This window comes from Actinomycetota bacterium (genome assembly GCA_013152275.1).
Lineage (GTDB): Bacteria > Actinomycetota > Acidimicrobiia > Spongiisociales > UBA4744 > BMS3Bbin01.
The window spans coordinates 1-97181 of the sequence record JAADGS010000045.1; the positions used below are offsets into that span (position 1 = coordinate 1).

Annotated in this window: 97 protein-coding genes, 1 tRNA gene and 1 pseudogene; 70 read left to right on the top strand and 29 right to left on the bottom strand. The window is 62.7% G+C overall.

Annotation, left to right across the window (positions count from 1 at the left end; genetic code table 11):
* Positions 1-531: 531 nt before the first annotated feature.
* A pseudogene (locus tag GXP34_07985) lies at positions 532-669 on the top strand (hypothetical protein).
* A gap of 90 nt (positions 670-759) precedes the next feature.
* Here GXP34_07985 and GXP34_07990 read toward each other — a convergent pair.
* Together GXP34_07990 and GXP34_07995 are read right to left on the bottom strand one after the other, a co-directional pair.
* The gene (locus GXP34_07990; GenBank protein ID NOY55912.1) at positions 760-1395 is read right to left on the bottom strand and encodes a hypothetical protein; all 636 of its coding nucleotides are present in this window, start codon (positions 1393-1395) and stop codon (positions 760-762) included.
* A gap of 107 nt (positions 1396-1502) precedes the next feature.
* A complete protein-coding gene (locus GXP34_07995; GenBank protein ID NOY55913.1) occupies positions 1503-1784 on the bottom strand; it encodes a hypothetical protein in 282 nt (93 codons plus the stop codon).
* A 306-nt stretch (positions 1785-2090) separates the two neighbouring features.
* On the opposite strand from GXP34_07995, the gene GXP34_08000 reads away from it, so the two are divergent.
* From GXP34_08000 to GXP34_08010, 3 genes are read left to right on the top strand one after another with little or no spacing between them, the layout of a single operon-like run.
* Positions 2091-3131, top strand: coding sequence for a peptidoglycan-binding protein (locus GXP34_08000; GenBank protein NOY55914.1), 1041 nt, complete (start codon positions 2091-2093; stop codon positions 3129-3131).
* Positions 3128-3763 carry an ATP-binding cassette domain-containing protein gene (locus tag GXP34_08005; GenBank protein NOY55915.1) on the top strand — a complete coding sequence of 212 codons (636 nt, stop codon included), beginning with the start codon at positions 3128-3130 and terminating at the stop codon, positions 3761-3763. Before GXP34_08000 ends, GXP34_08005 begins: the two co-directional genes overlap by 4 nt.
* Positions 3760-4839 (top strand): FtsX-like permease family protein, encoded by a 1080-nt coding sequence (locus GXP34_08010; protein ID NOY55916.1) that lies wholly within the window; start codon positions 3760-3762, stop codon positions 4837-4839. The genes GXP34_08005 and GXP34_08010 overlap by 4 nt, the downstream gene beginning before the upstream one ends.
* Before the next feature lie 112 nt (positions 4840-4951).
* On the opposite strand, the gene GXP34_08015 is transcribed toward GXP34_08010, so the two are convergent.
* From GXP34_08015 to GXP34_08030, 4 genes are all read right to left on the bottom strand, one after another.
* Complete coding sequence (locus GXP34_08015) at positions 4952-5779, bottom strand: hypothetical protein (protein ID NOY55917.1); 828 nt, start codon at positions 5777-5779, stop codon at positions 4952-4954.
* Positions 5780-7141: 1362 nt separating this feature from the next.
* Positions 7142-7831: a hypothetical protein gene (locus tag GXP34_08020; protein ID NOY55918.1), complete on the bottom strand. Its 690-nt coding sequence runs from the start codon at positions 7829-7831 to the stop codon at positions 7142-7144.
* Between the two features lie 162 nt (positions 7832-7993).
* Positions 7994-8230 carry a hypothetical protein gene (locus tag GXP34_08025; protein NOY55919.1) on the bottom strand — a complete coding sequence of 79 codons (237 nt, stop codon included), beginning with the start codon at positions 8228-8230 and terminating at the stop codon, positions 7994-7996.
* A 178-nt stretch (positions 8231-8408) separates the two neighbouring features.
* A complete protein-coding gene (locus GXP34_08030) occupies positions 8409-9143 on the bottom strand; it encodes a hypothetical protein (protein ID NOY55920.1) in 735 nt (244 codons plus the stop codon).
* 424 nt (positions 9144-9567) lie between these two features.
* Here GXP34_08030 and GXP34_08035 point away from each other — a divergent pair, with 424 nt between their 5' ends.
* The 4 genes from GXP34_08035 (at position 9568) to GXP34_08050 (ending at position 11600) form a co-directional block, all read left to right on the top strand.
* Positions 9568-10131 carry a hypothetical protein gene (locus GXP34_08035; GenBank protein ID NOY55921.1) on the top strand — a complete coding sequence of 188 codons (564 nt, stop codon included), beginning with the start codon at positions 9568-9570 and terminating at the stop codon, positions 10129-10131.
* 162 nt (positions 10132-10293) lie between these two features.
* Complete coding sequence (locus tag GXP34_08040) at positions 10294-10548, top strand: hypothetical protein (GenBank protein NOY55922.1); 255 nt, start codon at positions 10294-10296, stop codon at positions 10546-10548.
* 477 nt (positions 10549-11025) lie between these two features.
* The gene (locus GXP34_08045) at positions 11026-11262 is read left to right on the top strand and encodes a hypothetical protein (protein NOY55923.1); all 237 of its coding nucleotides are present in this window, start codon (positions 11026-11028) and stop codon (positions 11260-11262) included.
* A complete protein-coding gene (locus GXP34_08050) occupies positions 11262-11600 on the top strand; it encodes a type II toxin-antitoxin system PemK/MazF family toxin (GenBank protein ID NOY55924.1) in 339 nt (112 codons plus the stop codon). Before GXP34_08045 ends, GXP34_08050 begins: the two co-directional genes overlap by 1 nt.
* Before the next feature lie 744 nt (positions 11601-12344).
* Here GXP34_08050 and GXP34_08055 read toward each other — a convergent pair.
* Entirely contained in the window at positions 12345-13124 is a 780-nt protein-coding gene (locus GXP34_08055) for a TatD family hydrolase (protein NOY55925.1), read from the bottom strand.
* A 109-nt stretch (positions 13125-13233) separates the two neighbouring features.
* On the bottom strand, positions 13234-13464 hold the full coding sequence (locus GXP34_08060) for a hypothetical protein (protein NOY55926.1): 231 nt from the start codon (positions 13462-13464) through the stop codon (positions 13234-13236).
* A gap of 397 nt (positions 13465-13861) precedes the next feature.
* Between GXP34_08060 and GXP34_08065 the strand changes: the two genes are divergently transcribed.
* A complete protein-coding gene (locus tag GXP34_08065; GenBank protein ID NOY55927.1) occupies positions 13862-14026 on the top strand; it encodes a hypothetical protein in 165 nt (54 codons plus the stop codon).
* Positions 14027-14038: 12 nt separating this feature from the next.
* On the opposite strand, the gene GXP34_08070 is transcribed toward GXP34_08065, so the two are convergent.
* Positions 14039-15922 carry a long-chain fatty acid--CoA ligase gene (locus tag GXP34_08070; GenBank protein NOY55928.1) on the bottom strand — a complete coding sequence of 628 codons (1884 nt, stop codon included), beginning with the start codon at positions 15920-15922 and terminating at the stop codon, positions 14039-14041.
* A 352-nt stretch (positions 15923-16274) separates the two neighbouring features.
* Here GXP34_08070 and GXP34_08075 point away from each other — a divergent pair, with 352 nt between their 5' ends.
* The 4 genes from GXP34_08075 to GXP34_08090 are packed head-to-tail and all read left to right on the top strand — an operon-like array spanning position 16275 to position 20095.
* On the top strand, positions 16275-16877 hold the full coding sequence (locus GXP34_08075) for a hypothetical protein (GenBank protein ID NOY55929.1): 603 nt from the start codon (positions 16275-16277) through the stop codon (positions 16875-16877).
* Between the two features lies 1 nt (position 16878).
* Entirely contained in the window at positions 16879-18201 is a 1323-nt protein-coding gene (gene rsxC / locus GXP34_08080; GenBank protein NOY55930.1) for an electron transport complex subunit RsxC, read from the top strand.
* Positions 18198-19109, top strand: coding sequence for an RnfABCDGE type electron transport complex subunit D (locus tag GXP34_08085; GenBank protein NOY55931.1), 912 nt, complete (start codon positions 18198-18200; stop codon positions 19107-19109). Before rsxC ends, GXP34_08085 begins: the two co-directional genes overlap by 4 nt.
* A complete protein-coding gene (locus GXP34_08090; protein NOY55932.1) occupies positions 19106-20095 on the top strand; it encodes an FAD:protein FMN transferase in 990 nt (329 codons plus the stop codon). The genes GXP34_08085 and GXP34_08090 overlap by 4 nt, the downstream gene beginning before the upstream one ends.
* A 304-nt stretch (positions 20096-20399) precedes the next feature.
* Here GXP34_08090 and GXP34_08095 read toward each other — a convergent pair whose 3' ends face one another.
* From GXP34_08095 to fadR, 10 genes are all read right to left on the bottom strand, one after another.
* Positions 20400-21935, bottom strand: coding sequence for a PAS domain S-box protein (locus GXP34_08095; GenBank protein NOY55933.1), 1536 nt, complete (start codon positions 21933-21935; stop codon positions 20400-20402).
* A 175-nt stretch (positions 21936-22110) separates the two neighbouring features.
* Complete coding sequence (locus tag GXP34_08100) at positions 22111-23463, bottom strand: pyridoxal-phosphate dependent enzyme (protein NOY55934.1); 1353 nt, start codon at positions 23461-23463, stop codon at positions 22111-22113.
* Between the two features lies 1 nt (position 23464).
* Positions 23465-24412 carry a uroporphyrinogen-III C-methyltransferase gene (cobA, locus tag GXP34_08105; GenBank protein ID NOY55935.1) on the bottom strand — a complete coding sequence of 316 codons (948 nt, stop codon included), beginning with the start codon at positions 24410-24412 and terminating at the stop codon, positions 23465-23467.
* Complete coding sequence (locus GXP34_08110; protein NOY55936.1) at positions 24400-25092, bottom strand: phosphoadenylyl-sulfate reductase; 693 nt, start codon at positions 25090-25092, stop codon at positions 24400-24402. Before GXP34_08110 ends, cobA begins: the two co-directional genes overlap by 13 nt.
* Entirely contained in the window at positions 25089-25772 is a 684-nt protein-coding gene (locus tag GXP34_08115; protein ID NOY55937.1) for a bifunctional precorrin-2 dehydrogenase/sirohydrochlorin ferrochelatase, read from the bottom strand. The genes GXP34_08110 and GXP34_08115 overlap by 4 nt, the downstream gene beginning before the upstream one ends.
* Positions 25769-27529 (bottom strand): NADPH-dependent assimilatory sulfite reductase hemoprotein subunit, encoded by a 1761-nt coding sequence (locus GXP34_08120; GenBank protein ID NOY55938.1) that lies wholly within the window; start codon positions 27527-27529, stop codon positions 25769-25771. Before GXP34_08120 ends, GXP34_08115 begins: the two co-directional genes overlap by 4 nt.
* Positions 27530-27535: 6 nt before the next feature.
* Entirely contained in the window at positions 27536-28417 is an 882-nt protein-coding gene (locus GXP34_08125; protein NOY55939.1) for a sulfurtransferase, read from the bottom strand.
* Positions 28418-28811: 394 nt separating this feature from the next.
* On the bottom strand, positions 28812-30422 hold the full coding sequence (locus tag GXP34_08130) for a glycerol-3-phosphate dehydrogenase/oxidase (protein ID NOY55940.1): 1611 nt from the start codon (positions 30420-30422) through the stop codon (positions 28812-28814).
* Positions 30419-32014: an FAD-binding oxidoreductase gene (locus tag GXP34_08135; protein NOY55941.1), complete on the bottom strand. Its 1596-nt coding sequence runs from the start codon at positions 32012-32014 to the stop codon at positions 30419-30421. Before GXP34_08135 ends, GXP34_08130 begins: the two co-directional genes overlap by 4 nt.
* 2 nt (positions 32015-32016) lie before the next feature.
* Entirely contained in the window at positions 32017-32730 is a 714-nt protein-coding gene (fadR, locus tag GXP34_08140; protein NOY55942.1) for a fatty acid metabolism transcriptional regulator FadR, read from the bottom strand.
* 909 nt (positions 32731-33639) lie between these two features.
* Here fadR and GXP34_08145 point away from each other — a divergent pair.
* Genes GXP34_08145 through GXP34_08170 form a run of 6 tightly spaced genes read left to right on the top strand, consistent with a single transcriptional unit; the run spans position 33640 to position 41525 of the window.
* A complete protein-coding gene (locus tag GXP34_08145; GenBank protein NOY55943.1) occupies positions 33640-34182 on the top strand; it encodes a phosphohydrolase in 543 nt (180 codons plus the stop codon).
* Between the two features lie 6 nt (positions 34183-34188).
* Complete coding sequence (locus GXP34_08150; GenBank protein NOY55944.1) at positions 34189-35589, top strand: MmgE/PrpD family protein; 1401 nt, start codon at positions 34189-34191, stop codon at positions 35587-35589.
* Positions 35586-37541 carry a homoaconitase gene (gene lysF / locus GXP34_08155; GenBank protein ID NOY55945.1) on the top strand — a complete coding sequence of 652 codons (1956 nt, stop codon included), beginning with the start codon at positions 35586-35588 and terminating at the stop codon, positions 37539-37541. The genes GXP34_08150 and lysF overlap by 4 nt, the downstream gene beginning before the upstream one ends.
* A gap of 20 nt (positions 37542-37561) precedes the next feature.
* Complete coding sequence (locus GXP34_08160; protein ID NOY55946.1) at positions 37562-38743, top strand: isocitrate/isopropylmalate dehydrogenase family protein; 1182 nt, start codon at positions 37562-37564, stop codon at positions 38741-38743.
* Positions 38740-39951 (top strand): citrate lyase subunit gamma, encoded by a 1212-nt coding sequence (locus tag GXP34_08165; protein ID NOY55947.1) that lies wholly within the window; start codon positions 38740-38742, stop codon positions 39949-39951. Before GXP34_08160 ends, GXP34_08165 begins: the two co-directional genes overlap by 4 nt.
* Positions 39948-41525 carry a citrate lyase subunit alpha gene (locus GXP34_08170; GenBank protein ID NOY55948.1) on the top strand — a complete coding sequence of 526 codons (1578 nt, stop codon included), beginning with the start codon at positions 39948-39950 and terminating at the stop codon, positions 41523-41525. Before GXP34_08165 ends, GXP34_08170 begins: the two co-directional genes overlap by 4 nt.
* A 58-nt stretch (positions 41526-41583) precedes the next feature.
* On the opposite strand, the gene ftcD is transcribed toward GXP34_08170, so the two are convergent.
* From ftcD to GXP34_08185, 3 genes are all read right to left on the bottom strand, one after another.
* Positions 41584-43239, bottom strand: a complete 1656-nt coding sequence (ftcD, locus tag GXP34_08175) for a glutamate formimidoyltransferase (GenBank protein NOY55949.1) — start codon at positions 43237-43239, stop codon at positions 41584-41586.
* Positions 43240-43851: 612 nt separating this feature from the next.
* Complete coding sequence (locus GXP34_08180) at positions 43852-44721, bottom strand: ABC transporter permease (GenBank protein ID NOY55950.1); 870 nt, start codon at positions 44719-44721, stop codon at positions 43852-43854.
* On the bottom strand, positions 44718-45707 hold the full coding sequence (locus GXP34_08185) for an ATP-binding cassette domain-containing protein (protein NOY55951.1): 990 nt from the start codon (positions 45705-45707) through the stop codon (positions 44718-44720). Before GXP34_08185 ends, GXP34_08180 begins: the two co-directional genes overlap by 4 nt.
* Positions 45708-45790: 83 nt before the next feature.
* Here GXP34_08185 and GXP34_08190 point away from each other — a divergent pair, with 83 nt between their 5' ends.
* Entirely contained in the window at positions 45791-46126 is a 336-nt protein-coding gene (locus tag GXP34_08190; protein ID NOY55952.1) for a hypothetical protein, read from the top strand.
* Between the two features lie 174 nt (positions 46127-46300).
* Here GXP34_08190 and GXP34_08195 read toward each other — a convergent pair whose 3' ends face one another.
* Together GXP34_08195 and GXP34_08200 are read right to left on the bottom strand one after the other, a co-directional pair.
* Positions 46301-47206: a DMT family transporter gene (locus GXP34_08195; GenBank protein ID NOY55953.1), complete on the bottom strand. Its 906-nt coding sequence runs from the start codon at positions 47204-47206 to the stop codon at positions 46301-46303.
* 30 nt (positions 47207-47236) lie between these two features.
* Positions 47237-48475, bottom strand: a complete 1239-nt coding sequence (locus GXP34_08200; protein NOY55954.1) for an MFS transporter — start codon at positions 48473-48475, stop codon at positions 47237-47239.
* A 429-nt stretch (positions 48476-48904) separates the two neighbouring features.
* On the opposite strand from GXP34_08200, the gene GXP34_08205 reads away from it, so the two are divergent.
* Together GXP34_08205 and GXP34_08210 are read left to right on the top strand one after the other, a co-directional pair.
* Positions 48905-49198 carry a hypothetical protein gene (locus tag GXP34_08205; GenBank protein ID NOY55955.1) on the top strand — a complete coding sequence of 98 codons (294 nt, stop codon included), beginning with the start codon at positions 48905-48907 and terminating at the stop codon, positions 49196-49198.
* Positions 49198-49389 carry a hypothetical protein gene (locus GXP34_08210; protein NOY55956.1) on the top strand — a complete coding sequence of 64 codons (192 nt, stop codon included), beginning with the start codon at positions 49198-49200 and terminating at the stop codon, positions 49387-49389. Before GXP34_08205 ends, GXP34_08210 begins: the two co-directional genes overlap by 1 nt.
* Here the strand turns inward: GXP34_08210 and GXP34_08215 are convergent.
* A complete protein-coding gene (locus tag GXP34_08215; GenBank protein ID NOY55957.1) occupies positions 49377-49571 on the bottom strand; it encodes a fumarylacetoacetate hydrolase family protein in 195 nt (64 codons plus the stop codon). The genes GXP34_08210 and GXP34_08215 overlap by 13 nt on opposite strands.
* A 211-nt stretch (positions 49572-49782) precedes the next feature.
* On the opposite strand from GXP34_08215, the gene GXP34_08220 reads away from it, so the two are divergent.
* The 3 genes from GXP34_08220 to GXP34_08230 are packed head-to-tail and all read left to right on the top strand — an operon-like array spanning position 49783 to position 51637.
* Positions 49783-49977 carry a MoaD/ThiS family protein gene (locus tag GXP34_08220; protein NOY55958.1) on the top strand — a complete coding sequence of 65 codons (195 nt, stop codon included), beginning with the start codon at positions 49783-49785 and terminating at the stop codon, positions 49975-49977.
* Entirely contained in the window at positions 49977-50867 is an 891-nt protein-coding gene (locus GXP34_08225; protein NOY55959.1) for an adenine nucleotide alpha hydrolase family protein, read from the top strand. The genes GXP34_08220 and GXP34_08225 overlap by 1 nt, the downstream gene beginning before the upstream one ends.
* Positions 50864-51637, top strand: coding sequence for a tRNA (adenine-N1)-methyltransferase (locus GXP34_08230; protein NOY55960.1), 774 nt, complete (start codon positions 50864-50866; stop codon positions 51635-51637). The genes GXP34_08225 and GXP34_08230 overlap by 4 nt, the downstream gene beginning before the upstream one ends.
* 55 nt (positions 51638-51692) lie before the next feature.
* Here GXP34_08230 and GXP34_08235 read toward each other — a convergent pair whose 3' ends face one another.
* Positions 51693-51938, bottom strand: coding sequence for a ferredoxin (locus tag GXP34_08235; protein ID NOY55961.1), 246 nt, complete (start codon positions 51936-51938; stop codon positions 51693-51695).
* Between the two features lie 96 nt (positions 51939-52034).
* Here GXP34_08235 and arc point away from each other — a divergent pair, with 96 nt between their 5' ends.
* From arc to GXP34_08320, 17 genes are all read left to right on the top strand, one after another.
* Entirely contained in the window at positions 52035-53732 is a 1698-nt protein-coding gene (gene arc, locus GXP34_08240; protein NOY55962.1) for a proteasome ATPase, read from the top strand.
* A 53-nt stretch (positions 53733-53785) separates the two neighbouring features.
* Positions 53786-55255 (top strand): proteasome accessory factor PafA2, encoded by a 1470-nt coding sequence (locus tag GXP34_08245; GenBank protein NOY55963.1) that lies wholly within the window; start codon positions 53786-53788, stop codon positions 55253-55255.
* Positions 55256-55435: a ubiquitin-like protein Pup gene (locus tag GXP34_08250; GenBank protein NOY55964.1), complete on the top strand. Its 180-nt coding sequence runs from the start codon at positions 55256-55258 to the stop codon at positions 55433-55435.
* Positions 55432-56202 carry a proteasome subunit beta gene (gene prcB, locus GXP34_08255; protein NOY55965.1) on the top strand — a complete coding sequence of 257 codons (771 nt, stop codon included), beginning with the start codon at positions 55432-55434 and terminating at the stop codon, positions 56200-56202. The genes GXP34_08250 and prcB overlap by 4 nt, the downstream gene beginning before the upstream one ends.
* Positions 56199-56882, top strand: coding sequence for a proteasome subunit alpha (prcA, locus tag GXP34_08260; GenBank protein ID NOY55966.1), 684 nt, complete (start codon positions 56199-56201; stop codon positions 56880-56882). Before prcB ends, prcA begins: the two co-directional genes overlap by 4 nt.
* Positions 56883-57109: 227 nt before the next feature.
* On the top strand, positions 57110-58465 hold the full coding sequence (gene pafA / locus GXP34_08265; GenBank protein ID NOY55967.1) for a Pup--protein ligase: 1356 nt from the start codon (positions 57110-57112) through the stop codon (positions 58463-58465).
* Positions 58466-58745: 280 nt separating this feature from the next.
* Entirely contained in the window at positions 58746-59660 is a 915-nt protein-coding gene (locus tag GXP34_08270) for a WYL domain-containing protein (GenBank protein ID NOY55968.1), read from the top strand.
* Positions 59657-60589, top strand: coding sequence for a WYL domain-containing protein (locus tag GXP34_08275; protein ID NOY55969.1), 933 nt, complete (start codon positions 59657-59659; stop codon positions 60587-60589). The genes GXP34_08270 and GXP34_08275 overlap by 4 nt, the downstream gene beginning before the upstream one ends.
* A gap of 62 nt (positions 60590-60651) precedes the next feature.
* The gene (locus GXP34_08280; protein NOY55970.1) at positions 60652-60951 is read left to right on the top strand and encodes a hypothetical protein; all 300 of its coding nucleotides are present in this window, start codon (positions 60652-60654) and stop codon (positions 60949-60951) included.
* Between the two features lie 227 nt (positions 60952-61178).
* Positions 61179-61664 (top strand): hypothetical protein, encoded by a 486-nt coding sequence (locus GXP34_08285; protein NOY55971.1) that lies wholly within the window; start codon positions 61179-61181, stop codon positions 61662-61664.
* Positions 61657-62370, top strand: coding sequence for a twin-arginine translocase subunit TatC (tatC, locus tag GXP34_08290; GenBank protein ID NOY55972.1), 714 nt, complete (start codon positions 61657-61659; stop codon positions 62368-62370). Before GXP34_08285 ends, tatC begins: the two co-directional genes overlap by 8 nt.
* Complete coding sequence (locus GXP34_08295; protein NOY55973.1) at positions 62367-64844, top strand: DEAD/DEAH box helicase; 2478 nt, start codon at positions 62367-62369, stop codon at positions 64842-64844. The genes tatC and GXP34_08295 overlap by 4 nt, the downstream gene beginning before the upstream one ends.
* A 14-nt stretch (positions 64845-64858) precedes the next feature.
* Positions 64859-65752: a hypothetical protein gene (locus GXP34_08300; protein NOY55974.1), complete on the top strand. Its 894-nt coding sequence runs from the start codon at positions 64859-64861 to the stop codon at positions 65750-65752.
* A gap of 457 nt (positions 65753-66209) precedes the next feature.
* Complete coding sequence (locus tag GXP34_08305) at positions 66210-66569, top strand: DUF4193 family protein (GenBank protein ID NOY55975.1); 360 nt, start codon at positions 66210-66212, stop codon at positions 66567-66569.
* Positions 66559-67284 carry a polyprenol monophosphomannose synthase gene (locus GXP34_08310; protein NOY55976.1) on the top strand — a complete coding sequence of 242 codons (726 nt, stop codon included), beginning with the start codon at positions 66559-66561 and terminating at the stop codon, positions 67282-67284. Before GXP34_08305 ends, GXP34_08310 begins: the two co-directional genes overlap by 11 nt.
* Entirely contained in the window at positions 67281-67652 is a 372-nt protein-coding gene (locus GXP34_08315) for a GNAT family N-acetyltransferase (GenBank protein NOY55977.1), read from the top strand. The genes GXP34_08310 and GXP34_08315 overlap by 4 nt, the downstream gene beginning before the upstream one ends.
* Positions 67639-68079: an NUDIX hydrolase gene (locus tag GXP34_08320; GenBank protein ID NOY55978.1), complete on the top strand. Its 441-nt coding sequence runs from the start codon at positions 67639-67641 to the stop codon at positions 68077-68079. Before GXP34_08315 ends, GXP34_08320 begins: the two co-directional genes overlap by 14 nt.
* Here the strand turns inward: GXP34_08320 and GXP34_08325 are convergent.
* On the bottom strand, positions 68066-69181 hold the full coding sequence (locus GXP34_08325) for a DUF1015 domain-containing protein (protein NOY55979.1): 1116 nt from the start codon (positions 69179-69181) through the stop codon (positions 68066-68068). The genes GXP34_08320 and GXP34_08325 overlap by 14 nt on opposite strands.
* Between GXP34_08325 and GXP34_08330 the strand changes: the two genes are divergently transcribed.
* On the top strand, positions 69180-69995 hold the full coding sequence (locus GXP34_08330) for an HAD-IIA family hydrolase (GenBank protein NOY55980.1): 816 nt from the start codon (positions 69180-69182) through the stop codon (positions 69993-69995). The two genes, GXP34_08325 and GXP34_08330, sit on opposite strands and share 2 nt — an antisense overlap.
* On the opposite strand, the gene GXP34_08335 is transcribed toward GXP34_08330, so the two are convergent.
* Positions 69979-70707 (bottom strand): rhomboid family intramembrane serine protease, encoded by a 729-nt coding sequence (locus GXP34_08335; protein NOY55981.1) that lies wholly within the window; start codon positions 70705-70707, stop codon positions 69979-69981. The genes GXP34_08330 and GXP34_08335 overlap by 17 nt on opposite strands.
* Positions 70708-70878: 171 nt before the next feature.
* Here GXP34_08335 and GXP34_08340 point away from each other — a divergent pair, with 171 nt between their 5' ends.
* The 15 genes from GXP34_08340 to GXP34_08410 all read left to right on the top strand — a co-directional run bounded on the left by GXP34_08340 (position 70879) and on the right by GXP34_08410 (position 83913).
* Positions 70879-71658, top strand: coding sequence for a TlyA family RNA methyltransferase (locus GXP34_08340; protein NOY55982.1), 780 nt, complete (start codon positions 70879-70881; stop codon positions 71656-71658).
* Positions 71655-72458: an NAD(+)/NADH kinase gene (locus GXP34_08345; protein ID NOY55983.1), complete on the top strand. Its 804-nt coding sequence runs from the start codon at positions 71655-71657 to the stop codon at positions 72456-72458. Before GXP34_08340 ends, GXP34_08345 begins: the two co-directional genes overlap by 4 nt.
* Entirely contained in the window at positions 72459-74051 is a 1593-nt protein-coding gene (locus tag GXP34_08350) for an AAA family ATPase (protein NOY55984.1), read from the top strand.
* Between the two features lie 31 nt (positions 74052-74082).
* Positions 74083-75735, top strand: a complete 1653-nt coding sequence (locus tag GXP34_08355; protein NOY55985.1) for a CTP synthase — start codon at positions 74083-74085, stop codon at positions 75733-75735.
* Positions 75732-76271, top strand: coding sequence for an NUDIX hydrolase (locus GXP34_08360; protein NOY55986.1), 540 nt, complete (start codon positions 75732-75734; stop codon positions 76269-76271). Before GXP34_08355 ends, GXP34_08360 begins: the two co-directional genes overlap by 4 nt.
* The gene (ald, locus tag GXP34_08365) at positions 76268-77395 is read left to right on the top strand and encodes an alanine dehydrogenase (GenBank protein NOY55987.1); all 1128 of its coding nucleotides are present in this window, start codon (positions 76268-76270) and stop codon (positions 77393-77395) included. Before GXP34_08360 ends, ald begins: the two co-directional genes overlap by 4 nt.
* Positions 77391-78293 carry a site-specific tyrosine recombinase XerD gene (xerD, locus tag GXP34_08370; protein NOY55988.1) on the top strand — a complete coding sequence of 301 codons (903 nt, stop codon included), beginning with the start codon at positions 77391-77393 and terminating at the stop codon, positions 78291-78293. Before ald ends, xerD begins: the two co-directional genes overlap by 5 nt.
* 7 nt (positions 78294-78300) lie before the next feature.
* Complete coding sequence (locus tag GXP34_08375; GenBank protein ID NOY55989.1) at positions 78301-78633, top strand: TraR/DksA family transcriptional regulator; 333 nt, start codon at positions 78301-78303, stop codon at positions 78631-78633.
* The gene (locus GXP34_08380) at positions 78630-79238 is read left to right on the top strand and encodes a site-2 protease family protein (GenBank protein ID NOY55990.1); all 609 of its coding nucleotides are present in this window, start codon (positions 78630-78632) and stop codon (positions 79236-79238) included. The genes GXP34_08375 and GXP34_08380 overlap by 4 nt, the downstream gene beginning before the upstream one ends.
* Entirely contained in the window at positions 79235-79741 is a 507-nt protein-coding gene (locus tag GXP34_08385; GenBank protein NOY55991.1) for an HDIG domain-containing protein, read from the top strand. The genes GXP34_08380 and GXP34_08385 overlap by 4 nt, the downstream gene beginning before the upstream one ends.
* A gap of 7 nt (positions 79742-79748) precedes the next feature.
* Positions 79749-80513: a segregation/condensation protein A gene (locus GXP34_08390; protein ID NOY55992.1), complete on the top strand. Its 765-nt coding sequence runs from the start codon at positions 79749-79751 to the stop codon at positions 80511-80513.
* Complete coding sequence (gene scpB / locus GXP34_08395) at positions 80500-81072, top strand: SMC-Scp complex subunit ScpB (protein NOY55993.1); 573 nt, start codon at positions 80500-80502, stop codon at positions 81070-81072. Before GXP34_08390 ends, scpB begins: the two co-directional genes overlap by 14 nt.
* A complete protein-coding gene (locus tag GXP34_08400; protein ID NOY55994.1) occupies positions 81069-81785 on the top strand; it encodes an rRNA pseudouridine synthase in 717 nt (238 codons plus the stop codon). Before scpB ends, GXP34_08400 begins: the two co-directional genes overlap by 4 nt.
* Entirely contained in the window at positions 81782-83065 is a 1284-nt protein-coding gene (gene aroA / locus GXP34_08405; protein NOY55995.1) for a 3-phosphoshikimate 1-carboxyvinyltransferase, read from the top strand. The genes GXP34_08400 and aroA overlap by 4 nt, the downstream gene beginning before the upstream one ends.
* A 215-nt stretch (positions 83066-83280) precedes the next feature.
* A complete protein-coding gene (locus GXP34_08410) occupies positions 83281-83913 on the top strand; it encodes a (d)CMP kinase (GenBank protein NOY55996.1) in 633 nt (210 codons plus the stop codon).
* Between the two features lie 13 nt (positions 83914-83926).
* Here the strand turns inward: GXP34_08410 and ispH are convergent, their stop codons facing one another.
* Positions 83927-84973 carry a 4-hydroxy-3-methylbut-2-enyl diphosphate reductase gene (gene ispH / locus GXP34_08415; protein NOY55997.1) on the bottom strand — a complete coding sequence of 349 codons (1047 nt, stop codon included), beginning with the start codon at positions 84971-84973 and terminating at the stop codon, positions 83927-83929.
* 68 nt (positions 84974-85041) lie between these two features.
* Here ispH and der point away from each other — a divergent pair, with 68 nt between their 5' ends.
* The 12 genes from der to GXP34_08475 all read left to right on the top strand — a co-directional run bounded on the left by der (position 85042) and on the right by GXP34_08475 (position 96565).
* Entirely contained in the window at positions 85042-86358 is a 1317-nt protein-coding gene (gene der, locus GXP34_08420) for a ribosome biogenesis GTPase Der (protein NOY55998.1), read from the top strand.
* A gap of 28 nt (positions 86359-86386) precedes the next feature.
* Entirely contained in the window at positions 86387-87751 is a 1365-nt protein-coding gene (locus tag GXP34_08425) for a thiolase domain-containing protein (protein NOY55999.1), read from the top strand.
* A 109-nt stretch (positions 87752-87860) separates the two neighbouring features.
* Positions 87861-88298 carry a nucleotide-binding protein gene (locus tag GXP34_08430; protein ID NOY56000.1) on the top strand — a complete coding sequence of 146 codons (438 nt, stop codon included), beginning with the start codon at positions 87861-87863 and terminating at the stop codon, positions 88296-88298.
* 155 nt (positions 88299-88453) lie between these two features.
* Positions 88454-88531 (top strand) — tRNA-Pro (locus GXP34_08435).
* Between the two features lie 307 nt (positions 88532-88838).
* Entirely contained in the window at positions 88839-89924 is a 1086-nt protein-coding gene (gene pstS, locus GXP34_08440) for a phosphate ABC transporter substrate-binding protein PstS (GenBank protein ID NOY56001.1), read from the top strand.
* An 81-nt stretch (positions 89925-90005) separates the two neighbouring features.
* Positions 90006-90983: a phosphate ABC transporter permease subunit PstC gene (gene pstC, locus GXP34_08445; protein NOY56002.1), complete on the top strand. Its 978-nt coding sequence runs from the start codon at positions 90006-90008 to the stop codon at positions 90981-90983.
* Positions 90980-91861: a phosphate ABC transporter permease PstA gene (pstA, locus tag GXP34_08450; protein NOY56003.1), complete on the top strand. Its 882-nt coding sequence runs from the start codon at positions 90980-90982 to the stop codon at positions 91859-91861. Before pstC ends, pstA begins: the two co-directional genes overlap by 4 nt.
* Positions 91858-92631 carry a phosphate ABC transporter ATP-binding protein gene (gene pstB, locus GXP34_08455; protein NOY56004.1) on the top strand — a complete coding sequence of 258 codons (774 nt, stop codon included), beginning with the start codon at positions 91858-91860 and terminating at the stop codon, positions 92629-92631. Before pstA ends, pstB (GXP34_08455) begins: the two co-directional genes overlap by 4 nt.
* The gene (gene pstB, locus GXP34_08460) at positions 92628-93488 is read left to right on the top strand and encodes a phosphate ABC transporter ATP-binding protein (protein NOY56005.1); all 861 of its coding nucleotides are present in this window, start codon (positions 92628-92630) and stop codon (positions 93486-93488) included. The genes pstB (GXP34_08455) and pstB (GXP34_08460) overlap by 4 nt, the downstream gene beginning before the upstream one ends.
* A complete protein-coding gene (gene phoU, locus GXP34_08465; GenBank protein NOY56006.1) occupies positions 93485-94174 on the top strand; it encodes a phosphate signaling complex protein PhoU in 690 nt (229 codons plus the stop codon). Before pstB (GXP34_08460) ends, phoU begins: the two co-directional genes overlap by 4 nt.
* A complete protein-coding gene (locus tag GXP34_08470) occupies positions 94164-94865 on the top strand; it encodes a response regulator transcription factor (GenBank protein ID NOY56007.1) in 702 nt (233 codons plus the stop codon). Before phoU ends, GXP34_08470 begins: the two co-directional genes overlap by 11 nt.
* A gap of 8 nt (positions 94866-94873) precedes the next feature.
* On the top strand, positions 94874-96565 hold the full coding sequence (locus GXP34_08475) for a HAMP domain-containing protein (GenBank protein NOY56008.1): 1692 nt from the start codon (positions 94874-94876) through the stop codon (positions 96563-96565).
* Positions 96566-97181: the final 616 nt, after the last annotated feature.

Below are 97181 nucleotides of genomic sequence, written 5' to 3' on the forward strand. Positions count from 1 at the left end.
GAACCCCCTCAGAGCCACACGCACATGCAACAAGTTGCGGGCGGTTGACTGGTTAACCGGGGAGTGATGGTGATGGTGATGGTGCTGGATCGCGGCAAGCTAGCGAAGATAGATCGCCGGCTGCTGGCGGAGTTGGATCATGGTGAAGGGCCGCAGACGGTGAAGGTCCCCTTGTCAGATGCGGCATGGTCGACATGGCGAAGATACTGTGACGTGCTCGGGCTAACGATGGGGGAGGGTATCGCCGGTTTGATCGACAGCGAGCTGACAGCGGTAGTCGACGTCGGTGGCTTGGACAGCAGCTCTGTGGTGTTCGCGGGTCGAGCCGAAGAACAGTTGGTAGCACGGGAGGCGCAGATCGGTGCACGTGAGCATGACGTCATGGCGGCGGAGGAGCGTCTCCGCAGGCAGAACGAGCGGCTGCGCCATTGGAGTGAGCTTCTCCGAATACGAGAGGATGAACTCGATATCCGAGAGTGGCGTCTCGAGGCGACTACCAACCTGTCGAGCCAGCGTCAGCCAGCTGGCACCAAGGTCGGTCGCAACGAGCGGTGCCCCTGCGGATCTGGTCTGAAGTACAAGCACTGCCACGGCCTGCCCGGTCGTCAAACAGACCGACCAACCCCATTAGGAGCCTCTCACTGCCGGTTCCCAATCCGTGAGGGATGACGGAGCTGAAGACCTCCTTCAGCTTCAGACCTGGAGGAAGTCCGTGCATGCGCTGGCAGAACCGTTCGGTGTGATCGGGTGTATGTTCTCTCACGGAGAGGGCAGGTTTGCGATGTCGGATGGCGTGATCCCGACCTTGGAGAGCAGATCGGAGGTGTGGATCGGGCAGTCGGCTTGGATGGCCAACTGATCGGCAATATCGGCCGGAATGTACATCCCTTCTACTCCCAATCCGACCTCGGCACCCGCGGGAAAGCCAGCGTACGGGTTCCAGCTATCGAGTCCGCCCTCGAGGAATGCGTCCAACGACGGCGGATCAGGAGCTGGTACGCCGTGGTCGAGGAGGCACTGCGTGAGCCAAGTGTACGCGTGGTACATGACGGTCAGATAGGCCTCAGAGAAGGGAGGGTCCACCACGAGCCCGATGTCGATGGCCTTCTGCCAGCATGCCTGGGATGCCTGGCCGAGCGTCCTTTGCGAGATCTGCTCTGGGACGGTGAGCCCGCGACCGTCATCCCGCAGGCTAACGGCGTACCCGAGGTCGGTCAGACAGGCCCATACGTACTGCCAGTGATCGACTCCTCCCTTGAAGAAAGGACCGGTTCGAGATCCTGTGTAGCTAACCGGCCAGTCTGGTAGATCACCAGCCGTGACGGCACCATCCAGGCTTGCAGTGCTCGGTGTAGGCGAAGTGCTTGTCGTGACTGTCGATGTCGATGATGCCAAGGCCGGAGATAATGGCAGTGTTGTGGTTGGCTGCGCGCTGGAGCAGCCAACCACAACAACGACCAGACCCACCAGCGAGCCCAGCCGCGCTGCGGCGCCGAATCGACTCACGTTTTGCAGGCCCCGTATCCCCCACCCGGAGCATTCACGATCCAGGACCGGTAGCCGGTTCGCCATGTCCAGGTCAGGACAAGTGTGCCATCCGAGTCGTAGTAAGTGCCCGGTGTTCCTTGGACCCAGTGGTACTGCAGTCCAGCACCGTATCCGACTGTTCTCGGATATCCGCCGGTTTGGCAGTTCATCGATCCTGATGAGGCAGCGGCTGGTAGTGCCATCATGGCGATGAGCAGGCCGAGCACCGCGATGATTGTGATGGTTCGTCTGAGCACGTAGTGTTCCTCATCGTGTTGGGTGGCGGCGGGACGGCGTAGCAAGTTAGTTCCGTCGCCACTCGGCCAGTGAAGACAGATGATCTCTGTCGTTGATCGGTCCCCCTTATGTCGCCTGGTAGTCGTACTGTCGCGCAAGATTGTTCCAGACGCAAGGCTCGGTTTTCCCAACCTTTGGGCGGACCGAGGACCCGCCCCACTTGGGGAGTTCTTCGCCTGTTCTCTGCCAGCCTTTGGGGAGGCGGTGGCTAGATTGGGTCGGGTCAGGTTAGTAGAGGTTGGGTGGTGTTTGTGAGGTGGGGCCGTGTGTTGGTGTTGCTGCTGGTTGTGGTGGCAGCCGCCGGTGGGGGCTTCTGGGCTGGCAGGGTGGCGTTGGAGCCGCCGTCGAATCCGCTTGATGAGACCGTACAGCCGGTTGTGTACACGGTGGAGGATGGGACGGTCGGCCGGTCGTTGACGTTCACTGCGGTCGCGGAGTGGGATCTGACGCCGGTGGGGGAGAACTCGGCCGGCGGGGTGGTGACGTCGGTGCAGGTCGCAGCGGGTGACACGGTGTCTGCCGGTGATGTGTTGTATTCGGTGAATCTGCGTCCCGTGGTGATCGCCGAAGGTGCGGTGCCGATGTTCCGGTCGCTGGCGGTGAAGTCGGATGGTTCGGACGTTGCGCAGCTTCAGTCGTTCCTGTCCGGGTTGGGGTTGTTTTCGGGTGATGTGGATGGTTCGTTCGGGTCGTCTACTCGTAGTGCGGTGAGGGCGTGGCAGGCCTCGTTGGGTGTGTCTGACACGGGTGTGGTCGAGGCGGGGGATCTGGTGTTCGTGCCGGTCTTGCCTGTCCGGGTCGCGTTGTCGGATGAGGTGTGGGTGGGTGCACGGCTGGCTGGTGGGGAGCGGGTGGTGCAGGTGGTGCCGTCAGATCCGGTGTTTCGGATCCCGCTGGCGATCGAGCAGGCGTCGCTGGTGCCGTTGTCGGCCGATGTGTTCGTGACGTATCCGGATGGGGTGTGGGATGCGCGGATCGTGCAGGCGTCCGAGTCGCTCGAGACGGGGCAGTTGAATCTGATTTTGGAGGGGATCGGTGGCGGGTCGGTGTGTGGCGATGTGTGCGCCGACTGGGTCGGGTTGACCGACCGGAGCGACTTCCGTGCCGAGGTGGTGGTGATCCCGGAGACGAACGGTCCGGCTGTGCCGGTCGCTGCGATCAGTTCCGGGCCGGGCAATCAGGCGTATGTGATGGCTCCCGACGGGTCGCAGCTGCCGGTGACCGTGATCGAATCGTCCAACGGACTGTCGATCGTCGACGGGATCGCCGCCGGTACCGAGATTCTGTTGCCTGTCACCGGCTCATGATCACCGTCGAGGATCTTGTTTTCGGGTACCGGCGGGACGAAACGATCCTGGACGTGGTGTCGCACCGGTTCGAGGAGGGGTCCGTGACGGCGGTCACGGGAGCGTCGGGACGAGGCAAGTCGACACTGCTGTATCTGATCGGTCTGCTGTTGACGCCGTGGTCGGGGACGATCAGTTTCGATGGGGAGAATGTCGGTGCACGGGCGGATCGACGCCGCTCGGAGTTCCGTGCGGCCCGGATCGGGTTCGTGTTCCAGGACGCGGCGTTGGATCCGGCCCGAACGGTGTTGGACAACATCATCGAAGTGTCGAATTACACGCGGATCCGTCGACGTGACGCCGTCGAGCAGGCCGAGGAGCTGATGCAACGCTTCGATGTGGGGTTGCGGGCGGATTACAAGCCGGGGGAGGTATCGGGCGGGCAGGCGCAGCGGATCGCGTTGTGTCGCGCGCTGCTCGCGTCACCCGACGTGATCCTTGCCGACGAACCGACCGGCAACCTCGATGCCCGAACCGCCGATGTGGTCATCGACGCGCTCGCCGGTTTGGCGCACGATGAGGACAAGACGGTGATCATCGCTACACACGACGCAACGGTCATGGCCGCCTGTGATGCGAGGTGGGCACTGTGAAACTGGTTATCGAGTCTGCCCGCACCGCACTGGCCCAACCGGTGTCGTCGATCGTGACGGCGCTCATCGTGGCGGGGGTTGTCGCGGCGATCCTGTCGACGACCGGCCAAACCGTCCAAGCTGAACGCCAGGTCCTGTCACAGATCGACGCAGCCGGGACCCGGTCGATCGTCATCTCGGACACGAAAGGCACCGCAGGGATCAGCCCCGACGCTGTCGATCGCATCAGCCGCCTCAGCGGGGTCCAGTGGGTGATCGGCCTCGGACCGGCCACCGACGTGCGGCCGGCAGCCAACCCTGGAGGAGACCCGGCAGCGATGCGTGCCCTCTACGGCACCATCCCGCCACAACTCGACATCCCCAGCGGCATCCCACCCGCCGGTCAGGCCGTCATCGGACCCGACGCGCAAACCACCCTCGGCCTGCTCCTGCCGGTCGGGGGGACCATCACCAACGACTCCAGCGTCGCGGTGGTCGGCGGGTTCAAAGCGACCGATCCGCTCACGTTCCTCAACCGTGGTCTGCTCACCGGGCCCGGCCCTTCCGACACGCAACTACGGGCGATCTACATCCTGGTTACCGCGCCCGATGAGGTCGCCAGTGTCGCCGATGCCGCCTACCTCGTCCTCGCACCCAGCGACTTGTCGTCGGTCGGGATCCAAACCTCCGAGACCCTCGCACAGGTCAGGGCAGCCGTCCAGGGAGAACTCGGACGCTACGGCCGCAACCTCGTCACCCTCGTTCTCGCCGCCGGACTTGTCCTCACCGGACTGAACGTCTACGGGACCGTCACGACACGCCGCCGCGATTTCGGACGCCGCCGCGCGTTGGGTGCCACCCGACCCACCATCATCGGGCTCATCGCCACCCAGACCGCACTCACCGCGTTGGTGGGTGCGTTGATCGGTACGGTCGCTACCTGGCTGATCCTCACCCGGGCAACCGGCACTCCACCCGATCCGACCTTCACGCTCGCCATCGACATCCTCGCCGTCGTCACCACCACCATCGCCGCCATCCCACCAGCAACCATCGCCGCCTACCGCGACCCCGTCCGCATCCTCCGAGTGCCATAGGGAACAAGAAGGAAGCGGAGAGTCAGCTGAGAGCCCTTGGGCCACACCGCGACCACAAGCAGCGAGAAACAGCGCAAATCGATGCGAACTCGAACCGACGCGAACTCCCAGTTCAGAGGCTGCTTTCGAGCATTCCTCCCAGGCCACACGGTTGTACTCGGATACCCTTGAGCCGGCCTTTCAAGCCGGAAACGCTAGTTCGAATCTGGTCGGGGCTGCGAAACGGCCCCTGCTCAGCGACGAAGACTTCCAGCGTCCTGTCGTCGAGAAGGCGGTCGATCAAGTCGGCGGAACCGGCGATGTAGGTCGAGGACCAATCGATGTCGGTCGATACAAACCATGCGCGGTCGGCCGGCCACCAGAAACTCGGCGGCGTGTTGTTGAACACCCAGTCATCATTGCGGTCGGAGGGAGTCTCGATCGAGCCCCGATGGAGGAGGTAGCGGCGTCCGCTGTGGGTAAGCGACGGGCTGACGTCGACCAATGGGCGTGGGTCGTCCGCGGGCCGACGGTGTCGCCTCCGGCTCCTGCGTCGGTTCCACCACCGCCCTCTGGCCTGCAGAGGAACACCGGTCCCGTATCCGTACCAGACGAGCAGCCACAGCAGGCCCGGGGTGGAGGTCGCTTGGGCGAGGATCTCAGCCAGCCGATCAACGAGCGGCCGCTCGAGCTCACCTTCCATTGGGAGAGATGCTCCTTGGCGCAGCCAAGACATCCCATCGTCGCGAACCGAAAGGTCATGGATCGAAGAGGTGGCGTCGAACGGTTTGCCGCTCCAGCCGCTGATCTGGCTCCACGGCACCGACCGTTCCGAGATGTGGTCGACGGCTTGCTTCCTGACATGAGCCGGGTGGAGAACCCTGGCGTAGCGCTCGAAGTCGTCGGGGATCCACGAACGGAGTGATCGGCCGTAGACGAGACGTCCCCGCACCCAATCCACTGGGTCGTGATCCGTCAGAGGCTCTGAGTCGATGCGTATTCCGACTTCGAGCCTCCTTTCTCTCGGCTGCAACGATACCTGCACGGAGCAACGCCAGACTGGATCCACGCTCTGGGTCTCACTAGCGCGGCCGAATCGAGCGGTTGCTCGAAGTCAGCCTCCGCCCGACAAGAGGCGCCGCGCTCAAGGTGAACGTTCAAGCCGCGTGCCTATCGCGTGCACATGGCAGTGAGAACCACCGGAAAACAGTGCAAGACGATGAGTGGCCAGAGAGCGGCCCCACCTGGCGTTTCTCTCGTGATCCGCCTTCTACCAGGGCGCGTCGAAACAGGTCCGGAAGCCTTCACACAGCAGAGGTCATTAGTGCGGGTCCCGATGCACTCTCCCGGCCGGGATCTGGCGCTCGGTTAGGGCGCAGGTTCCTGGATCCGGGCACGTAATCCGCGTGACGTCATGCTGCGACAGAGTACAACCTGGCGAGTGGCGCTGGACGTGTAGTCAGCTCTCGTATCGGTCCTCCGACACCAACATACCCGCTGGTAACAGGGGGTGTTTGCACCACGTCCTGGTTCGGACTGACTCGGCGCGAATGCGCGATGGGGATATTCTCGCGGCGAAGACTCAGCCGGCATCGTGGCGGTGCGGCCCTGGAAACCGCCACGCGTATTGCCGGATATGGGCGGCTCGCCTGTGGGTTGTTTGGCATCCAGGCCGCGCGTTATGGGTGGTGCCCATGCCCCCACGACTCCGGCGAGCGTCCTTTTGGGGTGCCTGCCCTACGAGGCCTGCGGGTCTTGACATGGCTCGGCCCATTAGAACGCCAATCCGACCCGGGTTTTCAGCTGTTACAAAGGTTTCTGCTCATTGGCCTTGGCTGCCTTCTTGTCCTTCTTGGCCTGGCGTTTCTCCTTCAGGCTGCTGGACGCGGCCTTCTTGCTGCTCCTTCCGCCCTTGTCTTTCTTCGCCATGGGTGCCTCCTTGCGGACCGCCTGCGATGACGGCCATGCCCCATTCTGTCACACAGGCACGATCTGGCCTCATAGGTCACCGAGGCCAGGTCAGCTCCGCATGTTCTCGGATCGGCCATTGAGCGGAGCCCAGCTTCGGTGAGAGGCCCGTCAAGTCGCTCTCTGACGGCCCGATCGAAGAGCGGGTTCGGCTGGATGTGCTCAAGATTGGAGCTACCCGCATCAGCGCACTGATCACCCAACCTGATCCCGCGGTAAACGTAAAGCGTCGGAATACCCCATAACAGCGGGTTCCCGAGCCATATTGGTCTGATCACCAAACAGCGCCGAACGGCACGTATCGAGCGGTGGCTCACAGCAGGTAGTTGACGTTTCCCGTCCGGGCCGTCGTCAATCACCTAGCGGGCCCTGCCGCCAGCTGAGTTCTCTTGACGTTCATCGACGTTGCCCGACCTCCCCACTCCCTAAGTCGCCACGCCGGGTGGTTGTCACGCGTTGAGGTTCCTCCGACACGAACCCCAAGTACATGGCGTGCCCCGGCGGCTACGTGTGCGCGTCCGTCGGAGTGGTGGGTGAGGTTGACTCCGAGTTCTTCGTAGATGGCCCGTTTGTCGGCGGGATCGGCATCGGCTGGCACGGCGACGATGTCGCGTAGTTGGGTGACGAGTGCTTTGATCTCGGTCTCGGTGAGTTTGCGTGGTGTGGGTTTGCGGCCGAGTTCTCGTTTCAGACTTCTGCGTTCTCGCTCGGTCTCGGCGATCCAAGTGACGGCGATAATGATGTCGGCGTCGTGTTCGAGGAGTGCCCGGTACTTGGCGAGCTTGGTGTCGCATTCCTCGAGCCGGCGGCGCAGCTCGAGGCCAGGGCTTTCATCGGGTATGGCCCCGCTGGCGGCGGCCGGGGTCTGGGCGGTGGCATCGAGATGGTCATCGTCGGAGAGGCTGCCGATCCAGACGTCGAGAGCGGGCACGATGGCGTCCTCACGCACGTAGATGGTCTTGGCGTGTTGTTGCTTGGTCACGGCGTACTCGGCGGGGAACTTGCATCGATAGTAGGGCTTGCCGTTGTTCCAGGATCCCTGCATCCTGCGGTCGCACACAGCACAGCGGATCAGCCCTGAGAGTACGTAGGCATGCTTGGTGCGATCTCGACGGACCGCGCCGGCGCGTTGGGTGCCGGCAAAGACGTCCTGGGCAGCCTGGTAGGTCTCGGCGTCGATGATGGCTGGAAGGGTCGGGTTCTGCGATCAGATCCAGTCGTCGGGGTTGTTCCATCGCATTCTGGTTTGGTGGCCGAGGGCGACGTCGTTGACGTCGATGAGGGTTTCGTCGCGGCGTTGACGGTTCCAGACTTGGTGCCCGGTGTAGCGGGGGTTGCGGGCAGGGTCGTGAGCGGAGGGAGAGGGGATCCCGTCTGCGGTGAGTCCCTCGGCGATCGCATACAGACCTTTCCCGGCAAGGTACTCGGCGAAGATCCTCTGCACGACCGGCGCGACTGTCGGGTCAAGCTCGAGCTTCTTCAGCGTTTGGCCGGCGGCGGCTTTGGCGGGGTGGCATTGGCGGCGTCGGCAGTCGGTGCAACGGCAAGGCTTGCCGCTATGGCCAGAGCCAACGCTCTGGTACTTCAGCGGGACAGGCTCCCGCGGTCTCGTTTCCGCAGCTTCAAGACTGTCCCCTCGCTGATTGTCGACTTGCGTTTGCACTGCCGGCTGAGTTCCTTCCTCCTCTTTGTCTCTGCTCCACCCGGCTCGCCACACATGTGAAAACAACCCAGAGGACGACGACATTGATGATCGCCCCGATGATGTCGAGGTGTGCGATGAACGGATTGAACGTGGGAGACGAGAGCCGATTCGGGAATGTGATCCATGCAACGGGCCAACCGGCGACATAATCGATCCGGGAGTAGAACCGGGCTGGTCCCGAAGGGACACGCACCGTGAACATGGCGATCACCACGCTCACACCCAAGGCGAACCACGCCAGTCTCACCAGCCGTCGCCTCGTCAGGTATGGACCGAGTGAGACGAGAAACAGAGCAGCGAGCGAACCCCAGGCGATCACATCGAACACTGCGGCGTCGACACTGAACTCCCCCTCCGAAAACTGCGGACCTAGGAAGACGTTCAGTTCAGCAGCCGAGTCGTCTGGAGGCAGCTGGTTCGAGAATCGGTCCTCGCTCAAAAAGGGCCGTGGCAGTCCGTAGTTGCAGAACGGCTGGATTCCGGCATCGAGAATGCCCTTCTCATCGTACTGGAGGATGCTCACCGATGCCGGCATCGCACACGTATGGGCGAAGAGAGACAAGAACGTCGCCACAAGCCCGACCCCAAGCGAGATCACTGCAATCAGCCACAGGCGCAAATGGGGTCTTCGAACGGTTTCATCCCTGGTCATGTCACCCTCCGTACGCTCAAGCGCATGCTCGCGCCCGAGCTGTCGCACAATACATCGAAAGGCTTCTGCAACCCGAAAAGAGACACTCGGTAATCAACCGGCAACGGACCCCTACACCGATACCTCGAAACACCCGAAACACTCAAACCGACCAACCCAGAATCTGAGCAAGAAAGCCGAACCGGGACACCTCCGATGCGGAGATCGCGATGTGCTGGGACCGGGGGAACCGTTCGCGGGCTGCGGCGGCGTGAGGTCGTGCCGCTGTGGCATTGGGGGTGTGATGCGGCCCCCTTCTCGTCAGCGCCTGCTACACGATGCGGGGCTGGGGTTGACGAGAGTGCGCGACAGGGTCCGGTCGTTGAGGGCACACGATCGGCCGAGAAGTGTTTGGCAGGGCTTGTATGATCGCCAGGAGGTTCGGATGCGGCGTGTGATGGTGGGGCTGGTGCTGTTACTGGCGGCCGGGTGTGCCCGGTTGCCGGTGGGTTCGGGACCTGTGTCGGCGTCGCGGGTGTCGGAGGTCACGGGGGAGTCGACGATTCCTCGGTGGCCTCCGGTGTCGTTGTTGCCGGATGAGTTCTTTCCGCGGCTGGTGGCGTGTCTGAACGATCACGGATACCCGGTGACGCTCGGGCCGAACTACACGATCACCGGAGGCGGGTTGATCGGGGATCGGGGGGCGTACAAGGAGATCAGAGAGGAGTGCATCCGCGATGTGGATCCGTCGTATTCGGAGGACCCGCCGCCGTTCACCCAGGAGCAGTTGGAGAGCCTGTACCGGTATCTGCAGGGGGTAGTGGCGTGTCTGGCCGGGTTGGGGTATCCGCAGGTAGAGATGCCATCGTTTGAGCGGTTCTCGACCGATCTACGGGGAAGGTTCGATCCGGTTTCGGCGCTCGTTGACGATTACGGGGTGTTTCCGTCCGATGCGGATATCGCAACGTGCCGTGACCAGGGTAAGCCGTCATGGTTCGTGGCGCCATAGGCGCTCACGCTGCAACAGGTTTGGACCTTGATCGTCGCCTGGGGTTTCCCGACTGGACCGTTGCGCAAAGAATACGACGACGTCCCGATGGGCCCTATCGGGAACCCATGCGTGGTGCGGCATCTGATCGTTGCCCCCGCGATCGTGAGAGCATGCTGATCGATGGGTCTACGGGTTCGACCTGGTTCTGCACGCCGACGGGCTCGGTGCGAACTGGGCAGCGTACCCAAAGAACAGAACTACCTCACGTTGGCGGTAGCCATTGCCTGTCGCGCCGGACTGCACATCCCCGATCGAGTTCCCCACACCGAGGAGGAGTGGGCGGAGATGCTCGCCTACGAGATCGCTCTACTGGATTGTGTGGCCGGTCTGGGCTATCCGGTGCCGTCGCCGCCGTCGTTGGATATGTACATCTAGTCGAATGGGAACTGGCCCGCCTGCGACCTGGTGCCAAACATCGTCGGTCCCGCATGGGAAGGGCTGGCGAGAACCTGCCCGCAGGGTCCCGTCGGTGAGCTCGGAGCCTGGGACCCGGGCGACCCGATCAGGCCGTACGAGCCGTAGTCGGCAGGGTTTCCTCGCTCTTGTCAAGGTGGGCGTCGCTGTTCTCCTGGTTGGTCCGAGCCGCCGATCGGGAGCACGGCCGGGCAGTCCGACAAGAGGCACCACGACGTGCCCGGCACGGCCTGCCCTCGTAGAGACACGGGTCACGCGATGACCAGCCGTGTCTGCCACGCGTCGCGTGTACTTGGGTTGAAGTCCCCCTCCGACACCGTTGCCGGCTACACGCGCCCGGGACTCGACGAGGGCCCGGCTGTCGGTAGGCAGGAAGTCTCTCTCATGTGCTCGCCAAAGGTGTAGACGAACCAGTCTACGAGTTGGTGTACACAGCCTATGAGTACAACGATCAGAGTGAGCGAGAACACTCGCGATCGGTTCGCAAGGCTTGCGGATGCGACCGGGCGTCCGATGACTCAGCTGCTTGATGAGGCTGCTGATGCGCTCGAGCGTCGTCTGTTCTTCGATCAGATGAGCAGGCGGTTCGAGGAACTCCGGCACGACGGGTCGGCGTGGGTCGAGATTGAAGCTGAGCGTGCCCTGGAGAACGGCGGTGCCGGTGACCAGTCCTGATGACACCGCGCAGGGGTGAGGTCTGGCTGATTGACTCCGGTAAGCCGGTCGGGCGTGAACAGTCCGGGCGTCGCCCCGCCGTGGTGGTCTCCGCAGATGCACTCAACGAGGGTCCCGCCGGTGTGATCATGGTGGTTCCTTGCACCACCGCCCGTCGAGGACACCCGTCTCACATCGAGATCGAACCTGGGGACTCGAGTCTCGACGTGGTGAGCTACGCCAAATGCGAGGACCTCAAGTCGATCTCCGAGCAGCGGTTCACCACCCGCGTTGGGCAGGTCGGCCCCGATGCGATGTTTGGGATCGGTCGGGTGCTTCGTTTCCTCCTCGAACTCTGACGCTGCCGGCCGGCACGCGGACCCGAACGTTCATCGCACAAGCAAAGACTCCGCCCCGCCAACACACTGCTGGTTCCAGGAGGCACCACCGACCGAGATCTCCTCATGCAGCGATCAACCATGCCTCTCACGGGTCGCGTGTACCTGGGATTGGGATCCCCCCTCCAGCACCAATGGTCCCAAGGGTTGTGGCCCTCAGGGCCGTTCCACGTTTGAGGTTTGAAGTGACGGATTGCAGCCAACATGCTGCCCGATGTATACACGCAAAAGGGCGAGACGGTATCGACGGATTTGGATCGGGGCATCCTCGCCGGGATCGACCGGAGGATCCTGTCTGGCGTCGGCAACGATGAACGCCAAGATGGTCAGGGTGTTGGTCGTAGCGGCGATGTGGTCGACATGCCGGCCGCACTGCACGGTGTCTGTCGATGGGGAGCGAAGTCGTGGGATCGATCGGTCACGAGTTTGACACCATCGCCGGCCAGGACAAGGACGACAGGTCCGCGTTCAGCACCGAGCTGAAACGGAAGCTCGTCGCATACGGCAAGCGACCTCGACGCTCGAGATCGACGCCTCAACGACTGGGAACAGTCGCTCGGAGCACTCGAGTAGCGGCCGATCAGGAGGAGGCGATCACCGCTCGCCTCCACATCGGAGATCGGACGCAACGCGCAGTGCCCCTGCGGCTCCGGCTCGAAGCAGAAGCACTCTTGTGGCCTCGCCGGTCGCCGCGCGCGATGTCGGTCACGCGTCAAGCTGAGCCAGCCAGGGTCTCAGATGGTCGTCGCTCTCGATGAGTCGGGTCATGTTCGTGCGAATGGTCGTCACGAGTTCGCTTCGCGCCACGCCTCGGACATCAGAGAGCTTGTCAACGATCTCACCGATGAGGGCGGGGTATCCCGTGTCACCGGTCAGCCACCGTAGACCGCCGGGGTTGTCGGTTTCGGTCAGCAACTGCTCCGCGGGTATCGCGCGTGCAACGTCTCGCACGTGATCTGAATGCAGTACTTCGACTCCGACACTGAACATGAGGCCTGTCTCGATCAGCCGGCCCAGGACATCGAGCGGCCCGGAATACCAGTGGATGATTCCTCGGTCGACGCCGTACCGTACAAGCAGGTCGGTAGTGTCTTGTTCGGCGCCGGCACAGTGAACGCTGATTACCTTGTCCTGGTCTCGGGCGAGGCGGAGCAACCTTTCAAAAACCTGCCGTTGGGCCGGGTAGAGGCTCTGATCTGTGACGAAGCGGTAGTCGAGCCCTATCTCTCCGATCATCGGACTGCGTTCGGCAAACTCGTCGAGATCATCAATCGAGTCAGCGTATCTGGGTGCCTCCCAAGGCTGTATTCCGAAGGAAGGCACCACGAATTCTGACCGTGCTGCGATCTTCTCCGTTCTGACAAACGAAGGGACGTCGATCGAAACGCCGAGCGTGAGAATCCGTTGACGCTCAATCGTGTCGAGAACTTCGACGAGTTCCTCGTCGCCGTACTTGTCGACATGCGAATGAGCATCGACGTACATGCGTTCTCCAGAGCGAAACGATCCGCCGCAACCCTACCTGTTCCCCCCATCCTCACGTGCGAGCGGTGCTACCGAAGGAAGGAGCACCTCGGCGTGCATCGAGAGCCGCTCAGTGGGGGTGTTCCTCATCACGCTCAGCGTCACGCTGCACACGCTCCTCCTTGCGTCGGAGGTCGGCCTGCACACGCTCCTCCTTGCGTCGGAGGTCGGCTTGCACGCGTTCCTCCTTGCGTCGGAGGTCGGCTTCCTCGCGTTCCTCCATGCGTTCGCGCTCGTAGCGCTCGTTGTCCTCTTTGCGTTCGCGCTCGTGGCGCTCCGCACTTTCCTCATCGGTTTCCATGCCACGCTCCAGCGCTCGAGTATCCGCGTTTCCTCGCCTGTGAGGGTATCGCATTTGAGAGCCGCCGTCGCCGCAGCGAAGTCGTGCCCACGGACGTGCGCATGTCGTGCGGATCGTGTTCGACCATGAGGGCGACTCTGGCTCGCAGGGGGCGACGATCCGTTCGATCGTGGAAGGCCTCCTGGAACCATCCAGCCACGTCCAAGCCACGGTGCGGCGTGAACTCTTGCCGGGGGAGTGGCTCCTGGCGCGACAGGGTGAGGTCCCCGACAGACAGAGGTCCCCGACAGACAACGGTCGCATAGGGAGCATTCCTGAAACGACTCAGGGGAGCAAGTGCTTCCGACGCCGTAGCCGACCATAGGCGGCCGGAACTCGACAAGGACCGGCAGTCCTGATGGCAGCCGACCTCGCTTCCCATCTCTTCGTGGACGGCGGCGAGCAAATCCTCGTCCACGGCTGCTTCTTTGCCGCCGCACGGCCGGACTTGGCCTTGGGACTCCGGGTCGGCACCTTCGCTGAGAGTGAACTCGGGATCGGGTCTTGCCGGTTCCCGGGTTGACCAGCCGGCTGTCTATCTGTACATCGCGTCGATCTCGGCGGCGTAGTGATCTCTTATCACCTTGCGTCTCACCTTGAGGGTGGGCGTGAGCTCGCCGCGCTCGATCGAGAAGGGTTCCTCGAGGATTGTGAACCTCTTGATCTGCCGTACTCGGGCAAGGTTCTGGTTCGCCTCGTCGATCGCCGCCTGGACGGCGCGCTCGACCGCGGCGTCGTCGAGGCCCATCTCCTCGACGGCTTCCGCGTCGAGTGATACCAGGACGGTGAGATAGGGCCTCAGGTCCCCGATCACGATGGCGTCGCCGATGATCGGAGCCGTTTTCAGCTCGACCTCGATGAGCGATGGGGTTACATTCTCACCGCCCGAGGTGATGATGATGTCCTTCTTGCGATCGGTGATGAAGAGGAATCCGTCATCGTCGATATATCCGACATCGCCGGTGCGGAGAAAGCCGTCCTCGCTCAACGCCTCTGCCGTCGCCTCCGGATTCTTCAAGTACCCGAGGAAGTTGTTTGGGCCGCGGGTCAGGATCTCGCCGTCTTCGGCGATCTTCAGTTCGACCTTCGGGAGGGCAGTACCCACCGACCCGAAGCGGTTGTTGGTGGGACGGTTGAACGCACACAGACCCGTGCACTCGGACAGACCGTAGACGTTGAGAATCTGCAGCCCGAGGCCTGCGAAGAACTCGGGGATCGAGATCGAGAGCGGCGCAGCGGCCGAGAACGCGAACCGAGCCTGATCGAGACCCATCGCCCCCTTCGCCTTCGAGTAGACGAGCTTGTCGAACAGCCTGTACTGCAGGCCGAGCCACGCACCCGGTGTCTGCCCCCGGTTGATGGCGTCGACATGCCGTCTCCCGACGGTCAACGCCCGGTCTACGAGCACCTTTTTCGCGCCGGCAGCGCTACTCACTGCTTCATTCACGCCGGCGTAGAACTTCTCCCAAACCCGTGGCACCGCAAAGAACACCGTTGGGCGGACTTCTTTGATGGTTTCTGCGAGGCGTCTGATGTCCGTCTCGTAGTAGACCATGTGACCACTCACCGCCGGTGTGATGAGGGTTATGACTTGCTCGGCGATGTGCGAAAGGGGGAGATAGGAGATCACCCGGTCCTCGGGACCCACCGGGACGATGTCGATGAGGACTCTGGCCATGTATGCCAGAGCCTCATGGGGCAGCACGACCGCCTTTGGAGGTCCGGTGGTGCCCGACGTGTAGATGAGGGTCCCTCCGTCGCGCGGGCCGAGAGCGTCGAGCCTGGTGTCGACGGTGTCATCGGAGATATCGCGGCCGCCTGCGACGAACTCGTCCCAGGTCAGGACGCCTTCTACACCGACCGCGTCGTCGCTCATGAGCACGATGTGATGCAGACCCGGCAGCTCGGAGCGCTTGACCAGGATCTTGTCCAGCTGCTCCAGATTCTGAACGAGGACCACAGGCGACTCGGAATGGTCGATGACGTACGCGCACTCCTTCGGCGTGTTGGTTGCGTAGATTCCTGCGGGCATCGCACCGATTGCCATGGCGGCGACGTCGAAGACGACCCACTCGGGCTGGTTGGTCCCGAGGATGGACACCGGCATGCCGGGTTCGACACCGAGCGCGATCAGTCCCTTCGCGGCGTCACGAATCTGAGACGCGTACTCGGTCCAGCTCGTTGTCACCCAACGATCGCCGTCGCGCACGGCGTACGCGGGCAGGGCGCCCCGCTCGGTTCCGGTTGCCAGGATCTTGTGGACAATGCTCTCGAACGCCACAGCGGCCTCCTTGCGTTCGTGGGCGGACACCAATAACACTACGCGTCCACCACCGGCCGGTCGCGCGTTTTGGAGGTCATCGAAAGAATTGGCCGAGTAGCCGCACGTTGAGGTTGTCGACGATCCGGGGGTCCGCATTCTTGTCACGCATTCCACCCATTCCGGGTCCTGTACGCGCGCGTTGGCCACCTTCGGATCGTCGTGCACGGCAGCGCTCCATTCTGCAACCCGCGCCCGCTCTTGCGATGGCAAATACCTGCATTCTCCCTGCCTGCAAACGCCACCGAGTTGTTCTGCTCGAGATCGCGGCCAAGGCAGGTCGGCTGTTCACGAATGACTTCTCCACGATGACGCCGCCGACAACGAGATACCTACTTGACATTCCAGGCGACTGGAAGGAATAAGGTGTGGGCATCGTGCAGATCCGATCGACTTTCTGGAGGACTTCGTTCATGAGTTGGCGCTTCTATGGCGAGGCATGGTCCGTGGCATGGTGAATGCGGAAATGGAGAGCTCCAGCAGTGAGACCACGATGCAGTCTCAGCGGCTTCTGCGTGCCCCACTGCGCGTCGGCATCGTGTTCACGCTCCTTGTTCTCGGTCTCAACCTGGGTGCAAACCTCATGATCGGTGGCTTTGAACCGCAGATCCACGAGCTGTTCCTGCGCGGCGTATCGTCGCAAGCCCTCGTACCACCGACCAATGAGCCACAATTCGCCGAGATGCCCCCGCCGAAGACCGACGCGGATGTGGCACATATGGCATTCGAGGTCGTGCTCACCGATTTCTTCCCGCAGAGTCTCTACAACACGGTCTACGTCTTCCTCATCAGTCTCTTCGCGGCAAATGCCCCGCTCATCGGTGATCATGAACGACGGGTCATTACCTGGATGGTGGGTGTGGGCGGCCTCACCTTCGCCACTGTGTTCCTGGTCACCGCACTTCTCACCCCCACCTTTGGGCCCGCGGGCCACCAGATCGCCCGCACCTGGCTTTTCCCCATCCCCGCGCTGATGATCGCGGGTGCGTTTACCTGGACGATCTTCGCCCACATCGCCGGCCTGTTCGCCCCGAGCCCGAAGACTGCCGGTTGACATGCAACTGTTCACACGGCGCCGACATGTTCCATTGCTCGATGCCCGCAAGGACGCGACGGCGACGGCTGCGATCACAACGTTGCCTGCGCCGGAAGTCGCGATCGTCCCCCTCCGTCAGCATATCGGTGAGACGTGTGAGCCGATCGTACGTGTTGGAGACCGCGTGCGGATCGGCGATGTCATCGGCGAGAGCCCCGCTCGAGTGGCGGCAACGGTTCACGCCTCTGTTTCGGGGAGGATCCTCGAAGTGGCAGAACATCCGTACCCGCTCGGAGGTGTCGTCCCTGCGGTGGTGATCGAGAACGACGGGAGGGACGAGTGGACGGATCTCGCCGTGCTCGCGGATCTGGAGAAGGCAACCCCCGAGCAGCTTCGGGCGGCTCTTCGTCGTGCGGGCATCGTTGGGATGGCCGGCGCAGGATTCCCGGCCGCGGTCAAGCTCGATCCCCCTGCCGATGTCGACATCGACATGGTGATCATCAATGTGATGGAGGGAGAGCCGTATCTCTCGGCGGACCATCGCATGGCCGTCGAACGCACGGACGAAGTCGTCGACGGCTTGCAGTGGATCATGCGCATGGTCGATGCTCCCCGCGCTGTTTTCGCCGTGGAATCGGACAAGGAAGATGCGGCAGCTGCGCTCGAACGTGCGGTGCACACGGCGGGTCTCGGCTCGGTGGTCGAGGTACGGCTCATGTCGCGCGACTATGCGGCAGGGGCCGAGAAGATCCTGATCAAGGTGCTCCTGGGCCGAGAGGTCCCCTCTGGAGGGTTCCCCTACGACATCGGGGTCGTGAGCCAGAACGTGAGTACCGCCGCCGCGATCTCCCAGGCCGTGCGTCGAGGACGTCCGCTTGTGGAACGTGTTGTGACGGTGGCCGGTGAGGCCGTAGAACACCCTGGCAATTACCTGGTGCGAATCGGTGCCTCGTTCTCCCACGTCCTCGAGCAGACCGGCGCGACCGGAGATGCCGACCGGGTGATCATGGGTGGCCCCATGATGGGGATCGCTCAACGAGACCTGGCAGTCCCCGTCATCAAGCCGACTACCGGGATCTTGGCGCTCTCTCCAGAGGAATCTCGACAAGGCTCGGAGGTTCCCTGCATCCACTGTGCCTGGTGCGTCGAAGTGTGCCCCATCGGTCTGATGCCGTATCTCTTCGTCGATCTCATCCGGTTGAACAAGCCGTTACTGGCAGATACCTATCACCTCTTCGACTGTTTCGAGTGCGGCCTGTGTGACTACGTCTGTCCATCCAACATCCCCCTCGTCGAAGTCATACGTGCCGGAAAGCGCACCATCCGCGAGGAACGGCGATGAAGGCCGTCTCCTCACCGCACATCAGACGCTCACTGACGAAACCTCGGGTGATGTGGGAGGTCGTCGCGGCTCTTGTCCCGGCGGCCAGTTTCGGCGTGTGGTATTTCGGTCCAGCCGAGACGCTTCCACAGTTGGCCGCCGCGATCGTCGCCGCCGTTGCAGCCCAGGCAATCGTCGAGCGGCTGCGTCACCGGCCCATCACCATCATGGACGGAGCGCCGTTTCTGACGGGTCTCATCCTGGGCATGAGTCTTCCGCCAGGCCTCAACCCGTTGATCGCCGCCGCCGGGGGAGCGGTGGCAACCGGGGTGATCAAGGCGTTCGTCACCACGTCCACCGGCAGAAGCCTGCTGAACCCCGCCATGGCGGCGCGGGTGCTGATCGTGTCGGAGTTCTTGGTACCGATGACGACGTTCCCCGTCGACGCCGTATCGGAGGCAACTCCACTCGGCGCCGCTTCGCGCCCCGGCTATCTCGACATGTTCTTCGGTACTCGGGGCGGTTCGATCGGTGAGACCACGACGATACTGCTCCTTCTCGGTGGCGCGTACCTCTTGTGGCGGGGCATCATCCGGTGGCATCTTCCCGCGGCCTACCTTGTCGGCGTCGCGGCAACATCGGTGGTTCTCGGACGCCAACCTCTCTTCGATCTGCTGGCGGGCGCCAGCATCATGACCGCCTTCTTCATCGTCACCGACCCCACAACGTCACCGGCAACAGTGCCGGGACGAGTGGGATTCGGCTTGGGTGCCGCCGCCATCGGCACCTTCATCCGCATCACCACATTGTTTCCCACCGGGGAGGCGTTGGGAGTCGTTCTCGCCAACTTCGCCACACCTTTCATCGATCGCGTGGTAACCAATCGTGTCTACGGGACTCGAAAGCAAGGGAGAAGGGCGCCGGCATGATCTCCCGCCGTCACTTCCTCAGGGACATGCTCGGCGTCGTCGCAGGTGCGGGACTGGTCGGTTTGCCCGTGTGGGAGTGGACAGCCAGGCGCGACCGGGTCGATCGATACGTCCGTGCGATGATGGGGACCGATGTCGAAATCGTCCTGATCGGTCTTGAACCGGACGTCGCCGCGTCCATTGCGGAGAGGGCGTTTGCCGGCATGGAAGGGGTGGCGAGTCGCCTTACGGTCTTCGATCCGACCAGTGAGTTGAACGACTTCAACGCGACCGCCGGTTCGGGACCCGTCCGCCTCGCTCCGGATCTGGAAGCCGTGTTGTTTCAGGCAAATGCGTTGCGCTCGGCCACGGAGGGCGCGTTTCTCCCTCTCAGCCGGCTCTGGCGACCCGATGAGGGCCGAGTCCCGGAGACCGCGGCGATTGAAGAAGCCCTCGACGCCGTCGCCCGGGCGGAGGTGAACCTGTCGGGCGGCCTGGGGCAGCTCACGTCGACCGCAAGCCTCGACCTCGGGGGAATCGCCAAAGGTTTTGCCGTGGATCGGGCGGTTCGCATCCTGCGGGCGGCAGGTGTCACGAATGCGATCGTCGATGCAGGAGGAGACCTGCGGCTTCTTGGCTCCCACGCCGGGCGACCCTGGCGGGTCGGTATCCCCGACCCCTTCCGACCCGAGCGGATCTCCAGGGTCCTTCACCTTCGCGACGCTGCCGTGGCGACATCCGGTGACTACGAACGATTCTTCACCGTCGACGGCGTTCGCTATCACCACATCGTCGACCCGCGTACGGGATACCCTGCAAGAGGGACCCACTCGTTCACGGTGGTTCTGCCCGATGGGATGTCGGCGGACGGCGCAGCCACGGCCGGATTCGTGCTTGGGCCGAGGGACGGTCTCGAGTTCGTCACCGGAAAAGGAGGCGAGGCTCTTGCCATCGGTGCGGACCGAACCTGGGTGCGCACGGGCGGTCTCGAGGACCGCCTGGCCTGAGAGATGATCCTGTAGCCGCCGCGCGAGGACAGTACGACTTCCCTTTGCGCATCTGAGGTTGCTGGTTCGATCCCGGCAGTCTTCAGGAGGAAGAACATGCTCGGGTGGCTATCCGGCGGAGCATGCCTCTTGTGCAATCTCGGGTGCATCAGGACGTGTCGCGGCTGGACTGCTCGAGCCTTCGAGTTCGACATGGTCCGCAGCCACATCTGTGGACTCGATGTGCAACTACTGCGAGTTGCCGTATTCCTCGAACCTGAGTGTCAGGCCGGAGAACTAGTTGGGAATCCCCGTGCGCCGTGTCTCACTCGTACACGGGCAGTGTCAGCTCGAAGATGGTTCGTCCATCGGCGTGGCGGTAGGTGAGGTCGCCGCCCATTTTTCGGGCAAGGTCTCTCGACAGCGGCAGACCGATGCCGATTGGTCCGGGTTTGCCTTGCTGGGGTTGCGCGACATGGAACCGTTCGAAAATCCTTTCTTGGTCCTCTTCCGACAGCGGCGGTCCGTTGTCAGTCACCGCAAGCGTAATGATCTCTTCACGTCGGTCGATCTCGACTTGTAGATCCGTTCCGCCGTAGCGTTCTGCGTTCGTGACGAGGTTTCGCAGTATCTGACGCACCCTGCCCGGGTCGGCACTAGCCAGGACGGTGCCTGTAACTTCGACAGTTGCCGCGACACGAAGGGACTCGAGGACCTTGCGTGCTTGGGCCTCCAGGTTGACCGGCACCTGGATGACCTCGAGTTCTCCCAGCTCCGCCTGCGCTCCCACCAGGAGGTCCTCGACCAGGTTCGCCATGTCAGACGCCTCAGAAGCAATATCTCTCATCATGGCCCTTTGCTCCTCAGGCGAAAGGCCGGAGTCCTCTCTGAGAAGTTCGGAGAACCCGAGTATTGCGGTCAGCGGGGTGCGTACCTCATGGGATACCGAGGCCAGCAGCTGCAGACGGGACTCGGCCATCTCCTCGAGCCTGCGGAGATTCTCCAGGCGTTCGGTCACGTCTCGGACGATGGCCATCAGTGTGCGCTGTCCGTTGAAAGTCACGTTCGCGATCGAGATCTCGATACGGAATTCCTCACCATTCGCTCGCACCCCATAAAGCACGGGTCTGGTATCCATCCTCCGGTACCGCTGCGAAGAGACGGCAAAGTCCCGGACGTGCTTGGGATGGCTGTGGCGGAATCGTTCCGGAATGAATCTGTCGAGCTTGCCTCCAAGCACCTCGCCGGCGGACTCCAGGCCGAACATCTCGACAAACCGATCATTGGTCATCACGATGTTTCCGTCGGTGTCGATCACGACGATGCCGTTCGGGGCCAAGCTGAACAGGGCGTGCCACCTGGCGGCTTCTGATCGGAGGAGGCTGCCGGTTTCGTGGTATATCAGACCGCCGATGCTGTTGCCGATCACGAGGATGGCGATGGAAAGCGCCGTGAGTGTCGGCGGCGCCTGCAACCTCAGGATGAACACTACGGCTGCGATGACGATTGCGGCACCGAACCAGAGGTTCAACCAACGTCCTCCGAGATATGCTGCCGCGGCGGCAAAGACCGTGTACGTGAGAAGGGCGCTCACGAGGATGACCGGTTGGTTGACCAACGCTGCTGCGATCAAAAGAAGGCCGGCCAGACCGACCAGGACGTCGAGCCGGGGCCGGTCATTCCTCAGTTGCCACAGAGCGAGACCTGCGAACAGGAACAGGGCCACCGCCGAGGCGGCGAGGCTGACATCCTTATGGACGCCGGCGGCAACTCCATACGCTACCCCCAACGCCGCAGCGACGTAGACTCCCACGTGCACGTATCGGCGGTGCAAGTCCTCCACTGTCGGCCAGAGATTCACCGTGATCCAACTATACCGACGGAGTCACGAAATTGCCTGCATACGGCACATCTAGGCCCGTGCAACTCCAACCTCTGCAGACGCATACGAGGGTCTTGGTGCCAGGGTACGTCCGAGGCGGAAGCCGTAACTCCAACGAGCCCCAAGGTTGATCATGACTACCTTCGGACCTGGATCATGCAAGGTCTCGACTCGCCGACTCGGTGACGAAGCCGTGTTCGCGCCACGCGATCATCCCTCCGGCGAGGTTTCGTACATTGCGATAGCCCAACGTGGTCAGGAAGAGGAGACCAAGAAGTGAGGCGTTGCCCTTCTCGCAGACGCTGAGCACGGGCGCTTCGAGATCTTCGGGGAGGTCCGAAACGCGCTCGTTCAGGTTCTTGAGGGGCATGTTGACGGCACCCGGGATGTGCTCCAAGGAGAAGTGCAAATCGTTACGCACGTCCATGACGAACGGCTTGTGGTTCCGCCACAGCTCGTGGGCCGATTCGACGTCGATGGTCAAGGCCATGTTGGCTCTGATATTCCCGGCCATCTGGTCCAGCAGCCGCTCCTTTCCAGTTGGTGGGGTCGCTTGCGCCGAGCGCAGACCGGCCAGATGTTTGACGACCGATGATGCATACTTGAAAGCGCTATCGGGGAAGATCACCACTACCAGATTGCCGGGCTCGTCGGCTATCAGCTTGAACGCTCCCTCCAGCGCCATGGCAGAACTCGGTCCTGCTGTGATGCTCTCCTCACGGTTCAGCCGCAAGCAGAGTTCGAAGGCGTTCTGGGTTTGGACCTCCACCAAACCGTCGTACTGCTCAGGCTGGAAGAAGTGCGTCTGCTGTAGTTGTTGGATGCTGCGCACACCGGGGATGTCATGTCCCTCATTGGGGTGGACACCAAGGACCTGCACATTCGGATTCTGTTCCTTGAGGAACCGGCCCGTCCCGGTAATCGTGCCGCATGTACCGAGACCCGCGACCAGGTGCGTCACCCTGCCCCGTGTCTGACGCCAGATCTCAGGTCCGGTGGTCTTGTAGTGCGCCTCGGGGTTGGCCTTGTTCTCGTACTGGTTCAGCATCTGGAACTCCGGGCGTTCGGCGATCTCCATCGCGTGGGCGATGGCACCCTCCGGTGCCCATGGTGCGGGGCACAGGGCGTCCTCCAATTCCAGCACCTCGGCCCCGAAGAAACGCAGCATCGTCCGTTTCTCCAGCGGAATCGAGCTGGAAAGAGGAGTGGTGAGAGAGTAGCCCTTCGCGTTGGCGATCATGGCGAGACCGAGACCGGTATTGCCCGAGGTCGGCTCCACCAGCTTCTGGCCTGATCCGATCTCCCCGCGTTGCTCCGCGTTGCCGACCATGTTGGACGCCACCCGGTCCTTCACGGACCCGAACGGGTTGAACCATTCCAGCTTCGCGTACACCTGTGTGTGTTCGAATGGGCTCACCCGAGTCAGACGCACAAGGGGTGTGGGGTTGTCGGGGTTACAGAGCAGTCCGAGAATCGAATCGTAGACGCGAAGGGAATGGTCGTTCATGTCATGCTCCTCGAAGGCCTGTCGTGGATGGTTGCCACTTTGATCTGTCCTTCCGCCCCGCCACGGCTGTCGGTCGGGATTCGGAGTGTTCCCCGGCCGGGCGGCAGTCGCCCAACATGTCTGAGACGACTTGTGGAACCGCATCGAGATGCCGGCCGGACGCGGACACCTGTACCCTCGAAGCAAGGGCGGCGCGAAGCTCGACGACGTGCCCCACCACCAGTATCGCCGGCGCCTGGACCGCAACCGTCTCGGCCGCGATCTCCCCGAGGTTCGTGACCAGGACACGCTCATCGGAGGTTGTTCCCCTTTGGATGAAGGCGGCCGGCTCGTCGGGTGAGCGGCCTGTCGCGATCAGAGAGCGGGCAATGGCGCTCCGGCGGCGCACCCCCATGAGAATCACCAACGTGTCGATCTCCGCGTAGCGGGACCACTCCGGCATGGATCCGTTCTCTTTGTGGCCGGTGATGACCGCGAACGATTCGGCGACGCCCCGCTGGGTGAGGGGGATGCCGGCCACACCGGGCACCGAGGTCGCCGAGGTGATCCCGGGGACGAACTCCACCTCGATGTTGTGACGGCGGAGGTATTCCCACTCCTCGCCTCCACGTCCGAAGATGAGGGGATCTCCACTCTTGAGGCGCACAACCGTCTTTCCCAACGCGACGTAGGTGAGCATCGTGCTATTGATACGATCTTGGCTGTTGCCCGGCCCTCCCGGCCGCTTCCCAACGTCGATGAGGATTGCCGCCGAGTCGGCCATTCTGATGATCTCCTGGCTGACCAGACGGTCGTGGAGCACGACATCGGCTTCCTCGAGGACGCGAAGCGCCTTGAGGGTAAGGAGTTCGGGGTCCCCGGGACCGGCCCCCACCAGGAACACCTTGCCAGAGGAAACCGCTGCCCGCCGTCCGGAGGGGACGGCTTCGTTTCCTGTCACGAGCCGCATGTCGTGGCCTCCCCGTTGGGCGGGTGGATACCGCACTCGGTCTTCGTGCCGTTCCAGCGACCTGAACGAGTGTCGCTCGGGTCGAGAGGCAGCGACGTGCACGGAGCACAGCCGATGCTCGGATAACCGGCAGCGTACAAGGGGTGTAACGGCAGGTCGTTGGCGCGCGAGAAGTCGAGGACTTCTTCCCAGGTCCAGTCGACGATCGGGTTCACCTTGATGAGCTGTTTTCCGGTGGGAAGCCGGTATCGGTCGATTCGGGGAGTTGCGGCCCTGGTCGGCGCCTGGTCACGTCGCAGTGCGGTAAACCAGATGTCGTAATCTTGCAGCGCCCGGAGGAGGGGATCGACCTTGCGCAATCGGCAGCACAGATCCGGATTCGTGAGGGGCAGGTCGTCCACGAGACCCTCGCCCAGCCCGTCGCCGGGAGTGATGTTCACCAGGTTGAGGTCCCATGTCTCGGTGAGCTGGTCGCGGAATGCGTACGTCTCGGGGAAATGAAGGCCGGTGTCCACGAAGAGCACCGGGATGTCAGGCCGGAAGCGTCGGATGATGCTGAGCAATGCGATGCCGCCCGCCTGGAAGCTGCAGGTGATACCCACGTTGCCTGGATACTCGAGAGCGGCACCGACCAGCGTCTCGGCCTTGAGCTCCTTGCGCGTGCGAGTGGTGGCGGTCACAGTTCCTCCTCGGCATCAAATAGCTCTTGCGCAGCTCGATAGGCGGCTTCCATATCGCCACGCCGCACGTGCTGGAAGGTCTCGTCGCCGATCAGCCGGCGCCAGGCTCGGCGCCTTTGCGCCGGATCGGTGAAACGGTCGGCCACCTCCGGCCTGAGGTTGCCCAGCAGGTCGAGATAGGCCCCGTACTCGGGTCCGATGCCGTGCGCGATCCGGTCTCGAAGCCAGACGGAGAACGCCGGCGCCAGACCGCTGGAGGAGACCGCAACGACAAGATCGCCCTGCCGGTGTACCGCCGGAAGGATGAAGTTGCAGTGGTGCGGGTCATCGGGGGCGTTCAGCAGAATCGAGTGCTCTTCGGCCTCCTGCCACACCCGCCGGTTGACATCCCGATCCTCGGTGGCCGCGACGGCGAGGAAGCAGCCGGTGAGGTCACCCTTCCGATACGGTCTCGGGATCCAGGCGATCCGCCTGTCCTCGAACCAGGTGAACAGACGTTCGGTCAGCTCTGGACTGACTACGGTGACGTCGCCATGGGCGGCGAGCAGACCCTCGACCTTGCCCTCGGCCACCTTTCCCCCTCCGACGACCATGCAGGATCGACCTTCCAGGCGGAGGAGGAGCGGGTAGTGTGCCGGAGTGCTCCCGGACGGTTGTGTGCCTGTGTGGGTGACGGTCATGGGAGGGTCGCTCCGTGGATCGGGGATGGTCGGTACTCGTCGAGATCGATCGGGTCCGGTGTGGGGATGGGAAAGCGCTCATCACGGTCGGCCGATTCGGCATCTCCCACACCGCTGCGGAGACAGAAGTCTCCGAAGGTCTCTCCGTCGAATCTGTCATCTCGATATGCAGTCAGAATCGGCGAGAGCAGGTGAACCAGGTCCTCCCTGGCCACGTTCTCGGCGAGAAGCACATTGAGGCGCGTCCCGAGGGCGCTGCCGCCCACATGGACGTCGTACCTGCCCTTGCGCCTGCCGACGAAGGCGATCTCGGCGCTCTGAGGGCGCGCGCACCCATTTGGGCAACCGGTCATGCGCACTCGGATACTTTCTTCGCCGATCCCCAGTGCGTCCAGTTCGGTCTGGAGAGCCCGTGTGACCTCGGGAAGGACACGTTCGGACTCGGTGACCGCCAAGGGGCACGTGGGAAGGGCCGGGCATGCCATGGAGTGCAGGATCACCGGGGGTATCCGACCGGCCGGAAGGACGCCGTGATCCTCCAGCGTCGATACGACGTCCACTCGCTCACGATCGGTGAGGTCGGTGAGAAGAAGGTTTTGCCCTGGAGTGAGCCGGAATCCGGGCCGGAACCGCTCGGCGACGGCACGGAGTCCGGTGCGCAACAGCACATCGCCACGGTCGGCGATACGTCCACCTTCGATCGGCACTCCGACGAACCATCGGCCGGCGTCCTGACGATGCACACCCAGATGGTCGTCGGCGTCGGTCCACGACAAGGGCTGTGGGGCAGCAAGACGTCGGCCGAGCCGTTGTTCCAGAGCATCCTTGAAGATGTCAACGCCCCAGTGGTCGATCAGATACTTCAACCGGGCTTGTTTACGGTCCAATCGGTCACCGAAATCCTTCTGGATACCGACGATCCCTTCGAGTACCTCCAAGAGGTCCTCGGGAGCAACAAAGCAGAGTGGGTCGGCCAGCCGCGGGAAGGTGTCGGGTCTGCCGTGAGTTCGGCCGAGACCGCCGCCGACCAGCAACGTGAACCCCTCCAAACTCCCGGATCGCACATCGGCGATGATGCCCACATCCTGGGAGTAGACATCTATGCAGTTGTCTTCGGGGAAAGCCAGACCGATCTTGAACTTGCGAGGCAGGTACGTCCTGCCGTAGAGCGGCTCCTCGTCGGCAGCGGCGGCGGTGACTGCCCGTTCACCGTTCATCCAGATGTCGTAGTAGGCGCGGGTGCGTGGGCGAAAATGATCGGCGATCTGCTCTGCGAAGGTGGCCAGGCCCACACGTGCTCTGTCAGGGAGCGGCGCCGGGCAGCTCATCACGTTGCGCACGGCGTCGCCACTGGCGCCAAGTGTCGTGACAAGACGTTGATTCAGTGTCCGAATCAGTGTGGCGAGATCGGTCTTGCGGGCATGGTGGAACTGCACGGCCTGACGGGTTGTGAGACGAAGGGTTCCGTTCCCTGCCTGGTCGGCCAGTCGATCCAACGCCAGGTACTGTTCGGTCGTCAGCACGCCTCCCGGGATTGCTGCCCTGACCATGAAGATCACGTCTGGGTTCGCGCCGGGTGCCAGGTCGGCGCGGACATCCCGATTGTCCTCCTCGGTGATTCCGTGGAACTTCAGTACCACGACGTTTTCTTTGCTGAACGACGGTTTCTCGTCATCCAGTTCCCGGACGATGGTGCCTCGAAGAAAGCCGCTGCCGGCCTTGATCTGCTCGACCAACGAATGCTCGATAGAGGTCATGCCCGCTCAGCAGCCTTCCAGGTCCGACGCGCTCACCGGATCGCCTCTCCGCCGGCCCCGTTCCACCGGCGCGCCGGTTGTTGCGTAGTCCACCCAGGAGCGCTCGTAGTGCATGACCCGCGGGTAACCCAGCAATTCCTTGAGGACGAACCAAGTGTGGGCCGACCGTGCACCCGACAGTGAGTAGGTGACGACACGGGCGTCTCGGGGGACCGATTCGCGCTCGAAGAGTGAGCGCAACTCGTTCAAGGACCGAAAGCTCCGGTCGACGTTGGTCGTCCGCGGCCAGGGAACATTCCTGGCCCCGGGAATGTGACCTCCTGCATAGTTCTGACGCTGCGATGCATTTGGGGGTGCCAACTGTTCTCCCCGATACTCTTGTGGCGAGCGGGTGTCGACGAGGACGGTGTCACCATCTGCGGCGAGGACGTGGTCTCTGCTCGCTCTCAGTTCTTGCCGATCTGCGCCCGTCACCCGAAAACCGGTGGCTTGTGGTGAGGCGATCTCCCGGGTCAGCGGGCGTGCCTCGAGTCGCCACTTCTCGCGCCCACCGTCGAGCAGATGGACGTCGTCGAAGCCCCGATACTTGAGCAACCAGTAGCCGAACGCTCCCAACCAGTTTCCGGGTCCTCCATACACGACGACAGTGGACCTGTCGTCAACCCCGGCCCGGGAGAGCACGCGACTCAGTTCGGCTTGATCAGGGCAAGAAGGCGGCTCCGGACGCTGCAGATCGCACAGTCCACTCCAGAGGGTTGCGCCGGGAAGGTGGCCCTGGTCGTAGGCGGCCGGATCCGCGGCCACCTCGAGGATCCTGATCCGGGGGTCCCCAAGCCGACGTTCCAGCCACTCGGTGGTGACGAGGGCATCTGGATTGGCATAGCTCATGTGTGGTCGCTCCTGGTGTCGCAGACCGTCGTCGACGAACGACAGTTATCTGGAAGGGGTGTGACGACGCCGGAACGTGCTAACGGGTGGTGGCGTCGTCAGGAGCGTGAGGCGATGGACACGCCAACGCTCGGGTGAACCACCCGAGAGCATCGACACATACACATCGTCCACAACATGAGGGCCGCAATGTACCGTATCGAGGGAGTTGACGCAAGCACCGGGGCTCCGTCCTCGTGCCAGACCCGCCCGTGAGTAACCGGGGATTCTCGGACAAGCGGTCCGGTGTTAGCGAACGCGGAGGATCCGGTGTGATACAGCTCGCGGCCGATGAGATCCGATTCGCCCCGCCGGGCGTCCGCAGCGGCGCGAGGACTGACAGTGACACGAGTGCTCAGGTTGCCGCGGTTGGCTTCGACAAGCCGGGGAGCCTGTAGTTGCGCCGCCAGCAGTCCAGGTACTGCTCTACCTCGCTTTCCCAGCGAGCGTCGTGCCAGCCCAGTTCGTCTTGCACGATGGTTCGGATCCGTGGAAGGAGGTCGGCGCCGCCGTCGGGGACCAGCAGACCGACGCGAACGCGCCGGAGCAGGAGGTCCTCTAGATGCACGACTGCTTCGGTTCGAGCTGCCCAACGCAGTTCGGCCCACAGCAGCGGAGTACCGGGGATGAGCGAGAGCTCTCCTGGACCGGCGGCTTGGATGAGGGCGACGGCGTCGCGAGACCACCACCCGCCCAATCGGCGAACGAGGTCCTCGCCGAGTTCTCCGCCTGGAACCTCATCTGCCGGATCGAGTGCAGGGGCATCGTGATCTGCCGGAGGCAGATCCGGCATGCGGGAGTGCAGAGCATCGATCGCATCGCGGGCGATCAGCCGAAACGTGGTCAACTTGCCTCCGGTGACAGTGACCAGACCGTGCTCGTCGAGAATGATGTAGTCACGGGACTCCTGCGAGGGATTCGACTTGCCGCTTCCGATGACGGGGCGTATGCCGGAGTAGGTGGCCGTCACATCGGCGGCGCCGACATCGAGGGCCGGAAAGAACGCGTGGACCCCTTCCAGCAGGTAGTCGACTTCTCGCGGGCTGATGGCCGGCTCGTCGTCGAGCGGCGCGACATGATCGACGTCGGTGGTGCCGACGATCGTGACGCCTTCCCAAGGGAAGAAGAACACCGGCCTGTGATCCTTGGGGTGGAGGACGGCCACCGCCTGTGGAACCGGCAGGCGCCAAGCCTGGATGATCAGATGACTGCCGCGCAGAGGGCGGATCATCGACTCACCATCGACCCGGCTCCGCAGCCGGTCGGCCCAGGCGCCGGTCGCGTTGATCACTGCCTGGGCGGACACGTCGATCGTTCGACCCGTCTCGGTGTCCCGGACTCGTACGCCCACGACCTGACCGTCACGGCGGACCAGATCGACCACTTGGGCATAGTTGAGCGCCGTGGCACCCGACCGGACGGCCTCTTTGAGCACCCGCAGTACAAGGCGGGCATCGTCGGTGCGGGCGTCGAGATAGTGGAAGCCGCCGCGTAGGCCGGTCGCTCTGATGTGGGGGGCCAGGAGACGAAAGTCACCGGGGTCATGGAATGTATGGCGCCATTGCAGAGCGAGGAGGTCATACAACATCAACCCCAATCGGTCCAACAGCAAACCCGGGTGCTCTCCTTGATAGGTCGCCAGCAGGAAGCCGAGCGGGTCGACCAGGCCGGGTCCCTCACGGAGAAGCCGATTGCGCTCTCGCACCGCCGCCCGGGTGATACCGATCTTGCCTTCCTTGAGGTAGCGGAGGCCGCCATGGACGAGCTTCGATGAGCGGCTCGAGGCACCCCAGGCGAAATCTCGTTGTTCGACCAGCAATGGCCGCAGGCCACGTCGAGCCGCCTCGCGCAGGATGGCGGCACCTGTGATACCTCCCCCGACGACGATCAGATCCCACGGGCGGTCCAGCGCGGACCAGACGTCTTCACGCCGGCCGATCCAGGAACTCCCGAGTGCCGCGTTCATGGCACCAGCTTTCCAGGATTCATGAGTCCGTCCGGGTCGAAGCGGCGCAGAGCGTCCCCAAGTACCGCGACGCCCAGTGTGCCCTTCTCTGCCTGCATGTAGGGGAGGTGGTCCAGGCCAACACCGTGGTGGTGGCTGATTGTTCCGCCGTGGGCAAGAATCGTCTCGCTGACGGCTCGCTTGAGCTGCCGAGCACGATCGATGGATATCTCGGGATCGCCTGCGGCCCGGAACACACAGGTCGTGTAAATGCTCGCCCCGGTCGGATACACATGGGAAATGTGTGTAAAGGTGAGGATCCGTTCATCGGGATCATCGAGGGGAGTGCGGAGGGCGGCCTCCTCGATCGCCGAAATCATCTTGGGGACATGGGTCCAGTCGGTGGCGGTTTCCCAAGTGTCGACGGCATAACCCATCTCCCACAGGTTGTTCCGCAGATAGGGTGCGGCGAAGCGACCGGCGAGCCAGCGGTTGCCGAATGAGCGCCCGACATCGATTCCACCGTGTCGCCGGATGGTACGGACGGCGATCCGGTGTGTCCGCCGCACCTCGGTCGAAGTGCCGGTAAGGCCCATGATGAGCAGGCTCTTCGTCTCGCGGATCTTCCGTAACGAAACGACCCTCTCCAAGGCTGCTATGGCTCGCGGATGCCCGGCAAGGGCGAGCGTCAGTGCGGTTTCTCGGCTGGAGCTCAGTCGCAGCATGGAGAGTGGCAGGCGGGCCTGAACCATCTCGCGGATGGCGATCTGCCCTGCAGCGAAAGTGGGAAACAACACACCGTGGAACTCTTCCCGTTCAGGGAGTCGTGTCACGCGCACGGTGGCCCGGGTAAGGATCCCGAGCCGCCCTTCGGAGCCGAGCACGAGCTGGCGGAGGTCCGGGCCCGCCGCCGAGGCAGGATAGGGGGGCAATTCGATTGATCCGGCGGGCGCCTCCAACCGCCCGCCGGCAAAAAGATCTTCGATACGCCCATATCCGAGTGACTGCTGGCCGCTGGAACGGGTGGCCACCCAGCCGCCCAACGTCGAATACTCGAACGATTGGGGAAAGTGACCCAGTGTGTAGCCGCGCGCTCGGAGCCGGCCCTCGAGATCGGGGCCGGACACGCCGGCACCGAAGGTGGCGAGGCGACTTGCCTCGTCGAGGTGATACAACTGGTTGAGACGTCGCATATCGATCGTGACGACCGGACGCTCGTCCGGTTGGGGATTGATGTGCCCCAGGACGCTGGTACCGCCCCCGTAGGGGATGAGACGAGCCCCGAGATGCGCTCCCCACGTGAGCAGCTCTCTGACCTCTTCGTTGGTGCTTGGCAGCGCCACTCCGTCAGGGAACGAACCGATCCGGCCGGAACGGAGTGCCAGCCAGTCGAGGAGGCTCTGGCCCCGAGCGTGCCGGACCCGGGTGCGGGGATCTGTGATGACCAGCGGGTGGTCGGGGAGTCTGGACGTCGGTACCGTGGCGATCACCGACTCGAACCGCGCATCGTCCGGCGGGGTGCCGACACCGATGACCCTGTGCAGCATCTGGACTCCGTTGGGCGGCAGGGGATGGTCGGTCCCATCATCTCCCCAGCCGTTCCAGCGTCGCATGGCTATGGGACGGTGAACGTGGCGCCGCCGGCGCTTCGCCACAGTTCGATACTGTCTTGCATTACTTGCCGGCTTACGCGCTCTGCAGCGTCACGGTCGTTGCTCCTGGCGGCGGTCTCGAGATCCGAGTAGAAACGTGTCGATCGGTCACGAGCTTCGGAAAGAGCGAAGTAGATGCCGGCCAATCGTTCGTAGAAGCCTGCGAACCCGTTCAGGATGAGCGTAAAGATCGGGTTGCCGGACGCGATCGACAGGCGGCGGTGCACCTCCCAATCGAAAGCGGCGAAAGCCTCGGCCCGATCGGGCAGGTCGCGATGCTGAGAGAGGAGCGCGGCCACCTCGTCAGGGACGCATGCAACGGCAGCGGCCATGTAAGGCGGCGCCAGGTACAAGCGAATCTCCAATAGGTGCTCCACAAAGTCGGTGGAGAGGTGTTGCGAGTGCTTGACCAGAGCTCCGAGCACGTTGAGGCCGCCTTCCTGCCAGAAGTGATTCACGACCGTGCGCCTGCCCTGTCGGACGGTGACCCACCCATCTCGCTCGAGGCGCTGAAGGGCTTCTCGGAGCGTGGGGCGCGTCACCCCGAGGCTGATGGCGAGTTGGCGCTCCCCGGGAAGCTCGGAACCCGGTGGGAACGTCCCATCCAATACCGCCTCGACAAGCGAATGCTCGGCATGATCTGCCGGTCGGATGGGAGCAATCCACGTGGCCGTCATATGTCTGTCCAAACTGGTGAGTGGTCTTACCAGTTTGTATGTTACACGTGAGAACTCGGGAAGTGGATGCGGAATCCTTCGGTCGTCCGCGCGTTGCGGAGTCCCGTACCCAGTTGCACCGATACTCTCGCATTCATTGCGGGCCGGCACCATGTTGGGGCTGCAGAGCGTTCGAAGCGCAGGAGGGTCTCGAGCAATCTCTCGGGTGCCGGAGTGCCGGGAGCGGCGGTCCGGCCGGGAATTGTCCTCCCTGACCACGCTCTGTCGTCGGCAGGTCGGAGGGGTTCCCACGGCCGGCCGGTCGTCGAGCTGCTTCCGGTTCGTGGCCTGGCGGCCGGCGACATCGCCAGAGGCGTCTGCGCCGCTCCACTCCATCGCGCAGCGACCACGATCGAGTGATCTGTGGTGCCGCGGTGGCCCAGTCTTGAAGCCTCGATCCAGGGTGGTCATCGAACGATTTGAGGACCCACCGGCACCAAGTGCCGCCGACAGCCGCGAAATGAGCGGTCACCGGCACGAAAGGCCCGATAATCCTGCGAAAGTCCGAGACACGGTCGGCGGAATCGGCCATACTGCCCGCATGCATTTTGCCAGATGGCGCTCGAGGGCGTTTTGGCTCACTTCAAATCAGCGGTCTGCCTCCTGTCAGAAGCGGAAACGCGCGAACAACTCGGACATCACACTCAGGCTCTACCCACCGCCCGACGGTCGGGCGCGTCGTCGACACGATGAACCTACGCACACGCAGCTATCGCACAAACCACCGACATTGCTCAAGAGGAGTCCGGATGACGCATCGATGGATGGCCGAAAAGAGGAGGAAAGGACCCTGTGCTTCCCGCAGCTCGGGTCAACTTTGCGAAGGCTTGTTTCACCGTGAGAGAGTCTGTCGTCATGACGAATACTGAGATGCGCGACGCCGTTCGACTCCTTTGGCCCGAGCTCGACTGGATTCAAGATCTGGATCTCCGAGAGAGAACCCTCGACACCTGGGTACTTGGATTCGAACGTAGTCCGTTGGAACCCGAAGACCTGCATGAGATCCCCTTCACGCTGCTCGTCCCTGATTGTCCGACGTCGTTCATGGAACACAAACGCTGTGTCGTGCACATTGCACACGGAGCCGCCGAAGCAATGCAAGAGTTTCTCGGCAACGCACTCGTGATCGACATGGACACCGTGATCGCCGGGGCGATCCTGATCGATGTCGGCAAGTTACTGGAGTACGAGAAGGTCGACGGCGTCGCCGTCCAGAGCGAATTGGGCCGCTACCTGCGCCATCCGTTCACAGGTGTGTCGCTCGCCATGGAGTGCGGCATTCCCGACTCGATCTGTCACATCATCGCCGCTCACTCCAAAGAAGGCGATCTGATCACGCGTTCGGTCGAGGCGACGATCCTGCACCATGCCGACTTCATGAGCTTCCTTCCTTTCAAGAACCTGACGAGGTAACCACCAATGAAGAGCACCCATCCCGATTCTGAGATGATCACTGCCCCGATGGCCCGGTGGGCCGCCGACCTGACATTCGCCGACCTGTCCGAAGAAGCAATCCATGAAGCGAAGCGCTTTCTGCTCGACTCACTGGGGTGTGCACTCGGCGGCTATACGCAACACGATGTGAAGATCCTGCTGGACGTCTTGGATGAGACCGCGGGATCTGGTCCGGCAACCGTGATCGGCACCGGCAAGAGGGTGGACGCCGTGTCGGCGTCCTTTGCCAACGCCTTGATGGTGAGGGCGATGGACTACAACGACATCTACTGGCAGCAAGATCCTTCGCACCCCTCGGACATCATTCCCGGGGCCCTGGCCCTCGTCGAGCGCGGCGACGGTGACGGTAAGGAGCTGTGCGTTGGAATCATTCTCGGCCACGAGTTCGAGATGCGGCTCTGCGAGGCGGCGTTTCCCGGCATTCGCGAACGCGGTTGGCATCACGCGACGTTGACCGCCTTTGCCGCTGCCTTCGTGGCCGGGCGGATGCTGCATCTCGATGCGGAGCGCATTCAACATGCAGTCGGGATCTCGGGGAGTTCGCATGCGACGTTTGGCGCGGTCACGGCCGGCAAACTCACGATGATGAAGAACACCGTGGACCCTCTTGCGACACAGCGCGGGGTCCTGGCAGGCCTCCTCGCCGAACGTGGCTACACGGGACCTGAGCACGTGATCGACGGCAAAGAAGGATTGGTCGAGACGCTCGGTCCCGAATGGAAACTCGGCGTCCTGACCGACAAGCTAGGACAATCGTGGCGGATCACCCGCTGCGGCATGAAGGCGTTTCCGACCGAAGCCCTCACCCATACGCCGATATCGGCAGTACTGGACCTGGTGACGGAACATGACCTTGCGGCGGACGACGTCGAGCAGGTTCATATCCGATCGCTCGCGCGGGCTGCGGACATCCTCGCGGATCCCAGCAAGTACGAGCCGCGCAACCGTGAGACCGCCGACCACAGCCTGCCCTACGTGATTGCGGCAGCCTTGGTCGACCGTCAGGTCACACCGCTCCAATTCACGATTGCCAAGATCGAAGATCCTCAGATTCGGGCTCAGCTGAACAAGGTCGTGGTGGTCGCCGACCCGGAGATCGAAAAGGACTTCCCGGCCCGCCAACGTGTCGGCGTGACCATCACCACGAAAGATGGTCGAACCTTCACGAAGGATCTGGACTATCCCAAGGGGCATCCGAACAATCCGCTCACGTCGACGGAGATCGAGGAGAAGTTCGACGCGCTCGCGGCGCCGGTCATGTCGTCGGGACGTCGCCGGCAGATCAAAGATGCCGTCTGGAACCTGGAGAACCTCGACAGCGTCCGCGATCTGACCGACCTGTTGCGTGTTGATGGTGCGTCGTGACCCGGCACCAGACGGTCGTTGAGGCGATAGCGCAAACCCATCTTGCCGCCGGTGCCCAGAGTGGACCGGTCAAGGCCGGTGACTTTGTGACCATTCGCCCCGACCACGTCCTGACCCACGACAACACCGCTCCCGTGCTGAAGAAATTCTTGACGATGGGAGCGACACGAGTCTCGGACCCGGGACAACCCGTGTTCGCGATCGACCACGACATTCAGAACACATCGGAGGCCAATCTGGCCAAGTACCGCAAGATCGAGGAGTTCGCCAGGAGCCAGGGTGTCGATTTCCATGCTCCTGGTGAAGGAATCGGACACCAGATCATGGTCGAGCAAGGCTATGTCACTCCTGGTTCATTCGTCGTCGCGTCCGACTCGCATGCAAACATGTACGGCGCTCTCGGGGCGATCGGAACACCCGTCGTACGCACCGATGCCGCAGCAATCTGGGCCACGGGGGAGTTCTGGTGGCAGATTCCGCGCAGCGTTCGTGTCGAGTTGGTGGGAGAGCTTCCCGAGGGGGCAACGGGCAAAGACGTGATTCTCATCCTCTGCGGCCTCTACTCCCACGGTGAGGTGCTCAACGCCGCCGTCGAATTCACAGGTCCCGGAGTGAAGAGCCTCAGCATGGATGCACGGTTCACCATCTCGAATATGACGACCGAATGGGGTGCCCTCGTCGGATGGTTCCCGGTCGACGAAACGACGCTGGACTACCTCGAGTGGCGGCGTGCCGTCCTTGAGTCACAAGGACGCAGGCGGCTGACCCAGAACGTCTCAGATACGGTGTCCGGCCACCTTGCCGGAGATCCGCAGGCCCACTACGCAGCACACATCCTGTTCGACCTCGGCGAAGTCACACCCCACATCAACGGTCCCGATACCGTGCAGGCCACCCGGTCGGTCGCAGGGTTCAGAGAACAGGCCGTGCCCATCGACAAGGCCTACCTGCTGTCCTGTGTGAATTCACGTTTCGAAGACCTTGCCGCTGCCGCGGAAGAACTCGAAGGCAAACACGTCGCCGACGGTGTCGAGCTCTACTTTGCTGCGGCCAGCCGGGAAGTACAGGAGCGTGCCGAAGCTTCGGGACACTGGCAGGCGATCCTCGATGCGGGTGGGCGGCCGTTGCCACCCGGGTGCGGTCCGTGTATCGGTCTCGGGGCCGGTCTCCTCGAACCGGGTGAGGTCGGAATCTCTGCGACGAACCGTAACTTCAAGGGCCGTATGGGCTCACGCGACGCAGAGGCGTATCTCGCCAGCCCCCAGGTGGTGGCCGCCTCGGCCGTGGCCGGCCATATCTGTGGTGCGGGCGATTGGCCCGATCGCGCTCCCCGGAGAAACATCGACGTTACGAGTCGCTCCGTTGCGAGCCGGGCCAGCAAGGTGACGATCCAAGAAGGCTTCCCCCCTCGGGTGGAGGGCCGGATCGTGTTGCTGACCCAGGACAACATCAATACGGATGGCATCTACGGCAAGGACTACACCTACCGCGACGACATGACACCCGAAGCCATGGCCCGGGTCGTCATGGAGAACTACGACCCGGAGTTCGCTTCCATGATCCAACCGGGTGACATTCTCGTCGGCGGTGAGAACTTCGGAACGGGCTCCAGTCGCGAGCAGGCGGCGACTGCTCTTCAGGCGGCGGGCATCGCCATGGTGATCGCTGCAAGCTATTCACAGACCTACCTGCGCAACGCGTTCAACAACGGCTTCGTGTGCATCGAATGCCCGGAACTCGTCGCGTACCTGCGGGAGAAGTTCACGGCACCCGTCGACGCCGAAGTCAGGTCCGTCTTCACGGACGACGCCCTGAGTGTCGACTTCACGTCCGGGGAGGTCTCGTTCGACGAGCACATCTTCCCATTTCCCGTGCTCAGCGAGGTTCCGCAATCTCTCGTGGCTGCCGGCGGCCTGGAAAACGCCGTTCGCCTACAACTTTCAGTGACATGACCATTCCCAAGGAGGATGTAATGACTCGAAGGACCGTCGTGACGATGCCAGGTGACGGCATCGGCGCCCTTGTACTCCCAGAAGCGATTCGCATCCTTGATGCGGTCGGTTTCGAAGCAGACTACGTGCAGGCCGACATCGGCTGGGAGTGCTGGCGGGAACGGGGCAACCCACTCCCGCAGGCCACGATCGATCTCCTCGCCGAGCACAAGCTCGGCTTGTTCGGTGCGATCACCTCCAAGCCCAAGGCGGCGGCGGAAGCCGAGCTCGCGCCCGAGCTACGCGGGAAGGGTCATGTGTACTTCAGTCCCATCGTTGGGCTTCGTCAACGTTTCGGCCTCGACGTCTGTGTGCGACCCTGTCGCTCCTACGCAGGAAACCCGCTCAACTTCGTCCGGCAAACTGCCAACGGTGTCGAGGAGCCGCCGGTCGATGCGGTGATCTTTCGCCAGAACACCGAAGGCCTCTACGCGGGCGTCGAATGGACGGATCCCCCCCGCGAGGTCCTGGAGGCGCTGGCAACCCATCCCAAATTTGCTCCGTTCACCGGCATTCCCGCCGCAGACCTGGCGATTTCCACTCGCGTGTTCTCACGGAACGCATGCCGGCGCATCGTCCGTGCCGCATTCGAATACGCCGCAAAGCACGGCTATCGATCGGTTACGGTCTGCGAGAAGCCCAACGTCTTGAGAGAGACATCCGGCATGCTCGAGGATGTTGCCAAAGAGATCGGGGCCGAATACCCGAACATCGAGCGGTGGTCCACGAACATCGACGCCCAGATGATGTGGCTCACCAAGAACCCGGAGAATTACGGTGTCCTCGTGGCAGGGAACCTGTTCGGCGACATCATCTCCGACGGCTTTGCCGGCCTCGTAGGGGGCCTCGGCTTCGCCTGCTCGGGCAACATCGGGGACGAGGTGGCGGTGTTCGAGCCGACACACGGTTCCGCGCCCAAGTACGCCGAGCTGGTTCCGTCGATCGTCAACCCCATCGCCATGATCCTGACTGCCGCCATGTTGCTCGATCACGTCGGCGAAGAGGAGAAGGCCACCCGGGTCAGAGAAGCAGTCGGCAAGGTCATCGCTGAGGGCGCGGTTCGGACCTACGACATGATGCACCTTCCCGGTGGGCCGGGGGTGGTCGACGCGGGCGCCGCCGCCACCTCCGAGATGACCGACGCGATCCTGGACGCCTTGTGACCGGGCGAAGCGCCGAGGCGGGCTTTGCAGGCCGCGGTGTCCGTTCAGATCTGCGCGTCAAGATCGAAGAGCGAGAGGATGGGGGTCTCACGGTCGATCTGCAGTCCAAGGTCGAGGCCTATTACGGCGCCGCGATCCGAGATCAGGTCCGCGACGAGTTGGAACACCTCGGCGTCGAGAACGCGACAGTGACCATTCAGGACATGGGAGCGCTTCCCTTCACCATTGCTGCACGGGTCGAGACTGCGGCCCTCAGGGCCGGGCTCCTCGAAGACAAGGCGCTCGATGCGGTTCCCGAACCCGACCGCGTTCCGACGGAGCGCGGTCGAGTTCGGCGGTCACGGCTCTATCTTCCCGGCAACGATCCAAAGTACATGGTCAACGCCGGCCTGTATGGTCCGGACGCCGTCATCCTGGATCTGGAGGACTCGGTGCACCCGGCAGAGAAGGACAGCGCCCGCCTTCTGGTCGCCAATGCCGTTCGCCACGTGGATTTCGCCGGGGCAGAGATCATGGTTCGCATCAATCAGCTTCCGGCCGGGTTGGAGGACCTGGCAGCGGTGATTCCCAGTGGACCGGATCTGATCCTCATCCCGAAAGTGGAGGACCCGGCAGAGGTCCAAGAGGTCGACCGGACGATTACCACCATGCTCGAGACACTGGAGTGGCACCGGTCGATCTGGATCATGCCGATCCTCGAGTCTGCACTCGGAATCGAATCGGCCTTCGATATCGCACGGTCTTGCGACAGGGTCGTCGCGCTCACCGTGGGGCTGGAAGATCTGATGGCGGACCTCGGAGTATCCGGATCGGCCAAGGAGCAGGCGACACACTACGCACGGGCCCGCATCGTCAATGCCGCAGTCGCCGCGAGTGTCCAGCCCATCGACTCGGTCTATGCCGACGTATCCGATCTCGATGGGCTGACGTCGTGGTGTGAGCGGTCGAAGGCGCTGGGATTCCAGGGCATGGGCTGTCTCCATCCACGACAGATACCGATCGTTCACGACGCGTTTGCCCCCACCCCAAAGGAGATCGAACGTGCCCAGGCGATCGTTGCTGCCTTTGAACAAGCCCAGAAAGAAGGCTTGGCCATCGTAAGTATCGGATCCAAGATGATCGATGCACCGATCGTGCAACGAGCCGCGAAGATCGTCGAGCAGGCTCGAGCGCTGGGCCTCTTGCTCGAAGAGGGGAGCGGGCAATGACGGCCGGATTCACCGAGAACGCTGCAGGTCGGATCGTTCCGACCGTCGTAAACGGCCATGAGCAGACCCCATACCGGGGCATCGGCCGCCACCGCCCGGTCGGCAACAAGGCAGGACCGCCGATCCGGGTCTCGTCCGACTATCCGGTCAACGGAGACAAGCGGGTCGCATCCCTGCAGGAGGCTCTCGAACGGTGCGGCCTGGCCGACGGGATGGTCGTCTCCACCCATCATCACCTTCGCAACGGAGATCGCGTTGCTCTCAGCCTCCTCAACACCGCGAAGGACATGGGAATCCGCGACCTGACCTGGTTCCCGAGCGCATCATTCCCCTGCCACGAACCCGTGATCGACCTGATGGAGGCCGGCGTCGTCCACCATATCGAGGGCAGCATGAACGGGCCGCTGGGGGAGTACTGCTCGAAAGGAAAGATGCGTGGACTGGGCGTACTTCGCTCGCACGGCGGCCGGTGGCAGGCAATCTCCGACGGAGAGATACACATCGATATCGCAGTGATCGCCGCTCCATGCGCAGACATGTTCGGCAATGCGAACGGCGCACGCGGCAAGTCGGCGTGCGGATCCCTTGGCTTCGCCCTTGCAGATTCCCTGTATGCCGATCACGTCATCGTCGTTACCGACGGCCTCGTCCCCTTCCCGTGCGTTCCCTGGCAGATACAGGGCAACAACGTCGACTACGTCGTCGAGGTGCCTTCGATCGGGGACCCGAGCAAGATCGTCTCCGGCACGACACAGATCACCAAGAGCCCGGACCGACTGATCATCGCCGAGTTCGCGGCGCGGTTCGTTCGGGATGCGGGCATCTTGCGTGATGGCTTCTCGTTCCAGGCAGGAGCCGGGGGCATCTCACTCGCTTTCACGGCGTTCCTCGCGGACATGATGCGAGACGCCGGCGCCACTGCACGGTTCGTCCGCGGAGGCTCCACGCGTGTGCTGGTGGACATGTTGCAGGAAGGCCTGACGGACTACATCCTCGATGGTCAGACGTTCGACCTCAGCGGCATCCAATCCATTGCGACAGACCCGCGCCACGTGGCGACCTCACCGTTCACTTCGTACAACTTCAATGGCAAAGGCAACTTCGCGAGCATGGTCGATGCCGTCGTTCTCGGTGCAACCGAGGTGGACGTCGATTTCAACGCCAACGTGGTGACACACTCCGACGGACGTCTCTTGCACGGTATCGGGGGTTGGCAGAACTGCCTGTTCGCCGGCTGCACGATTTTGGCGATGCCGTCATTTCGGGACCGGAACCCTGTCATACGTGATCGAGTGACGACGCTCACGGGGCCGGGCGAACTCATCGATGTCGTAGTCACCGAGCGCGGTATCGCCATCAATCCGAGGCGCCAGGATCTGATCGATGCCACAAAGGCCTCTGATCTTCCCATCGTGGACATACGTCGTCTCCAGGCGGATGTGGAGCACATCTGCGGAGGCAAACCTGAGCCCGCCGTGCTGACCGACCAGCCTGTGGCCGTGATCAAGTGGGTGGACGGCACGGTCCTCGACACCGTGTGGCAACCTCGCGTCGATCCCGACCCTCACAGTTGAACCCAGGGCTCGTAGGGGTCGTGGCGACCCCCCTGAGCCCTGGGTTCAGTGTTGGTGACTAGTGATCGGTCGCGATACGGCTCTCCACGATCGCCTGCACGTCGGCTGCCATCGTCCTGACGGACTCGAGTGCAGCGCTCCGTCGCGCGTCCAGACGTGCTGTCTGTGGATGGTCGGGCAGCGAACCGAGGTTGATGCGTACGTTCAGCGACGCACCCTCTGCGGCGGCGAGCGCACACATGGCGGCGACACCTCCATCGCTGACCGCACTCTCGTTGCCGTCTCTGGCCACCACCGAGGCGGCGCCGAGGGTGTCGACGCAATGTTCGAGCACCTCGAGAGGGACCATGCTGGCGGCCACTGTGGCTTCCTGCACGGCACGGTCGCGGGCGAGACGCTCCGCGTCGGTCCTACGAGGTAGTCGCATCGCCGCCATCAGCGAGTCGAACGCCTCCGTATCTCGATCGACCGCATCGAGAAACCAGTCCTTGAGCAGCTGTGCGGATCGGCCGGTCTCCTCCATCTTGGCGTCGCCCGTCTTGGAGAACGTGAGAGCAGCGACCATCGAAGTCAGCGCCGCCGAGAGCGCGCCGACCAGCGCGGCCACGCTGCCTCCTCCAGGTGTCGGCGTGCCCGTCGAGAGAACGTCGGCAAACTCTCGAAGCGAGCCGGCCGCAAAGCCCGATGATGCCCCGTGATACCGGTACTCGATCACTTTGTCGGCCGGATCGAACGGTGACACATCATCCAGACCAAGGCTCAACACGGCAATATGCATTCGCTCGGCCTCCGGGATTCCGGTCGTCTTGCCCTGCGCTCGCAGGTAGTGATCTGCCGCGGCAAGCATCGAGCGGCGGGGGACCAAGCCGACGATCTCGCTACCCGTCACCCGCACCCCGAGCCTGCGGGCCTCTTCGCAGGCGGCGTCGAAGACGGCATGGAGCGGAGTGATGTCAGGATCGGTCAAGTTGAAGGACACCTGTGCCCGTCCGTACTCCTCGATATACCAGCCGACCCCTCGCAGATGAGTGAACCGTCCTGGCTCCCGCAAGGCGAGACCGTCGGCATCACGTTGAATCTTGCCGTCGGGATCCCGCTTTGGCCGCCCACTCTCTCGGAGAGCACCCGCGATCTTGTTGGCGAGCTTGCGGTCGCGGGTGTTCAGATTGACGTTGTAGGCGATCAGGAAGTTGCGTGCGCCGATCGCGGTTGCCCCAGTCCTCGGATTGAAATCTTTCGGACCGAAGTCGGGCTCGTCTTCACGGTCCGCGAGCCCTTCGTATTCACCGCGGCGGACATTCGCGAGTGATACGTGCTCGGGTCGGGATGCCGCCTCCCCGTACAGGTAAACGGGGATCGAGAGTTCGGTTCCAACACGTTCGCCCAGACGTCGTGCAATCCGAACACAATCCTCCATGGAAGCACCTTCGAGCGGTACGAACGGACAGACATCGGTGCTACCCATTCGTGGATGTTCACCCTGGTGAGCTCGCATGTCGATCAGGGTGGCCGCTTTCTCGATGGCGGCAAACGCGGCATCTTCCACGGCTTCGGGAGACCCGGCGAACGTCATCACCGTGCGATTCGTGGCGGCCCCCGGGTCGACATCGAGCAGCGTCACACCGTCTATGGCCGCGATGGCCGCGGCGATGGCATCGATGACACGCCGATCTCGGCCTTCACTGAAGTTGGGGATGCATTCGATGAGTTTCATACGGCCTCCATCAGAGATCCGGCTCTTCGCCGGACGCCAGGAAGGTTTCCAGCGGTTCACGGGCAACATAGTGTGAGGTCATGGACTCTTCCCACTCCAGGTACCGTTCCTCACACCGGACCGAACAGAACTCGGAGCCGTCTCGCCGGGGAGCACCGTCCCAGAGACAGGTCGTATGGGTGCGGCGCAACCACGGTGGATCGTACAGGGGATATCGTCCGTGTCTGGAGCGATAATCATCAGGCGTTGGCTCGACATCCATCGGCACTCTCCTCCCTGTCCCGACCCAGGCTAGAGGCGGCCGGGCACCGCGGACATCCAAACTCGCAAACCGACCGTCGGACCCCCACCGACCGGGCCGAACGGCGTGGTTCGCGGCGTCTTGCAAGGAAACTCCTACAGGAACCGAACCTTTGCTCCGATGTCGTCGGTGATGAGTACGGGCATCGAGTTTACGTTCATGTGCACTCGCTGTGGGGAGAAGGCGGCCGCTGTCAAAGAGGGGCGCAAGGTGTTCCTCTGTGCAGCGTGTGCCTCCGACACCATGTGGCGCGACATGGTTTCCGTGATCCTCGACGGCCCGGATGTCGATCGAGGGAAAGACGATACCCGTCAGTCCTGAATGCTCACCAACCACATGGCCAGCAGGTTCATCACAACTCCGAAGACGGTAACAACGATCAGATCCTGACCCACCGTCATCGAATGCCCGAAGACCTTGATTCCGAGACCGAAGTCGGGAAGCCGATCCAGTATGGCGGCCGGCAACCCCTGTGCGTTCAGGACCAATCTGCGCAACGGGTCGACCGCGTACGTGATCGGATTGATCTTGACGAGAATGGTCATCCATGCGGGCAGACCCTGGAGTGGAAAGAACACACCCGATAGAAAGATCATCGGAAAGGTGACGAACTGGTTGATCACCTGGAATGCCTCGGTACTGCGCATCCGTGCGGCAAGCGCGACACCCATCCCCGACAAGCCAAAAGCACCAAGGAACATCACCGGCCAGAGTTGGAGGACCAGCAGAGGCGTCAGAGTGACCCCGACGAGTGGGGCGAACAGGAAGACGAGCGTTCCCTGAATCGTCGCGACAGTGGCACCGCCGAGGGTTTTGCCGAACGCCACCGAGGCACGATTGACGGGGGCGACAAGGACCTCCTTGAGGATGCCGAACTCACGATCGTAGACCAGCGAGATGCCGTTGAAGATCGAGGCAAAGAAGACGTTCATGGCGATGATTCCAGGAAAGATGAACTGCTTGAAGTCGATCGTCGGACCACCGGATCCGCCGCCGATCAGTGATCCCATCGCGCCGCTGAGTCCGCTGCCGAAGATCAGCAGGAAGATGATGGGCATCCCGAGAGACCCGGCGATCCTCGTCTTGTCCCGCCACCATCGAGTGATTTCCCTGCGCCAGATGATCCCCACTGCCGCGGCAGACGAAGGCCGTCGTCCATCACGAGTTCCTGTGGCCATCATCCGTGCCCCCTTCGTCTGCGAACCATCATCTTGAGCCGGTTGCGGTTGAGATCACCCTGATCCAGCTCAGACTCCCGGATGGTTCGTCCCGTCAGCTTCAGGAAGACATCGTCGAGGGTCGGCCTCCTGAGCTCGATCGCGTCGATACGACCCTTGAATCCCCTCGCAAGGTGTGGAATGAAGGGCGCACCTTCTCGTACCTCGATTCGGACTTGGCCATTCCTCACCGTCGTCGTAACAGGCTCGGTGGAGAGGAACTCGACGAGATCGCCCGGGTCCGGCGTCGTTACGGTGATCATGTCGCCGCCGACCATGCGCTTGAGACCCTCGGGGGTGTCGAGTGCAACGATACTCGCGTGGTCCATGATGGCGATTCGGTCGCAGAACTCGGCTTCGTCCATGTAGTGCGTGGTCATGAAGATCGTGATTCCGGTTTCCTCGCGCAGTCGCTTGATGTGGTCCCACATGCTGCGTCGGGTCTGGGGGTCAAGACCGATCGTCGGCTCATCGAGAAAGAGGATTTCGGGAGTGTGTAGAAGCCCTCTCGCGATCTCGAGCCGGCGTTTCATGCCACCGGAGAACTTCTCGACGATGTCATCGGCTCGAGTATCGAGGTCGACGAGCTTCAGGAGTTCGTCGATCCGGCGCCTCCGAATCTGCGGCGGGACATGGTAGAGAACGCCATGGAAGTTCAGGTTTTCACGGGCCGTGAGGCGGTCGTCGAGGCTTGGTTCCTGGAAGACGATGCCGATCGCCGAGCGCACCGCGCTCTGGTCGGATCTGATGTCGTGTCCAGCAACGGTTGCGGTACCCGCCGATGGTTTGAGGAGGGTTGTCAGCATCGAGATCGTCGTCGTCTTACCCGCGCCGTTCGGCCCGAGAAAACCGAACACCTCGCCCTTATCGACCCAAAAGCCGATCCCATCAACCGCAAGAAGATCCTTGAAACGCCTGCTCAGGGCGTTCACATCGATCGCTCGAGTCATATCCCCGTCCTCTCGAGACGAGGTTAGTGCCGTCCATGTGAGTCTCATTGCACCGCTCCGGCACGGGCCTCTACCGTTGGGGTATGTATCGGCGAACCGGCATCATCCTCATCATCGTCGCCATGGGCCTGAGCATCTGGATGCTTGCGACACCTGTCCGCCATTTCACCGGGTATCTCATCGGAGGAGGTGAAGTTGAAAAGGCGTACACGACGTGCGGGATGACGATCGAGGTTCTTTCCGGGCGATTCGATGAAGAAGTCGGGACACCCGGTGCGCGCGAAGACTGCGTAAAGGAGGCGCGGGGTCGCGTTGCCTACGTGATCGTCGTTGCCGTGCCCCTGCTACTGCTTGCGAGTTTCGCGATCGCGCAGGGGAAGTTCCCGAACCTGCCCCTGCCTTGGCAGTCGGCCGTGTGACGCCGGCGTGCGGGCAAGCGGCGGAAACGGTTCCAGGTGGCCGGTTGCCGGCCCGAGTTGTCGCTCTCAGGCTGCAGGCCCACGAGTCGGACCACCCACAAGAGGAGAGACGTGATCCTCGAGCTGGGTGCCATCCGCCGCCAGGCGGACTCGTCGGCAGGAGCCGGAAACGATCTAGGGGGTCTCCGCCCTGGAAGCGAGGAACGCTCCAATGAGCACGACGGCGGTTCCCGCAATCGACAGGAGCGCTGCATGCTCGCCGTGCAAGAAGACCCCGAGCAGGATCGCCACGACCGGCAGGAAGTAGATCGCTATCGAGGCGCGGGCCGCCCCGACCCGGCCGGCGAGCGCGGTCATTGCGAGGAACGCGAGCCCCGTTCCGAACACACCCAAAGTCGCCACTGCCGCCAGGGGACCCCATGCGAAGCGCACCTGTCCCACATGAGCCAACCCGAACGGAGTCACGAGTATGACCGCCACGAGTTGGGCCCGCAGGATCACCGGGAACGCGCCATACCGCTGCTGAAGTGGGACAGCAATGTTGACAGAGATTGCGTAGGAGATCGTGGCGGCGAGCACCAGCAAGGTACCGCGAAGGACCGACGACCCCCCTTCGATACCCGGAAGGCTGATCGCGACGATCCCGACGAGACCGAGCGAGACACCCACGATCTGATAGCGGCCTGGAGCCTTGCGGAGCAGAAGGGCCGCGATGATTGCAGAGAAGATCGGCATCGACCCGTTGAGCATGCCGGCGAGAGAGGATGCGATCCACTGTTGGGCGATGGGGAAGAGGAGCATGGGCAACCCCATCCACAGGACACCGAGGAGAACGATTCGTGGAAGGTCCATCCGGTCCACCGGCCGCCTCGAAGCCGGAAACAGAGCGAGGGTGGCTGCGCCCACGGTGAGGCGAAGCAGCGCGACGAGCGTCGGGGGGAACGCCTCGAGTCCGATGGCAATGAGCAGAAACGACGAGCCCCAGATGAGCGCGATCCCGGTGAGCAGACCCCAGTCGGTGAGCCCGAAGGCAGCTCGCCGGATCCCCGGAGCAGTCGAGAGGAGTGAAGACGCCCGCATCGACCGCAGGGTAATGCCAGGGGAGATGTCTCAGGCCGGCTGGTCGTACTCTGCGACGTTGCGGGCAGACCAGACGACCGTGCGAGAGAGGTATATGGCGAAGAGGACGATGAGGATCGGGCCGAGCCGCACGATCGTCAGCAGGCCGATGCGATCCGCCAGAGCCGTGCCGAACAAGGCACCGAAGGGGACCGTGCTCCATGCGAGGCCCCGCCCGGCGGCGCTCACCCTCCCAAGGAGATACTGTGGCGTGTAGAGCTGGCGCATCGTGAGCAGACTCACATTGGTCCAAACGAGTCCGGCGAACCCCACCGCCAAGACGCTCGTGACGACCAAGAGGTTGCTCGACCAGGTGAGGCCAAACATGCCAAAACCGAAGATCGCGAATCCGAACACGTAGGTACGGCCGATGTGGATACGATCGATGACTCTCGGTGCGCTTATCGCTCCGATGATGCCACCGGCGCCCATCCCGACGAAGAAGATCCCGAGTCGCGCCGGATCATCCGTCCCGAGAAGCTGGGCTCCGATCAGCACGAGGGTTGCTTCGATGAATCCGGTGATGAAGTTGGCGAGTCCTCCACCGAGCGTGGTCAGGCGGATCCTTCGTTCGGACCACAGGTGTGCCCATCCTTCTCGCAGATTCTCAAAGAAACGGTCGCCGGAACCGAGGACGCGCTTCGGAACTCGGGACAAGTAGATGAATGACAAGGCAGACACGAGAAAGGTCAATCCGTTGAAAGCAAACGCGGCTGGGAAGCCCGCGGCCTTCACGATCAGCCCACCGGTGAGAGGCCCGAGCAGAAAAGCGATCTGTTGAGAAAGCGAGAGCCGACCGTTCGCCCGAGTCAAACCCAGTCCCGCGGCCACCGACGGGATGAAAGCCTGCAAAGAGGCGTTGAAGGAAGCGGCAAGACTGCCGGCTACAAAGGCAAACGCGAACAGGCCCCACGTGGTGAAAGTGCCCTCGCGAGCCATGACCGCAAGTGAGAAGAACGCGGCGGCTCGTGCCAGCTCGTTGATGACGATGATCCAGCGCAGCCGGTACCGGTCCAACAGGGTTGCGCCGACAAAACCGAAGAGAAGTGTGGGTAGGTTCTCGGCCGCAGACAGGAGCCCGAAATCGAACGCCCGTTGCGAGAGCATCGCGAGAAAGAGTGGGACCGTCAGGTACGCGACGTAGTCGCCAAACAGAGAAACTGTCTGTCCCGTCCAGACGATTGAGAAGTTCCGGGCAGGCGGAACCGTCCTGTGCGTGCCTTGGCTCACGATTCACCAGCCTAGTGGGGGATGAGGGCGCGATGCCTGAAAGTTTGCCGTCCGCCGGCGGTGGGGAGGCACGTACCGCAGCGGCTTTGCGCCGGGGTAGCGGGTCTTCGTCGGGGAGCGGAACGACCGCAGGGAGGCACGTACCGCAGCGCCTTTGCGCCGATGTAGGGAGGTCTTGCCTTGGGAGCGGAGCGACCGTCGGGGAAGTGCGCTGAAGCCGGGAGGGAGGAGAGCAGCGCAGCGGACCTTGCGGCCGGTGTAGGAGGGAATGCGCTTCAGGGAGTGCTCAACAGGATCCTTGCGTGTTGCAGATGGTCTGTCGTACCGGGCACCCTGACCGGCTCTCGGAGGTCATCCGCGATCGAGGGATGCAATCTCGAGGAATTGATTCGCCCATGAATCGGGCGCTCGGGTAGCCTCGGTGGCGTCATGAGTGATGTAAGCGAGATTCCTGAGCAGGTCGGAGAACTCATCGACCTGTCCAAGCAATACCTGCGGGAGCAGACCATCGAACCTGCAAAGCGACTCGGAAGGGTCGCGGGGATGGGCTTCGCTGCGGCGGTGTTGTTCTCCATCGGTGCGCTTCTCCTTGCAATCGCAGGCACGAGGGTGCTGATCGGCGTGCTTCCCGATGGCGCCCTGTGGAGCGCTCTCGGTCTGCTCATCTCCGTCATCGTCCTTTCCGGAGTGGCCGGTCTGATCATGTGGAGGGCAACCCGCTGATGGTCGAACGAGCAGATATCGAAGCAAAAGCCCGGGAGATCGAGCAAGCTCTGAGCGACACGAAAGAGAGCGTTCAGCAAAAGGGCGTTGTCATAGCCCTCGGTGTGATCGCCGTTGTCGTGCTCGCGTTCATGATCGGCCGGCGTCGGGGGAACCGATCGAGAGCGGTCGTAAAGGTCTACCGCTCCTGAGGTTCGAGTCGGATCTCGACGGTGTCGCCGGGCCGGAGACGCTGCTTGTATACCAGCGCGTCGCCACTCGGCTTCCGGAGCCACCTGAACCCCAGAAGCGCTGCTCCGATCAGGATCAGCCGGGCATCACCCGTTCGCAGACCCCGGAAAGCACTTTGCACGGCGATACGACCCAATTGCATGGAGCCAGCGTAGTTGTCCCAATCCCTGTGCGTCGCACTCCGAGTGTCTCGGCCTCCGCCCGCGGAACCGGTATCGGTACGTCAAAGGTGCACAAACCGCGTAGAGTACGGGCATGCTCAATGAAACCATGAAGAAGATCGTGATCTGGGTGATCGTGCTCGGGATGGTCCTGTCACTCGCCGCCGGGCTCGCTGCAGTGGTCTTCTCTTCGTGAAGGTCATCCGCCGCCACCCTCGACGCGAAATCCACATCGAAGGGCCCATGACGGTGCGTGCTCTCCTCGAACACCTGGACATCGTCCCCGAGACGGTATTGGTGATCCGCGACAGCGACCTGCTCACCCGTGATCAGCGGCTGGAGGCAGACGACACGGTGGAGTTACGGCCGGTCATTTCGGGGGGCTGATGCGCTGTCGCGTATGTAGAGGGAGCGCGGCCATCGAGGTAAAGCGTCACAATGCGGCGTTCTGTGGACAGCACTTCATCGATCATGTGCGTAGACAAGTTGGACGAACCATTCACGACCACGCCATGTTCGGTCCCGACGAACGTCTTGCGGTCGGTGTGTCGGGAGGCAAGGACAGCCTGGCGCTCTGGGACATCTTGCATCACCTCGGCTATCGGGCTGAAGGGATCTATCTCGACCTCGGCATCGGGGCCTACTCGCAGGACAGTCTGAGCCGAGTCGAGGCCTTCGCCGAAGAACGGGATCTGATTCTGCATTCGGTCAGCCTGCTGCAGCACTACGGATTCTCGATTCCCGATGCTGCGAAGGCGACTCGGCGCACGCCCTGTTCTGCATGCGGCCTCTCCAAGCGGTACGTCCTGAATGAGGAGGCGACACGCCGGGGCTTTGATGTTCTCGTGATGGGACATAATCTGGACGACGAGGCTGCGACGCTCTTCTCCAACGTGCTCAACTGGAACATGGAATACCTGGGCAGACAGCGCCCTGTTCTTCCGGCTTCGGACGGTTTGGCCAAGAAGGTGAAGCCGCTGATTCGCGTCGCCGAACGAGAGACCGCCGCGTACGCGGTTCTCGCCGGGATCGACTACGAGGTGGAGGAGTGTCCGCTTGTGGGAGGAAACACGGTCAATCGTCTCAAGGAATGGATGGCCATGCTCGAACATGACTCGCCGGGAGTCACCCAGCACTTCCTCGGGGGCTTCTTCGGCAGGGCCTCACATGCATTCGCAGTCGATATTCCCGACCTGCATCCCTGCTCCAAGTGCGAAAGGCCGACCACCGGCGAGCGGTGCGCCTTCTGCAGGCTTCAGGAAAGAGCGGTGACATGAGGTTCGAAGCCGACGATCTCTGCCTGCTCGTCGACTTCAAGGGAAGACGCTATCTCCTCACACTGCGAGAAGATGGTGAGTTTCATTCGCATCTCGGCGTGATCCCGCACACAGACCTGATCGGCATACAGGAAGGCTCTCTGGTTTCGACGGGAAGCGGGAGCAAGCTGCTGGCCATTCGTCCACGGTTCGTTGACTACGTGCTGAAGATGCGCAGGGGCGCGCAAGTCGTCTACCCGAAGGACGTTGGCCCCATTCTCGTCTACGGAGATATCAAGCCGGGCAGCATCGTTCTGGAAGCAGGCACCGGATCCGGAGCCCTCACCATCGCTCTTGTGCGCGCCGTCGGGCCGAACGGACGTGTGGTCAGTGTCGAACGTCGCGAAGATCACGCAGCGCATGCCCGCCGCAGCATCGAACGATTCTTCGGTGAGATTCCTTCGACCCTCGATCTGCGCGTCGGAGATGTCGAGACCGAAGCCGAGACCGTACACGCGGACCGGCTCGTTCTCGATCTCCCCGAACCGTGGCACATCGCCCGTGCAGGCGGCCACATGGAACCCGGAGGCGTCTTCATCGCGTACCTCCCCACCGTGCCGCAGGTACAGACACTCGTGGAAACGATGCGAGACGTCGGCTCGTTCGCGCTGATCGATGTCTTCGAGACGCTGCACCGCACCTGGAAGGTGGAAGGACGATCGGTCCGTCCTGATCACCGCATGGTCGGACACACCGGGTTCGTGGTTATCGGGCGGAGAAGCAATACGTGAGGGAAGGCCCCATGTGGGGCCTTCCTCCACCATACGTTCGCTGAAAGGAACTGGTCTACGGCTCGATGAAGATGCACTCTCCCGGGCACTCTTCCGCGGACTCGATGACCATTTCTTCCTGCCCTGCAGGAACAACGCCGAGACCTTGAGCCCCTTCCGGGTTGCCTTCGGAGGCTGCAAAGATCTTGTCGCCTTCTTTGACATAGGCGAGTCCGTCATCCAACAGCACAAAAACATCCGGCGCGATCTCTTCGCAGAGGCCATCGCCCGTACACAGATCTTGGTCGATCCAAACCTTCATAGCTGAGGAACTCCTTATGTGTTGCAGGCATGCTACCCAAATTCGCGCTCTCCACTAAGTGCAGTCTTCGCACCGCCGTATACTTCGCGCGAGCCCATGACTGATGTCGAGCAACTGAAAACCGCCATTGCCCACCTCGAAGTGGAGGTTGCGACGCTCAGATCGGAATCGGACCGCGCCCGAAAGCTGGAACGCCGGCTGTCCGAAACCAAGATGCAGCTCGACCGGGCAGGATCCCAGAACCAGCGGATGGCGGAATTGCTCCGCGAGGCGCGAGAACAGCTCGCGATGCTTCGCCACGAGGTGGAGAGGCTCGCAGCTCCTCCGAACCAGTTCGGAACGGTCCTCCAGGTCAACGCCGGAGGAACGGTGGACATTGTCAGCGGTGGCCGCAAACTGCGCGTGGCGGCTCAGCCCAGCATCGAAGTCAAGCAGCTCCAACGCGGCCAAGAGGTCCTGCTGAATGAGGCGATGAACATCGTTGATGTGCGGCGTTTCACCGTCTCCGGCGAGGTCGTAACGGTCAAGGAGCGCCTTGGGGAGCAGCGCCTCCTCGTCCTTGCCAGAGGAGACGAGGAGCGAGTCGTCGAGATTGCGGAACCACTCGAGGAAGAGTCCTTCAGGGCAGGCGACGCGGTACGCCTCGACGCACGTAGCGGGCTCGTGTTCGAGAAGCTCTTGCGCCCTGAAGTCCAGGAGCTGATTCTCGAAGAGGTCCCTGATGTCACGTACGACGACGTTGGGGGTCTCAGGGAGCAGATCGAGGCGATTCGAGACGCCGTCGAACTTCCGTACCTGCACAAGGAACTCTTTGCCGACTACGGACTCGAAGCCCCCAAAGGAGTGCTGCTGTACGGACCGCCCGGCTGTGGCAAGACGCTGATCGCCAAGGCGGTTGCCAACAGTCTTGCCCAGGCGGTGGCTGCTCGCACCGGACGAACCGACGCCCGCTCATACTTCCTGAACGTGAAAGGCCCGGAGCTGCTCAACAAGTACGTGGGGGAGACGGAGCGTCAGATCCGATTGATCTTCCGAAGGGCCAAGGAGAAGTCGGACCAGGGGGTTCCGGTCATTGTGTTCTTCGACGAGATGGACTCGTTGTTCCGCACCAGAGGCACAGGAGTGTCCTCCGACATGGAATCGACAGTCGTCCCTCAATTGCTCTCGGAACTCGACGGTGTGGAAAGCCTCAAGAACGTCATCGTGATCGGCGCATCGAATCGTGAGGACCTGATCGACCCTGCGATTCTGCGGCCGGGCCGCCTCGACGTGAAGATCAAGATCGGCCGACCCGACGAGACGTCCGCTCGCGAGATCTTTCGCATCTACCTCGACGGTGTCGCGCCCCTGGACGCCGAGGAAATGGAGGAGGCGGGAGGTGATCGCGAGACGATGCTCTCCGCGATGATCGATCGCACCGTCGAGAGGATGTACGCACAGGACGACGCGAACAAGTTTCTCGAGGTCACGTACGCGAACGGTGACCGGGAACTGCTCTACTTCAAAGATTTTTCCAGCGGCGCGATGATCCAGAACATCGTCAGCCGGGCCAAGAAAGAGGCGATCAAGCGGGAGATCGCCGGCGGGCCGAGGGGCCTTCGGACGGCCGACCTCCTGAGAGCGATCACAAGCGAATTCGCCGAGCACGAGGACCTTCCCAATACGACGAATCCGGACGACTGGGCGAAGGTCTCCGGCAAGAAAGGGGAGCGTATCGTGTATGTCCGGACGCTGATGCGAGGCGAGAACAACTCGAAGAAGATCGAGGCCGTCACGACCGGCCAGTACCTCTAAGGGGGTCCGAGATGCTCGTTGCGTTCTCGTCGGCATCCTTGGTTTCCTGACCGATGTCCATACCGAAGGTGATCGGCACCGAGACCGAATTCGGGATCACGATTCGTCACCAGGCAGACTTCAATCCGGTGCTCGCCTCCGGACTCGTTGTCAGCAACTCCCCGGATGGATTGCGAGTGCGGTGGTCGCTCGCCGAGGAGTCCCCTGGGCGTGACGCGCGAGGGCACGCATTCGGCAGCGGGGTGACTCTCGACGCGGAGATTCTCAATGCGCTTCTTCCCAACGGAGCCCGGTTGTATGTCGACCACGCCCATCCCGAATACTCGACACCCGAATGTCTGGACGCCCGCGAGGCGGCCCTGCACGACAAGGTGGGAGAACTCGCCATGGCACGCGCCGTGACGGCGGTACAGCGTGTTCTCCAGCCTGGGGAGACGATCTCCATCTACAAGAACAACAGCGATGGGAAAGGGAACTCCTACGGTGCCCACGAGAACTACATGGTGTCGCGATCCCTGCCGTTCAACGACATTGTCCGTTACCTGACAACATTCCTGGTCACCCGTCAGGTCTTCACCGGTTCAGGGAAGGTCGGAGCCGAGAACGGGCGGAACGAGGTCGACTTTCAAATCAGTCAGCGCGCCGATTTCTTCGAAGAGCGGGTCGGACTGGAAACGACGCTGCGACGACCGATCATCAACACACGCGACGAACCGCACGGCGACCCGAAGCGGTTCCGGAGACTGCACCTCATCATCGGGGATGCCACACGATCCGAAATCCAGACCTATCTGAAGCTTGGCACGACGTCGTTGCTCCTGGCGGCCATCGAGGATGAGGCACTGCCCGACGATCTCGAACTTCTCGATCCGGTGGCAGAGACTTGGCAGGTGAGTCACGACATAGGTTTGGGGAACGCTTTGCAGCTTGCGGACGCTGGTTCCGCCACGGCGCTCGAGTTGCAGTGGCAGTACTTCGATTGGCTCTCGAAGTATGCGGAGGCGACGGAGGCGGACGATGTGAGCCGAGACGTTTTGGTGCGTTGGGAGCATGTACTCCAAGACCTCGAGGCCGACCCGATGCGGACCGCCGACCGTCTCGACTGGACGGCGAAACTGCGAATCATGCAGGCATACAGAGATCGGGAGCATCTCGGCTGGAGCCATCCGCGCCTGAGGGCACTCGATCTCCAATATCACGACGTCGACCCGAAGCGAGGGTTGTACGACCGTTTCGTCGAGAGGGGTTCGATCCGGCGGCTCTTCACCGACACCGAAGTGGCCGACGCACTGCATCATCCCCCTGAAGGAACGAGAGCGTATTTCCGTGGTCGCTGTGTGAGCGAACACGGCGAAGCATTGGTGGCCGCGAACTGGGACTCGCTCGTATTCGATACGGGCGAAGCCACACTCAAGAGGGTGCCTATGATGGATCCGCTGCGAGGAACGGCGAAGCGAGTAGGTGCACTCCTCGATGCATCATCGAGTGCCGCCGATCTCCTCGAGGCACTAGGAGGTGACTGAATGAAAGAGAACATCCAAAAGCCCCACCGGGAGCAGAACACCACCGAAGATACCGACATCGCCTCCACTCCCGAGGTGCATGTCGGAGAGATCGACGATCTCCTCGACGAGATCGATGAAGTCCTCGAAGAGAACGCGGAAGAATTCGTCAAGAACTACGTCCAGAAGGGCGGAGAATGAGTGACGCATTCGGACAGGGTGTGAGCTTCAGCAACCTCCTCGCTTCGCTCGAGATGACTCCGAAGTGGGAGATTCCGACAACGGAGCACTCCACACTCGACGCTCCTGTTGCGACGACCGTCCTCGCTCTGCGTTTCAAGGATGGTGTTGTGATGCTCGGAGATCGCCAGGCTACGGAGGGACATTTCGTTGCCCACCGCAGAATCCAGAAGGTTTTCCAGGCCGACCATTTCTCGGCCGTCGCGATCTCCGGTACCGCCGGCATCGCTCTCGACCTGGTCCGTCTCTTCCAAACCGAACTGGAGCACTACGAAAAGTTGGAGGGGACACGTCTCAGCGTCGACGGCAAAGCGACCTACCTGAGTCGGATGGTCCGTCAGCAGCTGCCTTTGGTGTTCCAGGGCCTGGTCGTCGTTCCGCTGTTCTGCGGATACGATGAAGACGAGCGAACCGGACGCCTCTATACGTTCGATGTTGTCGGCGGCCGATACGAAGAGCACGAGTACGGAGCTACCGGCTCGGGTTCGCGCGATGCCAAGGGGTATCTGCGATCCGTCTACCGAGCGGATCTCGACGAGTCGGATGCGTTGGATATCGGAATGCGCGCGCTGGTGGTCGCCTCCCAGGAGGACACGGCGACCGGTGGACCCGACCTCGCTCGAGGCATCCTTCCGAACGTCGTGACCGTCACTGCAGACGGGTTCGTCGAGGTCGAATCGGACGTGGTTGCAGCCCTGGCCTCGTCAGCACTGGGGGACATTCGATGACCGTTCCTTTCTACGTGCCTCCCGAACAACTTGTCAAGGATCGAGCCGAGTTTGCCCGCAAAGGCATCGCTCGGGGTCGTTCGATCGTTGCTGCCGAGTACGACCTGGGTGTGCTCCTACTCGCAGAGAATCCGAGCGCCACCCTCCACAAGATCAGCGAGATCTACGACCGTGTCGCCTTTGCCGGTGTGGGCAAGTACAACGAATTCGAGGCGCTGCGGGTCGCAGGGACTCGCCACGCGGACTTGAGAGGGTATCTCTACAGCAGGTCCGACGTGAACGCGAAGGGCCTTGCCAACGCTTTCTCCCAAACACTCGGCAACATCTTCACCCACGAAGTGAAGCCGTACGAGGTCGAGATACTCGTCGCAGAACTGGGGATCAACGGCCACCCGAGCCATCTCTATCGGGTCACCTACGATGGCACCCTGTCCGACGAAGGTCGCCATTGCGCCATTGGCGGCCAGGCCGACGCGCTGAGCGAACTCTTGGAGGCACAGGACCAGAAAGTCGGCTCGCTCGCCGAAACGATCAGGGCGGTCGCAGGAGCATTCGAAGAAGTCCTCGACAGGGAAGTCGACGGATGGGAAGCCGCCGTCCTCGATTCGACAGCAGGCCGGAGAGCATTCCGCAGACTATCGGGTACAGAGGTCGTCGAGATCCTTGGCGGCTCTGACTGATTCTCCAATCTGTCAGGGATGTCCTGACGGAAAAGTGAGAACGATGTCCTGGCGGTTCTCCCATATCTCGTACTTCGAGAATCGGCGGATCCGGAACCCACCAGGGAGCGCATGAATCAAAACCAGAACCGGACGCCGCTTGTCGGCTCCCACTCTTGGATTGAAGCCCGCAGGTGCGTGCTGGGCACTCCTCGACGGCCCTGGACCATGGGATCTACGCTGAAGCGATGAAGCGCCGCATCTACGGGCTCGAAAGCGAATACGGTGTGACGTGCACTCTGCGTGGCCAGCGGAGACTGAGTCCGGACGAGGCTGCCAGGTATCTGTTTCGACGGGTCGTGAGTTGGGGCCGGTCGTCGAATGTCTTTCTCGAAAACGGCGCTCGTCTCTACCTCGATGTCGGGAGTCACCCCGAGTACGCGACGCCCGAGTGTGACGATCTTTCCACCTTGATCTCCGCCGACAAGGCCGGTGAGCGAATCCTGCAGAACTTGGCCGTCGAAGCTCAACACAGGCTGGCCGAGGAAGGGATCAGTGGAGAGATCTTCCTCTTCAAGAACAACACGGACTCGGCGGGTAACTCGTATGGCTGCCACGAGAACTACCTGATCGGACGGGACACCGACTTTTCGGTCGTACTGGGGGCGCTGCTTCCGTTTCTTGTTACGAGACAGATCTACGCGGGTGCCGGCAAGCTGCTGCAAACCACCAGAGGCGTGCGATTCACGATGTCCCAGCGTGCCGAGCACATCTGGGAAGGAGTGTCGTCTGCCACTACGCGCAGCAGACCTATCGTGAACACGAGGGACGAACCACATGCAGATGCAGCGCTTTACCGGAGACTTCACGTCATCGTCGGTGACTCCAACATGTCCGAAACGGCCACGTACGCAAAAGTCGGAGTAGTTGGTGCACTCCTGCAGATGCTCGAGGAGGGGTCCGAGTTTCGCACGCTCGATCTGGAGAATCCGATCCGGGCAGTCCGGGAGATCAGTTCCGATCCGACATGCCGAAGGCGGATCAGGCTCGCGAACGGTCGAGAACTCTCCGCCCTGGACATCCAGTGGGAGTATCTGGACAAAGCCGCCCACCACGCAAGGACCCGGGGTTTTCCTCCGATCATCGATAGGGCGGTACGGATGTGGGAGAGAATGCTCGTGGGCATCGAGAAGGATCCGATGACCCTCACGAGGCAGGTCGACTGGGTTGCCAAGCGGCAACTGATCGAGGCATACCGAGCTCGGCACGATCTCGCCTTGTCAGACCCGCGGCTGGCAATGATGGATCTCTCCTACCACGACATCAACCCGGCACGAGGCCTCTACAACCTGTTGGTCCGTCGAGGCAAGGTCGATCGTGTGGTCGATGACGCGGCAATCGCCGAAGCGATGACCAATGCACCCTCGACCACGCGGGCTCGCCTTCGGGGACGGTTCATTCGCGCCGCCAAGGCCGCGGGTCGCGACTTCACCGTCGACTGGGTCCATCTCAAAGTGAACGATCAGGCGCAGCGAACGGTTCTCTGTAAGGATCCCTTCGTGCACACCGATCCTCGCGTCGATCGACTCATCGAGGACTTGTAGGACCGTAGGGACCGTGGAGCGTGGGAGCGGAGCGTTCCGACTGCCGGACGCGAACTGTCACGTAGAGGGTCGGTGCTGCCGGGGTGGAACTCGTGTTCCTGGGACACTGCCGGGTATGGCACGACGCATGCCGTCCGGACCTGAGCGTCGGGCGGTGATGACACCGGAAATGTGAGGATCGGCAATGTGACGTCGCCGAGTTTCCTACCTGCACCGGCAACCGGGTCCAGATGCCGAGCACCTGGTACGGCGGGCGCAGGGGGCCTACAGTTGTCTGAGCATGCGACGTGCGCTCGAACGGCTTCTCAACCTTCTCGCCTTCCTGCTCACGGCCGACCGACCGGTCACGGCCGAGGAGATACGCATCACCGTGGCAGGATACGCCCAGGATTCCGACGACGCCTTCCACCGGATGTTCGAACGTGACAAGGACCTTCTCCGACGGATGGGCATCCCGATCGAGCTTCGCCCGACAGACACGTGGGAAGTCGAGTACGGCTACTTTCTTCACCCTGACGCCTATCAGCTTCCCGACCCTGACCTCTCCGATGAGGAGCGAGCCGCCCTCTGGCTCGCTGCGCAAGTCGTTCGGCTGGGTGGTCAGCCGTCAGGAGCCGATGCTCTCATGAAACTCGGGGGACTGGCGATGAGCGGAGGGGGAGAGCCCCTCGCCGCAGATCTTGGATCGGGCGCCGAGGATCTCTCCACGGCCCATTTGGCGGCGACAGAGCGCCGAATGCTCTCGTTCACCTATCGGGGTCGACGTCGCACTGTCCAACCGATGGGGATCCTGCACCAGCGAGGACACTGGTATCTGATTGCCAGAGACCGGGAAGAGATGCGCGCGTACCGGGTCGACCGTGCGTCGGCGTTCGCCCTGGGAGATCATCCTGGAGCGTTCACCCGACCGGCCGGCTTCAGTTTGAAAGATGCCCTCCCTGGGAAACCGTGGGCCGCGGGGGAAGCCGACATCATCGCCAAGGTCGTATTCGATGCCGACACCGCATGGTGGGCGAAGCGGCAACTTGGCGCCAATGCGGTCGAGCGGCCGGACGGAGCTCTGGAAGCCGAACTGCGGGTGGCGAATCCAGACGCCTTCATTGGTTGGATACTCGGCTTCGAGGACAAGGCGGAGATCCTGCAGCCCGAACACCTCCGGCAGGCGTTGATCGACCGGGTCCGGGAGCGATCGTGAGCAAGACGATGCACCGCCTGACGCGGATCCTCTCGATGGTTCCCTGGGTGATTGCCAACCCGGGAGCCACGGTGCAAGAGGTGTGCGATCGCTTCGGCTACTCACGAAGCACACTCATCAAGGACCTGGACCTCGTATTCGTCTGTGGGCTTCCCGGCTACGGACCGGGCGATCTGATGATCGCCTACGTGGACGAGGAGGAGGTTGTCATCGACATGGCCGACTACTTCTCCCACTCGCTGCGTCTCAGCGCCTCGGAGGCGCTGGCGCTCGTCGCCGCGGCGGAGACCCTCATCGCTACCGAGCAGGCACCACCTGCGCTGCAAAGTGCCGTCGACAAACTGACCACTGCGCTTGGTATTTCGGCCGACGAGACACTCGCCATCGAGATCGAAGGAGAGCCGGCCCTCGTCACCATGCTGCGCGATGCAGCTGCGGACGGACGAGTGATCGATCTGACCTACACCTCGCTGAACAAGGGTGAAACGACCCGACGACCCGTCGAACCATGGTCGGTCTTCCTGACGATGGGGAACTGGTACCTGTCGGGCTTCTGCCGCTCCGCCGGAGCCGAACGGGTCTTTCGCGTCGACCGAATCCGATCCGCCGTACCGACCGAGGAACGGTTCATCCCCAATCCCGAACCGCCACCCCCGGTGCTGCGGTACACGCCTTCGGAGGATGACGTGCGGGCAACGATCCGTCTCGAGCCGCGCGCCGCGTGGGTCGCCGACTATTACCCGGTCGACATCGTTTCCACAGATCCTTTCGTGATTCGCTTTTCGGCGTCCGATCCAAGCGTCGCCGCGAGGCTCCTCGTGCGCCTGGGCAAGGATGCCGAACTGCTCGAAGGGGTCGAAACCGCAGCAGCAACCGCCTCTCTGCGTCGCAGGGTGCTTGCCCGCTACGAGGTGACCATTTCGGAATAGTCACTTCAGAGCGCGTTCGTGAAGGCCGATATACGGATCATGAACGGTGAGCGGAGCGCCGAATGACCACAATCAAAACAACGTGTGAGCACTGCGGGGATGTCGAATTGCACCCCGCCGATCTTGCCCTCGAACTCGATCCAACTGCAGATTCGGGCACCTATCTGTTCACGTGCCCGGCGTGCGGAGATCTCCAACGGCGACCGGCCAATCCCCGTGTTGTAAATGTGCTGCTCGCCACCGGTGTCAGCTATGACGTGGTCGTTCCCGAACCCGGGCCCATCACTGCCGACGAAATCGAGCGATTCGTGCATGCTCTTGACAGGGAAGAGGATCTCTGGAGGATGCTTCCCTCGTCGTAGGAGCCGGCCGAGTGATGCGAGGCTCGCATCCTCACTACCCCGACACAAGGCCGTTACGGCAGCTTCCCCCTGCTGGCGCGTCGCGATACGACATGTCAAGTACCAGATGCCAGGTGCAAAGTACGAGGTATGAAAAGGGAAGCACCGGGTACCAGGCACGAGATACGGAGTACAAGGCGCCAAACACCAAATACGGTGATCGAAGCGAGCCCTAACATATAGATGTTGTGTTCTTCGACGTCAGTCCTACCGAACTCGTTTTCATCTTCCTCGTGGCACTGGTTGTGTTCGGTCCGCGACGCCTGCCGGAGATGGCGAAGAAGATCGCCTCGCTGGTTCGCGAGATCCAATCGACGGTGGGGGACCTCCAACGCGGACTCGAAAGCGAGGTCAAGGATCTGACGGCGCCCATCAAAGATCTGACGGAACCTCTGAAGGAACTCTCACAGCCGATCAGGGACCTTGCCAAGCCGCTCGAGGATGTCACCAAGCCGCTCGAGGATGTCACCAAGGCGCTCGAGGATGTCACCAAGCCGCCCGTGGATGTCACCAAGCCGCCCGTGGATGGCACCAAGCCGCCCGTGGATGTCACCAAGCCGCCCGTGGATGGCACCAAGCCGCCCGATGCCGGGGACGAAGTCCTCACAGAAGATGCGGAATCTGCGCAAGATGCCGGCGACGCAGCACCCAACGATGGACCTGAGGATGAGTAAAGACCAACCACGCCCCGTTCTGGAGCACCTCGACGAACTGCGGTGGCGTCTCGTCAAGAGTGCGATCGCGTTGACCATCGGCGCCATCGTGGCGTTCTTGTTTCGGGAGCAACTCTTCGATGTCCTTGCCAAGCCCTACCGGCTCGCACTCCCGGGACAGGAACTCAACCAGTTCCAGGTGACGGAGGGCTTCTCGATCGCAATGCGGCTCTCTCTCTTTGGCGGGGCCTTCCTTGCCAGCCCCGTCCTCTTCTACCAGTTGTGGGCATTCGTGAACCCTGCGCTCACGAAGAAAGAGAAGAAGTGGACAATCCCGATCGTGACCGCTCTCGTGGTGCTGTTCACCGGCGGCGCCGCGTTTGGTTACTACATCCTCCCCAGAGGACTCGTGTTCCTTCTCGGCATCCAGCCGGGACTCACGTCGGTGATCGGGGCTTCGGACTATTTCGGTCTCACACTTCGATTCCTCCTCGTGTTCGGCGTCGCATTCGAGTTTCCCGTGTTCCTGTTCGCCGCCGCGGCCGTTGGCCTGATCAGCTCCACTCAGCTCAAGAAGGGCCGTCGATGGGCGGTGCTCATCATCGTCGTCGTGGGCGCCGTCGTGACCCCGACGGGCGACCCCCTGACACTGACCGCTCTTTCGGTGCCCCTCTACGTGTTGTATGAAATGACGATCTGGCTGGTGAAGCTGGCGCTGCATAAATGATCGGGTTCGACCTCGATTTCGAACCGGACGCGTTCCAGCTCGAGGCTGCAGATCGAATCCGGTCCGGAGCGTCCGTCGTCGTGACCGCCCCCACGGGATCGGGCAAGACACTCGTTGCCGAGGTCGCGATTCGAGAGGCTCTGTCCCGAGGAAAGAAGGCCTTTTACACGACACCGCTCAAAGCACTGTCCAACCAGAAATTCAACGACTTACGAAAGCAGTTTCCACATGTGGGGCTGCTGACCGGAGACAACACGATCAATGGTGACGCGCCGCTGGTGGTGATGACGACCGAGGTCATTCGGAACATGATCTATGCGGGCTCTGAAGCACTTGACGGTCTCGAAGTCGTGATTCTGGACGAGGTTCACTATCTCCAAGACCGGTTTCGTGGACAAGTGTGGGAGGAGATCATCGTCCACGCTCCGGCGAAGACTCAGCTCGTATGCCTCTCCGCGACCTTGTCCAACGCCGACGAGTTCACGGCATGGGTCCGCAGCAGACGGGGGAGAACGAGTCTCATACAGGCCGAGCGGCGTCCGGTCCCGCTGGTCAATCTCTATGCAGTGAAAGATCGATGGAGTGACGAAGTCTTCATGGACGAAATGCTCAGAGAGCACAGAGCCAACAAATCCATCGAGTCACGCATAGGCGGGAAGAAGGCCCGTCGCTACGGAACCCCGCGGCGAACCGAGATCGTGTCGGCCTTGGCCGGCAAGAGCATGCTCCCCGCCATCTATTTCATCTTCTCGAGAGCAGGTTGCAACGATGCTGCCAGGAGACTCGTCTCGTCCGGCGCAAGGTTCACCGACGCGCCGGCACGTGACAGCATTCGCCGAGTCGCCGAAGAGAAGACAGCCCATCTCGATTCCGGTGATCTCGCCGTTCTCGAATACGAGGCATGGTTGACGGGCCTGCAGGCGGGGATCGCTCCTCACCACGCAGGGATGGTGCCGGCGTTCAAAGAAACTGTCGAAGAGCTTTTCGCCCGAGGCCTGATCAAGGTCGTCTTCGCCACCGAGACGCTCTCCCTTGGCATCAACATGCCCGCGCGCACCGTCGTTCTCGAGAGTCTCAGTCGCTTCACCGGAGAAACCCACGAACTGCTCAGGGCCGGCGACTACACACAGCTGACCGGCAGGGCGGGACGACGCGGGATCGACGAAGTTGGATACGGCGTGGTACTGCACTCGCGATTCGTCCCCTTTGCACAGGTCGCCAAACTCGCCGCCACCGGGTCACATTCACTCCAATCGAGTTTCCGACCCACCTACAACATGGCAGTGAACTTGGTCGCCAACTACTCGCGGGAGCGGGCAGAGAAGCTGTTGAACGCATCATTCGGCCAGTTTCAGGCGTCGAAAGCGATACGCAAGAAAGTGCGGTCACTCCAGCGTCGAGAAGCCGAGCTCGAGTCATTGTGGGACGCAGCGTCGTGCGACCGGGGAGACGTGGCTGAATACCGGGAGCTTCTCAACGCTTCTACGACGCGAGCATCGTCTCCCACGGACGGACTGCGTCGCGGGCAAGTGATCGAGGTCGTCTCAGGAGGCAAGGCCGGTCGATACGTGGTCGTGAAACGCCGGCAGGGTGAGAGAGTCGAACTCGTCGTGATCTCGACACGAGGCAAAGTGGTTCGACTGCATCCCAAGGACATGGGACCCGAGACCGTGTCACTGGGCTCCATGGTCCTGACGAGATCCCAGGGAATCGGGGACCCGAAGTTCCGAGCGGAGATTGCACGACAACTTCGAGCATTTCGAGGTCCCCCCGAGCTGCTGGGAAACGCAGAGCCAGGACCGGAACACCCGGTCGGTGCATGTCCGGACAGGGATGAACATCTGCGAGCCCTCGAACGGGCGCTGCGTTTGGAACAACAGAATCGCCGGCTCGCCAAAGAACTCGACCAGGCGCAGGGAGGTCTGGTCCGGGAATTCGAACAGATACTCGACCTGCTCGAGGCTCGTGGCTACGTGGCCGGCTGGACCCTGACGCCGCACGGTGAACGGCTGCGGGCGATCTACAGCGAACTCGCTCTACTCATCTCCGAAGCACTCCAAAGGAGACTTTTCGAGGGCCTCGATCCCGCCGAAATGGCCGCATTGATCTCGATGGCGGTTTACGAGCCACGAAACGATGAAGGTGGCACCGAAGCCTGGCCAACCGAGGCGCTTCGTGTGAGAGGCGCCCGGCTGGAGGCAGCCTGGGAAGAACTCGCCAAGGACGAACGGGTCAGAGGGCTTCCGCAGACCCGTCGGCCAGATGCCGGGTTCGCTTCGCTTGCCTACCGCTGGACACTGGGAGAGGACCTGAGTGAGGTACTCGGCGTGTGGGACGCAGGCGATTTCGTTCGAACCTCCAGGCAGCTTCTGGACGTGATGCGACAGGTGCGCGAGGCGGCTCCGCATCTCGCAGGCCCGTTGGGAACGGCAATTCGAGGTATCGATCGCGGCGTTGTTGCGGCAGTTCGGTGAAGAGGGAGGGGAACATGGAGGAATGGCTTGTCTTGGTGAACCCGAAAGCCGGATATCGGAGTCACGCCGAAGAGCGGACGAGGGAGGCCCTTGGGCGCTGCGACGTGAAAGCCAGGATACTGGTGCCGACCACGGCCGAAGCGATGCGAGACGCCGTCGACGTCGGGGTTCATGAAGGCAGAGTGCGCTTCGTTGCGGTCGGAGGCGATGGAACCGCCAACCTCGTCGTCGACCAACTGCTGCAGCACGAATGGAGCGAGCCTCCTCTCCTGGGACTGCTCCCGGCGGGTTCCGGCTCCGACCTCGCACGAACCTTCGAGATCCCCCAGAACATCGAAGAGGCGGCAATGGCGTTACGCGGCGACACACGACAGAAACTCGATGTGGGGGTCCTCGAGGGCAACTGGGGAAGCCGGTATTTCATCAACGTTGCAGAAGCCGGTGTCACCGCGGCCGTGATACGCCGATCGATGACCCTGCCGCGATGGCTGGGCTCCAGCAAATACCACCTGGCGCTCGCGCTCGTCTTCCCGCGCATCCGGTTGGTGGAGATGAGCCTGCAGGCAGGTGACATGGAATTCTCGGGCTCGTCGATGCTCACGGTGTTCGCCAACGCCCGGTATTTCGCAGGAGGCTGGCATATCGCGCCCGACGCTTCCGCTTCCGACGGCCTGTTCGATATCCAGGTATTCACGGCTTCCAAGAAAGACGTTCCCAGGTTATGGTGGCTCGCGAAGAGCGGGTCCCACATTGCCGAACCACAGATCCACAGGGTTGTTGCCGACTCATTCAAGCTGAGCGTCTCGGCGCCCTGGCCGGTGGAAGCCGATGGAGAGTACTTCGGGGAAGGCTCGATGTGCGGGCACATCCGTCAAGCGGCGGTATCGGTAAAGACCCCTCGCTCCTGAAATTCGGAGCGAGGACGGACCCGGCGAACGTGGCCGCCTGTGAGCCAGTGCCTTGGGCGATGACGGTCGGGGTGTCGATGCCGAGGCAGGAACACGTCGTCGACACGGATCGACCCGGCCCTTTCGTTCGAGTCGAGTTGTCGGGTCGATCCGATACCGATGGCAAGACCCGCACAACGAAGGCGCACCTTCAGGTGCGTCGAGGCGGAGAACGAAGCAAGCGGCGTTCCCGGCCCACAGAACGCCGCAAAGGTTGCCGGTCGAGGCAGTAGATGTCGATGTCGGCGATCCGCGGCCACACAAGAGAGATGAGGCGCTACCGTCAGATAGCGCTCCAGGCGGGGGTTTGTGGGTATACTCTCGCCGCTTCATATGAGAGAGAGGACCAGTGGCCCCCAGCGATGACAACGTCGAGGTCGGTCTCGAAGGCGCAGTCACCGATGAACCCGAATCCGACATCGTCGAGGTCCTCGATGATGATCTCGACACCGTCGAGCCGGCTGAAGGTTTCGGAGACGCAGGTCTCGATTCGAGCGATGAGGACAACGGGGACGAGAAGGCGGCAGAAGAGGCCGCAGAGGCCCTGGAAGAGCTCGAAGCAGAGGAACTGGAGCTGCTCGAAGACGAGGCAGCGGAGACGCTGCTCGTCGACGAGGCCGCCGAACTTCGCGCAATCCGACGCGCAGAACTCACCCTTGATGCGGATGCGGAGGAGATACGCGGAGACGAGTTCGTTTGCTCTTCCTGCTTCCTCGTCAAGCGGATCAGTCAGCTTGCAGACAAGCGGAAACTGATCTGCAGAGACTGTGCCGGCTGACCCCGCACAGGTAACGGTCGTCCTTCCGACGTTCAACGAACGCGAGAACCTCGGACCGATCGTCAGGGCAGTGACGCGATATGGGTATCGCGTCCTGGTCGTCGATGATGCCTCACCCGACGGCACCGGGGATCTGGCGGACGATCTCGCAAAGGAGATCCCCACAGTCGACGTTGTCCACCGTACGCACAAGGCGGGGCTCGGCTCTGCGTATGCTGCCGGGTTTCGGCACGCGTTCTCCGATGGTGCCCGCATCATCTGCGAGATGGATGCCGACTTCTCACACGACCCGGCCGCGCTTCCCTCGCTCGTGAACGCGGTGGAGCTTGGAGCGGACCTCGCAATCGGCAGCAGGTACATAGAAGGGGGGGCCATTCCTGATTGGCCCCTGTATCGGCGCTTGCTGTCCAAGGGCGGGAATTGGTATGCAAGACGCATGCTCGCCCTGCCCGTCGCCGATGCCACGGCGGGATTCCGCGCCTACCGGACCCGGGCACTGATCAGCCTGGAAGCCGAGACCTGTCTGGCTTCCGGATACGCCTTCCAGGTAGAGATGACGCTGCGAGCCGTGGACCAAGGTCTCCGAATCGTGGAGGTGCCGATCACTTTCAGAGACCGTCGGGAGGGGACGTCGAAGATGGGAGCCGTTATCGTCGCCGAGGCCATGTGGCTCGTCACAAAATGGGGCATTCGGAGCAGGATTGGAGACAAATGACCGATGGGGCGGTCGGTGCTCGCTGCGGCAACGCCGAAGATCTCCTTGATCTGGCGTGGTCGTATCGTCACCTCGAGCAGGAGATGGTGAGCGTGCCTCCGATTGGCGCACGTACGAACGGCCTTTCTGCACCGGAGAGAGCCGTAGGTGAGCGATCGGTGCCCATCGACTCGCTTTTGACCGAACACCATGCCAGAGGAATCGGTGTGGGAAAAGGCGTGCTGGACACCGCCCTCGGAGATCTGTGGAACCGTGGGACACCCAGATTCGACATCGCAGTGCTGCCCGGCCGCCGTGAAAGCAAGAACTTCTTCGAAGCGCAGGGGTTCAAAGCCCGATCGATCGTTACGCACCATGAAGACCTCTGATAGAGCGCCGATTCCGGGCGTCGGTGTCGTCATCGTGCGCGATGGAGAACTACTGCTGATCCGGAGAGGCCGCGGAGCGAACAAAGGGCTCTGGGCGGTACCCGGTGGCAAGGTCGAGTATGGGGAGACCCGCGAGGCCGCCGCCGTGCGTGAGGCACGAGAGGAGACAGGTCTCGAGATCGCCGTTGGAGACGTTGTATGGGTGGGTGATGCGATCGGTCCCGGCGATCCGCCCGCTTGGCACTTCACCCTGGTCGATTATGCCGCAAGCGTTATCGGCGGGACACTGCACGCAGGTGATGACGCGGCCGAGATCGAGTGGGTTGCGTTGGAGGACGTGCTCGAGCGACCGGTTACGCCGACCATGGTCGACCTGATGAAACTCCTGCTCGGCTCGGGAAAGTCCCGCCCGTTCAGAAAGACCTGAGCACGAGGCCCGCACGCGGCTTGGGAACGAAGAGCGTCGTCTTCCGGGGGAAACGGAGCCCCTGATCCGCAGCATCCGAGACTGCGTCTTCCGGTACGGCAGCCATGAGCAGAACCGCTCCGTCGGGAGCACCGGCGAGCTCGCCGATCAAGCGCTCAGGATCCGGATGGAATACGGCGTCTTCTTCTCCGACACCACACCGCGGATAAAGCAGCTCGCGCGCCACGGCAGTGCTCGCTTTTCTCCATGACATCGGAAGAGCCTGGAGCGGGCCTGCCTTCGGAATCAGAAGCTTCGATTCGTCGGCGGTGACCATCGTGATGGAGCCGGGGACCGTCGGCGGCAACGGAGGGGCCGTTTCCACGTCGAAGACGTCGTCGATCTCCTCGACGTCAAGAACCGGAAAGAACCGGTGAATGGGACGTATCTGCAATCCGCTGCCCTGGGCCGGTGCCACGAAGGTCATGATTGCGTCCCATCCACCGCGGCCTTCACACGAAGCCTGATACTCGAGTGCTGCAGTGAACCGATGGTGACCATCCGCGATGGCGAGAGGATGCCGATCCACGGTTTCGGCAATCGCCGATGCCCGGCCTTCGATGTCGTACAGGGCATGACGGACGCCGTCGGCTTCGAATGCAAACCGTGGAGATCCTTCCGGTTCGAGAAGAGCGGGAAGCCCGGGTGCCGGAGAGAGAGCAATGATCAGATCGAGATTCGAGCGAGTTGCCCGCAGAAGCTCCAACCGGTCCACTCCGGTATCTGCCATCGTTTCCTCGTGACCGAGAATCCGAGTACCGATCGGTTCGAGAGCAAGGGCACCGATGACACCACGTGCCTCCCGCTCGCTGCCCTCACCGGTCCGGTAGCGCATCGTGTAGAGGTAGAAGCGCGGCTCTTCGTCGACTCGCAGCGTTCCTTCCCCGAGCCAGGCTTCGAGAAGCCTCGCAGATTCCTCATACGTCCCCGGGAGCAGGAGCCTCACCATGTTGTGTGGCGAGGAGTTACGTAACGTGGCAGCATCGTCGATCATGTCGTATGGCGGGCTGGTACAAGCAGCCACATTGGCCGTGAACGTGGTTCCTCGGAAAGGTGTGAACATGGCGGGAGTTCTAGTCGGTGCAGAGCGGTTCGGCAATGTTCTCTGCGATCTCAACGGTGTCCTGAACCGGGACACCGAGGCGATCCCTCACGCCGGGGATGCTCTACAACGACTCGACGATGCGGGATTCGCCATCGTGTTCGTCACGAACAACTCGATGGGAACAGGTGCAGATGTCGCCAACGAGATCGCCCGCCTCAACGGCTACGCGGCCTCACCCGATCAGGTCATCACCTCTGCCGATGCCGCTGCCGCACTTCTTGCACCGGATCGACCGGCTTCGATGGTCGTTGGAGGAACGGGAATCGTGTCGGCGTTGACCAAACGCGGTATCCCCATCGTCGATGACCCTTCCGCCGCCGAAGCCGTGGTCGTGGGACTCGATGTCCATTTCAACTATCGGAGCCTGGACAGGGCGGCGTCTGCCATCCGTGGGGGAGCGCGATTCATTGCCACCAACACGGACGCCACCTTTCCCGGACCAGATGAACTTCGCTCAGGCGCGGGTGCGATCGTCGCCGCGATCGCCACTGCATCCGGGCAAACGCCGACGGTCGCAGGTAAACCTCACTCTGCCATGCGGACCCTCGTGAAACGGCGACTGGTACCGGGTCCCGTGTGGGTAGTGGGGGATCGTCCCGAGACCGATCTGGCCATGGCGAAGGCCGAACATTGGAACGCTGCCTTGGTACTCACGGGTGTCCTCTCGGACCCGAACGAGATTCCAGCCGACCTGGAACCGGAGCTCGTCACCGCCTCTCTCGTCGAGTTCGCCGATATCCTGACACGCGATCGGTTCAGCGGAAGGCGATGATGCGCCGCCGGCGAACCCGTCTGAGCAGTGTTGGTCGCATGAGGGCCGCCACCGCAACGCCGAAGAGGAACCCTCCGACGTGTGCCTGCCATGCGACACCTGCCGCTTCGACGAAGAACTGGCCGAGGAACCAGAAGAGCAGAAAGACCGAAGCAGGGAGCGCGATCGGAAGGAAGAAGAGGATCGGGAACACCGACACGACCCGCGCTCTCGGATAGAGAACGAGGTAGGCACCCATCACACCGGCGATTGCGCCCGAGGCACCTATCAACGGCGTGATCGCTCTCGGGTTGGAGATGACGAAGGCCGCCGTCGCTGCCACTCCCGAGGCCAGATAGAAGAGCGCATACCCGAGTTTGCCGAACGCATCCTCAACGTTGTTGCCGAAAATCCACAGTACCCAGAGGTTGCCGATCAGATGCAGCAGATTCGCATGCAGGAACATCGAAACGAAGACACTTCCCCACAGATTCTTGTCGGGGAAGAGGGGTGGAGGCTGCGGAGTGGCCGAGCAGCCCGAAAGATCGCCCTGGTCGAGGAGTGAAGCCGAGGAGAGCTCACATGGAATCGCGGCATGGTGTACCGCGAACTCGAAGGCAGGTCGCTCACCGTGGGGCTGAACGAAGAAGAACACGAACGCTGCCGCGACGATGATCAGCCATGTGATGACAGGACGAGTGATGCCTGGGTTCGCGTCCCGAATGGGGATCAAATGACTGCTCCTGCCGGGCTGAGATGTGATAATGCCGAGAATGGATGATACGCAAGTCACCGAGCTGCTCGAGAAACTCGCCGACATGGATCCGGCCGATGCCGCGGAGGTGGCCGAGAAGCTGGCCAAGTTGCTGGCGGATCGGCTCGAAGACAAAGTCGAGGACACGGCCTGACCAGGCGTAGGCTCGATGTCGAGCTCGTTCGCAGAGGGATTGCTGCAAGCCGCAGCGAAGCCCAGGCCGCCATCGAATCGGGAAAAGTGATGGTTGGAGGAGTGCCGACCCCGAAGCCGTCCACCATGGTGGACGGCTCATCATCCCTACGTCTCGCTCGGAGGTCGTCGCGATTCGTCTCTCGAGGCGGCGAGAAACTTGCCGGGGCCCTCGCCACATTCGAAGTAGCAGTTGCCGGGAGACACTGTCTCGATGCAGGAGCGTCGACAGGTGGATTCACCGATTGTCTGCTCCAGGCGGGAGCTTCATCGGTCGTCGCCTTGGACGTGGGGTACGGACAGTTGGCGTGGAGGATCCGACAGGACCCGAGGGTGCGGGTCGTGGAGAGAACCAACCTCCGTCACGTGGACCCCGCCGCCATCGAAGCTCCGTTCGAGGTGATCGTCGCCGACCTCTCCTTCATCTCCCTCTGCACCGTTGCTCCGATCCTCGCCGCTTGCAGCGCCGAGGACACAGACTTCGTCCTGCTGGTGAAACCGCAGTTCGAAGCAGGAAAGGGCAAGGTTGGCAAGGGCGGGATCGTGCGCGACCCTAGGGTGCATGTGGAAGTTCTCAACAAGGTGATCCACTGTCTCGAGCAAGCAGGTATCGGTGCAAGGGAGCTGATTCGCTCTCCCCTCCGGGGAGCAGGCGGGAATGTCGAGTTCTTGCTCTGGGCAAGATGGGGACGTGTGACGGTGAATGACGAGAAAGTCGAAAAGGTGGTGCACGCGTGAGGCTGACGATGGTCGTACACGAGCGGCGTCCACAGGCGGGAGCCGTGGCGCAGCACTTCCGGGAAGGCTGCCTACAGCGAGGCATCGAAGTCGTCGACCAGGACGCAGAGCACGTTGACGCGGTCATCGCCATCGGTGGCGACGGAACGGTCCTGCGCGCGGCGAGGATCGCACTCGAGTCGGGTGCCGCGCTCCTCGGAGTCAACGTCGGACGGAAGGGATTCCTGGCCGATGTCGAACCGACAGGACTTCCCGACGCGCTCGACGTGTTGGCGTCGGGCGTGTGGCGCGAATCGGCCCGCATGACGATCCAGGCGCGCATGAACGCAGGAGAAGCCGCTGTGGGCATCAACGATGTCGTGGTCGAAAAGACCGGAGGGCACAGCATCATCTCGATCGAGGTACGCGTCAACGGTGAACGGTTCATCGACTATCACGCTGATGGCCTCGTGTTCGCCACCCCGACCGGTTCGACCGCCTACAACCTCTCTGCCGGTGGGCCACTGATGGATCCAGAGGTCGAGGCGCTGATCATGTCACCGGTTGCACCGCATTCGTTGTTCTCGAAGTCGGTGATCCTGCATCCCGATACCGAGATCAGATGCACGGTGGTCGCCGACAGGCCTGCCGGCGTCAGTGTGGACGGACGAGATCTCGGAACGGCGTACAACGGCGACATGATCATCATCGAACGCGGATTCGCACAGGTTCGTTTCATCGACATTTCGGGTACGTCGTTCCCCCGGCGCGTGAAGGACAAGTTCCATCTCAACGAGGACAGAAGGTCGGTGAGCGGCTGAATGCTCGATGAGTTGAAGGTTCAGAACCTCGGCATCCTCGATGATGTCAACATCGAGCCTGGTCCGGGATTGGTGGTCGTCAGCGGTGAGACCGGCGCAGGAAAGACCATGCTCCTCGGAGCGTTGCGCCTGTTGATGGGCCAACGCGTGCCCACCGACACGATCGGGCCACGGGCAGGAGAAGCCATGGTCGAGGGCCGGTTCGTCATCGATCAGGAGGAAACGGTGCTTGCACGGCGCGTCGCACATGGACGGAGCCGCGCCTACATCGACGGGCACATGGTGCCGGCGCGTGTGCTCGAACAGCGGACGCAGTCGCTCATCGAGATCATTGGCCAGCACGATCGGCTGAAGTTCGCCCGGCCGGGTGCGATGCGCAACTTCGTCGACGCCGGGGGGATCTCGCGTTCCGCGCTCGAGCTCTACCGGGACGCATGGCGCAAGGTGAAGGGACTCGAAGCAGACCTTGCGGCACTTGGAGGCGACCGTCGTGCCTTGGAACGCGAACGCGATCTCCTCTCGTACCAGCACAACGACATCATGTCTGCCGGTTTCCAGGCCGGCGATGACGAAACCTTGCACCAAAGTGTCGTTCGCCTGCGCAATGCAGGGGAACTGACCGAGCGCCTCTCGAGAGTACAGGCGGCACTCGAAGAAGCCATGACGGCCGCCGGATCGGCGATCGACGAATTGAGGGCCGTCGCAAGCCTCGACCCGTCGACGGCCCCACTGGTCACCGAAACCGACGAGGTGGCCGTACGTGCGAGTGAAGTGTTCACCCAGGTGCGCCTGCTCATGGAAGGTATCGAGCACGATCCTGCCGCACTCGAGCTGCTGGAACAGCGCATTGCACGCCTGTCCGATTTGCGTCGCAAGTACGGCGCCACGCTCGACGATGTGCTCAGTTTCGGTGCGCAGGTGCACGACAGACTCGAGCAGTTGGATCGACTCTTGAGCCGGGCGGATGCGACCGGAGACGAGCTGGACGAAGCGAGGAAAGAACTCTCGGCGGCGGGCAGAGCCCTCCTCCTCGCTCGGCAGCAGGCGGCAGCCGGCATCGAGGCGGAAGCGGCGGAGCACCTTCGCGAACTGGGGTTCTCCAACGCCACGCTTCATCTGGTGGTGGAGGATGCAGAAGCCGGGGCGAACGGAGCCGACACCGTCCACGTTCTCTTCGCGTCGGATGACCGGCTGACCCCCGGACCCATCGATCGTGTTGCATCCGGAGGAGAGCTGAGCCGAATCGTGCTTGCTCTTCACCTGGCTGCAGACGTCGGACGCGTTCCCATCGTCGCCTTCGACGAGATCGACGCGGGCGTCGGCGGCGAGACGGCGCTTGCGCTGGGGAGGAAGCTGGCGAAACTCGCGATCAACCGTCAGGTACTTTGTGTCACACACCTTCCGCAGGTCGCCGCCTTCGCGGAGCGCCACTTCGTCGTCACCAGGGATGGGACCCGAGCACGCGTCGAGAGCGTGGAGGGGGACGACCGGTTGCGGGAGTTGTCGAGGATGCTGGCCGGACTACCCGAATCGGAGCAGGGTCAGAGGCATGCCGAAGAGCTGATCGCCACTGCGCAGGGATATGATGGCTGAGTTCGCCTCCGGGCTGCTACGCTGACGTCCCGTGGCGAAGTACGTGTTCGTAACGGGTGGTGTGGTCTCCAGTCTCGGGAAGGGGATCACCGCATCCTCCCTTGGAAGACTCCTCAAAGCACGGGGTCTGCGCGTCGTAAACCAGAAGCTGGATCCGTACATCAACGTCGATCCTGGAACGATGAACCCCTTCCAACATGGCGAGGTGTTCGTTACCGACGATGGCGGAGAAACCGACCTCGACCTCGGGCACTACGAGCGTTTCACCGGTGAGAACCTCCGTCGTGATTCCAACGTCACGACCGGTTCCGTGTACCTGTCCGTCATCCAGAAGGAACGTCGTGGTGATTATCTCGGCGGCACCGTGCAGGTGATCCCGCACATCACAAACGAGATCAAATCCCGGATCCGGCGAATCGGCGATCGCGACGACATCGACGTGGTCATCACGGAGGTGGGTGGCACCGTTGGCGACATCGAGAGCCTGCCGTTCCTGGAGGCGATCCGCCAACTTCGCAAAGATCTCGGAGAGCACAACACCGTGTATGTCCACGTGACACTCGTTCCCTACATCTCGGCCTCGGAGGAACTGAAGACCAAACCGACACAGCATTCGGTGGCCGAGCTGCGAAGCCGTGGCATCCACCCCGACGTGATCGTCATCCGGTCCGACCGCGAGGTCGGGGCCGACGCCATCCAAAAGATCAGCCTCTTTTGTGATGTCGATCGTGAAGCCGTCATCAACGCTCTAGATGCTCCCAGCATCTACGAGGTCCCCCTCGCATTGCACGCGGCCGGTCTCGACGACGTCGTCACCAGACGCCTCGACCTGGAGACGCCGCCTCCCGACCTCGCCAACTGGAGCGCAATGGTCGAACGTGCGCGAAAGGCCACCAGGCCCGTCACGATCGGCCTCGTAGGCAAGTATGTCGATCTGCCGGACGCATACCTGTCGGTCGTCGAGGCCCTGCGCCACGCTGCCGCCGGTACGGATGTGAAGCTCGACCTGAAATGGATTCCGAGCGACGACATGGGCGGGCTTCTCGCTCCTGAGCATCTTGCGGGCGTGGATGGCATCGTGGTCCCGGGGGGATTCGGGATTCGAGGAATCGAAGGAAAGATCTCGGCCATCCGATACGCGCGGGAGACCGGTATCCCGTTCCTTGGCTTGTGCCTCGGATTGCAGTGTGCCGTCATCGAGTTCTCCCGGTCGGTTCTCGGCTTGGCGGACGCCGACAGCGCCGAATTCAACCCGACGACGACAAACCCGGTCATCGATCTGATGGAGAGCCAGCAGGATGTCTCGGACATGGGTGGAACCATGCGACTTGGTCTCTACCCGGCGAAGCTTGCAGAAGGGTCTCTCGCCCGCCGTCTCTACGAGCAGGAGCTGATCTACGAACGCCATCGGCACCGTTACGAGGTGAACAACCGGTACCGCAAAGATCTCGAGAACGGCGGCATGCGACTTTCGGGCACCGCCCCAGACGACTCGCTGGTGGAGATCATCGAGCTTCCCGGGCACCCGTTCTTCATCGCATCGCAGTTCCATCCCGAATTCAAGTCGAGGCCAGATGAGCCACATCCGCTGTTCCTCGGCCTGATTCGCGCCGCGATCGCGAGGAGGGCGACAGCCGGTCCCGCCGTCGAGACGGTCGGGATTCCAGAACCGCAAAACCGGTGAAGTCGCTGCGCCTGATCGGTCGACGATTCCTCGCCGCCGGCTCGTTCCTCGACTTCGAACGGCTGCACTACGCCGCCTCCGACGGCCGCCATGCCGCCAGAGAGATCGTGCACCATCCCGGCGCCGTCGCCGTCGTTCCGGTCTTGGGAGACGAGGTCATTCTGATCGCCCAGGATCGAATTCCGGTCGGAGATCGGCTGCTGGAGATCCCTGCGGGTAAACGCGACAAGACCGATGAGCCGCTCGAAGTGACTGCCATACGAGAATGTGAAGAGGAGATCGGCTTTCGACCGCGACGTTTGACACCGCTGGGCAGTTTCTATACGACCCCGGGTTTCAGTGACGAGAGGATCTGGTTGTTCAAGGGCGAAGATCTGGAAGCGGTGCCGGTCCGACCGCAGGGACCGGAGGAAGAGATGGCGGAGATCGTGCGCCTGCCAATCTCCGAAGCGCTGCGTAGGGTTGACGATGGAGAGATCCTGGATGTGAAGACCTTGATCGGACTTCACTCGTTGAGAAGGGAGTTCAGACCGTGATCATTGGAGTGCCCCGAGAGATCAAACCAGGGGAGCATCGCGTTGCCATCACCCCCGTCGGTGTCCGTGAGCTCGTCGGCCGTGGCCACCGGGTCGTCGTCGAGACCCACGCGGGGGAAGGTTCGACGATCCACGACGTCGAGTACGAAGATCAAGGCGCCCAGATCGCCGCATCTGCTCGAGAGGTCTTCGAGATCGCCGATCTCATCCTCAAAGTGAAAGAGCCGCAGCTGCCCGAGGTTGCGATGCTGCATGCAGAGCAGGTGCTGTTCACCTATCTGCATCTGGCCGCCCATCCGGACCTGACGTCAGAGATGCTCCAGCGGGACATCATCGGCATCGCGTACGAAACCGTCGAACTTCCCAGTGGAGCGCTACCGCTGCTCGCTCCGATGTCGGAGGTGGCCGGGAGGATGGCGACGCAGGCCGGTGCCTACTTCTTGGAGAAGGCACACGGTGGACGGGGTGTGCTGCTTGGCGGTGTCCCGGGGGTCATGCCGGCAAAAGTCGTCATCATCGGCGCAGGCATGGCCGGCACCAACGCAGCGATGATGGCCGCAGGCCTCGGTGCCAGAGTGGTCGTGCTCGACAAGGACGCGGCAAAGCTGCAGGCCCTGGATGCCCTCTATCGTGGGCGTATCCTGACTCTCTCCTCGAACATGCTGACCCTCGAGGAACAGGTGCGGGACGCGGACCTTGTCATCGGCGCGGTGCTGCTCCCGGGAGCATCCGCTCCCAAGTTGGTGACCGAGACGATGGTGAAGGAGATGAAACGCGGCTCCGTACTCGTCGACATCGCGATCGATCAGGGCGGGTGTTTCGAAACGAGCAGAGAAACGACACACCATGACCCCACCTACATACTCCATGAGGTCGTTCACTATGCCGTCGGAAACATCCCGGGCGCCGTTCCACACACCTCGACCTACGCACTCACCAACGCGACCCTGCCTTACGTGCTGGCGCTGGCCGACGATGGGGTTTCAGGAGCCGTTGCCAGACATCCCGAGTTGCTGTTGGGGCTGAACATCATCGGCCCGGCCATCGTCCATCGAGCCGTGGCAAAGAGCCTCGAGTTGGAATACACAGATCCAACACCGATCCTCGACCGCCGGCCGAATTGATGCGAAGGTGGATGCGACAAGCACCCAGGAAGGAGTCGAGGAATACCTCGCATCGCTGGTAAGTGAGCGAGGTCTCTCGGCAAATACGGTAGCTGCGTATCGCCGCGACCTCGAGCGGTATCTGACGTTCCTCGATGGTCGGGCCAGTACGGCCGGGTCGGTCGTCGAGTTCGTCTCGATGCTCCACGGATCGTCATTGGCTCCGTCCACCGTCGCCCGCAAGGTGGCAGCCCTTCGAGGCCTACACCGCTTCCTGGTGGCCGAGGGTTCCAGTGCCGAAGATCCGACGGTTTTGATCGAGACGCCAAAACTCCCACGCAGTCTGCCCAAGGCCCTCACGGTGCAAGAAGTGCTGAGCCTGCTGGACGCACCCGATGTATCTTCTCCGCTCGGCCGCAGAGACCGGGCATTACTCGAGTTCATGTACGCAACCGGTGCACGCGTCTCCGAGACGACCGGCATCGACATGGAGGCGATCGACCTCGAAGAGCGGACGGCCCTCGTGACCGGCAAGGGTTCCAGGCAACGAGTCGTCCCGATCGGATCGTACGCGGTCGAGGCCATTCGGGCCTATCTGCCCGACCGCATGGAGTTGAAGTCGGGACGCCCGGATCCGGGTGCTCTCTTCCTCAGTGCCAGAGGGCGAAGGCTGAGCCGGCAGGGCGTATGGCTGATCGTGCGAACTCTGGCGCAGCGGGCGGGTATCACCCCGGATCGCGTTTCTCCCCATGTGCTTCGGCACTCGGCGGCGACCCACATGGTGGAAGGGGGAGCGGACCTGAGAACGGTCCAGGAAATGTTGGGGCACGCTAGTATCTCAACCACACAGGTGTACACCAAGGTCTCTCCTCAACACCTTTACGAGGTGTACGTTATGTCGCACCCACGGAGCAGGTGAACACACAATGGACGATATCCGTTCGACACTCACGAGGGAACGCGAAGAGCTGGTTCGTCAGCTCGAAGAGTTCGGCGCGACCGATCGCGGCAACCTTCGTTCAGACGTTCAGTTTTCAGGATCCTTCGCGGACGCCGGTGCCGCCACTGCCGAACGCAGTGAGGTGATCGGTATCGTCCAGAGCCTCGCACGCCGGGTTCGGATGGTCGATCGAGCACTTGCCAAGATGGACGAAGGCACCTACGGAACCTGTGACCGTTGTGGCGAACCGATCCCGGAAGCCCGTCTCGAGGCTCGGCCAGAATCTGTGCTCTGCGTCGAGTGTAAGTCCCGTTCTTGAGTCCGATCGTCCAAGGTCTGATCTTCATCGCGGCGCTGGCGCCGTCGGTCATCCTGCATGAAGTGGCTCACGGCTGGGTAGCGGAACGTTTCGGTGATACCACTGCACGAGACGCGGGCCGAATCACCCTGAATCCACTCGTTCACATCGATCCGCTGGGAACGGTCATCCTTCCGGCCGTGCTTGCACTGACGGGTGCGCCGGTGTTCGGATGGGCCAAGCCTGTCCCTGTCGTTCCAGCGCGTCTCCACAGGCCGGTACGAGACATGGCGATCGTCGGTCTGGCCGGACCGACCACCAACGCGATCCTCGCTCTGCTGGCGGGCCGGCTGCTCCTGCCGGTCGTTTCCGGTTGGGTTGCCGTCGCCGTCTGGGCGTTTGCCTATGTCAACGTCGTGCTTGCGATCTTCAATCTCCTTCCGGTCCCACCACTGGACGGTAGCCGTCTCCTACCGCTCCTTCTGGGTACGCGGGGTCGCAGCACATGGGCGGCCATCGAGCCGTTCGGCCTCTTGATCATCTTCGCTCTCCTGTTCATTCCCAAGTTCTCGGTGTTGCTGATGGCACCGATCAAGGCGCTCGCGCGAGTTGCAGGACTCCTATGAATGCTCTCCGATACTGGGGGCATCTGGCGCGGCGGTTTCTCGAAGCCCTCACTGCTCGCCCTCTCGACGAGCAGGCGAAGAAAGAAGTCTCGGAGCTGCTGCGATCCGACGCCGAGAAGAGGGCCTTCTTCGACCAACCCGTTGCAGACCAGCAGCATGGTCTGGCGGCAGCAAGACTGGTGATGGACAGGATCGATCTCCGGCGGGCGGCCCTGCTGCACGATATCGGGAAGCACGAGGCCGGACTCGGGGTCTGGGGGAGATCGGTGGCGACCGCCCTCGTGGCGCTCCACATCAAGGTCCGCGGTCGTTTCCGAAGGTATCTCGATCACGGGATCATCGGCGCCGCCATCCTGCAAGAACTCGGTGCCGAAGCGATAGTTGTCGATTTCGCCAGATATCATCAAGCTGGGCGGCCACCGACGATCCCGCCAGACGACTGGGATACGTTGCAGCGCGCCGACAGAAAAGCGCGAACCCTGTTCATGAGGGCAATACGATGAGGGCGCCGTGAAGACCTACGAAGTCAAAACCCCCGTGTTCGAAGGACCTCTCGATCTCCTCCTGCAACTTATCACAAGACACCAGGTGGAGATCACCGCGGTGAGCCTCGTCGACCTCGTGGATGAATACCTGGAAACGTTGCAGGCGCTCGAGCAACTCGACATGGAGGTTACGAGTGAGTTCGTCCTCATCGCCTCCACCTTGATCCAGCTCAAGGCACGCCGCCTGCTCCCCACAGACGAGGGTGTGGACCTGGATGAGGAACTCGAACTCATGGAAGAACGGGACCGCCTCCTCTCACGTCTGCTCGCGTGCGTGACGTTCAGAGACGTCGCCGCGGTGATCGCGTACCGCATGGAAGAAGCGGGACGGTACGTATCGCGCGCCGGTGGCCTGGACTTCTCGCCGCTACGCAAGCCACCCGAAACGGTACTCACGATCGGAGCGCAAGGCCTTGCTGCTCTTGCCACACGTCTCCTCGACACAACCGAGGTGGAACCTGATCTCGATCACCTCGATCTGGATCTCCCCTCGGTAGGTGAGGCGATGGTGGATCTCAGGAACCGGGTCGTCACCGCCGCCGAGGCAGACTTCTCCGACCTCGTTGCACATACAGAGAGAACCGTGGAGATCGTCGCCTACTTCCTGGCACTGCTGGAATTGGCGCGCTGGGGGGTTGTGGAGGCAAACCAGGCCGGCTGGCTGTCGGAGATTCATGTCAGAGCGACCGAGACCGAATCATGGGAGGAGGTCGTCAGTGAGTGGGAGTGAGACTACGGCCGTCTCGGTGCTCGAAGCGATTCTGTTCGTGGCCGAGGAGCCGGTGCCCGTCGAGGAGCTGGCAGAGGTGTTGGAGATGAGCACCGATCGGGTGGAGTCTGAACTCGCCAATCTTGCCCTCGAACTGGATCAGAGGGGCTCAGGCCTGGTCGCACGCACCGTCGGAGGTGGCTGGCGCCTGTACGCCAGACCCGGCGTACGGGCCTACTTGGAGCGCTATGCAACCACCGCAAGCGCTACGCGGCTCTCTCCGGCGGCGCTCGAAGTCCTCTCCATCGTCGCCTACAAGCAGCCGGTATCACGCGGGCAGATCGGAGAGATTCGTGGTGTCGATTCCGGTTCGGCGGTTCGGACCCTGGAGCGGCGAGGCCTGATCGAAGAACGCGGGCGCCTCTCGGTGCCAGGGAACCCGGCCGTGTACGGTACCTCTGCCCTCTTTCTCGAGAAGCTCGGCATCGGCTCACTCGACGATCTTCCGCCACTCGCCGATCACGTCCCGCCTTCGCAGGTCGTCGAATCGCTCGAGGACACCTTTCGTACAGACCTGTGAACGAACGCCTCCAGAAACTCATCGCTCATTCGGGACTCACCTCGCGCCGCGGAGCCGAGGAACTCATACGGCAGGGGAGGGTGACGGTCGATGGTGCAGCCGCACACCTGGGGCAGAAGATCGACCCTGAGCAGGCATCCGTCTTGGTCGATGGGGTTCCACTCCCCGTGGCACCAGGTCTCGTCTACTACCTCCTCAACAAGCCGTCGGGGGTCGTCAGCACGGCGAGCGACCCTCAGGGCCGCCGGACGGTTGTCGAGATCATCGGTGATCACATGAGACTCTATCCGGTAGGGCGACTGGACGTGGACTCCGAGGGGCTGCTCATCCTCACGAACGACGGAGACCTCGCCCACCTGTTGACGCATCCGAAGTTCGAAGTCACCAAGACATACACGGTGCTGGTCGACACGAACCCGACCGCCCGTCAACTCCGGGATCTGCAGGAAGGTGTCGAGCTGGAGGACGGGCCTGCGGCAGCACTCTCCGCACGGGTGATCGATCGTTCGAAGGGACAGGCGTTGATCGAGATTGTGATGGGCGAGGGACGCAAGCGGGAAGTGCGCCGGATGTGTGACGAGGTCGGCCTGCCCGTTTTGAGACTCGTCCGGACGGCCATCGGTCCCCTGCGCGATCGTTCCCTTCGCCCCGGATCGTTCCGGTCATTGACCATTGAGGAAGTGCGAAGCCTCTATGGGGCAGCGATCCCGTGAGGCGCTGCATCAGGCCGACCACCGCCCGGGGAGAGATCACCGTTCCTGGATCACGAAGCATCGCGAACCGGGTCCTGGTGGCAGCGGCCCTCGCCGAGGGAGTGAGCATCATTCGGGGGGTTCCCGTCTGTGACGACACAGAGGCGATGATCTCCGGACTGCGCAGTCTCGGTGTGACGATCCGCAGGGAAGGCAACGAGCTCCGGGTCACAGGAACAGGCGGGAGAATAGGCAGGCCCGGAGCGATCGTCGATGCGATGGCCTCTGGCACGACCGCACGGTTCCTGACTGCTGTCGCATGCCTCGGCGGGCAACAGGCCGTCGTTGACGGTGTGAAGCGGCTACGCGAACGACCTCTACGACCTCTCGTCGAGGCGCTTGGGAACGCGGGGGCACACATCCATGGGACACACCTCCCCATCGTTGCCGGGGGGAGCAGACTCACGGGCGGCAGTCTCGAAGTGGATGCCTCGGCGTCGAGCCAGTTCGTCTCTGCACTGGCCCTCATTGCGCCTGTGGTCGACGGAGGTCTCTCGATCAGGTGGAGTGAACTCGTGTCGAGGCCTTTCGTCGAGATGACGGTGGAAGTCATGGCGATCTTTGGCGTCACGGCGGAACTGTCCGACCGTGTTCTGGTCATCCCGGCGGGAGCCGCTTATCGGGCGGCCGAGATGTCGGTCCCCCCCGATGCCGCATCTGCCGTATACCCGGCTCTGGCCGCTGCCATCACCGGAGGCAGCGTCGTGATCGAAGGGCTGCGACCGGCACCTTCCCAGGCGGACCTGCGAGTGTTCGAGGTTCTCGAGCAGATGGGCTGCCGTATCGTATGGAGCGAAACGGGCGTGAGCGTGGACGGTCCTGAACGACTGCGTTCCGTGAACGTGGACATGGGTAGTGCCCCGGACGGAGCCCTCGCCGTGGCGATCGCAGCAGCATGTGCCGATGGGACATCGACGATCCGTGGACTCGGCACGCTTGCGGCAAAGGAAAGTGACCGCATTGCCGGACTCGCCGAAGGGTTGACAGCCATAGGGGCCGTCGTCGAGGCCCATACCGCAGGCCTTTCGATCACTTCCGGCGATTCTCGTGGTGCAACCATCGATCCGCGCGCTGATCATCGGATGGCGATGGTGTTCTCCGTCGCCGGGATCGCCAACGAAGGGGTGTGCGTCGAGGACACGAACTGTGTGAGCAAGACGTGGCCCGACTTCTATGAAGAGATGGGACGGATCTGTGGCTCAGACTGGGCATATCCAGCCCCCCAGGAGTCCACCGAGTGATACCGCTGCGTGGCTCGGAGTCTGGACCGGTTCTCCGCCGACGACCCGGTCCGCCCTCGGCCAGAGCCCCGAAGAGACCTCCCGGAACCCCCTCCGTCCTCGGCCAGGACCTCGAGGACACCTCCCGCAACGCTCGCCGGGGCCGGCGTCGGGCGGAACGGGGAGTGCGGAGAAGTCGCGAACGTTTCCCGCCCAGGCACTAGGGTTGCCCCGCCATGGAGCATCTCGTGATAGCCATCGACGGACCGGGCGGATCCGGCAAGACGACGGTAAGTCGAGCGCTCGCAAATGCTCTCGGCGTAGCACATCTGGATACCGGTGCGTTCTATCGGGCAGTCACCTTGGCGGCGCTTCGGGCCGGAATCACCACAGGGCCGGACCTGGCGGCTCTCGCAGAGCGCATCGATCTGCGCTACGAGGACGGGCACATGTATCTCGATGGGGAAGATGTGTGCGAGGAGATCCGTTCGCCTCCCGTCGATGTCTTCGTGTCCGCGGTCAGTGCCGAGCCCGGCGTGCGCAGAGCAATGGTGGAACGTCAACGGCGTTGGGTCGAGCGTCATGGTGGTCGGGCCGTCGTCGAGGGCCGGGACATCGGCACGGTGGTCTTCCCGGACGCGGAACTCAAGATCTTTCTCGTTGCACGCCCGGAGGTGAGGGCTGCACGGCGCGCGAGCGAACTCGAAGCCCCCGGGGTGGAGAACGTACAGGTGGAGCTCGCGCGGCGTGATCAGCTGGACTCCTCTCGTGCCGTGTCGCCCCTGTGCGCGGCGGAAGATGCGATCAGGCTCGACACTTCGGACCTGAGTGTGGTCGATGTCGTCGGACACATCCTGACTCTGCTCTGAGAAGGCTCCTGCTTCAGGTGTTCAGCGCGCCAAGCGCTTCCGTCGCCGTCCAGGTCCGATCCTCTTGGAGTGGTCCGGGCTCGCCCGGACTGCGGGCGCAGAACCCCCCTTCGACCGCGAACTGCAGCGCGGTCAGGAACCCTCTCAGCTGGCGCGGAAGCGGAAAGTACTCATCTTCATCGGTGACACGTGCCAACACGTGTCCGTTGCGTGGTGCAATCCGGTCGATCACCTCACGAACGAGGTGATCGGGCGCCGAAGCGCCGGCCGTGACCCCAACGACGTCGATCCCCTCCAACCAGCGATCCTCGATCTGGCCGGCCGAGTCCACCCTGTACGCGGGCGTTCCCGCGCGCCGGGCGACTCTCACCAGGGCCCTCGTGTTCGACGAGGTCTCAGATCCGACGACGAGAATGAGGTCCGCCCGCTTCGCGAGGTCTTTGACGGCCTCCTGCCGGTTCGTGGTGGCATAACAGAGGTCACTTCGCCGGGCGGTGCGAAGTCCGGAGAATCGATTGGACGCTGCTTCGAGGACGGCTTCCCATTCGTGTAGTCCCAGGGTGGTCTGTGCGAGAAGCGCCACACGAGACTCGTCACCCGGCTCGAAGGTACCGAGTCCGCCGTCCGGTTCGATGAGCGTGATGGCGTCTGGTGCCTCCGCGACGGTGCCGATGGCTTCATCATGTCCTTCATGGCCTACATAGATGATGTCGAACCCTCGTTCGGCCATGCGCCTGACCTCATGATGCACCTTGGTGACCAGCGGGCAGACGGCGTCGATGACGACACCCGCCCACGTCTGAGCGGCCAGCACGACTTCCGGGGACGATCCGTGGGCGGACAGCATGAGTGGAGCACCCTGAGGCACCTGGGCGATATCGTCGACGAAGACCACGCCGACTTCTTCGAACGCACCGACGACCCACTCGTTGTGCACGATTTCGTGGTAGCAGTAAACGGGAGGATCGAAGACGCGAATCATCCATGTGAGCGCTTTGATGGCCATCTCCACACCGGCACAGAAACCGCGTGGCTCGGCGAGGAGTACCTGATCGACCATGGCGCGATGGTAACGATGTGCTTGGAGAACCGGCACCCTGCCTATCCTTGCCGGACCAAGGAGGGCCAGTGAGCCGCATGCCCGTGGTCGCCGTCGTAGGGCGTCCAAACGTCGGAAAGTCCAGCATCGTCAACCGGATCCTCGGTCGGCGGATGGCCGTCGTGCAAGAAGACCCCGGCGTCACCAGGGATCGCAGAGAGTTTCGAGCCGAATGGGTCGGACGGGAGTTCCTGCTGGTCGATACCGGCGGATGGGAGCTCAATCCCAGTGAGGAACTCGTCGCCGCGATCTCCGCCCAGGCCGAGGCGGCGCTCGGAGCTGCCGATGTCGTCTTGCTCGTTCTCGACGCGACTGCAGGAATCACCGCCGATGATGCTCAGGTGGCGTCGCTCTTGCGTGGCGCCCCCAACGAGGTGATCGTGGTCGCCAACAAGGTCGATGGACCCCGCCAGGATGTCGACACGGCAGACTTGTGGCAGCTCGGACTCGGCGAACCGATGCCGATCAGCGCCCTTCACGGTCGTGGGATAGGGGATCTTCTGGATCGCGTCGTAGCCGCCTTTCCCGAAGATGTCGGCAAGACGCACGAAGACCTGCAGACTCTGGCGATCATCGGACGCCCGAACGTTGGCAAGTCGACATTGCTGAACCGTCTCGTCGGAGAGGAACGAGTCCTCGTGTCTCCCGTGCCGGGAACCACTCGGGATCCGATCGACGCGATAGTCGAGCTGGGGGAGCGGCGTTTCAAGGTGGTGGATACCGCCGGCATCCGGCGTACCCCCAAGGTGAAGGATCCCGCCGATTTCTATTCCGTCTTGCGCGCCAAAGGAGCGCTTGAGGAAGCGGATGTCGCCCTTCTGCTCATCGACACGGTCGAAGGTGTTGCGCAGCAGGACCAACGGATCGCTCAGGCTGCGGCCGAATCAGGCGCGGGTCTGATCGTTCTGCTGAACAAGTGGGATGCGGCCGACCTCGAACAACGCGAAACCGTCACGCGTGATGTTGCCGACCGTCTCCAGTTCGTGGGATGGGCTCCTCTCTTGCGAGTGTCCGCGCTCACCGGAGCGCGCCTACATCGACTCGCTCCAGCCGTTGATCGAGTACTCGAGTCCAGAGAGTTCCGGATTCCGACAGGGACGCTGAACCGGCTCATCAGGCAATGGCAGGCGAGTCATCCACCTCCGGTAAGGAAGGGGCGCCGCCCTCGAATCCTCTACGCGGTCCAGGCAGGGACCTCTCCTCCGACCATCATCCTCTTCGTGTCGGGAAACGAACCCGGTGTCGACTACCTGCGCTATCTCGAGAATCGCCTCCGCGCAGAGTTCGGGTTCGAAGGAACCCCGATCAAGATCTTCGCGAGGCGCCGCAAAGGTCGATCAGGGTAGGATGCGGCGGACACGAGAAAGGACACCGATGCGTTCCGTTTACGCGATTTCAGGCGGTGTATCCAAGTTTGCCAAGGCACGTCCGGACAAGACGTTCCAGGCGGTGATCAAGGAAGCCTACGACGAGGCCATCAGCGACCTCGGGCTCGACTTCCGGACCTTCACCGGTGTGGCGGATGGATCAGTCGCCTCCTACTTCTCCGACCACTTCTCCCGTCAACTCATGGCGGGCATCATGGCGCAGGATTATCTGGGCCTGCTTCCCAAGCCCAGTCACAGGGTCGAAGGCGGCGGGGCGACAGGAGGACTCTGCTTCCAGGAAGCATGGAAGTCGGTTGCCTCGGGCGACATGGACGTCTGCGTCGCCTACGGCTTCGAGACGATGAGCCACGTCGAGACGTGGAAGGGAAACGAGTTCATTGCACTCGCCTCCGATGTCTCGTGGGACTATCCGGTGGGGGGATTTTACTCCGGCTACTACGCCATGATGGTGTCGCGCCACATGAAGGAGTTCGGCACCACTCCGGAGCAGATGGCTGCCGTGTCGGTCAAGAACCATCGCAACGCCTACTTCAATCCTTACGCCCAGAAGCGGAACAGGTACACGATCGAAGACGTGCGCAATGCTCCGATGGTTGCCTGGCCGCTCACGCGCCTCGACATCTGCGTGATGTCCGACGGCGCGGCGGTGACGATCCTCGCCTCGGAAGAGGGACTGGCAAGGATCGAGCAGGCGGGGGGCCGGGTGCGACGCCCTCTCGTCAAGGTCGCAGGGATCGGCCGCGGTACCGACGCGATGCGGATGTCGGATCGGCCACATGTCGGCTACGACACGTTCATGCGCGAATACGCGACCGAACAGGAGAAGAGTTCTGACGAAACGCTCTCGTATTACAAGGAACTGTGGGATCACGGGACACGTTATCCGGGAGTGCACTCGTTCAGGGCCGGTCGGAGCGCCGGCAACATGGCGTACAAGCGAGCAGGCATCGTCAACCCGCTCGAAGATCTGGACTTCGTCGAGTTGCACGACGCGTATACGTCCTCGGAGATACAGACCTATGAAGACCTTGGCCTCTGCCGATATGGAGAGGGGGGCCCGTTCGCCGCATCCGGAAAGGCGTTCCTCCCGGGAATCGACTACGGCCTGGACCTGCCCGACGATCCGGTACTACCTGTCAACCCCTCCGGAGGCCTGATCGCCTGCGGGCATCCGGTCGGCGCGACGGGGCTCATGCAGGCGGTCTTCTCCATGTGGCAACTCCAAGGCACGATCAACGAACATTTCGGCGATGCGACCCTCCAGGTGCAGGATGCCAGGAGGGGAGCAATCCATTCGCACGCCGGGACGGGTACCTACGTGACGGTGAGCATTCTCGAAAGGGAGGACTGACATGGCAAAACTGCCCGAACGCCGCCCGGAGACCCTCGGTGGGTACATCGTTCACGGAATCCCCTTCCCCGTCCAGACCGATGCGGACGCCCTGGCGTTCCTCAAGAAGATGGCACCCATCCAGATCGAGCAGGGGTACTCGATCACCTATCTGCACTCCTACGGCCAGGACAGCCCCTGGTTTGCCGGAGCGACGAACAAAAAGCTGCTCGCAAGCCGTGATCCGGAGACCGGCTACACGTATGCGACGCCGCGGGGCCACGATATGTACACGGGCGAAGAAACCGAGTGGGTGGATATCACGGATCGGAAGGCCTCGGTGCATGCCGTCACGGTCTGCTACTTCGGATCCGAAGAGTTCCTTCCCGAGACTCCGTACGTGCTCGCGTTGATCCAATACGAGGGTGTGGACACGCTGTTCCTCACGAGGCTGATGGGTGTCGATCCCGACGCAGTCTCACTCGATTGGATCGACATGGAAGTGAAGCCCCGCTTCCTGCGCAACTCGAAACTCAAGCCGACGGACGTCTATTTCGTCCCGGCCTGAGACAGCCGATGCCGGGGAGGACACTCGCCCTCCCCGGCCGTTCGGGCTGCAAACCATCACCGCCAGGATCACGGTGCATCCACCTGCCGGATCATCCAGGGGACGGTCTCGCCGGTGCATGAGGTCACCCTGCAGGCAGGTATGATGCAGGTCCTCGGGCTGTGGCGCAGCTTGGTTAGCGCGCTTGACTGGGGGTCAAGAGGTCGCCGGTTCAAATCCGGCCAGCCCGACCACCGGATACCCCTGTAAGAGCAGGGGTATCTGCACGTTGAAGAACTCGACCGCAAGCGGATGGGCCTCGGGCGCCCACCTTCGGCGGGCACTATCGGCACGGCGCCGTGTCCAAGACCGCGCGGCTGCCACCGATCGCGCGATTCCTGCCGCGTCAAGGTTCACCTCCCGTTCAACTTCCGGCCATCGTGAGGTCACCACGGACCCCTAACGTCCCCCACGACAGATGACACCGGTTACCCCGCGGAACGACGCGGAACACCGCATCGACGAGGAGGAAAGATGTCGGACGATCAACCAAGAAGAAGGATGTCGCGCACGATACGCATCGGAGTGTTCGTCGCCGCGATGACGCTCATTGCCGCGGCATGCTCGAATTCATCGGGATCGGCCGCCGCTCCGGCCCCTGCCGGCGACGGAACCACGAGCGCCGCCCCGGCCCTCGCCGGCACGCTGAACGGCGCCGGCGCCACGTTCCCCGCCCCCATCTACCTGGAATGGATCGGTGCATACCAGAAGCAGTTCCCCGACGTTCGTGTCAACTACCAGGCGATCGGCTCCGGTGGCGGGGTGCAGAACTTCATCCAACAGACCGTCGACTTTGCGGGGACGGATGCCTATCTCACCGATGACGAGCTGGCCCAGGCGTCTCAGAACGGGACCGTCTACCACATCCCCACCGTCTTCGGCGCCGTCGTGCCCGCGTACAATCTCTCTGGTGTCGACGGCCTCACACTCGATTGCGACAGTCTGGCCGGCGTCTTCCTGGGTACGATCACCCGGTGGAACGACCCGGCGATCGTCGCCCTCAACCCGAAAGCAACCCTGCCCGACGAGGACATCCAGATCGTCCACCGCTCCGACGGATCGGGGACGACCAACGCCTTCACGCTCTACCTCGACACCTGCAACACGCAGTGGCATGACACCGTCGGGTACGGCAAGGACGTCGAATGGCCCGTCGGTGTGGGCGGCAAGGGCAACGACGGCGTCGCCGCGGCAATCTCCAACACCGAGGGATCACTCGGCTACGTCGAACTGGCCTACGCCACCCAGACCGGCCTCCAGATCACCTCGATGGTGAACAAGTCGGGCAATGTCATCGAGCCGAGCCTCGAATCAACCGCCGCAGCCGCCGACGGCGTCGTCTTCCCCGACGACCTGCGATTCACCCTGGCCGACACCGCCGCACCCCAAGGCTGGCCCATCGCCACCGCCACATGGATCCTTGCCTACGGCAACATGGCGGAGGACAAGGCGCAGCTCCTGCGGTCGTGGTTGACCTGGGCACTGACCGAGGGAGATGATGCAGCGCGGGCCCTCGACTACGCCCCGATCCCCGACTCACTGCAGAAGAAAGCCCTCGCCTTCGTCAACCAGATCGGTGCCGGCTGACCGAACCGCACAGCGTGAACCGGGCCGCACGGACCGTCTCCGAGCGGCCCGGTTCACGCGGCACAGATCACGGAGGCATCCATGACCAACAGCAGTGGCGAACCCGGCGCACAGGTACGCCGACCGATCGTCGATCGCCCTCGACGTCGAGGCGATCGCGTCTTTCGCCGCGTCGCCTTGATATCGGCGGCCGTCGTGCTGCTCCTCCTCGCCATCATGATCGTGTCGACCACCATCGCCTCGCTCCCCGTATGGCGATCCCAAGGCTTCATCGGATTCCTCCTCGGGATGCGCTGGGTACCGAACAAGGGCATCTTCGGGGCGTTCCCGTTCATCTACGGTACGGTCGTCACCGCGCTCATCGGCGTCCTTGTCGGTGTGCCCATCAGTGTCCTCATCGCTCTCTACATCTCGGAGGTCGCCACCCCCAAGGTTGCCGGTCCCGTGTCGTACCTCATCGACCTGCTCGCCGCCATCCCTTCGGTCGTCTACGCCCTCTGGGGCATCTTCGTTTTCGTCCCCTACGTTGTGAAGCCCGTCTCCGATGCTCTCGCCCGATACCTGGGCTGGACAGGCATCTTCGAGGGTCCTGTCTTCGGCCTGTCCTACCTCTCGACCGGACTCGTCCTCTCGATCATGATCGTGCCGATCGTCAGCGCCATCTGCCGGGAGGTCTTTGCCACCGTCCCTGCGGGGGAGAAGGAGGCGGCCCTGGCTCTGGGTGCAACCCGCTGGGAGATGATCCGCCTCGCTGTCCTGCCGCGTTCCCGTGCCGGCATCGTCGGTGCCGTGATGCTGGGCCTCGGCCGGGCGCTCGGCGAGACGATCGCCGCCGCGCTGCTCATCGGATCCCAGGTGGGCATCCACCTCTCCGTCGTCCAACCCGGATACACGATGGCGGCGGTGATCGCCAACCAGTTCCAGGAGGCCGACGCGGCCCAGATCAGCGCTCTTCTCGGTATCGGTGTCGTCCTCTTCTTCATCACCATCGTCGTCAACGTGCTGGCGCGCATCGTCGTGGCGCGCACCGGAGGCACCCTCGTGTCGGCCGACCTATGACCACGGAACCCACTTCGCTGGGCAGACCGCTCTCGGCGCGTCGACGCCTCACCGACCGTCTGGCACTCACCGCCATGTACGCTGCAGTCGGGGTGTCGCTCATCCCCCTTGCCCTCATCGCGTACTTCCTCATCGTGCGCGGCCTCGGGGCGATGAGCTGGGACTTCCTCACCAGCTCCCAGCCCTTCAGTTATGTTCAGCGAGGCGGTGGTGCGCTCAACGCTCTCGTCGGCACCTCCTACATGGTCGGGCTCGCCTCCGTTCTCGCCGTTCCTCTCGGCATCGCCGCGGCGATCTACCTCAACGAGTACGGCTCCGGTCGGTTCGCCGCCGTCGTCCGCTTCTTCGCCGATGTCATGACCGGCGTGCCCTCGGTCTTCGTCGGGCTCTTCATCTACACGCTCCTCATCGTTCCCACGCCGCTCGGCTTCTCCGCCATCGCCGGCGGGCTGGCCCTCGCCCTCATCATGCTGCCCATCATCATCCGCTCGACCGAGGAGATCCTCCGACTCGTCCCTCCGAGCCTGCGAGACGCCAGCGCCGCGTTGGGAGCCACGCGCGCACACACGACCATGAAGGTCGTGCTCCCCGCGGCGCGTCGCGGGATCACGACCGGGGTGATGCTCGCCGTGGCCCGAGCCGCCGGAGAGACCGCACCCCTGATCATGACCGCGCTCGGATCAGTGCAGCTCGCCTTCGGCTGGACGATCCCCATTTCGGCGCTGCCGCTCTTCATCTACGACGGGGCACGGAACCCGTTCGCGGCGGGACAGGAACGCGCCTTCGCCGCGGCTGCGGAACTGGTCGCCATCGTCCTCGTCTTCACCGTGGCCGCACGCTGGATCGCCTCTCGCCATGACCGGGAGCTTGGCCGATGAAGACCTTCCAGCTCCGCGATGTCAGTGCGTACTACGGCGACTTTCGCGCCATCGCCGATATCGACCTCACGCTCAAGCCTGGGGTTATCACCGCCCTCATCGGTCCCTCCGGTTGCGGGAAGTCGACTCTTCTGCGTTGCCTGAACCGGATGCACGAGTTCGTCCCCGGGGCACGCGTCGAAGGCGAGATCACCCTTGACCATGAGGACGTGTACGGCCCGTCGGTGTCACCCGCAGAGGTGCGCCGCGTCGTCGGTATGGTGTTCCAGCGACCCAACCCCTTTCCGACACTCAGCATCTTCGACAACGTCGCCGCCGGACTGCGGCTTGACGGCGGGTACTCCCGTGGCGAGTTCGACGACCGCGTCGAATGGGCGCTTCGCGCCGCTCACCTCTGGAAGGAAGTCGAGTATCAGCTCGACGCCCCGGGAGCATCGCTCTCGGGTGGTCAGCAACAGCGCCTCTGCATCGCCCGGACCATCGCCGTGCAACCCGCGGTGATCCTCATGGACGAACCCTGCTCGGCACTCGACCCCATCGCGACGCTACGCATCGAGGATCTCATGCGTGAACTCAAGGAGGACTACACCATCGCCATCGTGACCCACAACATGGAACAGGCGGCCCGCGTGTCCGACTTCACCGGGTTCCTCGTGATCGAGGAGGCCGGAGACCCCGGGCGTCTCGTCGAGTTCGGCGAGACGAGCCAGGTCTTCACGACTCCGGCCGACGAACGCACAGAACGGTATATCTCGGGAAAGTTCGGATGATCGGCAACGCCGCGCGGATCAAGCCCCGTCACACACCGAGCCGGTTCGGAGCCGGGGAGAATCGAGGAACCTTGGCCGATCACATCGCCCCTGTCTATCGCGCCGAACAGTTCTCGCTGTGGTACGGCGAGCATCAAGCACTGCGCGAGGTCTCGTTGAACATCGCTCCTCGCGAGATCACAGCGATCATCGGTCCCTCCGGGTGCGGGAAGTCGACGATGCTGCGCAGCCTCAACCGCATGAACGACAGCATTGCCGGCGTCTCGGTAGCCGGAACGATTCTCTTCGAAGGCCAGGACCTCTACGACGACGCCACCGACGCCGTCGAGGTCCGCCGGCGCATCGGCATGGTGTTCCAGAAGCCGAACCCGTTCCCGATGTCGATCTATGACAATGTCGCCTACGGCCCACGTCTTCATGGCGACCGGCATCCCGACGACATCGTCGAAGCCTCCCTACGTCGTACGGCGCTCTGGGACGACGTACGCGGCCGCCTCCACCAATCGGCGCTGGCACTCTCCGGAGGTCAGCAGCAACGCCTCTGCATCGCCCGTGCCATCGCCGTGCAACCGGCTGTGATCCTCATGGACGAACCCTGCTCGGCACTCGACCCCATTGCGACCCTACGCATCGAGGAGCTCATGCTCGAGCTCAAGGAGGACTACACCATCGTCATCGTGACCCACAACATGCAGCAAGCCGCCCGAGTCTCCGATCGCACGGCCTTCTTCACCGTGGAAGTCGGCGAAACCGGCCGACACATCGGCCACGTAGTAGAATACGATGAGACGAGCAAGATCTTTACGAATCCCGCGGAAAAGGCCACCGAGGACTACATCACCGGGCGATTTGGATGACCAGATTCCGCACCCAATTCCACACCGAGTTGGAGGCGTTGGAAACGACGCTGGTGGAGATGGCCAAGCTCGCGACCTCACAGATCGAGAAGGCCATGGTCTCCATCGCCAACGCGGATACACAAATCGCGGAAGCAGTCATTGCCGGCGACGGGGAGATTGATCGGATCTACCTCGAGATCGAGCGGCGCTGGACCGAGCTCATGGCGCTGCAAACCCCCGTCGCGACCGATCTGCGCCGGATGACGCTCATGCTACAGACGAATCACAGCGTCGAAAGGATCGGGGACCAGGCCGTCAACATCGCCAAGATTGCTCGAGCCACCCACGGGTTGCCACGCAGCGACACCATCCTGCGACATCTCCAAGAGATGGGGGACATCGTCATTCCCATGTTGAATGTGGCGATCGAAGCCCTTGTCAAGCGTGATCTGGAGTTGGCATTCCGTCTGCCCGTGATGGACGATCCAGTCGACCGTCTGGATCGCAATATGCACAAGGCGGTTGTGGCGTGCGGCCCCGATCCCGAGTTGCTCGAGTGGGCGGTGCACATGATCATCGTATCGCGGGCCCTGGAACGCGTCGGCGACCGGGCAGTGGACATCGGCGAACAGGTCGCTTTCCTGCAGACCGGCGAGTTCCAAGAGTTCTCGGACGGCACACCGATCGTTTTCCATGCCGACTGACCACCGGGTCCTCGTCGTCGAAGACGACGAGACCCTCGCCCAGTCGATCCGCTACAACCTGGAGCGGGAGGGTTTCTCGGTCGAGGTCGTGGCCGACGGAAGCGAAGTCCTCCGCGAGCACAAGGCGTTCGGCCCTTCGCTCGTGGTGCTCGATCTGATGCTGCCGGGCATGTCCGGGTTGGATGTGCTGCGGGAACTGCGGGTCGACTCCACCGTTCCGGTGATCATCGTGACGGCGAAAGACACCGAGGCCGACAAGGTCACAGGGTTGGAACTTGGTGCCGACGACTACGTGACCAAACCGTTCTCGATGCGAGAGCTTCTCTCGCGCATCAGAGCGATACTCCGTCGAGCAGACCTCTACACCAACGGTGAAGAACCCCCTCTCCTGATCGGCGGACGCGTGCGGCTCGATGCGGATCGGCACGAAGTTCGCGTGGACGCAGAACTCGTACCGTTCCGACCCAAGGAGTTCGATCTCCTCGAGGCGCTCCTCCGACGAAAGGGCAAGCTCGTGACCCGGGCGATCCTGTTGGACGAGGTGTGGGGATATACGTTCTACGGAGATATGAAGACACTCGACGTGCACATCAAACGGGTACGTGACAAGATCGAGCAGGATCCCTCCCATCCGACCCAGATCGTCACAGTGCGTGGTCTCGGCTATAAGTTCGTAGATGAGAACGCGTAGGCCCGGCCATGCATAGGCGCTCGCCCTCGTTCCGACGCCGACTCGTTACCTGGTACGCAATAACGCTACTGGTCGTCCTGGCCGGCCTCGGTCTGGCACTCGATCGGACCCTTCGATCCTTTCTCCTCGACCAGCTCACCGACTCCCTCACCGCCCAGGCACGAGCCATCCAGCAGGCGCTGCCCACCGATGCGGCCGGTCTCCAAGCTGCAGCCGAGGAACTCGGCGCAGATCTCAACGTGCGGGTTACCGTCATCGCTCCAGACGGGACCGTGCTCGCCGACTCTGCCTCGGATCCGGCAACGATGGAGAACCACAGCACGCGGCCGGAGGTGGTTGAGGCGCTCGGCGGCAGAGTGGGGGTGGCCTCCCGAACCAGCGCCACCGTCGGCATCGCTTTCCGCTATGTGGCGCTCCCGGAGCGCGATGGCGTGGTCGTCAGGGTTGCGCTTCCCGAGACCGAGACACGAGAGCGGCTCGCTTCGCTGCGCGTCATCCTTCTCGTCTGGGGTCTCGCCGCCGCGGCTGTCGGCCTCCTCGGAGTGTGGCTCATCGCTCGACACACCATGCGTCCCCTGGAAGATCTGTCCCAGTCGGTGGCGGACATCTCGCAGGGAGCGGTGGAGACCGAAATACCCAGAAGCGGCATTGCAGAGTTGGACCACCTCGGGGAAGCAGTCGCCGAGATGGCCACCGAGATCGATACTCGCATCTCCGACATCCAGAGGGAACAGGAGATGCGAGATCTCGTTCTTTCGGCATTGGATATTGGAGTCGTGCTCATCGACGGTGATGACATCGCCTATGCCAACCCACCGGCCCGAACGCTCATCGGCAAGGAGGCCGGTCGGGTGCAGGAACTCCACCCCGCCGTCCTCCGCAAGCTGATCTCGGGGGCCGGCGCGGACGAGGAGCGAGCGGCCGCCGACTTTGAAGCGGGCTATCCGGCACGGTCCATCGCCGCGGCCGCCGTGTGGCTCGAGCGGAGTGGGCTCGTCATGCTGACATTGACCGACGTGACCGAGGCAAGAAGAGTGGAAGCCCTGCGGCGAGATTTCGTCTCCGCCGCATCACATGAGCTGAAGACGCCGGCCGCAGCCATTCAGGCGGGTGCAGAGACGATCCTCACCGCTCTCGATGACGACCCGGAAGCCGTCCGGCTCTTTGCCCAGATGGTTTGTGACAACGCGTTGCGCCTGTCGGGCATCGTAAGTGACCTTCTCGATCTGTCGAGGCTGGAGACGCAAGAACCGGTACGAGCACCCGTGTCACTCGATGACCTCGTCCAGGACGAAGTCGATCGACTCGGTGCCGTGTCGGTCAACATGTCCGTGGAGGCCGCGCCGGTCGTTGTGTTCGGAGATCGCGCCGACCTCACGCTGGCAGTCCGCAACCTGCTGGCAAACGCCGTGCGCTACACCCATGAAGGAGGACACGTCTGGGTGAGCGTGTACGCAAGGGATCGCGCCGCCATCGTCGAGGTGGCAGACGACGGGGTCGGAATACCGAGCGCCGATCTCCCAAGGGTCTTCGAGCGCTTTTACCGAGTCGACGAAGGCCGCTCCCGCCGAACCGGAGGAACGGGCCTCGGCCTGGCCATCGTCAAGCACGTGGCCGAAGAACACGGCGGCCACGTGGAAGCCGAAAGCGTCCTCTCGGAAGGATCGGCCTTTCGGATCGTGATACCGCTCGAATCGTGACCGGCCCAAGCGCGGTGCAACAGGCAGCCCCTCGGACTCGCTTCGAGCCGTGTCGAGAATAGACCGACACGATCGACACCCAGACGTCGGGGCCCGCGTCAGCAAGCGTTTGGCGCACCGTCTTCCCGGCCGGATTGTGACCGGCGGTCGCCAAAGGGCGGCGGAGACGCCGGCCGGTCACATCGGTCACGGGACCCGAGCCGTGCACACGGCCGCCGATCACCGGGCCATCGAGGTTGGCCGACACCTGCCCGAGCGGGCCTTGGCGTCGGGTGCGCGCGCGGTCTTTGGCATCGGGGCGGCCCTTCCCCGAGACTCGCGTGGGGTCGGCTCGGCTCGTCCTCCCCTATACCGAGCCACGCCCTGTGTGGTTTGGGTCCGGCGTCGGATTCCGAAAGGCACGGTGGTTCCCGTTCCTCGGGACCCTCGGCGTGGACTCCGCGGCGACGGTGATCGTTCTCGACCCCCGCCGGATCGACCGGAGCGTGGCGATTCTGGCCGGCCTTCGAATGCTCCGCTTTGCGGCACGGCCGCGACCACGTGGTGCCTTCGCCCGGCTGCTCATCGAACTGCCTGGCACTGCACGGCCTGCTCCGGTGAAGATCTCCGCCACCGC

Excerpts from the sequence above, each read along its gene's own strand:
- GXP34_08035 (NOY55921.1), top strand. The coding sequence starts at position 9,568 with ATGCGGCGTGTGATGGTGGGGCTGGTGCTGTTACTGGCGGCCGGGTGT.
- rsxC (NOY55930.1), top strand. The coding sequence starts at position 16,879 with ATGCAACTGTTCACACGGCGCCGACATGTTCCATTGCTCGATGCCCGC.
- GXP34_08085 (NOY55931.1), top strand. The coding sequence starts at position 18,198 with ATGAAGGCCGTCTCCTCACCGCACATCAGACGCTCACTGACGAAACCT.
- pstB (NOY56004.1), top strand. The coding sequence starts at position 91,858 with ATGAAGACCTTCCAGCTCCGCGATGTCAGTGCGTACTACGGCGACTTT.
- GXP34_08040 (NOY55922.1), top strand. The coding sequence starts at position 10,294 with ATGGGTCTACGGGTTCGACCTGGTTCTGCACGCCGACGGGCTCGGTGC.
- GXP34_08185 (NOY55951.1), bottom strand. The coding sequence starts at position 45,707 with ATGACTCGAGCGATCGATGTGAACGCCCTGAGCAGGCGTTTCAAGGAT.
- GXP34_08045 (NOY55923.1), top strand. The coding sequence starts at position 11,026 with ATGAGTACAACGATCAGAGTGAGCGAGAACACTCGCGATCGGTTCGCA.
- GXP34_08090 (NOY55932.1), top strand. The coding sequence starts at position 19,106 with ATGATCTCCCGCCGTCACTTCCTCAGGGACATGCTCGGCGTCGTCGCA.
- fadR (NOY55942.1), bottom strand. The coding sequence starts at position 32,730 with ATGACGGCCACGTGGATTGCTCCCATCCGACCGGCAGATCATGCCGAG.
- GXP34_08325 (NOY55979.1), bottom strand. The coding sequence starts at position 69,181 with ATGTTCACACCTTTCCGAGGAACCACGTTCACGGCCAATGTGGCTGCT.
- GXP34_08300 (NOY55974.1), top strand. The coding sequence starts at position 64,859 with ATGGAGGAATGGCTTGTCTTGGTGAACCCGAAAGCCGGATATCGGAGT.
- GXP34_08005 (NOY55915.1), top strand. The coding sequence starts at position 3,128 with ATGATCACCGTCGAGGATCTTGTTTTCGGGTACCGGCGGGACGAAACG.
- GXP34_08315 (NOY55977.1), top strand. The coding sequence starts at position 67,281 with ATGACCGATGGGGCGGTCGGTGCTCGCTGCGGCAACGCCGAAGATCTC.
- GXP34_08280 (NOY55970.1), top strand. The coding sequence starts at position 60,652 with ATGACCACAATCAAAACAACGTGTGAGCACTGCGGGGATGTCGAATTG.
- GXP34_08410 (NOY55996.1), top strand. The coding sequence starts at position 83,281 with ATGGAGCATCTCGTGATAGCCATCGACGGACCGGGCGGATCCGGCAAG.
- ispH (NOY55997.1), bottom strand. The coding sequence starts at position 84,973 with ATGGTCGATCAGGTACTCCTCGCCGAGCCACGCGGTTTCTGTGCCGGT.
- GXP34_08055 (NOY55925.1), bottom strand. The coding sequence starts at position 13,124 with ATGTACGTCGATGCTCATTCGCATGTCGACAAGTACGGCGACGAGGAA.
- GXP34_08130 (NOY55940.1), bottom strand. The coding sequence starts at position 30,422 with ATGAACGCGGCACTCGGGAGTTCCTGGATCGGCCGGCGTGAAGACGTC.
- GXP34_08160 (NOY55946.1), top strand. The coding sequence starts at position 37,562 with ATGACTCGAAGGACCGTCGTGACGATGCCAGGTGACGGCATCGGCGCC.
- GXP34_08120 (NOY55938.1), bottom strand. The coding sequence starts at position 27,529 with ATGACCTCTATCGAGCATTCGTTGGTCGAGCAGATCAAGGCCGGCAGC.
- GXP34_08215 (NOY55957.1), bottom strand. The coding sequence starts at position 49,571 with ATGCAATTGGGTCGTATCGCCGTGCAAAGTGCTTTCCGGGGTCTGCGA.
- GXP34_08135 (NOY55941.1), bottom strand. The coding sequence starts at position 32,014 with ATGCGACGCTGGAACGGCTGGGGAGATGATGGGACCGACCATCCCCTG.
- pstB (NOY56005.1), top strand. The coding sequence starts at position 92,628 with ATGATCGGCAACGCCGCGCGGATCAAGCCCCGTCACACACCGAGCCGG.
- prcB (NOY55965.1), top strand. The coding sequence starts at position 55,432 with ATGAGTGACGCATTCGGACAGGGTGTGAGCTTCAGCAACCTCCTCGCT.
- pafA (NOY55967.1), top strand. The coding sequence starts at position 57,110 with ATGAAGCGCCGCATCTACGGGCTCGAAAGCGAATACGGTGTGACGTGC.
- GXP34_08235 (NOY55961.1), bottom strand. The coding sequence starts at position 51,938 with ATGAAGGTTTGGATCGACCAAGATCTGTGTACGGGCGATGGCCTCTGC.
- GXP34_08150 (NOY55944.1), top strand. The coding sequence starts at position 34,189 with ATGAAGAGCACCCATCCCGATTCTGAGATGATCACTGCCCCGATGGCC.
- GXP34_08270 (NOY55968.1), top strand. The coding sequence starts at position 58,746 with ATGCGACGTGCGCTCGAACGGCTTCTCAACCTTCTCGCCTTCCTGCTC.
- GXP34_08425 (NOY55999.1), top strand. The coding sequence starts at position 86,387 with ATGCGTTCCGTTTACGCGATTTCAGGCGGTGTATCCAAGTTTGCCAAG.
- GXP34_08020 (NOY55918.1), bottom strand. The coding sequence starts at position 7,831 with ATGCAGGGATCCTGGAACAACGGCAAGCCCTACTATCGATGCAAGTTC.
- GXP34_08205 (NOY55955.1), top strand. The coding sequence starts at position 48,905 with ATGAGTGATGTAAGCGAGATTCCTGAGCAGGTCGGAGAACTCATCGAC.
- prcA (NOY55966.1), top strand. The coding sequence starts at position 56,199 with ATGACCGTTCCTTTCTACGTGCCTCCCGAACAACTTGTCAAGGATCGA.
- pstS (NOY56001.1), top strand. The coding sequence starts at position 88,839 with ATGTCGCGCACGATACGCATCGGAGTGTTCGTCGCCGCGATGACGCTC.
- GXP34_08210 (NOY55956.1), top strand. The coding sequence starts at position 49,198 with ATGGTCGAACGAGCAGATATCGAAGCAAAAGCCCGGGAGATCGAGCAA.
- GXP34_08245 (NOY55963.1), top strand. The coding sequence starts at position 53,786 with ATGTCCATACCGAAGGTGATCGGCACCGAGACCGAATTCGGGATCACG.
- ftcD (NOY55949.1), bottom strand. The coding sequence starts at position 43,239 with ATGAAACTCATCGAATGCATCCCCAACTTCAGTGAAGGCCGAGATCGG.
- GXP34_08225 (NOY55959.1), top strand. The coding sequence starts at position 49,977 with ATGCGCTGTCGCGTATGTAGAGGGAGCGCGGCCATCGAGGTAAAGCGT.
- GXP34_08125 (NOY55939.1), bottom strand. The coding sequence starts at position 28,417 with ATGAGCTATGCCAATCCAGATGCCCTCGTCACCACCGAGTGGCTGGAA.
- GXP34_08475 (NOY56008.1), top strand. The coding sequence starts at position 94,874 with ATGCATAGGCGCTCGCCCTCGTTCCGACGCCGACTCGTTACCTGGTAC.
- GXP34_08060 (NOY55926.1), bottom strand. The coding sequence starts at position 13,464 with ATGGAAACCGATGAGGAAAGTGCGGAGCGCCACGAGCGCGAACGCAAA.
- GXP34_08385 (NOY55991.1), top strand. The coding sequence starts at position 79,235 with ATGAATGCTCTCCGATACTGGGGGCATCTGGCGCGGCGGTTTCTCGAA.
- GXP34_08065 (NOY55927.1), top strand. The coding sequence starts at position 13,862 with ATGGCAGCCGACCTCGCTTCCCATCTCTTCGTGGACGGCGGCGAGCAA.
- GXP34_08075 (NOY55929.1), top strand. The coding sequence starts at position 16,275 with ATGGTGAATGCGGAAATGGAGAGCTCCAGCAGTGAGACCACGATGCAG.
- GXP34_08050 (NOY55924.1), top strand. The coding sequence starts at position 11,262 with ATGACACCGCGCAGGGGTGAGGTCTGGCTGATTGACTCCGGTAAGCCG.
- GXP34_08145 (NOY55943.1), top strand. The coding sequence starts at position 33,640 with ATGCGCGACGCCGTTCGACTCCTTTGGCCCGAGCTCGACTGGATTCAA.
- GXP34_08375 (NOY55989.1), top strand. The coding sequence starts at position 78,301 with ATGGACGATATCCGTTCGACACTCACGAGGGAACGCGAAGAGCTGGTT.
- pstC (NOY56002.1), top strand. The coding sequence starts at position 90,006 with ATGACCAACAGCAGTGGCGAACCCGGCGCACAGGTACGCCGACCGATC.
- arc (NOY55962.1), top strand. The coding sequence starts at position 52,035 with ATGACTGATGTCGAGCAACTGAAAACCGCCATTGCCCACCTCGAAGTG.
- GXP34_08230 (NOY55960.1), top strand. The coding sequence starts at position 50,864 with ATGAGGTTCGAAGCCGACGATCTCTGCCTGCTCGTCGACTTCAAGGGA.
- phoU (NOY56006.1), top strand. The coding sequence starts at position 93,485 with ATGACCAGATTCCGCACCCAATTCCACACCGAGTTGGAGGCGTTGGAA.
- GXP34_08170 (NOY55948.1), top strand. The coding sequence starts at position 39,948 with ATGACGGCCGGATTCACCGAGAACGCTGCAGGTCGGATCGTTCCGACC.
- GXP34_08350 (NOY55984.1), top strand. The coding sequence starts at position 72,459 with ATGCTCGATGAGTTGAAGGTTCAGAACCTCGGCATCCTCGATGATGTC.
- pstA (NOY56003.1), top strand. The coding sequence starts at position 90,980 with ATGACCACGGAACCCACTTCGCTGGGCAGACCGCTCTCGGCGCGTCGA.
- GXP34_08250 (NOY55964.1), top strand. The coding sequence starts at position 55,256 with ATGAAAGAGAACATCCAAAAGCCCCACCGGGAGCAGAACACCACCGAA.
- GXP34_08180 (NOY55950.1), bottom strand. The coding sequence starts at position 44,721 with ATGATGGCCACAGGAACTCGTGATGGACGACGGCCTTCGTCTGCCGCG.
- GXP34_08070 (NOY55928.1), bottom strand. The coding sequence starts at position 15,922 with ATGCGGACCCCCGGATCGTCGACAACCTCAACGTGCGGCTACTCGGCC.
- tatC (NOY55972.1), top strand. The coding sequence starts at position 61,657 with ATGAGTAAAGACCAACCACGCCCCGTTCTGGAGCACCTCGACGAACTG.
- GXP34_08115 (NOY55937.1), bottom strand. The coding sequence starts at position 25,772 with ATGACCGTCACCCACACAGGCACACAACCGTCCGGGAGCACTCCGGCA.
- GXP34_08030 (NOY55920.1), bottom strand. The coding sequence starts at position 9,143 with ATGACCAGGGATGAAACCGTTCGAAGACCCCATTTGCGCCTGTGGCTG.
- GXP34_08190 (NOY55952.1), top strand. The coding sequence starts at position 45,791 with ATGTATCGGCGAACCGGCATCATCCTCATCATCGTCGCCATGGGCCTG.
- GXP34_08320 (NOY55978.1), top strand. The coding sequence starts at position 67,639 with ATGAAGACCTCTGATAGAGCGCCGATTCCGGGCGTCGGTGTCGTCATC.
- GXP34_08295 (NOY55973.1), top strand. The coding sequence starts at position 62,367 with ATGATCGGGTTCGACCTCGATTTCGAACCGGACGCGTTCCAGCTCGAG.
- GXP34_08470 (NOY56007.1), top strand. The coding sequence starts at position 94,164 with ATGCCGACTGACCACCGGGTCCTCGTCGTCGAAGACGACGAGACCCTC.
- GXP34_08430 (NOY56000.1), top strand. The coding sequence starts at position 87,861 with ATGGCACCCATCCAGATCGAGCAGGGGTACTCGATCACCTATCTGCAC.
- GXP34_08330 (NOY55980.1), top strand. The coding sequence starts at position 69,180 with ATGGCGGGAGTTCTAGTCGGTGCAGAGCGGTTCGGCAATGTTCTCTGC.
- GXP34_08100 (NOY55934.1), bottom strand. The coding sequence starts at position 23,463 with ATGAACGACCATTCCCTTCGCGTCTACGATTCGATTCTCGGACTGCTC.
- GXP34_08195 (NOY55953.1), bottom strand. The coding sequence starts at position 47,206 with ATGCGGGCGTCTTCACTCCTCTCGACTGCTCCGGGGATCCGGCGAGCT.
- cobA (NOY55935.1), bottom strand. The coding sequence starts at position 24,412 with ATGCGGCTCGTGACAGGAAACGAAGCCGTCCCCTCCGGACGGCGGGCA.